We start from the raw sequence: 113,748 nt of genomic DNA on the forward strand, positions 1-113,748 counted from the left end.
GTCACCGGTGAAGCTCATCCAGGGCCGCCTGACCAACCAGGGCAAGCTGGCGCTCAGCCACAACCCGCACGGATCCGTCGCGGCCCTGTTCGACGACTGCGTCACCGCCGCCGCCGACCGGCTCATCGCCGAGGCGGGCGGGCCCGCGTGGGACGAGGACGGCTTCCGCGCCCTCTACGACCGGGTCCGCGCCGACCTGCACGATGCGACGGCCCAGATCGTCGGCCTTGTCGAGCGGATCCTGGCCGAGGCGCACGAGATCGACCGGCGGCTGCGCGGCACGGCGAGCCTCACCCTCGTGCCCGCGCTCACCGACGTCCGCGGCCATCTCGGCACGCTGGTGCGGCCGGGATTCGTCACCGCGACCGGCTGGGCCCGGCTGCCGGATCTGCCGCGCTACCTGCGCGCGCTGCAGGTCAGGCTCGACAAGCTCCCCGAGAACCCGGGACGCGACCGCATGCTCGCGCACCAGGTCGAGGTCCTCGCGCAGGAGTACGAGCAGGCGCTGCGCCGACTCCACCCCTCCCGCCGCGACGAGGAGCCGGCCCGGCAGGTCCGCTGGATGCTGGAGGAGTTGCGGGTCAGCCTCTTCGCCCAGCAGCTCGGCACCCGCTTCCCCGTCTCCGACAAGCGCATCCGCAAGGCGATGGCCCAGCTCTAGGCGGGGGTACGCGCGAACAGCTCCAGATGCCCGCATCGGCGGCACCGCAGGGCGTCGATCTGCCACCGAGGCCGGCCCATGCGCTTCGCGCCGCCGAGCAGGCCCTTCTCCAGCGGGCCGAGGATCCAGCGGGCGTAGCCCTTGGAGGACTCGCCCGAGTCCTCGATGAAGCCCTGTTCGAGGTCGTCGCCCTCGCACTGCGTGCACGTCGGCTGCGTCATGCCGGGAGGGTAACGGGTCGGGCCGCCAGGGGAGCGGCGGACCCGCACATGATCATATTCGGGTGATACTGGGACATGGCCTTGCGGGAGTACTACCCACCGATCGAGCCGTACGAGTCCGGGCTGCTGGACGTCGGCGACGGCAACCGCGTCCACTGGGAGGTCTGCGGCAATCCGGACGGACTGCCGGCGGTGTTCCTGCACGGCGGGCCCGGTGGCGGGGTCCTGCCCGACCACCGGCGGTTCTTCGACCCGTCCCGGTACCGCGTCGTCCTGTTCGACCAGCGCAACTGCGGCCGGAGCCTGCCCGGAGCCGGGGACCCGGCGGTGCCGCTCGACCACAACACCACGCCGCACCTGGTGGCCGACATCGAGCGCCTGCGCGAGCACCTGTCGATCGAACGCTGGCTCGTGTTCGGCGGCAGCTGGGGGAGCACCCTCGCGCTCGCGTACGCGCAGGCGCATCCCGACCGGGTCAGCGCGATGGTGCTGCGCGGCATCTACCTCGTCCGTCCGTGGGACGAGGCGTGGGGGCTGGCCCCGACCGGCGCGGCGCGGCTCTTCCCGGCCGAGTGGGCGGCGTTCCGTGACGCGATCCCGCCCGCCGAGCAGGACGACCTGCTCGCCGCCTACGGGCGCCGGGCCGGCGACCCGGACCCGGCCGTCCACGTCCCCGCCGCCCGCGCCTGGGGCGCGTGGGAGCTGGCGGCCAACACTCTCCTGCCCGTCCCGGCGCCGGACCTGGACGACGCGGTGCTGGTGGCCTTCGCCCGCATCATGCTCCACTACATCGCGAACGGGGGCTTCCTCCCGGCCGGGGGGCTGCTCGCGGGAGTGGACCGCGTCCGGCACATCCCCGCCGTGATCGTGAACGGGCGCTACGACATGAAGACACCGCTGGAGCAGGCGTGGGAGCTGCACCGCGCGTGGCCGGAGGCGGAATTCCACATCGTCGAGGACGCCGGGCACGGCGGCGGCGAGCCCGGTACGCGCGACCGCCTCATCGAGGCCGCCGACGCCTTCGCCGCTCACTTTCCTGCGAAGTGGGCGCCTCCACATGTACCACCCAAGTCACTGCAGTGACGCGCGGGGGTGCGTAAGGTTCATTCCATGCCTAACAGCGAAGAGCGCGACAATAGCGGCCCCTTGGGGGCGGCCGCGGCTCCCCAGCGCGCGGTCTCCGAAGGCTCGGCGGACGAGGGCACGGGATCCAGGGCGCCCGTCGAGACCGTGGTCGCGCGCATGGGCGACCCGGTCACGGTCTGGCCGTGCGCCAACTGCGGGCGGCCCGTCCCGCAGCCGGTCGGTGCCGCCCGCACCGTCCGCTACTGCCAGGACAACGACGGCGCCTGCGCCCGCGAGGCGCGCGAGCGCCGCGACCGCGGCCGGGACGCGCCGGGCCTCACCGGGCAGGTCGCGTCGGCGTGGGAGATCGTCGAGCGGATGGAGCGGGCCGCCGACGCGCTCGCCGACTCACTGACCTCCGAGCTGAGCGTCGCCGGCGTGGAGCGCCGTGTCGCCGAGGTGCGCGCCGAGGCCGCCCGCGAGCTCGCCATCGCGCAGAGCGAGCGCGACGCCTCCCAGCGCAAGGCTGAGGAGGCGTGGCACGAGGCCGTCTCGGCCCGCAAGCGTGCCGAGACGGCCGAGGGAGACGCCGGGCGCGCCCGCGAGGAGGCCAAGCTCGCCACCGCCAAGCGCGACGCCGCGCAGCAGGCGTGGGAGGAGGCCCACCAGATCGCGCAGCAGTCCATGACGGCCAAGCTCGCCGCCGAGAGCGAGCGCGACCGGGTCGCGGCCCGCGAGGCCGAGCTGCTCGCCGCGCTGGAGGCCGCCCGGGCCGAGCTCGTCGGCCTGCACGCCAAGCTCGCCGAGTCGGAGGGCGCCGCCGAGGCACAGCGCGTGGAGGCCGCGGTCGCCAAGCAGGGCGCCGAGGACCTGCGCAACGCCATGCGCGACACCGAGGCCCAGCGGCAGCGGGCCATGCAGGCCGCCAGCAAGGCCGAGGCCGAGCGCACCACCGCCATGCGCGCCCAGTCGGAGGCCGAGGCGGAGCTCGTCCGCGCGGGCGCCCGGGCCGACGAGGCCGCCAAGGAGCGCGACGCCGCGCTGGCGCAGGCCGCGGCCGCGACGGCCGAGCGGGACGAGCTGAACACCAAGGTCAACGACCAGGCGGTGCAGCTGCGGCAGCTGTCGCAGTCGGTCGCCGAGCAGCAGGCCGCGCTCACCGCCCTCGCCGAGGAGCGCGACGCCGCCCGCGCCGAGGCCGACCGCGCCCGCCGCCAGATCGACCAGCTCACCCACAACACGCTGTCGTCGAACTTCCCGCCCGGCGGGCGGATGTCGGGCGGCGGCCACCCGTCGCCCCCGCCCGGGCCGCCTCCCTCGGGTGCCCCCGGCACCGCCCCGGCGCCCGGCATGCCGCCGGGCCCGCCCCCGATCGGCGGCCCCTTCCCGGGCGGCTCCCCGATGCCCCCCGGCGCGCCCGTCCCCCTCGGGGCGCCCGTACCGAACCTGCCGTCCGCCGCGAACGGGACGCCGGGCTCGACCACGGGCGGCCATCCCGCTCCCGGCGGGATGCCCCTGCCCCAGGTCCGCCCCGTCAACGGCGCGGACCGGGAGGACCCGCTGTTCACCGGTCACTGACCGCCCAGGCCCGGACGGCCGCGCCGTCCGGGCTCAGCCGAGGCCGGCCACCAGGACCAGCGCCAGCGCCAGCGCCGCCACCGAGGCGGACACCAGGACCTGCTCGCGCTCCCTCGCCGCGGTCCGCCGCGGCGTGAGAACCCGCCGATGGCTCCTGCCCATGTCCATCGCGGCGCGGCGGGCGCGCTCCCAGTAAGCCCCCGTGTACACGGCCAGCACCGCCAGCCCCACGATGAGTAATCCGTCTCCGCGCATCGATCTGCCTCCCGTTTTCCGCGGAAGCTCAGATTGAACAGCGGTTCCGGTGCGATTGACAGTGTCGGACGACACAGATCGCCGAATCGGCCGGACCCGGGCGGCCCCGCCGTCACATCGTCGGCCGGAGCGTCAGCGCCCGAACGTCTCGGGATCGACCTCGATCCAGATCTGCTCGGCGCGGCCCAGCAGCCGCCCGTCGGCCCCGTACAGGGCGGTCGCCGCGTGCATCTTGCGGCCCTCGCGGCTGCGCGCGAACCCCATCACCACGCACCGCTCACCGGCCTCCGGCACGTCCATGACCTGCGCCGTCATCGTGCCGAGCACCGCAGGGCGGCCCGCCACGTCGAACGACCAGCCGCCGGGGCAGTCAAGCGCGGCCCACACCAGCTCACGCTCGGGGACCCGCTCGGGGATCCACGGCGTCGCGACGGTGCCCTCGGCCACGGGCCCCGGTTCGAGCCGCAGCCCGTCGCCGGGTTCGCGGTCCGGCCCGCACACGAAGCAGCCCGGGAACGGGTGGTTCTCCGCCGCCCGGTACTTCTCCGCCGCCTTCAGCGCCTCCTCGAACGGGACGGCCGCGATGGGCGGTACCACGATCGCCCCCGCGAGCGCCTCGGCGATGAGCCGCTCGCCGTCCCACAGCCGCGCGCTGTGCCCGCGCTCGTCCTCCACCGTGACGGTGAGCTCGATGTCCAGCGGCGGCGGCCGCCGCAGCGTCACGGTCACCGTGTCGATCGGCACCCGCCCCGCCAGGCGCCCCGCCACGTACCCGCCGTTCCCCGACCCGTCCGGCCCGTGGAACCGCCTCTCGATGATCACTTCATGTCCCCCGTGCTCACTTCCACCACACCAAAACGGGACCGATCATATTGAGCCCCACCGACATCCCACCCCCCGGGGGTAGCCGGGCACCGCCCCGCTAGACGGCCCGGGAAGGCTGCGGCCTGCCCGGACGGGTGGTGAAGAAGACCGAGAGGGAGCCGCGCAGCCGTGCCCGGACGGTGTCCTCGTCGACGGGGCCGTCCGCGGGGACGGGGGTCCGGTCGAGGGCGCGGGCGATGAGCAGGTCGACGTTGCGGTCGGCGACGAGGACGGAGCACGTGTCGCACCCGTACCAGGGGTAGAGCATGTTGAGGACCGCCACGGCGGTGTCGTCGTCCGACAGGTGCGTGGTGTCCAGCTCGACCTCGAACATGTCGGTGTCGTCGGGGTCGAGCGTGGGGTAGTAGAGCCAGCGCGGCGCGGCCGCGCCGCAGAAGTCGCATGCCTGGTCGGGTGGAGCGGGCTCGCCGACCGCGAGCTCGAGCTCGTGGTCCCACGGCTCCACCCGCCGGTTGTGGCGGTAGCCGACGCCGTCGAGCGAACCCTCGCGGTTGTGCGTCACGTCGTGCACCTCGCCGCCGCAGCGGGCGCACATGAAGCCGAGGTCCTCCATGTCCCTCCCCGATCGCTGAGGCACCGGCTCTCACAGTATCCGGCCGGACGCCTCGCTCGTACCAGGCGGCGGCGTTCGGGTACGTTGAGGGTCCTTCACCGACGCATCCGCCCCGGCGACCCCGGTCTCCCGCGTCCGCACGCCGCATATCCCCCCGCGTGCCCTCATTTCGCGCTCTCGAACGGAGGCCCCGTGCCCGACGTCGTGCTGAACGCCGACAAGATCGATCTGGTGCGCGAGCGGCGGACGCTGCTCGACAGCGTCACGCTGACGGTGCTGCGCGGCGAGCACTGGGCGCTGATCGGCCCGAACGGGGCCGGCAAGAGCACGCTGCTCGGCATCCTCGGCGCCTACACCCACCCGACGCGCGGCACCGCGGAGATCCTCGGGCGCCGGCTCGGCCGCGTGGACGTCCAGGAGCTGCGCAGGCTGATCGGCCAGGTCAACCCGCGCCACCCCCTGGAGTCGTCGCGGACGGTGCGCGAGATCGTCCTGACCGGGGTGACGGGCACGATCGAGCTCGTCCCGCGCTGGACGCCGGACGAGGAGGACCTGCGCCGGGCGGACGAGCTGATCGCACTGATGGGCCTCACGCCCCGCACGGACGCCCGCTGGCCGAACCTGTCGCAGGGGGAGCGGGGCCGCACGCTGATCGCGCGGGCGCTGATGCCCGACCCGCCGCTGCTGCTGCTCGACGAGCCCGCCACGGGCCTGGACGTCGCCGCCCGGGAGCGGCTGCTCGCCGGCCTCGACCAGCTGCGCGCCGAGCGGCCCGACCTGACCACCGTGCTCGTCACGCACCATCTGGAGGAGCTGCCCGTCAGCACCAGCCACGCGCTGCTGCTGCGCGAGGGTCAGGTGCTCGCCTCAGGAGCGGCCGACGACGTCCTCACGACCGAGCTGGTCAGCGCGTGCTTCGACCATCCGATCGCGATCAGCCGGCACCACGGGCGCTGGGCCGCGACCGCCGGTCCGGCCTGACCGGGCGTCCCCGCCCGGCGGTTCCCGGCTGGGGCCTGTCTCGAAGTGGCCTCGGTCAAGCGCGCGAACGCGTGACCTGGCCGGTGGAGCGATGCCGGAGGCGAGCGGAGCCGGGCAGATCGCGAAGCGATGCCGCGTTCGCCCAGTACCGGTCACGTAGCGAGCCGCCAGGCGAGCGAAGTGGGCCGGGACTTTGAAACACAGCCGCCAGGCGAGCTACGTGGGCCGGGACTTCGAAACACGGCTAAGCGCCGGCGACGCGGTGCCGGGCCAGGTGGGCAAGCACCGACTGGTTCGCCTCCCACCCGTCCGGGAACTTGACCGGCACGCCGAGGTGCACCGGCTCGGCGGACGGATGCGCGTCCAGCAGTTCGGGGATGCCCGCCCGCGCCACCACGACGCACGCGTGGCGGTGCCGCGACGCCAGCACGCACAGCCGCCCCGACTCCAGGTGGAACGCGGTCGCGTCGCGGCGCCCCGACAGCGGGTGCAGCACGACCGTCACGTCGTACTCGCGGCCCTGGAGCCGGTTGGCGGTGTCGACGGTGATGCCCGCGCCGTGCGGCCCGAGCGCGGCGCGGATCGCGGTGACCTGGTCGCGGTGGGCCGCGCCGATCGCGACGCGCGCGGCGTCCACCGGGGCGGAGCCCAGCTCGGAGTGGGCGACGGGCCCGCGTTGCAGCAGCCGGACGGCGAGCGCCGCCGTCGCGCGGACGGCCTCGGCGTCGGTGCGCAGCGTGTGCCGGGCGGGCAGCTCGTAGAGGGCCCAGCCGGTGTCCGCCGCCTCTTCGAGCGCGTGGTCGTAGGTGGTGCCCATGCCCCGCGCGGCGAACTCCAGCCTCCGGTCGCCCGGCCCCGTCCCCGCGCGGAAACCGGTGAACGGGTAGAACGCCTCCGACACCACCGGCGCCGCCGACGCGGGCAGCCGCCAGGACACCGGCAGCCGGTGGACGGGAAGGTCGGGGTTGTGGGCGAGCAGGACCGACACGGCACTGCGCATCGGGTCCCAGGTCAGGCCCGCCCAGCGTTCGACCTCGACGGTGGAGAACGGGTCGAGCTGGCCGGGGTCGCCGACGAACAGCGCCCGCTCGAACCTCCCGGCGATGCGCAGCAGCAGGTCCGAGCGCATCTGGTAGGCCTCGTCCACGATCGCCCACGGCCACGACCCGTCCGACAGCGTCGCCCACTTCGCGCCCGTCGCGATGACGACGGTGTGCTCGGCGAGGTCGTCGGCCTTCTGCGTGACCCGCACCGACGGGTGCGCCATGACCCGCTCGGACGGCACGTAGCCCGACGCCGACAGCCGCCCGAGCGTGATGCCGGGATGCTTGGCGGCGATCCGGTCGATGAGGTCGTCGACCTGCTCGTTGGTCTGCGCCACGATCATCAGCCGCTCGCCGGCCTCGGCGAGGTGCGCGGCCGCGCGGACCACCAGCGTCGACTTGCCCGCGCCCGGCGGGGAGTCGACCACCACGCCGCGGTGCCCGCCGCCGAGGTCGGCCAGCACGCCGTCGACGACCCGCGCCGCGGCGTCGCCCGGACCGAGGGACGGCTCCGGGTCCCGCGCCGCCACCGGCGCCAGATGGCGGCCCGCGGGGCCGGTCACGACCATTCCTCTTCGGCGTCCTCGTCGGCCGGCACGTACTCGGCGGGCGGCCCGCCGTGCGTCCACGGCGTGTCCTCCCGGTCGGGGAACCTCGCCGCGCCGAACGAGCCCTCCGTCAGCGAGGTGAAGCACACCCGGTCGCCGACCGCGGGGACGGCGCCCGCCTCCGGGGTGAGCTTGCGGCCCATACCGCCGGTCAGCTCCACCAGCACCCCGCCGTCGTCCAACTCCACGATCCTCCCCTTGAGCGCCGGTCTGGCGGCACTGCACACGGTCGTGCCGACGTCGAGCCGCACCGGGTCCCGCGTGCCGACCCGCAGCAGCGGGCGCAGCTTCGGCCGCTTGCCCGTCTCGTCCAGCCGGGTGGGGTCGCACTCGGTGACCGTCCCGCCGAACGCCTGGCCGGCCAGCCGGTGCTCGGCCATCACCAGGGGGTCGTCGAACGCCCGCTGCGCGTCGTAGGCGTCCTGCGCGCGTTCGAGGTCGTGCAGCCGCCGCGCCGCGCGGACGGGCGGGTCGCGGCGCGCCTGAGGATACGCCTCGCCGAACGTCTGGTGGTAATAGGTGAAGGCGTCCCGGTCGCGCTCCCAGCGGCGCGGGACGCTCGCCCCCTCCGGCAGCGCGCGCAGCAGGCCGACGGCCCGCCACATCAGCTCCCAGGTCGGGGTGAGCTGGCTCGCGATCGCGGCGCGCAGCCGCTCTTCGGCGGCGGAGGCCCCGCCCGACCGGTCGTAGGCGGCGATCGCGGGGGCGAGGACCTCGTTGTCGAACGTCGGGTCGGTCGTCGGGCCCGCGGGTGGGCAGACGACGGGGTCCTCGGCGCGCGCCGCCGCGGCCGGGCCGTCGAGGCCGTCCGGCGGGTCGATCCAGCCCGTCAGCGCGGCGAGGTTGCCGTCCTCCAGCGAGCTCTGCCCGGTCGCCCAGTGCAGCCGCAGCAGCTCCGTCACCGCCCCCAGCAGGGACGACCCCGGATGGTCGTGGCGGTCGGCGAACCACGTCAGCCACCGGCCGAGCACCGGCACCGCCGGGTCCACCGCGTACGGGCCCTCGGTGCTGCGGAAGCGCGTCGACCGGCCCACCATCCGCAGGAACGCGACGCCGCCCCGGTTCGGCACGAGCAGCTGCGGCGCGTCCCCGTACCGGATCCGCTCATCGCCGTCCTTGCCCGGCGGCAGCTCCTCCACCGGGCCCCGGCTCGTCTCGATGTGGTTCAGGACGAGCTTGGCGAAGGTGGCCGCGAAGGCGAACCGCAGGTCGCGGTTGCGCGGCTGCGGGACCACGAGCATCGTGGCGTCGTCGGGCGCGCTGCCGAGCATCACGGCCAGCGGCGCCGCCGCCTCCCCGGCGAGCTTCAGCGGGACGAGCACGAGCGGGGCGCCGGAGACGTGGCAGTGCCGCACGGTCGCGAGCGGCTGCGCGATCCCGGCGTCCGCCGCCTGCAACCGCGCAAGCGAGGACAGTGCGCTCATGGGCGGATCACGCGGCCCCGTGCAGTGCCTCGTCGCGCAGCCGGGCCGCGGCGCGCAGCTGCTCGGCCGTCTCGGCCAGGTCGTCGGCGGGATGCAGCGACCCGTCCGCCAGCGCGAGCGCGGCCCCGATCGTGTCGATGCCGCCGAGGTCGTCGCGGACCGACCGGCCGAGCGCGCCCGTCGCGCCGCACGCCCGCGCCTCCTCCCGGCAGAACAGCGCCATCTCGCAGCCTGCCATGCACTCGGGCGCGTACCGCGCCTCGACGGCCCGCACGGACTCCGCGAGCGCCTCCCCGGGCTGGAACGTCAGGTCGTCCGGCAGTTCGGCGAGGATGTCGTCGACGCGGGTGAGCCGCGCGAGCTGCCGCTCCAGGACGGCGAGCTGCGGCCGCACGTCCAGCGGCGTCGCGGTGGGGCGGTTCGAGAAGTTCTCCGGGCAGACGAGGAACACCTCGTGCGACACGCGCGCCGGGTCGTGCCCGAGCTCGGCCGCCAGGCGGCGCAGCGCCAGCACGTACACGGCCGACTGGCGCGCCGCCGCCGCGACCTGCTCCGGCTCGGCCTGCCCGTCCACGACCGCGAACGACTTGATCTCGATGACGTGCATCCGCCCCTCGAGCTGGAACGCGATCACGTCCGGCTCCAGGTAGGCGGGCCGCCCGCCGATCTCCAGCCGCAGCAGCGGGTGGTCGAACAGCGTCCCCTCGCCGGTCTCCAGCGCGCGGGCGACCAGCCGCCGCGTGCGCGAGTGCCGCAGCTCCCGGCCCTCGTTGCCCGCGACCACCTCCAGGTCGTCGTAGGCGACCTCGGGGACGGCGAGGCCGAGCCGCTCGCGCAGCAGCGTCAGCAGCTCCGCGCACCCGTCCGCCTTCACCTGCGCCTCGAACGCGTTCCCGCGCGTGATCGCGAACTGGGACTGGCCGAACGGCGCGGGGAACCCCAGGGCCTTCGCCACCGCGTCCTTGTCGACGCCCGCCGCGTCCATCACGCCGCGGCGGGCGCAGCCCGGATTGGACGTGAGCGCGGCGATCGTGCGGGCGTCGTGGTTGCGCGGGGGCGCGTCGCCGCGCAGCCGGTCCAGGTCCGGCGCGGTGTCGGTCATCGGTCCGTCTCTCCGTTGATGGCGGGGCGCCGGCCGGGATCCCGCAGGGCCCGCAGCCGGGTGCCGAACAGTTGTTCGGCGTCGTCGAGCCTCTTCCGGGCGCGTGCCGCGGCCGACTCGCGCCGCCGCCGGTCCGGGGCGCGGTGCACGTCCAGCTCGGCCCGGGCGGCCTCCGCGAGCACGGCCGGATCGACTGTACCGACCGTACCGGTGACCGCACCGGGAATGTTGGACGCGAAACGCCACAGCAGCCGCTGCACGTCCGGCGACGGCGTCCCGCGCCCCGCGTGCTCGGCCAGGCGCAGCGCGCTGGTGAGGAAGTCGGTGCGCGGGCTGAGCGGCCCGACGACGCGCTGCTCCAGCGGCCACGTGCTCACGGTGAGGAGCCCGCGCGCGGGCGCCAGCAGGTCGGCGGTCAGCGCGGCGCACAGGTAGTACGGGCGCGCGTACGGCGCGGTGCGGAAGGAGCGCTCCTCGTCGCGGCGCAGGCTCGTCAGGCGGCTGCCCGGGATCTCGCCGGGGAAGAACGCCGCGTACACCGACCCGATCAGCTTCGGCGCGGCGGGCGCCCCGAGCAGGGTGAGCGCCTGGTGGACCTGCTCCCGGACGGGCAGCAGGCCGCGGGGGCCGTCGTCCTCGCCGCGGCGGGCGCCGGGCGCGGTGCCGTCGCCGAGGACGGCGTCGTCCCACGCGGTCTCGGCCCTGCGCAGCTCGGCGCGCAGCTCGCGGGCCCGCGCCCGGTCGCCGGCGGCCATGGCCCGGCGCACGGCGGCGCGCAGCTCGGCGATGCGCGTCTCCAGCTCGTCGGGGGTCGGGACGCCGGGGGACCGGGACATGCGGCAGACAGTACAGGTACTTCCCGACACTTCCAGTGTTTTCCAGTTTTGTGGTGTCCGGGGGGGCTCAGCGCGGCTTTCGCCACACGAGGGAGTAGCGCCACAGCAGGTGCCGGCGGAACACGGCCCCGGGCAGCAGCCGCAGCGCCTCGTCCCGGACCTCGCCCCACGTCATGTCGGGGTCCATGACCGGGGCGTCCGGGCTGCCCGCCCGCCGCCGGTTGCGGAGCCGGTGGAAGTAGTGCGCCGGCAGGCCGGCCGCCGAGTACGCCCGGTCGCGCGGCCCCTTGTTGTTCGCCAGCCCGATGACGATCAGGGTGCCGCCCGGCCTGAGGGCGCCGCGCATCGCCGTCAGGCTCTTGACGAAGTCCATGTGGTGGATCGCGGCGACACTGCAGACGAAGTCGTAGAAGTCCTCCGGCAGGTCGTATTCGAGAAGGCCCGCTTCGACGAAGTCGACGTTGCCGAAGCCCTCGCTCGCCCGCGCCGCCTCGGCGACCATCTCCGGCGACCGGTCGAGCCCGGTGACGTGCGCCGCCCGGGGCGCGAGGCGGCGCACCAGCAGGCCGTCACCGCAGCCGACGTCCAGCGCCTCCCCGCACCCGCGCGGCACGCTGCGCAGCACGACGCCGTGGTAGTGCGTGTTGTGGTTCCAGTAGTCGCCGGTCATCATCACCGCCGGGTCAGGTGCGCGGGTCGAGGCGGAGGGGGTGCCCCTCCGGGACCTCCACAATAACGATCTTGACGCCGTCGGGGTCCTCGATCCACATCTCGACCAGTCCCCACGCCTCCTCCCGCGGCTCCCGCGTGACGAGGGCGCCGGCGGCCGCGAGCCGCTCGTGCTCGGCCCGGACGTCGCGGACCTGGAGCCAGAGCATCGGCGACGACCCGGTCTCGCCGGCGCCGTGCCCCGACACCTCCAGCAAGCCCGGGCCGAGGAAGAACACCACGCCGGGAGAGCCGGCCGGGCCGAACTCCCGGTACACGGCGAGGCCCAGCACGTCGCGGTAGAAGCGCTGGGTGCGCGCCGGATCGCCGGAGCGAAGCAGGATGCGGCTGCTCAGTACGTCCATGCCACCATCCTGACCCGGTGCCCCTCCGCCGCGCGCACCGCCGCGCCCGGTGCCGGCCTGGTCGGCCGGGGTCAGTCCGCGAAGCTGGCGCGGTAGGTGGCGGCCATGTCCTCGTCGCCGTGCCCCTGCTCGATGGCCCGCCGGAACCGCTCGCCCGCCGCGTCGTTCACGTCGACGCGGACGCCCGCGGCCTCGGCGGAGTCGTGGATGAGCCTGGTGTTCTTCTCCGCGTTGCGGACGGCGAAGCTCGGCTCGAAGTCGCCGTCGAGCATCGCCTTCATCTTGGTCTGCAGGTAGGGGCTGTCGAGCGGGCCGCCGGTGAGGACCTCGCCGAGCAGGGACGGGTCGAGCCCGAGGCCCTTCGCCAGCGCGACCGACTCGGCGACGACCGAGGTCAGCGAGATGGCGTAGCTCACGGCGGCCAGCTTGAGGCGGGTGCCCGCGCCGCTCGCGCCGTCCTCGTCCAGCCACACCGTCCTGCCGCCGACCGCGCCGAAGACCGGCTCCAGGGCCTTGCGCGCGTCCTGCGGCCCGGCGGCGAGAATGATCAGCTTGCCCTGCTCGGCGGGCTGCTTGGTGCCCTGGACGGGGGAGTCGACGAACGTCAGCCCGTGGCCGGCGGCGAACCGGGCGAGCGCGGGCACGTCCGCGACGCCGACCGTGCCCATCTGCGCCCAGACCTGCCCGTCGCGCAGCGCGGACGCGGCGTCGTCCATCACCGCCAGGGCCGTCTCGGCGTCGTTCAGCATGGTGATGACGACGTCGGCGCCCCGGACGGCCTCGGCGGGTGAGGTCGCGACGGCGGCTCCGTCGGCGGCGAGCGGCTCAGCGCGGGCGGCCGTGCGGTTCCAGGCGGCGACCCCGTGGCCGTTCCGCAGCAGGTTGCGGGCCATCGCCGCGCCCATGATCCCGGTGCCGAGCACTGCGACCTGAGTCATCTGCCCCTCCTTTTGGACTGCTCGATACAGAATTGTGCGGGGACAACATTCGCACATCGCTGGCTGATGCGCATCCGCAGAGGTCCCTACCCGCCCGGAGGCGGGGATGCGTCGCCGCGCCCTCCGATCGGCGGCGGCCCGCCGGGCCGGTCAGCCGTAGGCGGGGCTGTCGCCGGGCGCGTCGCCGTACACGGCGGTGTAGGGCACGGCGAAGGCGTCGAGGGTGCGGTCGAGATGCGCCGACCACCAGCTCACGAGCGTGGCGGCGCCGCGCTCGCCCGCGCCGTCCTCGCCCAGGTAGCGGTGCCTCAGCGGCCCGACGTCGCAGAGCCGCTCCCACCATTCGCGGTGCACGGCCGACTGGATCTGCCCGGCGTCCAGCGGGAACGCGGAGCGGTGCCCGCGTACGAACGCCTCGACGCGGTCGAGGTCGAGGCCGCGCTCGTCCTCGCAGGCGAACAGACGTGCCGCCGAGCGCACGACCTCCCCGGCGACCGGGCCCGTGGTCAGGCCGTCCCAGCCGAGGACGGCCGTGACGTTGCCGGACCCGCCGTAGCGCAGGTGCCCGGCGTGGAAGGAGCCGTGCAGGTGCCCGACCGTGCTCACCTCGATGTCGGGCGGCTGGTGCCCCGCGAACTCGGTGAGCAGGTCGCGGCGCTCCCGCAGGCGGCGCGCGGTCAGCGCGTCGAAGTCGGTGCCGCCCCCGCCGTCCGGGACGTCGCGCAGCATCGTCTCGACGGCGGCGGCCGCGTCGGCGGCGCGCGGCGCGGGCACGAGCATGCTCTGCTGGACGGGCGGCGTGAGCTCGTCGAGCGCCGAGTGCAGCCGTCCGAGCAGCTCGCCGAGGGCCTCGCACTGGGCGAACGTCAGCTCCAGACCGCCGCGGCCGCGGCCGCCCACCCACGGGTACAGGACGTATCCGCGGCCGGCGGCGGTGACCAGGGTGCGGCCGCCGCGCGCCGGCACGGGCGCGAGCACCGGGAGACCCGCCGCGTCGAGCGCGGCCGTGACGCCGTGCTGGAACAGCACGCGGCGCCGGTCGGCACCGGCGTGCTCCCTGAGGAAGAACGCTCCGCCCGCCGTGTCGACCCGCCAGCTCCGGTGGCCCGGCCCGGTGGCCAGCGGGGTCGCCGCGTCCGGTGCGCCGATCTCCCAGCGCTTCAGCAGCCGCGGCGGTAGCGGCTCGGCGCCGGGCCCGCCGTCCGCCTTCGCCTGCCCGCCGCCGTCAGCCGGATCCGGGGTGCCGGCCCGGTGTCCGGTGTCGGCCCTGTCTCTGGCGTCAGCACTCTGGGACGTCGGCACCTCGGCACCTCGGCTGCTTCGGACGGACGGCGGTCGAATGGGTGTTCTACGCCGACGCTACACGTCCCAGCCGCGACGCGAAAGCGGACCGCGCGGTCCGGCGCCTCAGACGCGTTCGAGGACGACGACGGGGATGTCGCGGTCCGTCTTCTCCTGGTACTCGTCGTAGGCCGGCCAGGTGGCGGCCATCTTCCGCCAGAGCGGAGGCTTCTCGTCGGACGTCGCCGTGCGGGCCCGCGCGGTGAACTTGTCGCCCTTCACCTGCACCTTCACCTCGGGGTTCTCCTGCAGGTTGAGGTACCAGAGCGGCGGCTCGTCCGCTCCGCCCTTGGAGGCCACGACGAGGTAGGCGTCGCCTTCCGTCTGGTAGATGAGCGGTGTCGTGCGCTCCTTGCCGCTGCGCCGTCCCGTCGTGGTGAGCAGGAGGGTGACGGTGCCCTGCCAGTCGTGCCCCTCCGCACCGTCGGTCGCCCGGTACCGGTCGACGTGTTCCTTGCCGTACAGCATGGTTTTCTCCTCATTTCGCCATGGCCATAAGGGCGCACCCCTGTAACCCACGACCCAGGGCAGCCCTTCCCCGGTTCACTACCCTGGCGTGGTGGATGATGCGGCGGAGGTGGCACGGCGGTGCGCCGAGACGATGTACGCGCAGGACAAGGTGGCGCAGGACCTCGGCATGCGGATCACCGAGATCGCGCCGGGGCGGGCGCGGCTGCGGATGACGGTGGCCGAGACCATGGTGAACGGCCACGGGATCGCCCACGGCGGCTACCTGTTCCTGCTCGCCGACTCGGCGTTCGCCTACGCGTGCAACACCTACGACTCCGTGACGGTCGCGGCGTCCGCCGACGTGGTGTTCGTCGCGAGCGCGCGCGGCGGGGACGTTCTGGAGGCGACAGCCGTCGAACGCACCCGGTACGGGCGGAACGGCGTCTACGACGTCACGGTGCGCCGCGTCCCCGGCGGCGAGGTCATCGCGGAGTTCCGCGGCGGAAGCCGTAGCCGGGACCAGCGCGTCCTGGACGGCGGCGCGCCCTGAGGCGCACGGGTCACAGCTCGTTCAGGACCCGGGTGAGGTAGCGCGAGGTCTCGTCGGGACGCTCGGCGGTGATGCACAGGTTGTTCATCGCGCGCATGTAGGTGTCGACGTCGGTCGGCTTGTCGAGGTAGAGCGCGCTGGTGAGCTGCTCCAGGTAGACGACGTCGGACAGGCCGGGCTCGGCGAAGCGCAGGATGGTGAACGGGCCTCCTGCGGCGGCGTGCCCTCCCGCACCGAACGGGACGATCTGCAGCGTCACGTTGGGCAGCTCCGACACCTCGATCAGATGCCGGATCTGGTCGCGCATCACATCGCGGCCGCCGAGCGGACGGCGAACGACCGCCTCGTCCAGCACGGCCCACAGCGTCGGTGCCTCGGGGGAGGTGAACCGCTCCTGCCGGGTGGTGCGGATCTGGACGCGGCGCTCGACCTCCTCATCGCTGGCGTCGGAGTACCCGAGCCGGATGACGGCGCGTGCGTAGTCTTCGGTCTGCAGCAGACCGGGCACGAACTGCAACTCGTAGGTGCGCAGCAGGGAGGCGGCCTCTTCTAGGCCCAGGTACACCTCGAACCAACTCGGGAGGATGTCGCCGTACCGGTGCCACCAGCCGGGGGTGTTGGCCTCCTTGGCGAGCGCCAGCAGCGGGGCGCGCTCCGCGGGGTCGGCGACGCCGTACAGGGTGAGCAGATCGGCGACGTCCCGCTCCTTGAAGCCGACCCTGCCCAGCTCCATCCGGCTGATCTTGGAATGCGAGCCGCGGATCTCGTAGCCCGCCTGCTCGGTGGAGATTCCGCGCGACTCGCGCAGCCGCCGCAGTTGCGCCCCGAGGAGAATGCGCAGGACGGTGGGCCCACCGCGGCGCGGATAATCGATCAGCCGTCCGGCCGGATCACCTTCGGACGGAGGTGTTGGGGCAGCTGAATCCTGGGGCAAGGGGTCACCAGCCAGTCGACGGGTCTGCTCGTGGGCGGAACGGCACCGCCCTATGTTAGAGGATGCGCGGGCGTTTTTGGGTAGTAGCAATACCGCCTTGCGGACCCGGCGCCTCCGAACGTCTCTTGACCTGCGCGAAGCCGCTGCTTAGCGGCGTGAACAGTGCGGTCGGTGGCGGTGCGGATGCGGAACGTCGCGGTGTCGTCGCGCCGGAGTCGGCCCGATGGTCATTTCCCCGGCCCTTGGATGGCGCACGAATTTGGGAGTGCTCTCCGGCAATGCGGGCGGCCAATCCTGACAGGCCATTTCGCGGGCGGTAGCCGCCCCCGTGAATGTCCCTGACCACTTATTTGGCGAACATTCCCCGCGGTACGCACCGCGCGCTCGGCCGGCCGAGTGATGAAGCTCTCGTCCCGCGCGGGCGCGATCTCGGGCGCCCGCGGCGTTCTCCCTTCAGAGTGGTGGTGGCGGTGACCGCCGCTCCGTCAGGCGAACACGCCCCTCGCATCTGGGAGAGCACATGAACGCGACCCGTGAACGACCGGAGATCCGATTCCTGACCTCGGGCGACGTCTCGGCGCACGAGCGCGCGGCGGCCGAGCGGGCCGTCCGCGACGCGCTGGCCGGCGCCCGCGGCGTCACGTCCGTCCAGGTCACGCTGAGCGTGGTGGCCGACCGGTCGCTGCCGCGCCCCGCCCTGGCCCAGGCCGTCGTCGAGTTCGACGGCCGCCGCGTGCGCGCGCAGGCCGCCGCGCCCCGCATCGACGAGGCCGTCGACATGCTCCGCGAACGCCTGGCGATCCGGGCGAGCTCCCTGCAGGCCGGCTGAGCCGCCCGACGACGAGCCTGCGGAAACGAGCGGCGGCGCCCCGCACGGGGACGCCGCCGTCGATGGCTTCAGGGCCTCACGCGTCGCGCCGGGAGACGACGAGGGCCGCGAGACCGAGCGGCACGAGCGCGTACGCGAGCAGCACGGCCGTCGCCGCGCCGGGGGACAGCAGGTCGCCGTAGATGGAGTTGTCCGCGCCGAGCCCCGCGATCTGGGCGGGCAGGCCGCCGGGCAGGACCGAGCCGGCACGCTCGCTCCACGGCCGCGGCAGGTGGAAGACGAGCAGCGGCAGTACGTGCCACACGAACACCAGCGACACGAGCGTCCCCGCCGTGGAACGCAGCAGCACCCCGAGCGCCAGGCCGAGCAGCGCGAACACCGGCACCGCCGTCCCCTCGACGAGGAAGCCGGACAGGTCGTGGACGACGGAGGCGCGCTGGTCCGGGAACGGGCGGTCGCCGATGACGAGCCGGGTCCCGAGGAACGAGCCGACCGTCGCCGCCTCCCCGGCGACCAGGGCGACCGTCCCGACCACCACCGCCTTGGCCGGCACCAGCACGTGCCGCCTCGGGAGCACGGTGAGGGTCGCGCGGATCATCCCCGTGCGGTACTCGGACGTGACGGACAGCGCGCCGAGCACCGCGAGGCACAGCGACGCCACCCACGTGCTGAGCTCCTGCAACGGTCGCAGCAGGAACTCGTCGCGCCGGTCGGCGGAGAGGCCGTCCCAGACGTGCGCCATCTGGATCGCGAGCAGCACCGTGAACCCGGTGAAGGCCGCCGCCACGGCCAGCACCCAGTAGGTCGAGCGGATCGAGCGCAGCTTGCGCCACTCGGCGGCGACCGCATGGACGATCACGCGTCCCTCCGAGTGAACGAGAAGGCGCCGGCCGCGAGCGCGACGACCACGTACGTCACCAGCAGTGCGAACGCGGCGGACGGCGCCAGCACACCGTGGTCGGTCGGCGAGCCCGGCGCGGCCGCGATCTGGTTGGACAGGTTGCCGGGCAGCGCCGACGAGATCCGCTCGTCCCACGGCGGCGGCAGCAGCCGGGCGAGGCCGGGCGCCACGAACAGCACGACCGTGCCCGCCGTGATCGTCGCGGCCGTGGAGCGGAGGACGGCGCCCAGCGCGAAGGCGATGAGCGTGATCGCCGCGGTGGTCAGGCCGAGCCACAGCAGGTGGACCGCGACGTCCGCCACCGGTCCCTGGAACGTGGCCACGGGACGATCGCCCACGATCGCGTTCCCGGCGGCGGTTCCCGCGGCGAGCGCCGCCAGCGACGCGGCGAGCATGGCGGCCGCCGCCACCCCGCCCTTCGCCGCGTACAGGGCCAGGCGGTTCGGCAGCACGGCCAGCGTCGTCCGGACCATCCCGTGCGAGTACTCCGACGTGATCGTCAGCGCCCCCAGCACCACCGCGCACACCGGCAGCGCCACGGCCAGGGGCTGCTCCGCCGGAGCCGCCGTCGCCTTCGCCTTCCGCGCGGCCGGCAGACCGTCCCAGTAGCGAGTCACGTACCAGGACCACAGGACGCAGAGAAGCATGAACGCCGCGACCGTTCCGAGGACGGCGAAGGTCGAGCGGACGGTCCGGAGCTTGTACCACTCCGCGGAGAGCGCGTCGATCACGGCGCCACCGCCCCGAACTCGGTGCTCTCCGCGGTCAGCTCCATGTAGGCCTCCTCCAGAGAGGCGCTGTGCTGCGTCACCCCGTGCAGCGGGATCCCGTGCGCCGCGGCCGTGTCGCCGATGGCGGCGACGTCCAGCCCGGTGACCGTGAGGGCCCCGCCCGGCGCGGGCTCGACCAGGCCGCCCGCCGCGGCGAGCACGGCGGTCAGCTCCGCCGGACGGGGCGAGCGGACCAGCACCCCGCGCCGGAACCGGTCCGCCAGCTCCCGCACCGACGTGTCCGCGATCAGCCGCCCGCGCCCGATGATGACCAGCCGGTCGGCCGTCAGCTCCATCTCGCTCATCAGATGGCTGGAGATCAGGACCGTCCGGCCCTCGGCGGCCAGCGCCCGCATCAGCTCGCGGATCCAGCGGACGCCGTCGGGGTCGAGGCCGTTCACCGGCTCGTCGAACATCAGCACCCCCGGATCGCCCAGCAGTGCCGCGGCGATCCCGAGCCGCTGCCGCATCCCCAGCGAGAACCCGGCGACCCGCTTGCGCGCGACCCCGGCAAGCCCCACCTGCTCCAGGACCTCCGCCACCCGCCGCGTCCCGATCCCGTTGCTGCGCGCCAGCCAGCCGAGATGGTCGAACGCCCGGCGCCCGCCCTGCACCGCGCCCGCGTCCAGCAGCGCTCCCACCTCGCGCATCGGCCGCCTCAGCGCCGTGTACCGCCCGCCGTTGACCAGCGCCTCACCGGACGCGGGCCGGTCCAGGCCCAGCACGATCCGCATCGTCGTCGACTTGCCGGCCCCGTTCGGGCCGAGGAACCCCGTCACCGTCCCCGGCCTCACCGTGAAGGACAGGCGGTCCACCGCGGTCGTGCCGCCGTAGCGCTTGGTCAGCTCGCGTACCTCGATCATGCCGTCGAGCGTCGTACGCCACCGCCCCTCAGCACATCGGAACGGGGGCGGGGACCGCGCGTGCGACCGTGCTCCGAGCCCGTCCCGCCGCCTCCGCCCCCGGTATGACGGCCGCCGGCATGAGGCGCGGGCGCCGGCCGTGCCGCTACCTTTCCTGACGTGGACGAATCCGAGCTGCGCTCCCCGCTTCCGCGGCTCAGCCGGCGCGGCCTCATCGGCCTCGACGCCGGGGCCGCGCTCCTCTACGCCCTCGTCCTGCTGGCGCTGCCGGCGGGCACCGGCGCCTCGCCGCTCCTCGCCGTCCCGCTCGGCGCCGCCGCGGCCCTGCCCCTCGCGGTCCGGCGCCTGTGGCCCGTCCCGGTCTTCGCCGCCGTCCTGTCCGCCTCGACCGCCGCGCTGCTCCTCGACCTTCCCTGGGACACCTACGCCTCCGCGGGGTTCGCCCTCTACCAGGTCGCGCTCACCCGGCGCCGCCGCCGCTGGGTCCCCACCCTGCTCATCGGCGTCGTCAGCGCCGTGTTCATCTTCGCCGGCGCCGTCGTCGGCCCCGTCGGAGCGCAGGCCGAGATCCTCGGACGGCTCCTGCTCGGCGCCTCCGTCCTCGGCGCGTCCTGGACGCTCGGCCGCGTCGTCCGCGAACGCCGCGCCCACGCCGCGCACGACGCCCGCCGCCTCGCCGACCAGGCCGTCTCCGGCGAGCGGCTCCGCATCGCCCGCGAGCTCCACGACGTCGTCGCGCACAGCATGAGCCTCATCGCCGTCAAGGCCGGCGTCGCCGTCCACGTCGCCGAGGCCCGCCCCGAGGAGGCCCTCGACGCGCTCCGGGTCATCGAGACCACCAGCCGCGGCACGCTCGCCGAGATGCGCCACCTCCTCGGCGTCCTGCGCACCGGCGCCGCCGACGCCGACCTCACCCCGTCCCCGGGCCTCGCCGACCTGACCGGCCTCGCCGAGCGCGCCGCCATGGCCGGCGTCCACGTCGACCTGGACGTCGACGCGGGGGAGCTCCCCGAGGGCGTCGCGCTCTCCGCCTACCGCATCGTCCAGGAAGCGGTCACCAACGTCGTGAAGCACGCGGCTCCCGCGCGCTGCCGCGTCCGCGTCAGAGCCGACGGGCTGCGGATGCAGATCGACGTCGCCGACGACGGGCCCGGGACCCGCGTCCTGCCGGGCGGCGGCGGGCACGGTCTCATCGGCATGCGCGAACGCGTCATGATGTACGGCGGCGACTTCACCGCCGGCCCGCGTCCCGAAGGCGGCTTCGCCGTGTCCGCCGCCTTCCCGTACGACTCCTAGGAACCCCGTTGGATCTGAGCGTCCTCGTCGCCGACGACCAGGCCCTGCTGCGCGGCAGCTTCCGCGTCCTGATCGACACCGCGCCCGGCCTGCGCACCGTCGGCGAGGCCGGCACCGGGGCCGAGGCAGTCGAGCTGGCCGCCCGGGAACGCCCGGACGTCGTGCTCATGGACGTCCGCATGCCCGAGATGGACGGCATCGAGGCCACCCAGCGCATCTGCACCGACCTGCCGGACATCCGCGTCCTGATCCTCACCACCTTCGATCTGGACACCTACGTCTACTCGGCGCTGCGGGCAGGGGCGAGCGGCTTCCTGCTGAAGGACACCCCTCCGGCCGACCTGCTGTCGGCGATCCGCGTCGTGGCGTCGGGCGAGTCGCTGCTGGCCCCCTCGGTGACCCGGCGGCTGATCGCCGAGTTCGTCCGCCGCCCAGGCCCCGCGCAGCCCCCGCCGGCCGGCCTGGACGCCCTCACCGACCGCGAGCGCGAGGTCCTCACCCTCATCGCCCGCGGCCTGTCCAACACCGAACTCGCCGAGCACCTCCACCTGAGCCCCGCCACCGTGAAGACCCACATCGGCCACCTGCTCGCCAAGCTCCACGCCCGCGACCGGGCCCAGCTGGTCATCACCGCCTACGAGACCGGCCTCGTCCGCCCCCGCTGACCCAGTTCTGGTCTGCGCGGCTCGGTGCGACGGTCAGAGCAGGACCGGGGCCAGACGTTCGAACTGGTCGGCCGCCGAGGCCAGGTCGGGGGTGAACACCGTGACGCAGACATGGTCGGCTCCCGCGTCGAGGTGCCCCTGGATCCGTTCGGCGATCGCGGCCTCGTCGCCCCAGTTGAAGCAGGCGTCGATGACCTCGTCGGAGCCGCCGCCGGAGATCGCCTCGTCCTCGTATCCGAGCGCCTTGAGCGAGCGGACGTAGGGGGATCCCGGAAGCTCCAGCATCTGGGTCCCTCTAGCGAGACCGCGCGCCTTCACCGGATCGGTCTCAAGGATGGCTGTCTGCAGGACGACGAGCAGCTTCTCGTCGCCGAGCCTTTCCCGGGCCTGCCTGGTGTGCTCGACAGGCATCGCGGCGGGAAGCGCTCCGTCCGCGCGGTCCCGAGCCAGCTCCTGCATCTTCGGGCCGAGGGCCGCCAGCAGCCGCGGGAAGGGCTTTTCGGGCACCGGTGCCGCGTCGACGGCCGCGTCCATGCCGTCGAGGTACTCGCGCATCCGGTTCAGCGGGCTCGTCCACTTCTGCCCGCTCCGCTCCACGATCGCCCCCATGCTGACGCCCACGCCGAGCGCGAGCCGTCCGGGGTAGGCGTCGGCCAGGACCGACGCGGCGCCCTGCATGGCGGCGGGGTGCCGCGCCCACAGGTTCGCGATGGCCGAGCCGAGAACGATCCGCTCCGTGGCGGCGAGCATCACGCTCAACTGTGTGAACACCTCCCGGCCGCCGACGGCCTCGTTCACCCAGATCGCCCCGTAGCCCGCCCGCTCCACGCGCTGCGCCGCACGCCGCCATTCGCCGGCCGGCGCGATGGGCGTCACGAGCCCGACACCGATCCTGCCGAGCCCCGCCCGCGCCTCGTCCACCGCCGTCATCGGTCCTCCTATAATCGGAACGAGCAACCCGCTTAGGACGTTACCGGAACGCCCGCCCCGCTTGTCAATCGATGAAGGAGGTGCCGGGTGAGCGGACGGCCCCAGCGAGCCGACGCGCGCCGGAACCGCGAACGCATCCTCGAGGCGGCGTTCGAGGCCTTCGCCGCCGACGGCCGCCTCGTCCCGCTCGACGACATCGCCCGCCGGGCTGGTGTCGGGGCCGGGACCGTGTACCGGCACTTCCCGACCAAGGAGGCCCTGTTCCAGGCGGTCGTCACGGAACGCATCGAGCGGATCGTGGACGAGGCGGAGGCCCTCGTCCACGCGGAGGAGCCGGGGGAGGCCTTCTACGGCTACCTCATGTGGGTCGTGGAGCGCGCGATGTTCAACCACGCCCTGTGCGACGCCCTGGCCGCGGACCTGGGAACACTCGATGCCCGCGGCACGGACGAGCGGTTCACCTTGGCTCTCGGTGAGTTGCTGCGGCGGGCGCAGGCGGTTGGCGCGGTCCGTCCGGACGTGGACGTCCAGGACGTCCGCTCCCTCATGGTCGGGGCCATGGTGATGGAACGCCGGCGCCGCCCCGAGGGCGGCCCCGGACGCATGACGGCTCTGGCGTGCGACGCCCTCCGTCTCGTAACGAAAGACGACGAAACAGGGCCCCGGGAGCGTAACGAAAGAGGGTGCGCGGTATGCGGGAAGCCGCTCGCCGCCGCGCCGACGGGACGCCCCGCCCGCTTCTGCGGCCCCGCCTGCCGCCAGAAGGCCCATCGCCGCCGGAAAACCGCTTGAGTCACGTCGCGTCCCCGCGCCACGCTGGCCAGATCATGCGCACACGTGAGATCCGCGCCTGCTACGACCGAGACTCGATCACCGTCTACCAGGCCTACGCACCCGAGATCGGCGTCCCGGCCGCGAAGAGCGGCACCTTCGTCCCGCCGTTCTCCCGGAGCCGCATGACCTGGATCAAACCGTCATTCCTGTGGCTCATGGCCCGCAGCGACTGGGCGCGCAAACCCGGTCAGGAGACGATTCTCGCCGTCCGCATCAGCCGGGCCGGCTGGGAAGAAGCGCTGGGTCTGGCCGTCCCGACCGACCCCGACCGCCGCGTCTTCCGGAGCACCGAAGATTGGCGCCGCCGCTTCGCGAAGGCGGTCGTGCACGTCCAATGGGACCCCGAACGCTCCCTCCACGGCCGGAAACTCGAAGCGCGCAGCATCCAGATAGGCCTCAGCCGCCACATCGTCGACCGCTACGTCGACGACTGGATCCTCGGCATCGAAGATCTCACCCCGCTGGTCCGCAAGATCCAGGGACTCCGCAAGGCCGGCCGGACACCTCAAGTCAGAGCCCTGCTCCCCAGCGAACGCCCCTACCCCCTGACCACCGCCCTGGTCACCCGCCTCGGAGCTTCCGAGCAGCCGGTGACTCCAGATCGCGCATAGGCGGGCCTGCGCCGAGCAAGGGCCGCGCCGCATCATCGCGTGCGAATCGCCTCCAGGCGATCGGCCAGCTCCCGGGGCCGGCTCAGCGCGACGAGGTGTCCGCCGGGCATCTCCTCCACCGGAATCCCCAACCGTTCGCCCACCACCCTCCGCTGGAACTCCAGCGGAAAGAGGCGGTCGTCGCGCCCCTGCAGAAACACGGTCGGTGTGCTGGGCCACTTGCGGAGCGGCCAAGGCTCCGCGAACGGGGTGGAGGACTGCGCGGGCTCCTGCGACAGCGCCACGGCCTTCACATCGTCCGGCACGTCGTGGAAGAAGCACTCCTCGATGTCGAACTCCGCGGACGGGACCCGTCCCTCGCGGACGGCCTGGTCGGACATCGCCTTCGCCTGCCCGGTGTTCCCCCACCAGTCACCGCCCGTCTCGCCCGGCGAGGGGACCATGGCGTTGAGCAGCACCAGCAGATCGACCGGCAGTCGCTCGCAGACAAGGGGTGCTGTGAAACCACCCATCGACTGCGCCACCAGGATCAGGTCCGTCCGGTCGCCGATCGCCTCGACGACCGTGTCGGCGTACTCCGACAGGCCCGCAGAGTCGTCCCCTGCGGGAAGCTCCACGGCCACGACGTCATGCCCGCGCGCCTTCAGCTCAGGCACCAGGCGATGCCAGAACCAGGCCTGTCCGCCCGCGCCCGGGATGAGTGTGTATGTCGCCATGTTCATCGTCCTCCGAAGCGCGACACTAGCGAGCCCCACTGACATTCCCGTCCCCGTGCCAGGAGCCAGCTACGCACCCATCCCGGCGTGTCGCTCGCTTCGAACAAGTGTTCGGGCTAGCTTGTCGTCTCGTGCTGATCGATGAACCGGTCTCGGCGGAGACCACGCCCACGGGCCGCCCCTCCCAGATCACCGGCCCCCGAGGCCGCTACCACGTGCGCCGAGTCCTGGAAGAATGGCAGGCCCCAGGCCAGGCGAGGTTCTACCGCCTCCAGGTAGCGACACCGGACGGCCCCGCGATCGCCGAGGTAATCGCCCCCCACAAACCCGGCCCCTGGACCCTCCACCAGGTCTGGCCCTAACCCCAACCCACACCCGCCACAGCCACAGCCGCACACCCGGCGCCCAAATCAAGAACAACCAGGAACCACGTCACCCAAGAGGGCCCCCAACGAGGACGCCCAGACGCAATCGCCAAGAGGCGCCAAGCACCAGCCTCCGCAAGAATGGAGAACCAGGGGACACGGCACCGGAGACCCTCCTCAAGGAGACCGGCGGGGCCCGGCTCGGAAGCAACAAACGACACCGGCACCGGCGAGAAGCGGGAAACGCGTCGCCCTGAGATGGTCCCTAAGCACAGCACCGGAGCGCGATCGTCCTGCAGGCACCAAGCAGCGTCGGTAACGCGGGCGTGCAAGAGACGCGGCACCTTGAGATGGGTTCCCGAGGGGTCGGCAGGTCGCGGTCGTCTCGGAGGAGGGGCGTTGGCGACGCCGGGTGCAGGAGCGCGTCACCTTGAGATAGTCCCCAAAGAGAACGCCCAGGCGCGGCCATTCAGAAGGCGCCGAGCGGCATCGGCCACGATGGCGAAGCGGGGCGTCGTCCCGAGGTGGTTACCGAGTTGGAGGCCGGGTGCGGCCGCCCAGGAGGCGCCGAGCGGCGTCGGAATGTCGGGGAGGTGGGGGCGTCGCCCTGCGATGGCCCCAATGAGGACGGCCCGGGCGCGGTCGCCCAGGGGGCGCTGAGCAACGCTGGCTTCCGCAATGTGGAGAAGCAAGGGTTGCCTCACCTGGGAACGGTTTCGAGGGGAACGGTCAGGCTCGGTCTGGAGGCGCCAAGCGGCGTTGGCTTCCGCCCGGGCTGAGAAGTGGGGACGCGTCGTCCTGAGATGGTGCGAGGACGATGGCCTGCGCGGTCGTCGTGGCGGCGCCGATCGGCACTGGCTTTTGCGGCGTTGATCTCGGCTCCGGATCTCCCATGCTTTGAGCGCGCCGCTGCAGAGTGGCCAGGCGGGCGGGCACGCGCGGTGGCGCAGGCCGGCGATAACCATTGACACGGGCTCTCGCCGGGGGCATGGAAGCCTCCCGTCCGGCCAGGTCGCGGGCAGTGGGCCAGGTGGCGTCGGTGCTGGTGTTCGCGCTGGTCTACCTGCTCGCCGCGCCCGCACCCCTGCGGCGGCGGCTGTGGCAGCTGGCCGCCGCCGGGGAGTGCTGCGACATGCATGACGTCCTAACCGTGCTTTCGCACGTAATCTCGGCGTGCGGTGACCGCGTGCCCCTCGCGCTGCCGTGATCGACAGATCTTGATCGTCCTTCTTGTACGGCGCGAGCCTTGGCGCGGCGTGCGCAGGAGGCGATGATCGGCGCCATGGACCTGCTGGAGACTCTGGTCGGCAAGGGGTTGCGCCGTGAGCCGCTGTCCCGGGCCGAGGCGCTCGCGGTACTGGAAACCTCCGATGACGAGTTGCTCGACGTGGTGGCCGCCGCCGGCAAGGTACGCCGTGCTTGGTTCGGGCGTCGGGTCAAGCTGAACTATCTGGTCAATCTGAAGTCGGGGCTCTGTCCTGAGGACTGCTCGTACTGCTCGCAGCGGTTGGGGTCGAAGGCGGAGGTCCTCACCTACACCTGGCTGAAGCCCGAGGAGGCGGCCGCGGCGGCGGAAGCGGGCGTGGCCGGTGGTGCCAAACGCCTATGCCTGGTGGCCAGCGGGCGCGGCCCGACCGACCGGGACGTGGAACGGGTCGCCGGCATCATCGCCGCGATCAAGGAACGCGACGAGGACGTGGAGATCTGCGCCTGCCTCGGGCTGCTGTCCGGCACGCAGGCGGGGCGGCTACAAGAGGCCGGAGTCCACGCCTACAACCACAATCTGAACACCGCCGAAGCCGCGTATGCGGACATCTGCACCACCCACGAGTTCGGCGACCGGGTCGACACCGTGCGGCAGACCAAGGAGGCAGGACTCTCGGCCTGCTCCGGGCTGATCGCCGGCATGGGGGAGAGCGACGCGGACCTGGTGGACGTGGTCTTCGCGCTGCGCGACCTGGACGTGGACTCGGTCCCGGTGAACTTCTTGATCCCGTTCGAGGGAACGCCAATGGCCGAGAGATGGGCCCTCACCCCGCAGCGCTGCCTGCGCATCCTGGCGATGGTGCGTTTCGTCTGCCCGGACGTGGAGGTGCGTCTCGCCGGCGGGCGGGAGATCCATTTGCGAACGCTGCAGCCCCTCGCGCTGCACGTGGTCAACTCGATCTTCCTGGGCGACTATCTGACCAGCGAGGGGCAGGCCGGCAAGGCGGACCTCGACATGATCGCCGACGCGGGCTTCGAGGTGGAGGACACGGCTACCACCACACTCCCCGAACACCGAAGGCGGTCGAAGCCCTCCACGCCCAATGACGCACCCGAACGAGAGCAAACCAGCGACGCCCGCCCTCCACAGCCTCCCGGGCCGGCCCGAACCGACCTGGTGACACTACGCCGCCGAGGAGCCGGCACCCCCCTACCCCCCAACGCCTAACCCCAAGAGCCCCCAGCGCCCCCAGAACGCCGCCCACCCTCACCCCACGTCCGTGCCCACCCCCCGCGCCCGCGGCCTCCACGAGCCCGGCACACCCGGGGCCTGATGCTTTCAAGCCTGCGGCGCTTTGACGGGTGTGGCGCTTCAAGTGCGCGGCGTCCCCATGCCCGCGGTGCATCGACGGGTGCGGTCGTGTGTGGTGTCTCCGTGCCTGCGGCGCTTCGACGGTGTGGTGTTTCTATGTGTGGTGTCGTTATGCCTGCGGCGCCTTCACGGGCGGGCGGTCCCTCACGTCCGCGGTGCCTGCGTCTTCACAGGTGTGGTGCTTTACGTGCGTGGGGTTCCACGTCTGCGGTTTTGGGGGCGTGCCCATTCATGGGGTAGCTCAATCTCCTCTGGGTTAGTTGTGAGGCCAGTGCCACCGTCGATGCCGTGGTGTGCGCGTCCGGGGTGGGCGCATGGTGGGCGGGGGGCGTGGTCGTTCTCACTCCGGTCGGGTGCCGCCTGGGTGCGGGACGCGATCACGGCCGACGGTGGCTGCTGCGGTGGCCTCGTTGGATAGGGAGTTGTGGCTGAGGAATTCCTTGAGCGCTGCGTCTCGGGGTTCTGGGGCCTCGCTGCGCTCGGAGGGGTTAGCGGGGGAGGCGGAGGACGAGGCGCTTGGTAAAGGCTCCTCGTTCCGCCGCCTTGGTGGCGCGCTGCTCCTCCAATTGCTCAGGTGTGAGGCCGTGGAGCGCGGCGAGGGCGTGCAGTACCTCCAGGAGGTCGGCGAGCTCTGCGGGATCGTCGGTCGCGCTGTACTCGCCGGCCTCCTCGTAGAGCTTGTTGCGCAGCAGCGCCGCTTGTTCTTCAGGGGCCGCGGTCCGTGTCTCGGGGGCCCTTCCCGCCTCCCGGATGATTTCGGGGATCCGGTCGCGGACGAGCTTCTCGGATCGGTGTCCGTCGCCGGTCTGGTGCACGGTCCCGCCGTGCCGTCGATCTAGGGACTGGACCCACTTGAGGGCGACCGCCGCCGTCTGGATCAGTTCGCTGCGGAGGTTGCGCGGGTCGGATTCGGCCAATGCCTCGTAGAACTCCTCGGTGAGGATGTGACGCCAAGTCAGCTCGCCACGCGACCACGCCGCGGCACATTCCTGCTTCGCCTCCTCTGCCTGTGCGGTGAAACCCGGGCCGGTCCCGTCGGGGAACTCCTGGACGCCCCACATCCGGTCCTGGGCTTCGCGTTCTGCCGCCACGTCCGCCAGTGCCCTCGCGAGCGATCCCGGTGCCTGCTCGTTCTCCATGCCCGACGACGTTAGCCACTCGGGTGGCTCGCCAAGGCGTGGTCTGGTTCGCAGCTGAGCAGTTCATGCAGGATGGGTGGGAGTTCGTCCCACAGCCATTCGTTCAGCGTGCCCGGAAAGTCCGTGGGCGGGCGTATGGCCAGGCGGTGAGGCGTGACTTCGATCAGGCGTACGGCGAGCGGGCCGTCGTCCCACATCGGGTCGCGGTTGCCCCAGAAAGCGGAGAAGTCGGCACTCGTCAGCAGCAGTTCCGCTGGCAGAACATGCTCTCCTGCGTGCCTGCCCAGTGGAAGCAGCCGCTGGGCAGCAGTGCGCAGGACGTTGAGTGCTGCCAGGTCGTGCGGGCAGGCGACGCCGGTGATCTGCAGTTCGGGCAGTCCGAACCGGCACAGACCCCGGGTCGTGAGGTAGACGCAGGTGCATCCGTCGATGTCGTCCTCGTCGGCGGTGCAGCGGCCGGAGTTCCTGTAGGGCGGCAGGGTGGTGCCGAGCCAGTCGTCGGCGAGGGCGAACTCGTCGAACCTTCCGAAGGGCATGACGGGCAGGACCTGGCCCGATATGGGGTCGACGAGCACGCCGCAGACCGATTCGGCGATCGCCTTCGCCGCGGCGCGGGCGAGGTGAGGCCCTAACGGAAGATCACCGGCCGGCAGGACTGAGGTGATGCCGATGTGCTGCGTCGCCTGGCGGAGCCTCTCGGTGTCGTCTGCGTCGGAGCCGGTGAGCTCGGAGAGGTCCCACGGTGAGCTCGCGGCGGGGTGGCAGGCGAGTGAGAGCCGGGGGGAGCCGAGCCGTTCCGACAACGCCGCCGCGAAGGAGCCGGAGAACCTCCGGAGGATCGCCGCCGACAGGTCACCGGGGTTCCTGTCGGTCGCGACGACGAAATCGGCGGTCGTCTCTTCGGGGACCGTGATGGTGACGCGCATTGCAGCCTCCTCGTGGCCGTTGGACTGGCGTGCGAGGTCCAGCATCGAGGAGGCCGCCGGGCGGGCTGAGGAGAACATGGTTCTGTGGATAACCGCGACCTGCGTCACGGAACGGACGGGATCTGCGATCGGCAGAAGCCTCTCCGGTGGGTGTCAGAAGGCGCAGGCCAGGGACTTGATCCCGTTGATGAAGCTCGTTCGCTGGCGGACGGACGGCGCGGTGGCGTGCAGGGTCGGCAGCCGCGTGTACAGCTCGCGGAGCAGCACCGTGATCTCGCGGCGGGCCAGGTGCGCGCCGAGGCAGAAGTGCGGACCGGGGGCTCCGAAACCGAAGTGGGGGTTGGGTGAGCGCATGACGTCGAACGCGCGCGCGTCCTCGAAGACGCTCTCGTCCCTGTTCGCCGAGTTGTAGTAGAGGATCACCCGGTCGCCGGCGCGGTAGGGGTGGCCGCCCAGTTCGTGGTCGCGGGTCAGCGTGCGGCGCATCCACGTCACCGGGGTGGAGTAGCGGACGATCTCCTCCACGGCGGCCGGGAGCCGGACGTCCAGGTCTGCCAGCAGGACGTCTCGCTGCCCAGGGTTGTCGGTGAGCAGGGTCAGGGCGTGCGACAGCGCGTTGCGCGTCGTCTCGTTGCCCGCCACCACCAGCAGCGAGAAGAAGCGGGCCAGGTCGAGGTCGTCGAGGGCCTCCCCGTCGACGTTCGCATGCGTCAGCGCGGTGACGAGGTCGTCGGCGGGGGTTTCACGTCGCAGCCGGCTGAGGTCGGCCATGAGCGCGTGCAGGAGGGAGAACTTCTCGGTGAGGACCACCGTCCTGTCGTCGCCGTCAGGGCTGACGTAGTCGGGGTCGCCGATGGCGATGATGACGTTCGTCGCGTCGATGACGTCGCCGTACGCGGATTCCGGGATGCCCATCATCGAGCAGATGATTTGCAGGGGCATAGGCATGGCGACGTGCTCGACGAAGTCGCACGGACCGCGTTCGGTCAGCTCGTCCACGATGCGGCGGGCCAGGACGGTCACGTCCCCCGTGACCCGCTGGACGAGACGCGGCGTGAACGAGCGGGAGACGATCCGGCGGAGCCGCGCGTGCCGGGGGTCGTCGATGCTGATCATGGAGCCGCTGTAGGGGGCGACCTGAGGGGGCGGGTCGACCAGGCTGACCGCGGTGGGTTGCGAGCTGAACACCTGGGGGTTCCGGCTGGCCTCGGCGACGTCCTCGTAGCGGGTGATCGCGTAGAACCCGGGTTCGTCCGGTACGGGGCAGAAGACCGGCCCGTCCGCAGCTCGTAGGGAGGCGAACATTTCGTCGCGTTCGTCCTGCGGCTTCGACCAGAAGTCCAGGCTGACGAGGCTGCTCTCGGCGATGGAGGGCATGGGTGGGAGCGCCTTCCGCTGGGGAGTCGTCGCCCACAGGCTAACCCGGCGGCGCCCCAAAAGATGATCATGCGACGGGCGGGGTGGGGCCCCGCCCGTCGCACACGTACGCTCGCCGTCCCGGGGCCGGACCCCGGGAACCCGCCGTCAGCGGGCGGAAAGCTCCACGAAGTGGCGCTCGCCCGGTCCCACGTAGACCTGACGCGGACGACCGATCTTCGTGGCCGGGTCGTTCATCATCTCGCGCCACTGGGCGATCCAGCCGGGCAGCCGGCCCAGGGCGAACAGGACGGTGAAGGCGTTCGTCGGGAACCCCATCGCCTTGTAGATGACGCCGGTGTAGAAGTCCACGTTCGGGTACAGCTTGCGCTCGATGAAGTAGTCGTCGCTGAGGGCGACCTCTTCGAGGCGCATGGCCAGGTCCAGAAGCGGGTCGGACTTGCCGAGCGCGTCCAGGACCTTGCCCGTGGCCTTCTTCACGACGGCGGCGCGCGGGTCGTAGTTGCGGTAGACGCGGTGCCCGAAGCCCATGAGCTTGACGCCCGGCTCCTTCTTCTTGACGCGCTCGACGAAAGAGTCGATGTTGTCGCCGTTCTCGTGGATGCGCTCCAGCATCTCCAGGACGGCCTGGTTGGCGCCGCCGTGCAGCGGGCCGAACAGAGCGTCGACGCCCGCGGACACCGAGGAGAACAGGTTCGCCTGGCTGGAACCCACCAGCCGAACGGTGGAGGTGGAGCAGTTCTGCTCGTGGTCGGCGTGCAGGACGAACAGCATGTCCAGCACGCGCGCGATCTCCGGGTCGATCTCGTACGGCTGCGTGGGCAGGCCGAACATCATGCGCAGGAAGTTCTCCACGTACCCGAGGGAGTTGTCCGGGTAGAGCAGCGGCTGGCCGTTGGACGTCTTGTACGCGTAGGCCGCGATGGTCGGGAGCTTCGCGATGAGCCGGATGCTCGACCGGTCGACCTGCTCCGGGTCGAAGGGGTCGAGGCTGTCCTGGTAGAACGTCGACAGGGCGCTGACCGCGGACGACAGGACGGCCATCGGGTGCGCGCGGCGCGGGAAGGCGGAGAAGAACGCGCGGAACTTCTCGTCCAGCAGCGTGTGGTGGCGCACGCTGTCGGTGAACGCGCTCAGCTGGTCGGCCGTGGGGAGCTCGCCGTAGATCAGCAGGTAGGCCACTTCGAGGAAGGACGATTTCTCCGCCAGTTCCTCGATGGGGTAGCCCCGGTAGCGCAGGATTCCCGCCTCACCGTCGATGTAGGTGATGGCCGACGTGGTGGACGCCGTGTTGGTGAAACCCGGATCGAGCGTGACATGGCCCGTCTCCTTGAGGAGGCTGTCCACGACCAGCCCCGAGGGGCCCTCGGTCGCCTCGTTGACCTCCAGAGGCATGCGGCCGCCCGCGTGGTCGAGCTCGAAATCCGACATACTCGCTCACTCCCAACTGCGTCCACACCTGCGTAGACGTTCCGGTTTCATCGTATCCACGTGATCACAGGGGCTGATCCGGGCCGTCCCCGTTGACGGCGGACCGTTCGGCAGGGCGGGCGCGCGGGCGTTTCATCCCTCGCATTGCCCGCTCCGCCGGTACTCGCGGACGCGGCGACCCGAGCCTTTCGCCCGTATACCGGAATGGGACGAGTCGGCCCGGAACGCCTGGTCCGGCTGGCCTGGGCAGAAAGCTGGACGGTCGGGCAGCGATCGACCAGAATCCACCCGCCCCGACGGTCGTTCACCGGCCGGCGGAGCGTCCTCATGATCTCGCGCGACGGGAGAGGATGCCACGGAGGCCGCGCTGCGCCGTGCCGCTGAACCCCTTGAAAGTGAGAAGAATCTCAGCCCTCGACTCCATGACCTAGTGGTCATATGGGCCGAGGTCCCTACTGGTGTGGCTCATGCAAGGTCGGCTGCTCTGCGGTGAACTCGACCAGTGTTCGTTCCTGGACGTCGATCAATTGCTCGACGTCCATGGGCGGCCACTCCTCGCCGTAATGCGCGTCCAGCAGCGTGCTCAGGGCGACCAGGATCTGTTCGGGTGTCGGACGTTCCCCTGGGTCCTTCGTCAGGCAGCGCGTGACGAGCCCCAACATGGGGTCCGGCAGGAGGGAGAGGTCAGGTTCGCCGTAGACGATCCGTCCTCGAACTTTGTGCCCGCCGCCGAACGGTGCCGCGCCGGTCGCCGCGAAGACGAGGGTCGAACCGAGGGAGAACACGTCACTTTCCGGATCGACGGGATCGCCGAGGGCCTGTTCCGGCGACATGTACGCGGGCGTCCCCAAGATCTCCGTGCGCGAGAGCGGTAGCGCGTCCAGAGGACGGGCGATGCCGAAGTCGATGACCCGCGGCCCGTCCGAGGCGAGCAGGACGTTGGACGGTTTCAGATCTCGGTGGACGATCCCCGCCCCGTGGATCGCGATCAGCGCCTCCGCCAGTCCGGCTCCCAGCCGGCAGGCCGTCTGCTCCTGGAGCGGGCCCTTCTCCCGGACCACCTCGGAGAGACTCACGCCGCGGATGTACTGCGTCGCCAGCCAGGGCTGTGCGGCGTCCGGATCGGCGTCGACGACTGGTGCCGTGTAGAAGCCGCTCACGGAGCGCGCCGAGGTGACTTCGCGGCGGAACCGTTCCCTCCACCTGGGATCGTCCAGCAGTTCCGGTCGGATGACCTTCACGGCGACGAGCCGCCTGCTGGGTGACGCCCCGAGGAACACCTCGCCCATGCCACCGGAACCGAGCCGGGCGACCACGCGGTACGGGCCGATCATCTGGGGAGGTTCGGGCTGCATGGACACGGATATCCGATCATGGTGGGGCGTGCTCAAATCGTGCCACGGCACGAGGGTTCGTCCGACCGCTCAGGTCCAGGAGAGCGCGCCCCGTTCGGCCCAGTAGCGTTCCGCCGGGACGTTCAGTTGAGCCAGTTCCTGCAAGTCGGCCTCGTCGAGGAGCACATCCGTCGCCGCGAGGTTGGCCTGAAACTGGGCCGGGCTGACCGCGCCGATGAGCACGGTGTCGGCCCAGGGGTTGCCGAGTGCCGCCGCCAGGGCCACAGCGTCCGGCCCCACCTCGTGCTTGGACGCGAGGTTCTGCACCCCCTGGGGCGGCTGCACAGCGAGCCTGCCGTTGGCCAGCACCTCCTTGAGCAGCACATGCAGACCGTTGTCATGGGCCTCGCGCAGCGCGTCCGCAGCAGAGCTCTCCAGGATGTTCCACGTCGACTGGACCGTGCTGAACAGCCTCTGTCCGGCCACCTCCAACCCCATGGCCCGCCTGATCGTGTCCGCCTGCCGTGGCCCCGAAGTCGAAAACCCGACGCGAACACCATCAGAGCTCAGCTGAGCCAGAGCCTCCTGTAGGGGGACGTCCTGGAAAAGCGGACTCTCCTCGGTGAGCGAGTGCACCTGGTAGACGGCCAAGTGCCCGCCCAACAGACTTCGCGTCTCTTGATACTGGGCCCGAAATCGGCCAAGGCTGTGCTCCTTGACCTCGTGCACCTTCGCATCGGTTTTCCACTCACCGACGTAGGCGTAGCCCCATTTGCTGGACACGCGGACCCCTTCAGGAGCGCGTGCTGCCAGCCAGCCCCCAAGGAACTCCTCTGCCCGGCCGTAGGAGCGCGCAGTGTCCACCCATCGAACGCCCGTCGCGTAGGCGGCGTCGAGGACGCTCCAGGTCGCCTCTCGCATCGCCCCCACGGTCCGTCCAGGCGGCAGTTCCCCGGCGCTTCCCACGTTGATGTAGGCCGGCCGCCCCAGCGCGGCAAGACCGACTCCGAGCCGACGTATCGCGTCCATGCCCTCAGCCTTCCATGCAGATGTCCGGATGCCCTTATCCACAGAACCACGTTCTAGCCGTTGTGTCGGCATCCACCCACAAGGCTGAGTCGTGTCCACGTCGACACGACAAGAAAGGCCAGGCAATGCCTGAGACGACGCGCGCCGATCACAGTGCCCACCAGCTCGCCACCCTTCTCGGTCTCGCCCGGTGGCAGCTGCGCCTCGGCGTGGAGCACGGGCTGCTCCCGAAACCCGACCTCGAGGGGGACCGGTGGTCCGCCGCTCTCGCCGAGGAGGCCCGCAGCCGCTGTGAGGAGATCGTCGCCAGGTTCGGTGACGAGCCCCCGATCGGCTCGGCAAAGGCCGCCGCCCGGCTGGCGTCCCGGGTGGGCCTCGACGTCGAGCGCGGGGACGTCGAGGTCCTGGTGGCCCAAGGCGACCTCGACGTCATCAGCACCTTCCGCGGATTTCCGGTCTACCTGCTCCGCGACCTGGACCAGATCGATCCCGACTCCGTGCGCCGAGTGGTCACCGCCAGAAAGGGACCCCTCACTGACACCGTCGACGCCGGCGGAGCGGCGACCATCCTCGGCTGGCCGCGCAGAACCTTCGACCGGATCGCCGGTGAACGCGGTCTGGCAACGGACAGGCTCGGCCGCTTCGCGCTTGCCGAAGTCCAGGCACTGAGCGCGGACGAGCGCCTGACCCGCCACGTACAGGAGGAGCAACGGAACCTGGCCCTCGACCGGACGCGCCGGTCCGAGACCCGCGTCGAAGACGTGGTCCGTGCCTGGATCCTGCGCTGCTCTGCCTTTCTGGACCGTGACGCCGACCAGCCCCCGGAAACCGCACCTTTGGGGCGCGCCCTGAGAAGCCTCACCACGATCAGAGCCGATATAGCGAGACAAGAACACTTCACGCCCTAGGACCCACCCGCGGGGTCCCCGCCGCAGCGGGTCGCCTGGACAGGTTGGACGCACTGCAACGACGCCGCTGGAGCCTGGAGGCGCTCCCGTGTGCGTTCGTCCGGCGCAATCCCAATAACGGGACGTTCGCGTGAGGAGGGGCGTGCTCGTTAACTGCGCCGCGGGGTCGAGCGGCGGCGGGGCGGTGGCTTCTGGGTGTCCTTGTGCCGGGCCAGAACCTTCAGAAGACGGTCACGAGCTTCCGTCCGGGACATCGCCGGAAGATGCGAAGGGAAGTTGGACGCCACGGCGGGAGGCGCCTCGACTCGGCCCTCGTCGTCGATCGTGGCCTGGTCGCCCGTCCACTGGCCGAGCAGGACGGCGAACACGGCGCCGGGGTGACGCGCGAGAAGGGCCGTGATCCTCTTGGCCTCCTGAGCGCAGTCGGCCACCAGGAGGAGACGACGTCCGTGCGTGGTGCCTTCCTTCTCGCGGATGGAGAGCTCGGTCTCCAGGTAGGCGAGCGCCGCGTCGAGATTCCCCGGGATGAAGAGCCCTGCCGGGGCGTCGTCGAGAAGTTCGTCCTCGGCCAGCCCGAAGAGGGTGATGGCGTCGGGCCGAGGAACGACGACCAGCGAGTCGTCACCGTGCACGTCGAGCGCGGTCAGCGCCAGCACGCGCGCGGTGGACATGGCGCCCGGACCTTTGAGGCCCGCGGCGTGCGTCACGAACGGGTCGAGTACGGGTCGGTAGGTGAATCGTGCGGGCTGCGGGGCTTGAGCGTTGGGCGCGGGGGCGGGGGCGGGGGCCAGGCCGGCGGCGGCGGTGTAGATGCGATGCCGGAACGGGTAGCACATCGCCGCTGCGGCGGGAAGTAGTAGGCCGAGAAGCAGGACCGGCTGCAGCGAGGAAGGACGTGATTCGAGTTCGTCGGCCTGCTCGCGTGCTCGTACCGGGGTGGGCGCCGCGGATGTGCGCAAGGGGGTGCTCTGGGAGGGGCTGGGAGACGGTGGCGCGCTTCTCGGCCGACGCGGCGTGGCTGGACGGGGTGCCGGGTCCTGAAGCGGATGCGGCGATGGAACCTTGTGTTCCTTCTTGGGCCTCCGGTCGCGCCGGTCGCTCCAGCGAGGAAAATCTCGGCCGCGTCCCGAACGTCTCCGAGACCTCTCGTACATCGCCACCCATGCCTCCTTGCATTTATGCGCGGTGTACCGGTCACCGACAGCGTGGCGACAGGCGGGCGGGACGTGATTGCTCGGTTCCGGATCGGTTCCGGCGGCCGCGTTGGACGGAGCCGCCGCGCCGATACTGATGGCTCCGGCCATGGCCGTACACCCCAGGAACCCGCAGGTGCAGCGGAGCCATTCGCCGAAGGCGACGGCGAGTCTGGGATGTGCCAGGAAACGGTTCATCTTCGCCCCGGGGGATCGCGTCGGTCACCGTGTGAATGCCGATCGTAGCCACTTTGGCTACAGAGCGTTGAACATTAGCCACAGTCGGCTCTCGTGATCAGGCGGTGCCGCCGCCGCGACGCCCCGCGACTGATATGGATGTCATATACCAAATCATCCTGAAATGTCGGCCTCTGACTCCCCGGGACGGTGACGAGGGTGGCCCACGCGCGAAATACCCGTGAATTCAAAGGGATGCGCGATGAGGGGGAGCGGTGATAAGGCATCCACGGGCAATGACACCTGCATGATCAGCACATGATCGGACTTCTTGAGGAGCCCCCCGAAGTGGCATGCTCGAGTGACGGCCCGGTCCCAAAACTGTCACTTGCTGTCACTGCGACTAAAGCCCAGAGCGTCCCGCGTGTTCGCCTCGCCTAACCCGACCGGCAAGGCGAGTGGTTCGTCGCTCCAGACGAAGGCGGAGTCGCGAAAATTCGCCCGTCCTCGGGCTGGACTGACGGCGTAGTCAGGCTTGTCGGAATCGACTTGGTGCCGCGCTTTGTTCGATTTTCCCGCTCACGAAGCCGACGCCCCCTTACGCTCCCGTAGCTGCCCGCTGCCCGCTGCCCGCTGCCCGCTGCCCGCTGCCCGCTGCCCGCTGAGCATGCTGTCGCCATGGCGAGCCTGGGAGCGATGGTTCGGCCGGCCGGTCACACTACTTCAGCGAGATGAGGACCACGCCGGTCTGACGCCTGCTTTGAAGTGATCGTCAGGCGCTTCCGCCGCAGCCTCCGCGCGTCCCAGCGAGGAATCCCGAGCTGGTGCCGCCGGTACCGCTCGAGAGAAGGGCCTGGGCATCGTGAAGTAGCCAAGATCGGCTTCGTTCTGAACCTGGGTGTCAGACCGGGCTGTGCGCGACGAGTATGCGCGCGTGGCTTCCTGGCCGGGCCGGTGCGGGAACTGCCGATCATCCGATCACTGCGACACCAGCGATTGAGGCAGCGCGGCGCCCAGTCGCACGGAAACTGATCGCGCAGCGAGCCGCAGGGCGCCTTTGCGAAGTCGGCCGATGTCGCCCTAGTAGGCGATGTTTCAAAGTCTCGGCCCACGTCGTTCGCCGTGACGGCCCACGTCGTCCGCCTGGCCGCGCGCGTTGTTCGTCTGACCGCCCACGTTGCTCGTCTGACCGCCTCCGTCCAGACCGTCCATGACCTCGCCGAGGGTCTCCTCGTCGAGCGTGCCGAACCCCTCGTCGACGAACAGGTGCCGATCTCGGTGCCGCCCGCCTCTGCGGTGACGACGGGTGCACGCGCTTCGTTCGCTTGGCGGTGAGCCTCGTTCGCCTGGCGGCGTGCTTTGTTCGCCCAAGCCTGCTGCGTGAGCGGGCCAGGGTGAAGGCGGCGTCGCTTCGTGATCTGGACGGTTTCGCTCGCCTCCGGTTTCGCGGTGTCGGTCCGTCACGCGTGCGCGCGTGGCCGAGGTCACTTCGGGACAGCCCCTGGTCGTCCGTTGAGTCCAGGCCTTCCTTGCTCATTGGCTGGGGCGTGTCCTTCGGGCGCCGGCGTCGCGCCGCCCGCGCATAGGTGGCGCCAATCAGTCCACGGCCCGCGTCCGGCGCGAAGGGTGGCTCCGCGGTCGGCGTCGAGGTGTGGGGTGAGTTCGGACTTGCGGATCTTCTGTGTGGGGGCATCTGCCCGTGGACGTACGAGGGATCGCGATGCGGTCCTACGATGCGGGTTGGGCATGCGCGACGGTGGAGTCCACGTCAGATCCCAGGTGATCAGCCTTGCCGCGTCCGCCGCGTCCGCCGCGTCCGCCGCGTCCGCCGCGTCCGCCGGGTCTGGAGGGTGGGTCGGGACGCGCCCCCGGGTGCCGTCGCGCTGGCATCGGCGGAACAGCCCGTACACGGCGGTCTGCCAGGGCCCCGTGCTGCGCGGGCACGCCCCGTTGCGGCGAACCGACCTGCCCCTGGCCTTGGATGCCCTCTCTGAACTGCCGGCCGCTCTATTCCGGCGGACGACGCTGTTGGCCTGTGGGTTGGGAGTAGTGGCTCCAGCGCAGCCCACATGCCTTCAGGCCGAACCGGCTCTTCACTCTCAAGCCGTGGTTCGAAGGCCCGGCCCACTTCGTTTGTCTGGCGGCTCGCTGCGTGGGCGGGGCTGGGTGATGCGGCGTTGGTCGTGATTTGGATTGGTTTGCTTGCCTCCGGGGTCGCTGCGCTGGGCGGGGTGCGCGTTTCCCGTGCGTGATCGAGGCCGCTTTGAGGCAGGGCCTTGGGTGGTCGGGAGGTCTCCGGGGCGCTGGGCTTTCTGGTTGAAGAAGCGCCCGTCGGAGACCTCGCTGCGTCCTCGGTGCCGCCACGGGAGGGCCCGCGATCACTTGTAGAACAGGTTTTCGCTTTGGGGGTGCTCGGTGGGTGGGGCGGTGGTGGCTTGATGGGGCGGGCTTAGGCGGCTGTGGGGAGGGGGTGGGATGCGGGGGTTTCTTGGCTGTCGTGGAGGCCCAGCGGGAGGGTGTCGCCCCAGAGCCAGTCGTTGATCGTCCCTTCGAAGTAGTCGGGTGGGCCGACCGTGATGAGGCGGGAGGTCAGCGGGGAGAGGTGGACCTGGAAGGGGGAGGGCGGGGTCAGGGGGACGCGGCGGGTGGTGCCCCAGAAGTCGTTGAAGTCGCTCTGGGTCAGGTCGAGGACGTCGGGAACCGTTCGGTCTCGGACGGCCGGGCCGGTGGCCAGCCAGGACCAGTGGTCGGTCAGGAGGCGGCGGGCGGTGGTGCGCAGGACGTTGAGGGCGGTGAGGTCGTGCGGGCAGGCGACGTCGGTGATCTGGAGTTCGGGTAGGCCGAAGCGGCGCAGGCCACGGGTGCGCAGCCGGAGGCAGGCGCAGCCGTTGACGCCTTCCGGGTCCACGGCGGGGTCGGCGGCGGTGCAGCGGCCGTTGGCGCGGAACGGTGGCAGGACGTCGCCCAGCCATCGGTCGGCCAGGACGAAGCGCGTCCTCTCCTGGGTGGACGGCGTCAGGACGTGGCCCGTGACCAGGTCGGCGGCTATCCCTCCGGTGGCCTCGGCTATGGCGTACGCGGCGGCGCGGGCCACCTGGGCCGATCTGGGCTGGTCGGTGACCGGGGCGAAGGCGGTGACGACGGCGAACTGCTCGGCGTCGTTGAAGGCTCGTGCGAGCTGCCGGTCGTCCGGTCGGGCCGCCTCGATCTGCCCTGGGTCCCAGCGGAGGGAGGTTAGGTCTTCGCGGGCGATCTGTAGTTGGCGGGTGCCGAGGCGTCCGGCGATGTGGGCGAGGTAGGGGCCCTCCGCGGTTCTGAGGAGGGTGGCGGGGCTGTCGGGGATGTTGGTGGCGGCCACGGCGAACCGTGAGGTGGTGGTGGACGGGACCGGGAACGTGATCGTGGCCATGGGTACTCCTCCTCGCCTGTCGGGACGGGCCCAGCATGCGTGGCCGGACCGGAGCGGGGGAGTAGAACGAGGTTCTGTGGATAACTGGGACGCCGTCTAGGGCGGCTGTGAAATCCGGGGCTGTTCGGGGTGGGGAGTCCGGTCGGGCTCGTGGGGGAGGCGTGGTTCCGGTCTTGGGGCCACCGGAGCGGGTGATCCGGCGGATCGGCCGAGAGGTGGCGGTGACAGACACGTCTGTCTAGCTACGACACGCCGTTCGCCATGGAAAAGACCAGCTTCGGCCGAATTCGCGGTGATTCGCGCGGCATCGACGGCGCAATCGGGGGGAATGTGTACGTTGGGGAGATCAACACTGCTGTGAGCTGCGGGGACGGGCCCCGCCGCCCAGCCTCGGAATCAGGAGGTCCCCGTGGCTCGAACACTGTCGAGGGGCACCCGCGTCACCGGTGCCGAACGCACCAGGCTCGCCGCCGAACTCGCTCCGCGGTACGCCGCCGGCGAGAGCATCCGCGACCTGGCCGCCGAGACCGGCCGGTCGTACGGGTTCATCTACAACGTCCTGAAGGAGGCGGGAGTGCCGCTGCGCGGCCGGGGCGGCAACACCCGGCGCAAGAAGGACTGACCCGCTCCCGATCATCCGCGAGACAAGGAAGAAGCGAACACATGGCCGGACGTCCCCCTCGCCCCCCGGGGGGACCCCGTGTGCTACGGACCGCGGAACGCGCCGGTGACCTCGGAGCGCCCGTTCAGGCTGGCGAGGTCGGCGGCCGCCCGCCCGGCCACCCAGCCCTCATAGTTGGAGACCGAACCCGCCCGCCCCTTCGCGAGGTTGGGGAACATCGTGTCGACGGCCTGGTCGACGGCCTGGTCGCGTGCCGCCAGCACGGGAAGCAGATCCTTCCCGCCGGCGCCCGCGGCCGCCCTGTCCGCCGCTCCCCGCAGCCGCTCCCCGATGCGGACGGCGTAGGCGTTGAGGAACGCATGGCGGAACGAACGCGTCCGTGACCGTCCGCGCGCGTCGCGCCTGGGGCCGGCGTGCACCATGGCGGACGTCCCCTGCACCAGCAGGGACGTGAAGAGAATCTCCACCGCGGCCAGGTCGGCCGGGAACCCGAGGACGGTGGAGAACCCCAGCTCCCGATGCCAGATCGCGCGGCAGTGATTGGCCTCGGCCACCACCGTCAGCAGGACCGCCTTGGGCGCGTCGTAAGGACTGTCGACCGCGATGCGGCGCCCGTCGGGGCCGCCCATGTCGCCTGTCTCTGCGGCGAGCAGCGCCTGGTCGATGCTGTGGCGTGCCATCAACTCCTGGGCGCGCGCGCTGAGCGCCTCCGCCTCTTCGGGGAACTCGGTCGACTCGGCCTTGGCCAGAAGCGCGCGGACGCGTCCCAGGATCCGCTGGTCGGCCTCTGCGCGTCTCCCCTCTCCCTGGGAGCCACTGGACGTATCTCGGCCGGGTCGGGGCCTCCTCGTGGAGGTCTCGTCCGTATCGGCGTTATTGCTCGCCCTGCCTGTCTCTGACCCGCCGGGCTTGCCCGCCCCCGGGGGCAGAGTGACGGGAGGGAGCTTCGGAAGGGTCTCCAGGAGATGTATGAGGTCGATGGCGCATGTGACGTAGACCGCGTGGTCGACGCCTTCTCGACGGCACCAGTGGGACGTGTGGGGGCCGTCGTCCGGCCACCACACATCGGCCTGGAGGGCGGCCAGCTGTTCGTGCCAGCGGTCGTCGACGGTGCCGGGGGAGTAGAGGCGCATCTCGTCGGCGATCGCGTCGGTGGACAGGCGTGCGTGGCGGGGCGTGTGCCGGCGAGTCGTGAAGCGCACCAGGTCGGCCGGCTGCCAGCCGCGCTGCCAGGCGGAGGTGATCCCGCGCCTCAGCCGGTCGGCGAGGCAGTGGTCGGCGGCGACCGTCCAGCCGGGGGTGTCGGGACGGCTGGTCAGTTCGCCCACGAGCCGCTGGAACGTGGTGCTCTCGCCGCGGGCGAGCGCTCGCACCGCCTCGTCCACCGTGAGGGCGGCCGCTGTCTCGGACGTCCGGCCGCGCCGCCAGGTGTTCCGCACCGCCCCTCCTGCCGTCCGACGTCGCTCGGGTGACGATCCTCCCATCCGGGGGTGACGGGGTGGCCGGTGCCTGGCACGGACGACCGGACAGAACCGGACTTGGACGGCGGAGGGGTGGACCGCCGTCACATGCGGACATGACACTATGAGCGTGGACAACTTCGAATAGTGATCAATCCGATATCTAGGTTGATTGAAAGATCCACGAGAGAGGCGCAAGCTGTCCCAGACGTCTGGAATGCCCCGCCCGTTCCTTCCGACCGACCGCCGACAGGACACGACTGATGTTCGAGATCTGGGAGACGAGTGAGCCCGCGCGGCTCATCAGCGATGCGGGGAGCCTGAAGGTCGCACTGGAGAAGGTCGACACCATGTGCCGGCTCAGGCACGACCAGGCCGCGGCGCACCTGGGCGAGGCAGGAGAGGGCTACCACTTCGAGATCAGGGACCATGACGGCAAGGCGCTGGCGCGGCTGAGCTACGTCCCGGACACCTCCCGCGCCTACCAGAGCGTCGTCGTCGAGGAGATGCGCGGGGAGGACGGCGCCGGCTAGCGCCCGTCTCGAAGGGGTCTCGCCCATGCGCGCGAACGCGTGACCTGGCCGGTGGAGCGAAGCCGGTGGCGATCGACGCCGGGCAGATCGCGAAGCGATGCCGCGGTCGCCCGGTCCCAGTCACGTAGCGAGCCGGGACTTTGAGACACGGGCTAGCGCCGGTCTCTACGAGAGCCCCCGGGCCAGCGTCCGGGGGCTGTCGTATGCGCGGCCGAAGGCGGCCTCGTCATTCCTCGACGGTGACGACCGTTTCCTTGGCGTCCGGCTCTATGAAGCGCAGCATCGCTTCGCCTTCGGCCCTCAGCTCGTCGACGGCCGTCTGGGGAAGAGTCTCGAACGGGCGCAACTTGAGCGTCGCGACCTTGCGCTTGTACTCCGTCTCCCAGATGCCGTGCGCGAACCCGTCCCAGAGGAAGACGGCGCGGACGCGCAGGTTCTTGGTCGTGAGCATGGGGCGGTGGGCGTCGGCGATGACGCGCCTGCGGTCGGTGTGTGCGAGGACGAGGCTGTCGAACTCGGGCAGGAATCGTGCGGGCGCGGGGACGTCCTCACTGGGGCGCGGTGCGTCCGGTACGTCGAACAGCTCTCGGCCCTTGTCGTCTGTGAAGGTGCGCAGATCTGGGCGAAGGCGTTCCAGGGCCTCACCGGTCGAAGACAGCCCGGACCACGTCTGCGCGTCTGCGGCGGACGCCGGCCCGTAGGCGGCGAGGTAGCGGAGCATCAGTTCGTCGATGGAGTCGTCGGCGTTCGGTCCCGATTCCAGCCACGAGTCGGCCAGCGCGAAGCGCGACGTGCGCGGAAAGCCCCACCTGTCCTCGGTGGGCAGCATGACCAGTGGCACGCACAGCCGGACGGCATAGCCGAGGGCACGGTCGTTGACTTCCGGGAACTGCTCCTGGAGCTGAGCGCGTATCTCATTGAACGTCAGTGGTTCTCTCTCCAGGAGAGAACGCGCGGCGGGGACGACCTTCTCCAGATCGAGCCCTTTGGCGCGGTCGCCCAGCACCCGCAGCCCGCCGTCCAGCATCGGCTGCATCGCCGTACGGAAGGCCGTGTAGTCGGCGCTCGTCACCAGGTGCAGCGTGGCGCGCATCAGCGTGGCGCGCACCAGCGCCCGGTCGTGCAGGGCGGCGTGCAGGTCGGATACCTGGAACCCTTCGAGGCGCGTCCACAGCCCCAGGTATGGCGGCTTGGGCTCCTGGGCCTGCATCCCGCACAGCCGTCCGACCGCCTCGGAGGCGGGGACCGGCTCCCGTGAGAGGAGCATCTGCCGTGCCAGCGTGGCCCTGTTGAGGGCCCGGACGCTCAGGGTCTCTGTCATTCGTCCAGGATGCCTTTAACGGCATGGCGCACGCAGGGCCGCAGCCAAGCGTGAGCACAGCGGCGCCATGTCGCAGCCCACTCCGGTGGGTCGACCGGCGCTCGGTGTGATCCAGGTCTCTCTTCCTCGGCCGGGGCGCCGCTTTTTCCTGAAATCCGGACGGCACCTGAGTGGCCGGACGAGCACGCACTGTGCACACCGTCTGTGGTCATCCGCCAGAGGGAGCGGGTCCATCATGCGGATCCGTGCTGGTCAAGCCGTTCCGGCCGCCCGCGGCCGCGACGCGGCGTGATCGAGAACGATCGACCGGGGCGGGGGTTACGGAAGGATTTTTCTTGAAATGCACGTGCATCAGCTCTTGCACCTGCACGCCATCCCTAGCAGGATTGCCCCGGACCCCCGCACGTGAACTCCCCGGAGATCGCGATGACCGCACACTTGAACGACAGTGACCGACAGGCGCTGCGGCTTGCCCAGGATCTCCGCGAGGAGATGCGGGCGGCTCTCCCGCAGGCGCCGACCCCGCCCTCGGTATCCCCGTTCGTCGATCAGACCGGGATGCCGAGCGTCCTGCTGAGGATGGACGCCGAGACGGCCCGCGCGCTCATGGCCGTGCTGGCCGAGCGCCGCGGCGCGGCGGCGGAGCAGCGCCGGGCGGACGGATCGCACGTCCCGCCGCCCGTCCCGCCGCCCGTGGCCCAGGCCGTCCCGGCGGCGCAGGGCCCCGTCGTGGCGGGCCTGCCCTACGGGGAGCCCGCCTACGGGCAGCAGCCCCTGTACACGGAGAACCCTTACACAGAGACCACCTATGTGGACTCGCCCTACGCGGAGGCTCCTTACATCCCTCCGCAGCCGAGTCCCGCCGTGTTCACCGGCGGGACCGGCCCGACGCCGCTCGTGCCCTCGGTCTACCCGACGCACTGACGGCAGACGACGACGTTCCCCCCGCGCGGCCTATGGCCGTGCGGGTTTGCGGCTGCGTCGCGCGGCCCGATATGCGGGCCGCCCTTCTCTCCGCGGTCACGCCTACGCTGTGACGGGTCCAGGGTGCGCGGACACCCATCTCCAGCGTCCATGCGCTCCGGGCCGTTCCCGTGCCCGCTCGGCCGGGCGCCGTCGGAGCCAAGGCCATCGGAGTAAAGATCCTTTTTGGGGCGGGCACGGCACTCGCGAGAGGCCCTCAGGCCCTGTGGGAAAGGCGTTCCGGACTACTTCCGGGATAAAAGATCTACCTTCCCAAAGGTAAAGAAATCCCCCGTTTGGTGACAGCACGGTAATGCCGTATATAGTCATCCCCAGGTCAGGGTCAAAGAACCGTTGACCCGGCCAATCGCATAACCGCCGCTTCCCGCCCGCCAGGCGGGATCCTTTCGCCGAACGCAGCCGTACCATGCAGCGGCCGCGCACCGTGCTGGGCCCGTGAGCCCCCGGTCGGCATCCTTCCCGCTTCACCCAGGCCCGTGTCATCACGCACGTCCGAGACCGGTCGTGCGCGGTTCGGCGCGGGCGCGGTCCACCATGCCCGTGGATCGTTCCAAAGCGGGTCCCCCTCGCGGCGGCATCTCCCGAGTCTCGAGTCTCGGAGCCGCTCACCCCTGCCCGGAACAGACGCGTGACCTGCGTGTCCTTCCGTGCGGAGCGGCAGCCCTGTACCCCGAACGAAGGATCCCCATGCAGCAGCGAGCGATCAACGTCATCCTGACCGGCGTCACCGGCACCGCCCTCGCGGGCATGATGGTGGCCGGTGTCGCCGCCGCGAGCGATGACTCCGCTCCCAAGAAGCAGTTCCTGCCGCAGCAGGCCGTGGCCGCGCAGGAGAACAAGTCCCCCGAACGGCTCGCAGACAAGGGAGCCCTGGGCGGGTTCACCGCGCCGAAGGCCCCCGCGAAGCCCGAGGCCAAGGCCGACGCGAAGGCCGCGCCCAAGAAGACCGCCAAGCCCGTGAAGAAGGGCCCGAAGGCCCTGCTCAGCGGCAAGACGAAGGCGTCCTACTTCTGGGACGACGGGTCCGGCGTGAACGGTGACACCGGCGCCCCCGCCGGTGGCAAGCCGATGCAGAAGGGCCTGTTCGCCAGCCCCAGCTGGCCCATGCACACCAAGGTGAAGGTCACCTACAAGGGCCGCAGCATCACCGGCTTCGTCGGCGACCGCGGGCCGGGCGAGCCGTCGCACCGCGGCGTCATGCTCGACCTCGACACCTACACCTTCCGGTACCTGCTGGACGGCAAGAAGCCGAGCAGCAAGTACAACGCCGGCACCGGCGAGGGCCACCTGAACGGCGTCAAGTGGGAGGTCCTGTCCTGGGGCTCCGGCGCCGGGAAGAAGGGCATGCCCCAGCCTTTCGGCTCATGACATGAGGCCGCCGGACCATTCGTGAAACGGCTCACAGCGCGAATGTGAGCCCGCGCACGCCCGGTCCGCAAGGCCTCTCCCAGACCCGGCGCAGGGCTGCCGGTGCATGGAAAACGGGGATTCCCCGGTATCGAAAGATCACCGGGGAATCCCCATTTTCAGCGCGCCCGCGCTCTCGCGGGCCAGCTCCCGCGACAGCGCCCGCGCCGCGGTCCGCACGGCCGGGGCGAGCCGGTCCAGGTCCAGCCGGCACACGTTGCCGGTGATGGAGATCGCGGCGATCACAAGCCCCCGGTGGTCGAGGACGGGCGCCGCCACGGCGGAGACCCCGGCCTCGGACTCCTCCCGGTTGACGGCGTAGCCGCGGTCGGCGGTGCGGGCCAGTTCCCGCTGCAGGAGCCCCGGCATGACGATCGTGTGCGGGGTGTAGTGGACGAGCCCGGCCGAGAGCACCCGCTCCAGCCGCCCCGGCGGGCCGAGCGCGAGGAACAGCTTCCCCGTCGCGGTGCAGTACGCGGGCAGCCGCCCGCCCACCCGGGACACGATCGGCATCGACCGGCGCCCGGTCACCTTCTCCAGGAAGAGCGTGTCCGTGCCGTCCAGGACGGCCAGGTGGATGTTCTCGTGGGTCGCCTCGTACAGGTCCTCCAGGTAGGGCAGCGCGGCCTCGCGGAGCCCGCGCGGGCGGGGCGCGCGCTGTCCGAGGACGAACAGCCGCATGCTCAGCCGGTAGCCGGACGCGGTGCGCTCGACCCCGCCCCACCGGACGAGCTCGCCCAGCAGCCGGTGCGCCGTCGGCTTCGGCAGCCCGGTGCGGGCCGCCAGCTCGGTCAGGTTCAGCTCGGTGTCGGCGGAGCCGAAGGCGTCCAGCAGGCTGAGCCCGCGCGCCAGCACCGATCGTGGCGGCTCCCCGCCCGTCGCCCGCACGTCCATGCCCCGATGGTGTCCGCGATCGGTCTCGCCGGCAAGGGCGGGGAAGCGCGCGGCGACCCCGGTCACCGGTCCGCCCCGTGCCCCGTGACGGGCGCCTCGATCAGCAGCGGCGCGGCCAGGTCCTTGACGGAGGCGACCGCGTCGCGCAGCTCGTCCGCCGATCCCGCCCGCACCGCGTCGATGCCGAACAGCGGCGCGGCGCTCTGCCAGTCGAGCGCGGGCGGGGCGAGGTCCATGCCGACGTACCGGCCGTGCTCGGCGGAGGCGCCGCCGCCCTGGTCGAGGGTGTCCTTGAGGGTGCGGTACTCGCCGTTGTTCATGACCACGAACGCCACGGGCACCTCGTACCGGGCGGCGCTCCAGAGCCCCTGCAGGCCGAACATCGCGCATCCGTCGCCGAGCACCGCCACCACGGGCCGGTCCGGGTCGGCCATCCGGGTGCCGACCGCCGCGCCGATGCCCCAGCCGAGGCCGCCGCCGACCGTGTGTACGTAGGAGCCGGGGATGTTCTGGCGGAGCACCGCGCGCAGCCTCAGCCCGACGGTGATGGCCTCCTCGACCACCACCGCCTCGTCGGGCAGGCCGGCCGCGACGGCGTGGGCGGCGGCGCGCGGGTCCATCGGGGACGGTCCGTACGCCGCGCGGGCGGTCTCCTCCACCTCCCGCCTCGCCCGCGCGTGCCGGGCTCCGAGGCGCTCGGCGCGCTCCCGCGCGGGCGGGACGAGCCCGTCGAGATGGCCGGCCAGCGCCCGGAGCGTCCCGGCCAGATCGCCCGTCAGGCCGTACCGGACGGCGAAGTTCCGGCCGAGCTCCGCGGGGTCCTCGTCCACCTGCACGATGGCGAGCCCGTCGGGGACGGCCGGGCCGGGCGTGTAGTGGTGCGGCATGAACGCGTGGCACCCGGCGATCAGGGCCGCGTCGTATCCGGCGAGCGTCTCGCGGACGGCCGCGTTGCGGGGGGCCAGCATCCCGGCGTAGAGCGGATGCCCGGTGGGGAAGGCGATGCCGTCGTTCATCGGCTGGTGGTGGACGGCCGCGCCGAGCCGTTCGGCCACCGCGACCAGCTCGGCCACCGCGCCAGCCCGGCCCACCCCGTCCCCCGCGATGATCACCGGGTGCTCGGCGCGGGCCAGGAGTGCCGCCGCGTCGCCCGCCTCGGCCGCTCCCGGGCCGGTCACGGGGGAGCGGGCGGGCACCGCGACGTCGGCGTCCTCCTCCAGCAGATCCATGGGAACCGACACGAGCACGGGCCCCGCCGGCGGCCGGGCCGCGAGGGCGAAGGCGCGCCGGAGCACGACCGGGAGGTCGCGGGCGTGCTGCACCTCCACCGCCTGCTTGGTCGCCGCGGACGCGAGCCCGACCAGGTCGCCCGACAGCATGGGGTCCTGGAGGAGGTGGCGCCGGTCCTGCTGGCCCGCCACGATCACCATCGGGGTCCGGGACCGCAGCGCGTTCAGCATCCCGATCAGCCCGTTCGCGACGCCCGCGGCGATGTGCAGGCTGACCATCGACGTGCGGCGGGACGCCCGCGCGTAGCCGTCGGCCATCGCCACCACCGACCCCTCCTGCAGGCCCAGCACGTACCGCAGGTCGGGAGCGCTCACCAGCGCGTCCATCAGGGGGAGCTCGGTGGTGCCGGGGTTGCCGAAGATCCGCGTCACGCCCTCGTCCCGGGCGATCTCCAGCAGCGCCTCGATCGGCCTCATGCGTTGCCTCTCTCGTTCCTCGGCGGTTCAGTGCTTGGCGGAGCCGCCGTCGACGTTGATCGTCTGGCCGGTGAGGAAGCCGCTGCCCTCGTCGCACACGTACAGCAGCGTGGACAGCAGGTCCCGCGGCTCCTCCACGGCCCGCACGACCTGCAGGTCGCGGACGCGCTCGAACCCGCCGTCCGCGCCCGTGGTGCGCGCCGCCGTCCCGGTCCGGGTGAGGCCCGGCGCGATCGCGTTCACCGTGATCCCGTGGGAGCCGACCGCGCTCGCCAGGGCCCGGGTGAACCCGACGAGGCCGGCCTTGGACGTGGTGTAGGCGACCAGGTCGGGCGGCCCGAGGAACACCACCGCGGAGGCGATGTTGACGATCCGCCCCCAGCCGGCCGCCTTCAGGTGGGGCAGCGCCGCACGCGACACCAGGAACGGGCCGTCGAGGTTGACGCGCATGACGCGCCGCCAGTCCTCCAGCGTCGTCTCCTCGAACTCCAGCGGCGGGTAGATCCCGGCGTTGTTCACGACGATGTGCAGGCCGCCGAAGCGGGCGGCGGTCTCCTCCACGGCGGCCTCGACCTCGTCGGGGTCGGTCACGTCCGCCCGCACGGGGTGGAAGCGGTCGCCGACCGCGTCCGCGGTGCCCGACAGGTCGGCGAGGTCGAGGCCCGCGACCCGGTGCCCGCGCTCGGCCAGGGCGATCGCGAACTCCCGCCCGAGCCCGCCCGCCGCGCCGGTCACGAGTGCGATCCGCTGTGGTCCGTCGCTTGACGGCGTCTCGCTCATGAACGGCAGCGTGCGCCACGCCCGGTCGCCGGGCAAGGCACCGTTTTCACTGGATGAAACGGCTTGCTTGTGGCGGCGTGGCGCGGGTCACATGCTCGCCGCATGTCCGTACGAAAGCCCGTGGCCGAGCCGGCCTCGGAGAACGACAAGGACGCGTCCCCGGCGCGGCGCCCCCGGGCCCGCCGGCCCATCCCCGACGAGGCCGGCGTCGTCGGCGTGCTCATCGTGCTGGTGCTCGGTGTCGGGCTGCTCCAGCCGGACTTCCTGCGCACCGGAAACCTGCTGACGACCGCGCACAACTCCGTCTACGTCGGGCTGATGGCCTGCGGGATGGTGTTCGCGCTGGCGATGCGGGAGGTCGACCTGTCGGTCGGCGGGATGTACGCGATGGGCGTCGTCGCCGGCGCCCTGCTCATCCGGGACGGCTGGAACCCGTGGGCCGCCGCTCTCGCGGTGCTCGCGCTGACCGCGCTCGTCGGCGCCCTGAACGGCGCCGTCACCACGTATCTGCGGTTGCCCTCGTTCATCGTCACGCTCGCCACGTCGATGCTGCTGCGCGGCGTGGGACTGGCGCTGGCAGAGGGCAAGCAGATCACCGACCTCCCGCAGGACCACCCGTTCTTCGCCGTGCTGGGCGGCGGCGAGTCGCTCGGCGTCCCGAACGCGGTGTGGGTGTTCGCGCTCGCCGTCGTGGTGCTGACCGTCGTGTTCACCCGGACGAGGTTCGGCGCGCGGGTGCGGGCCATCGGCTCCAACCCCGAGGCCGCCGAGTTCGGCGGGCTGCCCGTCACCCGGACCCGCGTCGCCGCGCTGGCCCTGTCGGGGCTCATGGCGGGCGTCGCGGCGGTCCTCGCCCTGGCGTTCTTCATCGCCGGGGACCCCACGATCGGCCAGGGCTACGAGCTCACGGCCATCGCCGCGGCCATCATCGGCGGCACCCCGCTGAAGGGCGGAACCGGCTCCGTCCTCGGCGCCGCGGCCGGGACCCTCATCCTCGGCGTCGTCACCGCGGCGCTGGTGTTCTTCGAGGTCCCCATCAACTGGACGACCTTCGCGACCGGCGGCGTGATCCTCGTCGCCGTCGGCGCCGCGCCGCTGCTGCGCCGCGTCCGTGGCCTGCGCTCATCAGGGAGGACCCCATGACCCCGCGTCCCCGCGGGCCCGTCGCGGCGGCCCTCGCCCTCGTGCTCGGCACCGCCCTCGCCACCGCGTCCTGCGGTGACGGCGGCGGCTCCGGCAAGGGCGAGCGGCTCAGGATGGGCATCGCCGTCGCCAACTACAGCCTCAACTTCGCCCGGGAGATGTACGAGGGCGCGACGGAGGCGTCCCAGCAGGCAGGGAACATCGACTTCAAGGTCGTCGGCCCGCCCAACACCGACGGGCCCGCCGAGCAGCAGCTGTTCCAGAACCTCACCGTCACCCACCCGGACGGCATCGTCCTGGAGAACCTCGACCCGCCGATCTTCACCAGGCCCGCGGCCCAGGCCGTCGCCAAGGGCATCCCGATCGTCGCGCTCGACACGGCGCCGACCGACGGAAGCAAGGTCGGCTTCTACGTCGGCAACGACAACTACGAGCTCGGCGGGCTGCTCGCCGAGGCGACGGTGAAGAAGCTCGGCAAGGGCGCCAAGGGCACCGTGGTCGTCGGGGTGCCGAACCCCGGGACGCCCGTCCTCGACAGCCGGGCCAGGGGCATCAGGGACACGTTCGCGAAGCTCGCGCCGGGCGTCCGCGTCCTCGGCCCGTTCCAGACCTACAGCGATCCGGCGCAGAACTACGGCGCCTGGCAGTCGCAGGTGAACGCGAACCCGGCCGCGCTGGCGTTCCTCGGCGTGGGCGACGCCGACAGCTACAACCTCGGCCGCCTCAAGGAGCAGAAGAAGGGCACGTACCTCACGGCGGGCTTCGACGTCGATCCGAAGACCCTGGAGTACATCAAGAAGGGCACCAACTTCGCCGGCGTCGACCCCGAGCACTACCTCAAGGGCTACGTCGCGACCGCGACGCTGATCACGTCGGTGCGGGAGAAGGACGGCAAGCTGCCGGACGGCTGGTTCAAGACGCCGGGCCTCGTCATGGACTCCTCCAACATCGACGAGATCATCAAGCGGCAGCAGTCGGTGCGGAACGCCTACCAGTGGTACAAGCCGCAGCTGGACCGGCTCCTCGCGAGCCCCGGCGCCGGCATGCGCCCCCTCAAGGAGGCCCGCTGAGATGCTGGTCGCCTCCGGCCTGGTCAAGCACTACGGCGGGGTGACCGCCCTCGAGGGCGTCGGCATCACCCTGGACGCGGGGGAGGTGCACGCGCTCGTCGGCGAGAACGGCGCCGGCAAGTCCACCCTCGTGAAGATCATCTCTGGGGTGGTGCGGCCCGAGGGCGGCACCGTCGAGCTGGACGGCGTCCCCGTCCGGTTCGCCGACGCGCGGCAGGCCGCGGCGCAGGGCGTCGCGATCGTGTCGCAGGAGCTGATGACCTACGACGACCTGACCGTGCTGGAGAACCTCTTCCCCTACGGGGCGCCGCGGCGCGGGGGGCTGGTCAGCACGCGGGAGATGCGGCGCCTGGCCGGGCCCGTCCTGGCCGAGCTGGGCCTGGACCCGCCGCCGCACGCCAGGGTCGGCGAGCTGCCCCTCGCCGACCGGCAGCTCCTGGAGATCTGCCGGGCGCTGTTGCAGGACCCGCGCGTCCTGATCCTGGACGAGCCCACCTCGGCGCTGCCGCGCGCCGCCGCCGCGCGGCTCGCCGCCGTCACCCGGCGGCTGGCCGAGCGGGGCCTCGCCGTCCTGTACATCTCGCACTTCCTGGAGGAGGTCATGCGGGTGGCGACCCGGGTCACCGTCCTGCGGGACGGCCGGGTCGTGCTGCCGGGCGAGCCCGCGGCCGACGTCGGCCTGGACTCGCTGGTCACCGCGATGCTCGGGCAGCCCGCCCGGCCCGCCGAGGCCGCGACCGCCGCCCCGCGCCGCCCCGGCGGGGCGGCGGTCGTCCTGACTGGCGTGACGGTGCCCGGCCGGCTGCGCGAGGTCTCCCTCACCGCCGAGGGCGGCGAGATCGTCGGACTGGCGGGCCTGCAGGGCTCCGGCCACCTGGCCGTGCTGGACGCCGTTTGTGGACGGGCCCGGCCGTCGTCGGGCACGGTCCGGCTGCCGGACGGGCGGACGCCCCGCTCCGCCCGGCACGCCGTCACCGCGGGGGTCGCCTACATCTCCGGCGACCGCAAGGGCCGCGGGCTGATGCTCGACAGGGCGCTCTGGGAGAACATCACGTCCGTGAGCTGGCTCGGGCAGGGCCGCGGCGGGGTCATGCCGCGCCGGTCCCGCCTCGTCGAGCGGACCCGCGGCCACATGGAGCGGCTGCGGGTGCGCGGGGACGTCCACGACCGGGCGGGGAACCTGTCCGGCGGAAACCAGCAGAAGGCCGTCCTCGCCAAATGGCTGGACGCCGACCCGGCCGTCCTCGCCCTGGACGATCCGACGCGCGGCGTGGACGTCGGCGCCCGCACGGAACTGCACGGCATCCTCCGCGGCCTCGCCGCCGGCGGGAAGGTGGTCCTGATCGCCTCCAGCGACCTGGCGGAGCTGGTGGAGCTGTGCCACCGCGTCGTGGTCTTCCAGCGCGGCCGCATCGTCGACGCCCTGGAGGGCGAGCGGCTCACCGAACCGGAGCTGAGCCTCGCCATGAACGCCGGCTTCGCCGATCCCTCTAGGAGGTCAGAAGGGGGATGACGGGGGCGAACGCCTCCATGACCGCGTCCGAGACCTGGTAGTAGGTGAAGCCGAAACGGTCGCGGCGGGACAGCATCTGCTCGGCGATGTGCTCTGGCGGGCCCACGAACTGGGACGGCATGCCGAGGACGAGTTCGGCCGACGACGTGCCCCAGCCTCGCGTCACCGCGACCTTCGCGGCCGCGCGGCGGGGGTCGGGTCCGAACGCGGGCGTCACCATCATGCTCAGCTCGACGTCCCGCCCTTCGGCGGCCTCGCGGACCCAGTCGACCTTGCGGGCGATGGTGTCCGGGAGGCGCTCGGAGACCTCGTCCGAGATCGCCCCCTCGGGCAGGGCGCGGGGGAGGATCCCGACCGTGTCGGCGTAGCGGCCGGCGATGCCGAGCATGCGCCGGCTGCCCGCGCCCACGACGAGCGGCGGGCGCCGCTCCGGGCGCGGGAAGACCGTCAGGCCGTCGACCGTGTAGTGCTCGCCGGCGAACGTGGTCTTCTCGCCGCTCAGCAGGCTGCGCAGGATTCGCAGCGACTCCGCCAGCCGCCCGACCCGCGTCCCGGGCCGGTCGAACGGCATTCCCGCGGCCTCGTACTCCTCGCGCAGCCAGCCGGCGCCGAGGCCCAGTTCGAACCGCCCGCCCGACAGGTGGGCGAGCGTCGCGGCCTCCTTGGCGAGCATCACCGGGTGCCGGAAGTCGTTGGAGAGCACCATCGTGCCCAGCCGCAGCGTGCTCGTCGCGGACGCGGCGGACGCCAGCGCCACCATGGGAGCGAGCTGGTCGCCGAACGGCTCGGTGACGAAGTGGTCCCGCAAGGTCAGGACGTCGTATCCCAGCTCTTCTGCGCGGCGGGCCGTGTCGGCCAGGTCCGCGCCCGAGCGGATCGACTCGCCCACCACGCCGAAGCGGAAGTTCCTGTGCATGTCCCGAGCATGCCCCGTGGCAGGGCCGTCTGGCTGGCGGGAATGCGACATGAGGTTTTTCGACCGGCGGAACGAGGCGAGCGGCTCGGTCGCCGTCCGTGCGGCGTAAGGGCGTCACCGACTGCCCCGTTCGCACCGGTCGCTTCCAGGCTGCGACGTGTCGTGCGGATTTGCAAGCAGCAGGCCGTCTACCTGGCGATACGTTGGGACAGAACCCGTCCCGGCCAGTCGCCCACGGTGAAGGCGGCGTCGGTCTCGAACCCGTTGCCGCGGTAGTACTCCACGAGCCGCCCGTCGTCGCCGCCGTAGCAGTCGACGCGCAGCAGGCCGACGCCCTTCGCACCGGCCTCCTCCCTCGCCTTGGCGATCAGCGCGCCGCCCACCCCGTGCCCGGCGAAGGCGCGATCGGTGACCAGGAGGGTGATGTACAGCTCCGGCTCCTCGGCCGGGGCGACGTAGTGCGGGGGTCCGGGCGCGACCGCCATGACGCCGGCGGGCCGCCCGCTTACCTCCGCCACCCAGATCTCGTCGTCGCGGGCGATGCCGGTGATGCGCTCGACGCGGCGCGGGTCCAGCGACCACGGCTCGCTGCCCCACTGCCCCGTCCGGCCGTTGGCGGCGAGCCACGCCACCGCCCCGTCCAGCATCGCCAGCATCGCCGGCGCATCGCCGAGCCCGCCCTCACGGATCTCCATCGCACCTCCTCGTGCGAGAGATCCTGGCAGTTCCCGATCTCCGGCGCGAGGGGCTCAGGAGCCGATGAAGCCGTGCGCGCGGGTGAAGAGACCGAGCGTGATCGAGTGGAGGAGGTCGCCGGTCTCCCTGGGCGCCTTGCCCGCGAACGCGCGGGCGTGCGTGCCCTCCAGGACGATGCCGAGCTTGAAGCAGGCCAGCACCGCGTACCAGGTGATGGACGACAGGTCGCGCCCGTCGACGGCGTCCGCGCGCTCGGCGTAGACCTCGACCAGCTCCCCGGCGGTGGGCAGGCCGCCCGCGGCGCCGAGCGGTCCGGCCAGGGCGGCGCTCTGGTCGGCGCGGTCGGGCCAGGTGGCCAGCAGCCAGCCGAGGTCGAGCAGCGGGTCGCCGATCGTGCTCATCTCCCAGTCGACGATCGCGGCGACCTCCGGCCCGTCGAAGGAGTACATCAGGTTGGCCAGGTGGTAGTCGCCGTGCATGATCCCCGGGCGCCACGTCCTGGGACGGCGCTCCTCCAGCCACCGCGCGACGTCGTTGAGGCCGGGGATGTCCGGTCCGGGATAGCCGTCCAGCGTGCTGTAGGAGTCGAGTTCGGACATCCAGCGGCCCACCTGCCGCTCCAGGAAGCCCTCGGGTTTGCCGAAGTCGCCGAGGCCGACCGCCTCGTGGTCCACGGCTCCCAGCGCGGCGAGCGCCCTCGCCGCGTTCAGCCCCATCTCGCGCCGGACGGACGCGTCGCGCGCGTGCAGCTCGGGCAGCGTGACCGACGCGTTGAAGCCGTCCACCGGGGTCATCAGGTAGAAGACCGCGCCGCCCATGACGGTCTCGTCCGGGCAGGCCGCGATCAGGCGCGGAGCGGGGACGTCGGTCCCGTCCAGCGCCCCCAGCACGCGGGCCTCGCGCCGCAGCACCTCGTTCGTCTTCGCGCGCAGGTGGCCGGGACCCCGCCTGAGCACGTAGTCGCGGCCGCCCCGCCGGAACCGGACCAGCGTGTTCTGGGTGCCGCCCGCCAGCCGCTCGACGTCCTCGAACGGGCCGCCCGGCAGGCCCCGGGCCTCCATCCACCCGGCCAGGACGTCGAAGTCCACGAGGGCGCGGTCGATCTGCTCAGGCTGCACGGCGGGTCCCTTTCCGACGCTCGATGTACCGGAGAGTAACAGTCATGCACTTGCATTACTTACTGAGGTGCATCGATTATCGAGGCACACGACCGAGGAGGCTCGCCATGGCTTGGGACTTCGAGACCGACCCCGCCTACCAGGAACTTCTCGACTGGGCGGACGCCTTCGTCCGGGACGAGGTGGAACCCCTCGACCTGGTGCTCGGCGACCCCTACGACAAGGCCGACCCCCGCTACAAGCGGCTCGTGCGCCCCCTCCAGGACCAGGTGCGCGAGAAGGGCCTGTGGGCGTGTCACCTGGGTCCCGAACTGGGCGGCCAGGGGTACGGCCAGGTGAGGCTCGCGCTGCTGAACGAGATCCTCGGCCGTTCCCGCTGGGCGCCGTCGGTGTTCGGCTGCCAGGCGCCCGACTCCGGCAACGCCGAGATCATCGCCCATTTCGGCACGCCAGAGCAGAAGGAGCGCTACCTGCGCCCCCTACTGGACGGCGAGATCTCCTCCTCGTACTCGATGACCGAGCCGCACGGGGGAGCCGACCCGACCCTGTTCACCACGCGCGCCGTCCGCGACGGGGACGGCTGGGTCCTCAACGGCGAGAAGTGGTTCTCCTCCAACGCCCGCCACGCGACCTTCCTGATCGTGATGGCCGTGACGAACCCCGACGTGTCGGCCTACGAGGGGATGTCGATGTTCCTCGTCCCGGCCGACGCGCCCGGGCTGGTCACCGTCCGGAACGTGGGCGTCGGCGGCGAGCGCGAAGGCTCCCACGGCTACCTGCGCTACGAGGACGTCCAGGTGCCAGCCGAGAACCTGCTCGGCGACGAGGGCGGCGCGTTCGCCATCGCCCAGACCCGTCTCGGCGGCGGCCGCATCCACCACGCGATGCGGACGATCGCGCAGGTGCGCAAGGCGTTCGACATGATGTGCGAGCGCGCGGTCTCGCGGCGGACCCGCTTCGGGCCGCTGGCGAAGCTGCAGATGACCCAGGAGAAGATCGCCGACAGCTGGATCGAGATCGAGCAGTTCCGGCTGCTCGTGCTGCGCACCGCCTGGCTGATCGACAAGCACCGCGACTACAGGGCCGTCCGCAAGGACATCGCCGCGGTGAAGGCCGCGATGCCGAAGGTCTACCACGACGTCGTCCAGCGCGCGATGCACCTGCACGGCGCGCTCGGCGTGTCGAACGAGATGCCGTTCGCCGCCATGATGATGGGGGCCGAGGCGATGGGCATCGCCGACGGCCCCACCGAGGTCCACAAGATCACCGTGGCCCGGCAACTGCTGCGCGACGTCGAGCCCGTCGAGGGACTGTGGCCGTCCGGCCACCTGCCCACCCGCCGGGAGGCCGCGCGCGAGCGGTTCGCCGAGGCCCTGGAGCATGCGATCGGCAATGAGTGACACACGGGAACGACTGCTGGACGCCGCCGAGACCCTCTACGCCGCCCGCGGCGTGGACGCCGTCAGCCTCCGGGAGATCCTCCAGGAGGCCGGCGCGCGCAACGCCACGGCCGTCCAGTACCACTTCGGCGACCGCGCCGGGATCCTGCGCGCGATCTTCGCCCGGCACGCCCCGGAGATCGAGGCCCGCCGCCACGCCCTGCTCGACGCCTACGAGGACGGCGAGCAGGGCGTCCGCCCTCTGGCCGCGGCCCTCGTCCGGCCTGTGGCGGCGTGCCTGGCCGACGCTTCGGGCCGCGCCTACCTGCAGATATGGGCGGACGTGCTGAACCGTCCCGACCCCGTCGTGCCCGTGGCGGTCCTGGACGATCCCCGCGACAGCCTGTGCCGCTGGCGGACCCTGGTGGAACCCCTCCTGGAGGAGGACGCGGCCCGGCTGCACCGCCGCTTCACCGCCATCCTGTACGCCGCGATCGAACTGGCCCGCCGCGCCCGCTCAGGCCCCCGTACCGACGACCGCCTGTTCACCAGCTACCTGATCGACGTCGTCGCGGCGATCCTCGGCGCCCCCGTCTCCCCGGAGACCCGCCGCCTCGCCGCCGAACGCGACGCGGCCCGCCGCTGACGCCGGAGGCCGAGGTCACATTCGTCCAAGACGGGCGGATCCGCTCCCCGCAGACTGGGCATCCCAGACTTCAGGGAGGGATGAGATGACCAGCGAGATCCGCCGCACCTTCTACCCGCTGATCCGGTCGGCCGACCCGGCCAGGACGCTCGCGTGGCTGGAGAAGGCGTTCGGCTTCGAACCCGTGAACGTCCACGAGGACGACGAGGGCACCATCGTCCACGCCGAGATGCGCTACGACACCGGCCTCATCATGTTCGGGGCGGCCGCGACCGCGAAGGCCGCCGTCTACGTCGCCATCGACGACCCCGACGCCCACCACGACCGCGCCAAGGCCGCCGGCGCCGAGGTCTTCCGCGATTTGACCGACCAGGACTACGGCTCCCGCGACTACGCGGCGCGCGACCCCGATGGCAACGAGTGGTACTTCGGCACCTACCGACCCTGACCCGGCCCCGGGCACTCGCCGTTAATGGAGGGCTTCGCGAGAAATGCGGTGCTACGGTGCGGGTGCCGGCCGCGGGACTCCGGTGCGACTTCCGGAACTTGCCTATTAAGCGATGCTTCGCTGTTCGTGCCCCCATTCCCCGGCCGGCGCCTTTGACGGACCGGGGGAGTGATGAGCGAGACATTCGCCGACCTCGTCGCGTGCGAGGACGTGCTGATGTTCGTGAACGCGGCGATCACGTCCACGGGGCAGCGGGAGTTCCACCACGACTCGGGCGAGCAGCGGCTCAGCCTGGAGTTCCTGCACGAGTACATGCTGGAGAACTACCGCGACATGTACGCGGCGGTGCTCGCGCTGGACGTCAACGACCACAACGCGGCGATCATCATCCGCAACCTGCTGGTGCGGGCGGGCGACGTGGAGGTCGAGCGGCGGCGCGGCGAGGGGCGGCTGATCGCCCGGCGGCTGGAGCTGATGCCGCCGCAGCGGGTGTACAGGCTGTTCCGCGACCTTCGCAGGCTCGGTGTGAACAACCGGCGGACGCGCGCCGTCATCCGCGACTGGATGGCCGGACGTCGCGACCCGGCGTTCGACTCCGTCAAGTACCGGACGGCGGTGAAGGACGCGGTGCGCCACGCGCACCTGCGGCTCCACGGCGAGCAGCCCGCGTTCCTGTTCGCGCCGTCGGGCGTCAAGGCGTTCCAGACGCCCCTCTACGAGCAGTGGCGGCGGGCGCACTACGAGCAGGCCGCGATCTACGAGCTCCCGTACACGGTCGCGGAGGGGTTCGCCGCCAGGCACAAGATCCCGCGCGAGGTCTTCCTGGAGCGGATCCAACACCGGATGACGCGGCTGGAGCGGCTGCGCCTCCAGGAGAGCGCGCGGGAGGCGAAGGTCGAGGCCGTGCGGGCCGACCTGGGCGAGATGCCGCTGACGAGGCTCGCGTCGTACGTGCTGGCCTTGCCGCTGGACGACCGGGCCCGGCGGCGGGCCGAGCTGTCGCAGGCCCTGCGCACCGCCGCGCGGCGCGTGGCCGGGGCCGCGCGGGGCTCGTGGGGACGGGTCACGGCCGTGCTGGACGACAGCTACTCCTCGCTGGGCTCGGGGGAGAAGCGCAGGCGCCCCCTGGCGGTCGCGCTCGCCGCGCACTACCTGCTGGAGGCGCTCGCGAAGGAGTACACGCCGCTGTGGACGTCGGGACGCACCGATGAGCTGCTGGTGTACCCGTCCGGACCGACGCCGCTCGGCCACCGGATCATCGACGCGCTGGAGACGGGACCCGAGCGGCTCCTCATCGTCTCCGACGGCTGGGACAACGCGCCGCCGGGGCTGGCCGCGGACGTCCTGCGCGTCTGGCGGACGCGCCTCGACCCCGGGCACCGGCGCGCCCCGGGGCAGCGGGTCATGATCGTGCACCTCAACCCGGTGTACGACGCGGACGACTTCGACGTGCGGCGGCTGGCGCCGGGCGTGCCGACCGCGGGCGTCCGGGACGCCGAGGACCTTCCGGCACTGGTCGAGCTGGCCCGGTTCGCCGAGGGGCGAGTCGGCCTGCCGAAGCTGCGGGCGCACCTGGCCGACCGGACCGCCAGCTTCCTCGGGGAGCGCGCATGACGATCACGCTGGACGGGCTGAGGACTGGGCCCGCGCAGGTGTGGGGTTCGATCAGGCTCGTCCCGCTCGTGCGGGACGAGCCCGTGCCCCACCTGCGGCTGCACAGGAAGGTGTTCGAGGAGCCGGTTACGGTCGTGGACGTGGGCGACGCCGCCTACATCTCGTTCGTCCCCCATGCCTTCGTCGCGACGTGGAGCGACGGCGACCAGACGCAGGCGGCCTCGTACGGGGCGCGCCTCCTGGAGCGCGACACCCGGGCGGCCCCGCCGCGCATGCCCGTCCGGTTCACGCGGCGGATGGCCAGGAAGGCGGGCAAGGACCGGCTGCGGTTCCTCCCTCTGCACCTGGCGGTCGAGGGCTACCTGGCGCTGCACTTCGGGGGCCCGGAGATCGCGTGGGAGGAGTGGTCGCGCAGGGCGGTCGCGCACGGGCTGTCGCCGCGCTGCGAGGAGACCTACCTCGGCCGGCGGGTGCGCGGCCTGGAGGACGCGCTGCGGATCTTCGAGATCCATCCCGGGCAGTGCGGCGTGCTGGTGTACGTCGCCGACGCCCTGGCCAGCGCGTTCGTCGTGCCGCACCCCGACGACTACCGGGCGCTGCACCCGACGCTGGTCGAGGACCTCTTCGGCGAGCTGATCTACATGTACGGCCTGCTGGGGGCGCCCGCGGGCGACCTGTCCGCGCCGATCGACGCCGCGGGCGTCCGGACGCTGGGCGACCTGCGCGCCGCGGCGGAGATGCGCGAGGCGGAGTGGGCCGCCTTCCACGACGAGGTCATGGCCGGGCGCCTGTTCGACGAGGACGGGTCGCGCCAGGCGGTGCAGTCGCTGCACGGGTTCGAACTGGCCCGGTTCCTGCCCTCGTTCGCGCTGGGCAGGGAGAACCACATCGGGGAGGTCATCACCGGCGGGGACGGCCAGGTCGCCTACCTCAAGACGTTCCGCCTCTCGGAAGCGCAGGTCAGGCGCGGGTACCTGCTCAGGCGGCTGGCCGAGCACGACTGGCGGCTGGGCGCCGCCGCGGCCGCTCTCGGCGCCGACGAGGCGGGGCTGGCGCTGCGCCTGGAACGGGCCGGTTTCGGCTACCTGCTGCGGCAGGACGTCCGCGACCACTTCCGGGCGCGGCGCCGCGCTACCTGAGGCCCGCGAACAGGTCGTCCTCCCGGCCCGGCGCCTCGACCCGGCTGAGGTGGCGGATGAACGCCTCCGACGAGAACGCCGCCTTCTGCATCTCCTCCGGCAGCTTCAGCAGGAAGATGTTCTCGCCCTGGCTGGCGTGCGCCAGCAGCGCGTCGCGCTTGGCCTCGAAATGGGCGGAGACGTCGAGCGCGCTGGTGATCAGCTCGTCCGGGGTGCCGAAGTCCTCGGGCGGCTCGAAGCCGAGGTCCATGCCCGCCGCCCGGGCGGCCTCGAACATCTGCTTGATCCCCGACCGTGGAATGGCCGTGTAGTAGAGCTTGTCGGGAATGCCGGTCTGCTCGGCGGCGGCGAGCGCGATCCGGTGGGCCTGGATGTGGTCGGGGTGCCCGTAGCCGCCGTTCTCGTCATAGGTCACGACCACCTGCGGCCGGTAGCGCTCCATCAGGGCGGCGAGTCGCCCGGCGGACTGCTCCAGCGGGATGTTGGCGAACGCCGCCGGGTCGTCGTTGGTGGACCAGCCGTCCATGCCGGAGTCGCGGTAGCCGAGCAGCTCCAGGTGGCCGATGTCGAGAAGGGAGGCCGACTCGCGGAGCTCGGCGAGGCGGCGCCGCGCCACCCCCTCGGCGTCGTGCCCGGGCTCGCCGGGCTTCACACCGCCGGAGTCGTCGCCCTGCTCCCCGTTGGTGCAGGTGACCAGGACCGTGCGGACGCCCTCGGCCGCACTGCGGGCGAGCAGGCCGCCGGTGCCCAGCACCTCGTCGTCGGGGTGGGCATGGACGGCCATCAACGTGAGCTCTTGCGTCATCAGGGACTCCTCAGCAGGTTCGGCCGTCCACTCTATGTCCCGGGTGTGACAGTCGATCATGCCTGCGAGGTGGACTCCGCCCCCGACAGGTCGGCGGCCGTCAGCGGGTGCGCGGGCGCGTCGAACGGGAACAGTGAGGACGCCTCCATCCCGTCCACCAGGAGCAGCTCGCCGGCGTCGAGCAGCCGCCAGCCGGGGTCGTCGTCCAGACGCTCGCTGGCGAGGACGCACGCGGGCGTCGGCTCCCGGTGCGCGGCCACCTTCACCCGCCCCTGCTCGCGGCCGGCGCCGAGGTGGTGCTCCGCGCCCGGCTCGGTCAGGTGCGGCGTGGTCACCCACAGCTCGTGGGTGTCCGGATAGCGCAGCGCCCACAGCCGCCCCGACTCGGCCAGCAGGATGTTCAGCGCGAAGATCGGCAATTCGGCGGCGATGCGCCGGACGGCCGCGATCAGCCCGGACGCCGTGTCGCCCCGCCGCCGGATCTCCGCGGTGATGTAGGCGAACACGAACTCCGAGTCCGTCTGCCCCTGGATCAGCGCCCGGTCCACGTCCGTGAGCCAGGAGTCGAGGACGTCGACGCCCCGCACCACCCCGTTGTGGGCGAACAGCCGGTCGTCCATGACGAAGGGATGGGAGTTGTGGACGTCGGGGGCGCCGGTAGAGGCGTACCGGACGTGGGAGATGAAGGTGTGCGACACGACGTGCCGCGCCTCGGCGTTGAAGTCGGCGTCCCGGAACGCGGCGACGGGGGCGCGGTCGCGGACGGGCTCCTCGCCGAGCGAGAACCACCCGAGGCCCGTCCCGTCGGGCATGCGGCGGCTCTGGGCGCGCAGGCTGTCGGGGGCGTCCAGCAGCCAGAAGGTGGCGCGGACGCGGGGCCCTCCCGTGGTCATCCCGAACAGGCGGCACATGCGGGGAGGATGCCCGCCCGACGGCGGCATAAGACCACGCGCGGTAATGCGCGGGGCAAATGCCCTTCGACGCGCGGCCCCTGATGTCGTACGGTCCGTGTATGGGGTCGTCGCCGGTGGTTCTGCTGGACGTTGACGGAGTGCTCAACCCGTTCGAGCGGCCGCACCGCGGCTTCCAGCGGCATGAGTGCTCCCCGAACGGTGTGACGTACAAACTGTGGCTCCATCCCGGGCATGGCGCGGCGCTGCTCGACCTGGCCGAGTCCACGGGCGCCGAACTGGCCTGGGCGAGCTACTGGGGCCACCAGGCCAACGTGTGGATCGCTCCCCGCGTCGGGCTTCCGGAGCTGCCGTTCGTGCCGATCCCGCGGTTCCCGGGTATCACCGAGGGGCGCACGCTGGGCGCGTGGAAGGCCCGGCACGTGGCCAGGTGGGCGGAGGGCCGGCCGTTCGTCTGGTTCGAGGACGAGCCGGACGCGACCGACTGCATCGCGGGGGAGCCGGACGTCGCCGACCACCTGCTCGTGGAGATCGACCCGCTCACCGGCCTGACCGACGACCACCTCGGGGCCGCCGCGGCCTGGCTGCGCGCTCGCTCCGGGTGACCGGCGGGCCGGGCGGCCCGAGGTTCCATTCGTCCAAGACGCCCCTTCCGAGGGCCTCCTAGCGTAGGGAGGCGAGGAAGGGAGTCGACCATGCCGAGATCACCACTGATGGACCTGGCCTTCGGGTTCATGCCGGCGCAGATGATTCACGTGGCCACCGAGATCGGGGTGGCGGACGCCTTCACCGATGACAGGCCGAGATCGAGCACCGAACTGGCGGAGGCGACCGGCACTCACGCGCCGTCCCTGCACCGGCTGCTGCGCGGGCTCACCGGCCTCGGCGTCGTCGAGCAGAAGGAGCCGGACCTGTTCGCGCTGACCGAGGAGGGGCGGCGGCTGCGCGCGGACGCCCCCGACTCGATTCGCTCGCTGATCAGGCTCTTCTGCGGCCCGCAGGTATGGCGGACGTGGGGCGACATGGCGGAAACGGTCCGCACGGGCGAGTACGCATGGGAACGGGTGACCGGCAGCACGCCGTTCGAGTACTTCGCCTCGGACGCCGAGCTTTCGGTGACGTTCAACCGGGCGATGGCCGAGCACACCCGCGACGTCGCGCCGGCGGTCATCGAGGCGCACGACTTCGGCCGCTACGGGACGGTCGCCGACCTCGGCGGCGGGGATGGCACGCTGCTCGCCGCGATCCTGCTGGCCGTGCCCGGCCTGCGCGGCGTCCTTTTCGACCTGCCGTCGGGACTGGCCGACGCTTCCGGCACCCTGGCCGACGTGGCCGAACGGGCCGAGATCGTGCCGGGCGACTTCTTCGAGGCCGTCCCCGAACGCGCCGACGCCTACGTGCTCAAGAGCGTCATCCACGACTGGGACGACGAGAAGGCCGCGGCGATCCTGCGGAACTGCCGGGCCGCGATGGGCCCCGGCGACCGGGTGCTCCTTCTGGAGCAGGTCATGCCGGAGATGGTCACGCCTGGGTCGGGAGGGATCGTGAACAACGACCTCAACATGCTCGTGGCGACCGGCGGCCGGGAACGCACCGAGGCCGAGTTCCGGGAACTGCTCGACAGCGCGGGACTCACGGCCGTCTCGCTGACCGGGCCGCTGCGCGAGACCGCCTACCACGTCATCGAGGCGAAGATCGCGGACTAGGTTGTGTCAGGGGCCGCTTACGGCGGGCGCGTGCAGCCGTGCAGGATGGGACCGCCGCAAGCAGCCCGACGAAGGAGTGTCGCGTGAGTTCTCTCGACGGCCGTACGGCCCTGGTCACCGGAGGAAGCCGGGGGATCGGCCGGGCCATCGCCCTGGCCCTGGCCGCGGACGGCGCCCGGGTCGCCCTCGCCTACCGGCGCGACGACGAGGCCGCGCGCAAGACGGTCGCCGACATCGAGGCGGCCGGGGCGCGGGGCCGCGCGTTCCGCGCCTCGGTCGACGACCTCGCCCAGTGCCGTTCCCTGGCCGCTCAGGTGGAGGCGGAGCTGGGCGGGCTGGACATCCTCGTGCACAGCGCCGGGATAGCCAGCCGCGGCAACAGCGTCGCCGACACCGACCCGGCCGAGCTGGAGCGGGTCATGCGCGTGCACGCGTTCGGCCCGCACCACCTCAGCCAGGCGCTGATCCCGCTGATGCGGCGCGCCGAGCGCAGCGACCTGGTCTTCGTGTCGAGCGTCGCCACGGACCTGATGCCGGCGTTCGGCGGCCCCTACGCGATGGGCAAGGCCGCGATGGAGGCGCTCGCCCAGGTGGTCGCCAAAGAGGAGCGCGGCAACGGCATGCACGTCAACGTGGTCGCGCCCGGACTGGTGGACACCGAGATGGGGCGCAGACTGGTCCGCGCCACGGCCGGAATCGAGGACATCCGGCAGCAGGACGCCGCGTCCCCCTACGGGCACGTGTGCACGCCCGAGGAGGTCGCCGACGTGGTCCGGTTCCTCGTCTCGGACGCCGCGTCCTACGTCACCGGGCAGCGCGTCGTCGTGGACGGCGGGACGTTCTGACGCTCAGTGGCGCGTCCAGTCGGGCTGGGCGAAGTCGGCGACCCTGGCGGGCCGGCCGAGCAGCACCACCTCGCGGAACTGCCACAGCATCGCGCCGGTCGGCGCGTGGACGCGCCACCCGGGGCCGAGCCACATCTGCAGAAGGCGCCCGCCGCCCGGCTGCGGTACCCAGACCGGGGTGTCGTCGGCGGCGAGCCGGCGCAGGCTCGTGTGGTGGACGGAGTGGACCTCGTCCGGGCTCGGTGCGAGCGGCCCCGGGTCGTCCAGCACCACCACGACCGGTGTGATCGCGAAGCCGGAGGCGGCGGGGAAGTCGTCGAGCCTGCCGAGCACGTCGGCGGGGCCCGCGGTCAGGCCGAGCTCCTCGTGCAGTTCGCGCAGCGCCGCCTGCTCGGGGGTCTCGCCGTCCTCCATGCGGCCGCCCGGCAGCCCCCACTGGCCCGCGTTCCGTCCCTGGTAGGCGCGCCTGATGACGATCATCGACGGGACGCCGTCGTGCTCGACCGCGCACAGCACGACGCCGGCGCGGCGCAGACCGGGCGCCTCGGGGACCCTCGTGTGCGCGAAGGAGCCGAGCCGCTCGGCGGCGAGCGCCCGGAACGCGGCGAGGTCGTCGAAGGGGCCGGGGGAGGGGGCGCTCATGCGTCGATACTGCCAGGCCCGGTCTCCGCGTCCGGGCCCGCCTCCCGCGCGTAGCGGCCGGGCGGGGTCCCCACGGCGGCGGTGAAGTCGCGGGTGAAATGCGCCTGGTCGGCATAGCCGAGCTCGGCCGCCAGGTCCGCCCAGTCGACCCCCGTTCCGGACGCGGCCCGCTCGGCGGCCTCCTGCATGCGGAACCGCCGGATCACCCACTTCGGGCCGATGCCCACGTACTCGTGGAACAGGCGCTGCAGGCTCCGCGTGCTCAGCCCGACGTCCGCGGCCAGCTCGCCGACCCGCACCAGGCCCGGCCGCGCCGCGATCCGCTCGACGACCGCGGCGGCCTTGGCGGCGGACGGGTCGGGCTCGGGACGCAGCCCGGACAGGAACGCCGCGAGCCGTCCGACCGCCTCGTAGGCGTCGGCGATCGCGAAGACCTCCTCGGCGAGCGTCAGGCCCTCCCCGCCGAAGACATCGTCCACTCCAGGGAACCGGCCGGTCAGCGTGGACACCGGCGCGTCCATGAACGGCCTGAACCCGCCCGGCCGGAAGGCGGCCCCCACCACGCGCCCCTCGCCGTGGATCTCCTCGACGAAACCGTCCCGCACGACTCCCGCGATGCGCGCCCGCGTCGTCCCGGCGGTCAGGTAGCTGGTGAACGTCAGGTGGACCGACGGGCGCGTGAGGACCCGCTGGCGGTGCGGCGGGCGCCCCCGCAGATCCCAGCGCAGCACCCAGAAGTTCGCGACGAACGGCGCGAGCGCGGTGGGCGGTTCGAGCCGCTCGATCCGGAAGCGCTCCAGCCCCGTCCGCGCGTGCAGGATGCCCCGCGTCCCGCCGGGTAGGAATCGTTCCACCGGCTCAGGCTAATCGGTGTCGCGTTTGTTCAAGACCCGCGCCGCGGACCCGCTCTAGCGTGCAGATGTGTTCGAACGGATGAGCGAGGAAGAGATCATGGATATCCGGAGCCAGATGGTCCCCGCCGCGCAGGCCGCGGCACGGATCGTCCTGGAGGTCCCCGAAGAGAGGCTGGACGCGCCCACTCCCTGCCCGGACTGGGACGTGCGGGCGCTTCTCAACCATCTGATCTTCTGGAGCGCGCGGGGCGAGAGCGCCGCGCGCAGGACGCCGCCCACCGGGCCGGGGGAGGACCACGACTTCACCGCCGAGCCCGGCTGGGCCGAGCGGTTCGCGGAGCAGGCCAGCCGGACCGCACAGGCATGGCAGGACCCCGCCGCCTGGGAGGGGAACACCAGCCTCACCGGCGACAAGGAGGGCATGCCCGCCGGGTTCATCGCCGGGATCGTGCTCGTCGAGTGCGTCCTGCACGGCTGGGACCTCGCCGTCGCCACCGGCCGCGAGCCCGCCTTGCCGGAGCCGGTGCTCCAGGCCGCCTGGCAGCAGGTCGCCTCCACCGCGGAGATCAGCCGCCAGTACGGCGCGCTCGGTCCGGAGGTCGCCGTGCCGGACGACGCGCCGCTGCTCGACCGCGTCCTCGGGCTGTCCGGGCGCGATCCGTACTGGAAGCCCTGATTATCCCGGCGCGAGCGGGTGCCCGCGGGCTCTACGCTGGGAGGCATGTCTTCGACCTCTTCGATCCGCGTACGTTTCGCCCCGTCACCGACCGGCATGTTCCATGTCGGCGGCGCCCGCTCGGCGCTGTTCAACTGGGCGATGGCCGCGCAGTCGGGCGGGACGCTCGTGCTGCGGATCGAGGACACCGACGCCTCCCGCAACAGCCCCGAATGGACCGAGGGCATCATCCGCGCCCTGGCATGGCTCGGGATGGACGGCGGGCAGTACGAAGGCCCCTACTTCCAGTCAGCCAACGCCGACAAGCACGCCGAGGCCGTCCACACGCTGAAGGACGCCGGCCGGGCCTACTACTGCGACTGCTCCCGCGAAGCGGTGGTGGCCCGGACCGGCGACCAGCACAAGGGCTACGACGGCTTCTGCCGCGACCGCGGCCTGGAGCGGGGCCCCGGGCGGGCCCTGCGCTTCCGCACCCCCGACGAGGGCCAGACCACCGTCGTCGACCTGCTGCGCGGCAAGCCCGTCTTCGACAACGCCGTCCTCGAGGACTTCGTCATCGCCCGCGCCGACGGGTCCGTCACGTTCCTGCTGGCCAACGCGGTCGACGACATGAGCCAGGGCATCACCCACGTGGTGCGCGGCGAGGAGCACCTGTCCAACGCGCCCAAGCAGCAGCTGCTGTGGGAGGCGCTCGGCGCGGAGCCGCCGGTGTGGGCGCACGTGCCCGTCATCGTGAACGAGAAGCGGCAGAAGCTGTCCAAGCGGCGCGACAAGGTCGCCCTGGAGGACTATCGCGCCGAGGGCTACCTCGCCGAGGCCATGCGCAACTACCTGATGCTGCTCGGCTGGGCCCCGTCCGACGACCGCGAGATCGTCCCGTGGGACGTCATGGTCGAGGAGTTCCGCATCGACGACGTCAACACCTCGCCCGCGTTCTTCGACGTCAAGAAGCTCCGCGCGATCAACGGCGAGTACATCCGGGCCCTGCCCCCCGAGAAGTTCATCGCCGAGTGCCTGCCGTTCCTGCAGGAGGCGCCCTTCGACGTCGACGTCGCGGTGTTCGCCGAGCTGGCGCCGCTCGCCCAGACCCGCGTCGCGCTGCTGTCGGAGATCGTCCAGATGATCGACTTCGCGTTCCTGGACGAGCCGCCGTCCGACGAGCAGTCCTGGAACAAGGCGATGAAGGAGCCCGCCGCCGCGATCCTCGCCGCCGCCGAGGCCGCCTACCAGGACGCGCCCTGGAACGCCGCCGAGCTGAAGGACCGGCTGGAGCGGGTCGGCGCCGAGCACGGGCTCAAGCTCGGCAAGACCCAGGCGCCCGTCCGCGTCGCCGTCACCGGCCGCACGGTGGGGCTGCCGCTGTTCGAGTCCCTGGAGATCCTGGGCCGCGACCGCACCCTCGCCCGCATCGCCGCCGCCCGCGCCCGGCTGGAGGCCGCCTAACTGTGTTTCAACAGTCCCGGCCCACGTAGCTCGCCTGGCGGCTCGCTACGCGACCGAGCCTGGGCGAACGCTGCATCGCTTCGCGATCTGCCCGGCTCCGCTCGCCTCCGGCTTCGCTCCACCGGCCAGCTCACGCGTTCGCGCGCTTGACCGAGGCCACTTCGAGGCAGGCCTTGGCAGCGTATGCCCGGGCGCCGCGAGTCGCGTCAGTCCCGGGCGGGTGCCTGCCCGTCCAGGGCCTCGCGGAGCAGCAGGATCCTGCGGCTGAGCTCCTCGTACTCGTCGCGCAGCGAGGCCGGGACGTGCTTGCCGAGCACCTCGGCCTGCTCCTCCACCGAGGCCAGGCGCTCGCCCGCGGAACCGTCGGCGGACGCCTCCTGCGGCGTCCCCTCGGGCCGCGCCTTCAGCAGGGCCGTCTGGTCCCGCAGCAGGGCCGCCTGCTCGCGCAGCAGCGCCGTCTGGTCGCGGAGCTGCTTGTTCTTGTTGTGCAGCTCCACGAACACCGAGACCTTGGCCCGCAGCACCCACGGGTCGAACGGCTTGGAGATGAAGTCGACCGCGCCCGCCGCGTAGCCGCGGAAGGCGTAGTCGGGGTCGCTGTTCACCGCCGTGAGGAAGATGATCGGCAGGTCGCGGGTCTTCTTGCGGCGCTTGATGTCGCGGGCCGTCTCGAACCCGTCCATGCCCGGCATGACGACGTCCAGCAGGATGACCGCGTACTCCTCGGTGAGCAGCGCCTTCAGCGCGTCCTCACCGGACCGCGCCCGGACCAGATCCTGGTCGAGCGAGCTGAGGATGGCCTCCAGCGCGATCAGGTTCTCCTCGCGGTCGTCCACGAGCAGGATCTTGGCCTTGTCGTCCACGCGCCTCTCTCCGATCCCGGTCCCCACCAGCGCCGCACCCCCACGGCGACCCTACTGTCCGGCTCCTCTCCTCAGCGGACGATGGAGGGCTGCAGCCAGTTCCTCATGACATCAAGGAGATGGTCCACGTCCACGGGCTTCGGCACATAGTCCGACGCGCCCGAGGCAAGGCTCTTCTCCCGGTCCTCCTTCATCACCTTGGCCGTGATGACGATGATCGGCAACTCGGCGAACTGCGGCATCTCCCTGATCGCGGCCGTGGTGGCGTAGCCGTCCAGGCCCGGCATCATGATGTCCATCAGCACGACCGCCACATCGGGGTTGCGGTGCAGGACGTCGATCCCGGCCTGCCCGTCCTCGGCGTAGAGGACCTCCATGCCGTAGCCCTCAAGGACGCTGGTGAGCGCGAACACGTTCCGCACGTCGTCGTCGACGATCAGGACCTTGCGGCCCGACAGGACCGTGTCGAGGAAGTCCGTGGGCGGCTCCTGCAGCATCCCGTTCAGCGCCTGCTCGGACTTGGCGCGTTCCCCGCCGGCCGGGCGCTGCTCCACCGGCAGCGCGCCCTCCGCGGCCGCCCCGACGCCGCCGTTCCCGCGGCCGGGACCGGAGACCACCCCGGGCGCGGCCTCCGCACCGGGGACGACCCCCTCGTCCGGCAGCGCCGAGCGGCGCCGGCCGTCGCGGTCGCTGTACTGGGCGGGCAGGTAGAGCGTGAACACGCTGCCGCGGCCCGGCTGGCTCTCGGCGTGGATCTCCCCGCCGAGCAGCCGCGCGATGTTCCGGCTGATCGACAGGCCGAGCCCGGTGCCGCCGTAGCGGCGGCTGGTCGTCCCGTCGGCCTGCTGGAACGGCTCGAAGATCTCCTGGAGCTTGTCGGCGCTCACCCCGATCCCGGTGTCGATCACCCGGAAGGCGATCACGTCGGGGGTGTTCCACAGCGCGGGCAGCGTGAAGTCGATGTCGCCGGCCCGCTCGATCAGCAGCCGCACCTCGCCCTCGGCGGTGAACTTCACCGCGTTCGACAGCAGGTTGCGCAGCACCTGCTGGAGCCGCTGCTCGTCGGTGTTGAGGGTGGCCGGCACGTCCGGCGCGACCTCCACCCCGAACTGCAGGCCCTTGTCGACCGACAGCGGGCGGAACGTGGCGTCCACGTAGTCGACCAGCGCCGACACCGACAGCCGCTGCGGGTGCGCCTCCATCTTCCCGGCCTCGACCTTCGCCAGGTCCAGTATGTCGTTGATCAGAACCAGCAGGTCGGTGCCGGACTCGTGGATCGTCCGGGCGAACTCCACCTGCTTGCCGGTGAGGTTGCCGTCCTGGTTCTCCGACAGCAGCTTGGCCAGCACCAGCAGGCTGTTCAGCGGCGTGCGCAGCTCGTGCGACATGTTCGCCAGGAACTCCGACTTGTACCGCGAGGAGATCGCCAGCTGCTCGGCGCGCTCCTCCAGCGTCCGCCTGGCCTGCTCGATCTGGAAGTTCTGGATCTCGATCGCGCGGTTCTGCTGGGCCAGCAGCGCCGCCTTCTCCTCCAGTTCGGTGTTGGAGTGCCGCAGCTCGCCCTGCTGGCGCTGCAGTTCGTCCGAGCGCTCCTGCAACTCCTGCGCGAGCCGCTGCGACTCGCCGAGCAGCGCCTCGGTGCGGGTGTTGGCCCGGATCGCGTTGAGCGTGACCCCGATCGTCTCGATCAGCTGGCTGAAGAACGCCAGGTGGACGTCGGTGAACCGGCCGAACGAGGCCAGCTCGATCGCGCCGAGCACCTCGTCCTCGAACACGATCGGCAGCACGATGATGTTGACCGGGGACGCCTCGCCGAGACCCGACCCGATCTTGACGTAGTCGGCGGGGGCGTCGGCGATCAGCAGCGGCCGTCGCTCCTGCGCGGCCTGCCCGACCAGGCCTTCGCCCAGCCCGAACCGGACGTGGCCCCCGCGGTGCCGGCGCGTCCCGTACCCGGCGATCAGCGCGAGGTCGGTCTCCTCGCCCGCGTTCTCGGCCAGGTAGAACGCGCCGTACTGGGCGCTGGCGGTCGGTGTCAGCTCACGCATGATCAGGTCGGCGACCTGCTGGAGGTCGCGGTGGCCCTGCATGAGCCCGCCGATCCGCGCCAGGTTGGTCTTGAGCCAGTCCTGCTCCTCGTTGGCGCGGGTCGTCTCGCGCAGCGTCGCGACCATCAGGTTGACGTTGTCGCTCAGCTCGGCGACCTCGCCCCGCGCCTCCACGGTGATCGTCCGGGTGAGGTCGCCGGTGGCGACCGCGCTCGCGACCTCGCCGATCGCGCGGACCTGGGTGGTGAGGTTGCCGGCCAGCTCGTTGACGCTCTCGGTGAGCCGCTTCCAGGTGCCCGAGACGCCCTCGACCTCGGCCTGGCCGCCGAGCCGGCCCTCGATGCCGACCTCCCGCGCGACGCGCGTGACCTCGGACGCGAACGACGACAGCGTGTCCACCATCGTGTTCAGCGTGGTCTTCAGCTCCAGGATCTCGCCCTGGGCGTCCACGTCGATGCGCCGCGTCAGGTCGCCGTGCGCGACGGCGGTCGCGACCTGCGCGATGTTGCGGACCTGGTAGGTCAGGTTGGACGCCATGCCGTTGACGTTGTCGGTCAGGTCCTTCCACATGCCGCCCGCGCCGGGCACCCGGGCCTGGCCGCCGAGGCGGCCCTCGGTGCCGACCTCGCGGGCGACGCGACTGACCTCGTCGGCGAACGCCGAGAGCGTGTCGACCATCGTGTTGAGGGTGGTCTTGAGCTGGAGGATCTCGCCCTGCGCGTCGACCTCGATCTTGCGGGTCAGGTCGCCCTGGGCCACCGCCGTGGTGACCTGCGCGATGCCGCGCACCTGGTTGGTGAGGTTGTTCGCCATCGAGTTGACGTTGTCGGTCAGGTCGAGCCAGACCCCGCCCGCGCCGGGCACGATCGCCTGGCCGCCGAGCCGCCCCTCCGTGCCGACCTCCCGCGCCACGCGGGTCACCTCGGACGCGAACGCCGACAGCGTGTCGACCATCGCGTTCACGGTGTCCTTGAGCTCCAGGATCTCGCCCTGCGCGTCGACCGTGATCTTCTTGCCGAGGTCGCCCTCGGCGACGGCGGTGGTGACCTGGGCGATGTTGCGGACCTGGTAGGTCAGGTTGGACGCCATGCCGTTGACGTTGTTGGTCAGGTCCTTCCACACCCCGCTCACGCCGGGCACCCGGGCCTGGCCGCCGAGGCGGCCCTCGGTGCCGACCTCGCGGGCGACGCGGGTGACCTCGTCGGCGAACGCCGAGAGGGTGTCGACCATCGTGTTGACGGTGTTCTTGAGCTGCAGGATCTCGCCCTGCGCGTCGACCGTGATCTTCTTGCCGAGGTCGCCCTCGGCGACGGCGGTGGTGACCTGGGCGATGTTGCGGACCTGGTAGGTCAGGTTGTTCGCCATCGCGTTGACGTTGTCGGTCAGGTTCTTCCAGACGCCGCTGACCCCCGGCACGTTCGCCTGGCCGCCCAGCTGCCCCTCGGTGCCGACCTCGCGGGCGACGCGGGTGACCTCGCCGGCGAACGCCGACAGCTGGTCGACCATCGTGTTCACGGTGAGCTTCAGCTCCTGGAGCTCACCGGTCGCCTCCACCGTGACCTTGCGGGTCAGGTCGCCGCGGGCCACCGCCGTGGTGACCTCCGCGATGTCGCGGACCTGCGAGGTCAGCCGCGACGCCATCACGTTCACCGACGCGGTCACGTCCCGCCAGCGGCCGGTCATGCCGCGCGCCGGGGCCTGCCCGCCGAGCCGCCCCTCGGTGCCGACCTCGCGGGCGAACTGGGTGACCTCCCAGGTGAACTGGTCGAGCAGCTCGACCATCCCGTTGACCGACTTGGCCATGCGCAGCAGCTCCCCGCGCATCGGCCTCCCGCGCACCCGCAGCTCCACCCGCTGGCTCAGGTCACCGGCGGCCACCGCCTCCACCACCTGGCTCATCCCGGTGGCCAGGTCGGTGAGCTTGTCGATGATCGCGTTGGCGTCCTCCACCGCGCTCGCCCAGGTGCCCCGCAGCGTCCCCGGCGTCAGGCGCCCCCGCAGCTGCCCCTCCCGGCCGATCTCCTTCCGGACGCGGCTCAGGCCCGAGGCGAGCTCCATGCCGTTCTCGCGGATCTCCTCCAGGACGGCCGCGGCCTCGGCCACGGCGCCCTCGCCCGGCACGTCCAGCTCCGCCCTCGCCCTGCCGTCCCGCACGGCGACCAGCGCCTTCAGGAGCGGTTCGAGGTCCGCGTCGCTGTAACGCGGGGTGGTGTCGCGGTACCCGCCGCCGGGGCGGGCACGTGACGCGGTACGCGGCATGCTCTTCATCCTCCTGGCCCGCGATTCATCGGTTATCCGGATACCACGGACTCCTGGCTGCTCTGGGGGCCTCATCGGCCGCACCTGTACTCTACGTCGCCGCGCGGCGGCGGACCTTCCTCCGCGTACTTCCGAGGCCGGGGCGGGACCGGCCGCGCGTCCGCCCTCGTAGCCTTCGTGTTACGGTCTGTCGTGTTGTGGCGGGGGTCGTGAAGGCCCAGGCCGGACGCATTCCCGGGCGGGTTCCCGGCACTCGGTGCCGGGCGGCCGACCAGTCTGTCACGATAGCCAGGCCCGGGTAGGGAACGCTTCGAACGAGGGACGACAGTTGGATCGGCAGACGGCGACGGCCACCTTCCCGTCCGCCGCGGCGGCGGTCGCGGACGCACGCCGTTTCGTCCGCAAGGTGCTGGCCGACTGGGGCATGGACGCGGTGGCCGACGACGCCGTCCTCGCGACGAGCGAGCTCGCCACCAACGCGATCGCCTACGCGGGGACCTCGTTCGAGGTCTCCTGCCGCCTGGCGGGCGGGGACGTCGAGATCGAGGTCCGCGACCGCCACCCCACCCGCGGCATCGAGATGCCGGGCGTCACCGCCTCCAGCGGACGGGGGCTCCCGTCGATCGCCCGCCTCGCCGACTCCTGGGGCGTCTCCTACGACCGCCGCACCAAGGGCGTCTGGTTCCGTCTGCCCCAGCCCGGCGCCACCGGCTCCGGCGCCGCGGCCGCGGAAGGCGCGGAGGCCGCCTTCACCGCCGACGTCGCCGCGAACGGCTCCGTGCGGGGCGACCACGCCCTCCACGAGCGCGGCGCCCGCGACGCGGCCGAGCCTGTGCGGGACGCCTCGGGCGCCGGCGCCCAGGCCCGGGAGAGCGGGCTCGCGGGCGGCGCCAGCGAGGTCCCCGTGGCCGGTGACCGGCTCCTGCGCTCCCCGGCGGCGGTGGAGGCCATGGCGGACGGTGTCGCCGCCGCACGGGAGGTCCTCGGCGCGGAAGGCGCCGCCGTCCTGCTGACCGAGCGCGACGGACGCCTGATCATGGGCTCGGCCGCCGGGACGGCCGCCGAGATGCCGCTCGGCGAGCTGTCGGTCGGCTCCCTCGCCCCGGCCGCCCGTTCCGGCTCCGCCTGGGTCGCCGCGGACGCCTCCGACCCGACCGCCGCGGCGCTGCGGGCCTCGTCGCTGGCCGCCGCGCCACTGGAGTCCCAGGGCCGCCTGACGGGCCTCATCGTGGCCGTCTCGTCCCTGTCCGGCCGCTTCGACGAGTCCGACGGCGTCCGGCTCGGCCGCCTCGCCGACGAGATGTCGCTCTCCCTGGAGAAGGCCAGGGTGGGCGAGTTGGAACGATCCTGGCGCGGCTGGCTCAGCTTCGTCGCCGAGGCCAGCGACCTGCTCGCCGGCACCCTCGACCAGGAGCGGACGATGGCGCTGGTCGCCCAGCTCGTGGTGCCGCGCCTGGCCACCTGGTGCGCCGTCTACACCGTCACCGAGGCCGAGCCCGACCGGCTCGCCTACGTGTGGCACGCCGACGAGGAGCGCTCCGACGGCCTGCGCGAGCTGCTCGAACACGCGGGCGCCGCCCCGCCCACCGACGCCTCGGGGCCCTGGAACGGGCTCGCCACCGCGCCCGAGGAGGTCCGGGCCACCGTCGGCGGCACCGCCACCGACCAGGTCTACGGCTTCCCGCTGATCGCCCGCGGCAGGCGCATCGGCACCATCGTGATCGGCCGCCCGGCCGGCGACCGCTTCCCGCGCAGCGCGATCGAGCTGGCCGAGGAGCTGAGCCGCCGCGCCGCCCTGGCCGTCGACAACGCGCGCCTGTTCTCCGCCCAGACCGCCATGAGCAGCGCCCTGCAGCGCAGCCTGCTGCCGCCCGGCATCCCCGAGATCCCCGGTCTCGAGGTGGCGGTGGTCTACGAGCCCGCCGGGGAGGGCAGCGAGGTCGGCGGCGACTTCTACGACGTCTTCGAGAGCGGCCGCCCGCCCGGCGGCCCGGCCCCCGCGTCCCGCTGGCGGTTCGCCATCGGCGACGTGTGCGGCACCGGCCCCGAGGCCGCCGCCGTCACCGGCCTGGCCCGGCACGCGCTGCGCATCCTCGCCGCCGAGGACCTGTCCGTCCCGGCCGTCCTCGCCCGCCTCAACCGGCTCATCCTCGGCGAGGGCGAGCGCGGGCGGCTGCTCACCCTGCTGCACGGCGAGATCGCGGCCCGCCGGCGCCGCGACGGCGTGACGATCAAGCTGACGAGCGCGGGGCACCCGCCCCCGCTGGTGCTCGACCCTGAGGGCGGCGTGCGCGAGGCCGCCTCGCCGCAGCCGCTGCTGGGCGTCTTCGACGGTGTGGAGTTCACCACCGACACCGTCGAGCTGCGCCGCGGAGAGGTCCTGCTCTGCGTGACCGACGGCGTCACCGAGCGGCGCTCGGGGAGCCGGCTGCTCGGCGACGGGCACGGACTGGAGCGGATTCTCGCCGACTGCACCGGACTGAGCGCCGGCGCGGTGGCGGCCCGCATCCAGCGCGCGGTGCGCGACTTCGGCCCGGAGCCGTCGAACGACGACGTTGCCCTCATCGTTCTGCGGGCGTCATGATGGAGACCAACAATCGGTAAGGTGGGGTGGCGTGGGGCTTGCCTTGCACACGACACGACAGGACGGCCGTGCGACGATCGCCGCGCGCGGCTCGATAGACCTGCACTCCTCCGACGAGCTGCGCGCTCGGCTGACCGAGCTCGTGGACGCGGGCGAGCGGTCGGTCGTCGTCGACCTCGCGGCGGTCGACTTCTGTGACTCCTCCGGCCTGAACGTCCTCGTCCGCGCGTACAAGCACGCGCGCGCGCAGAACGCCACGCTCACCGTCACCGGGGCCTACGGCCGCGTCGAGAACGTGCTGCGCACGACCGGGCTCGACCGCTTCCTCATCGAGGGCCCGGCGGAGGAGGCTTCGGCCGATGGGCGGTGAAGGGAAACGATGAAGAACGGCGAGCGGGCGGAGTGACCGACCCGATGACCGAGACCACGCTGCGCGCGGCGCCCCAGACCGAGGCGGTCGAGTACGCCAGGCGACTCGCGGCCCGCACCATGCGCACCTGGGCGCTCATGGACCGTGAGGAGCTCGTCACCGCGATCGTGGCGGAGCTCGTCGCCAACGCCGTCCGGCACGCCGGTACGGCCCTGGAGCTGCGGTTGCTGCGCGGCAGCGGTCGGATCCGCGTCGAGGTCCGCGACCGCGCGGCCCAGTTGCCCCGGCTGACCGTGCCGGGCCCCCTGGACGAGTCGCACCGCGGCCTGTTCATCGTCGACCGCTTCGCCAACTCCTGGGGAGCCGACCCGGTGACCGGCGGAAAGGTCGTCTGGGCCGAGGTCGACATCTGACACCCCGTCCCGCCTGGACGGGGCGCTTCCGCACGGGCTCCGACCGGCGGCGCGCCCACCGCACGTGGCGGGTGGGCGCGCACCGATGCGGCGGAGCCGGTCAGACGGACTTGCGGTACAGCTCCGCGACCATGAAGGCCAGGTCCAGCGACTGGCCCCTGTTGAGCCGCGGGTCGCAGGCCGTCTCGTAGCGCTGGTGAAGGTCGGCCTCGGCGAGCCCCTGGCCGCCGCCGACGCACTCGGTCACGTCGTCGCCCGTGAACTCGATGTGGATGCCGCCCGGGTGCGTGCCGAGGGCCCGGTGGACCTCGAAGAACCCGGCCACCTCGTCCAGCACGTCGTCCAGCCGCCGGGTCTTGTGCCCGCTCGGCGCCTCGAACGTGTTGCCGTGCATGGGGTCGCAGATCCACGCGACCGGGGCCCCGCTCTGGTGCACCTTCTCGATCAGCGGCGGCAGCGCGTCGCGGATGCGGCCGGCGCCCATGCGGGTGATGAAGGTGAGCCGGCCGGGCTCGCGCTCGGGGTTCAGCCGCTCCATCAGGGCCAGCGCGTCGTCGGCCGAGGTCGTCGGGCCGAGCTTGACCCCGATCGGGTTGCGGATGTGGCGGAGGAACTCCACGTGCGCGCCGTCGAGCTGCCGGGTCCGCTCGCCGATCCACAGGAAGTGCGCGGAAACGTCGTAGGGAAGGCCGCTCAGGTGGTCGATGCGCGTCAGCGCGCGCTCGTACTCCAGCAGCAGCGCCTCGTGGCTGGAGTAGAACTCCACCCCGTGGAACTCGTCCGGGTTCGCCCCGCACGCCTTCATGAACGTCAGCGCCCGGTCGATCTCGCCCGCCAGCTGCTCGTAGCGGCGGCCCGCCGGGCTCTGCGCGACGAAGTCCTGGTTCCAGGCGTGCACCTGGCGCAGGTCGGCGTAGCCGCCCTTGGTGAACGCCCGGCACAGGTTCAGCGTCACCGCCGAGCAGTGGTAGGCCTTGAGCAGGCGGTGCGGGTCGTTGCGCCGTGAGGCGGCGTCGAAGGCGAACCCGTTCACCGCGTCGCCCCGGTAGGCGGGCAGTTCCACGCCGCCGCGGGCCTCCACGGGCTTGGAGCGCGGCTTGGCGTACTGGCCCGCCATCCGGCCGATCTTCACGACGGGGACGCTCGCCGCGTAGGTGAGGACGACCGCCATCTGCAGCAGCGTCTTCAGCTTGTTCTTCACCGCGTCGGCGTTCGACCCCTCGAACGTCTCGGCGCAGTCGCCGCCCTGCAGGACGAAGGCCTCACCGCGGGCGACGTCCGCGAGCTGCGCCTTCAACTGGTCGCACTCGCCGGCGAAGACGAGCGGCGGCTGGGCCGCCAGCTCGGCGGCCACTTCGCCAACCTCGTCCGGATCGTCCCAATCGGGCTGCTGGAGGGCGGGGAGGGCGCGCCACGCGTCGAGGTCCCCGATGACGGCGGAAGTACTCACCCTGAAAGGCTATGGCACGCCCCGCCCTCCGTGAACGGAATGCCCCGCGCGCCAGGGGTTCACAGACCCCGCGGAAACGGCCGGGCGGCCCCGTTTCCGGGACCGCCCGTTCGCCGGTCGTGCGGCGGGACGCCGTTTTCGCTCGCTCAGGCCGCCCGGGTCCCGGCGGTGGCCGGTTCCGGCGCGCCGCCGTTGCCGGCCCCGCCCATGAGCGCCCGGCGGCCGCTCAGGTCGGTGTCGTTGGCCAGCTGCCGCAGCCGCCGCAGCGAACGGTCGGTGATCTGCCGGACGCGGTTGTGGCTCAACCCGTACCGGGCGCCGATCTGCGCGTACGACAGCGGCTGGCCGCTGTCCATCCCGAACCGGGCCCGCAGGATCGCGGACTCGCGCTCGGGAAGCCGGTCCAGCAGCCGGCCGAGGCCCTCGATGTCGTCCAGGGCGAGGATCTCCGCCTCCGGCGTGACGGCGTCCGGATCCTCCAGCAGGTCGCCCATGGGCGTCTCGCCTGCGTCGTCGACGGTCGCGTCCAGGCTCGCCGGGTCGCGCCGCCAGCGCAGCAGCTCGTCGACGTGCTCGGCGTCGGCGCCGACGGCGCCCGCGAGCTCCTCGCGGTTCGGCTCCCTGCCGAGCTCGCGGCTGAGCTGGCGCTCGGCGCGCCGCAGCCGGGACAACTCCTCCTCGACGTGGACGGGCAGGCGGATCGTGCGGGCGGTGTGGCTCAGCCCGCGGCCGATGGCCTGCCGGATCCACCAGGTTGCGTACGTGGAGAACTTGAAGCCGCGGCGGTAGTCGAACTTCTCCACCGCGCGCATCAGGCCCAGGTTCCCCTCCTGGATGAGGTCAATGAGGGGCAACGAGTCGGTCGGGTACTTCCGGGCGATCGAGACGACCAGCCGCAGATTGGCCTCGACGAAGCGCTGCTTCGCGCGCAGCCCGGCCGCGGCCACCTCCGCCAGCTCCTCGCGGGACGCGCCCTCGGGCACGGTCCCCTCGTCGAGTAGCTGTTCGGCGTACAGGCCCCCTTCGATCGCCTTGGCCAGATCGACCTCCTCCTGCGCGTCGAGCAGGGGAGTACGGCCGATCCGGTCGAGGTACGCCCCGACAAGATCCTTGTCGGGGACTTCGACCCTGTCGCCCTTGGTACGGGTTCCAGCCATCCTGACCCTTCTCCGGTGCGATCTCCCTAGGAGGACAACGCCAATTACCGCTCTGTGATTCCCGGGTGGGGAATACTGCGAGGCTGTAAGCCGCTCTACGTCGTGATACCCCGACTGAGGAGAAACCGACATGGCGACGGTCACACTGACCGCTGAGAACTTCGACGAGGTGGCTCAGGGCGACGGCATCGTGCTGGTCGACTTCTGGGCCGAGTGGTGCGGCCCCTGCAAGAGGTTCGCGCCCGTCTTCGAGCGGTCGGCGGACAAGCACGAGGACATCGTCTTCGGCAAGGTGGACACCGACGCCGAGGCCGAGCTCTCGGAGCGGTTCGGCATCCGGTCCATCCCCACGCTGATGGCGATCCGGGACGGCATGATCGTGTTCGCCGAGCCGGGCGCGCTGCCCGAGTCGGTGCTGGAGAACGTGATCGAGCAGGTCCGCGGCCTCGACATGGAGGACGTCCGCCGGCGCGCCAAGGCCTGATCCGCCGTCCGCCAGGTTGCGCGGACGAGACGCGCGGCGGGCGCAGGGAAGGCGCGAGGGCAAAGAAGCGGACGGCGCCGCCCCCCGGCCGGCCGGCATGGTCGATGATGGACGGATGCTCGCCGATGTCGTCCGATACCTGGTGTGCCCCGTGTGCGGGGCCGACCTCGAACTGGCCGACCGCCGCCTGGCCTGCCCGGGCGGGCACACCTTCGACATCGCGCGGCAGGGGTACGCGAACCTGCTGCCGGGCAACGCCCGTCCGGGCACGGCCGACACGCCGGAGATGGTCCGCGCGAGGGACGAGTTCCTGACCGCCGGCCACTTCGCGGCTCTCGCGGACCGGCTCGCCTGCAGCGTATCGGCCGCCGATCCCGCCTTCGTCCTGGACGCGGGCGCCGGAACCGGGCACTACCTCGGTCGCATCCTCGACCGTTCGCCGGACGCCGTCGGCCTCGCCCTGGACATCTCCAAGCACGCGGCCCGGCGCGCCGCGAAGGCGCATCCGCGCTGCGGCGCCGTCGTCGCGGACCTCTGGCGCCCGTTCCCGCTGCGCGACGGCGCGGCCGACACCGTCGTCAACGTGTTCGCCCCGCGCAACGCGACCGAGTTCCACCGCGTGCTTCGCGACGACGGACTGCTGTTCACGGTGACGCCGTCACCCCGGCACCTCGGGACGCTCGTCGAGCCCCTCGGCCTGCTCTCGATCGACAAGGACAAGACCGAGCGCATGGACGCGGCGCTCTCCGGCTACTTCAAGCTGGACTCGCGCCAGGAGCTCGAAACCGAGACCGTCCTGACGCACGGCGAGGCGATCACGCTCGTCGGCATGGGGCCGAGCGCGCACCACGTTCCGCCGGAGAGGCTCAGGGAGCGGCTGGAAAGGCTGCCCGAGCCGCTGCGGGCACCGCTGTCGTTCGTCCTGTCCACCTACCGGCGGCTGGAGTAGCCGCGTTCCCGACCTGCGTGATCTCCAGCAGCACCTGTGGGGTCTCGCCCGGATCCGTCACCTCTTCGACGCCCGGCATATCGACCGCCGCGTACACGAACGACGCGGCGAGCGACCGGGCCGACGCGCTCAGCAGGAGACGCTGGAGGGCCTGGCCCGCCCGGAGCCACTCGGCACGGGAGTCGCCCCGCGTGGTCAGCACGGCACGCTGCCCCGCCGAGTTCGGCCCCGGGGGAAGCCTGCGGAGCGTGGCCCCTTCCAGCCTCGCCTCCCCGGCCAGTTCGTCGACGACGGGCAGCGGAGGGCAGGCGCCCGAGGCGGAGGGACCGGCGCGGAACGGCCGGAGAGTGGCGGCGTAGAGAAGCCGCTCCTCGCGAGACACGCGGTGGCGTCCGGCCAGACGCACGGACGCGAGGACGGATGGACGTCCGGCGTCGGGAAGCAACCGGACGACGGCCTCGTGACCGAGTTGTGCGGCGGCCAGGCGCAGGTTCACCAGCGCGGCGCCGCTGCTCAGGTGGAGGCCGCGCCCGGCGGGGTCGTGCGCCGGCCGGAACCTGGCCGGGTCCGCATGCACCTCGATTAGGCCGGAGACGACCTTGAACCTCCAGGCGTGCACGTCATGGACCGTGGGCCCCATCGTCGCGGCGACCACGAGACGCTCCGCCGAGGCGCGGACGGCGGTGGGCACATTCACGGGGATTCCTCCTGACCTCGGGCGGCAACCGACCCGGGAGCCACCGCCCGCCCCGTGAGAGGGTCCGCCGCGGGGGAGAGCGGTCAGGGCACGCTACCCCACTGTGAGCCGAAGCACGTAGTGCGTGAAAGGCGAGGTCAGCGCGCTCGGAGGTGGGCGCGGGTGACAAAGGGGGGCGGGTGGGCGCGGCCCGCGATTTGACGGTCCCGGCGAGCCGTCTTAATGTCTTCCTCGCCCCCAGGGGATGGGGACGCCGAGAGGCGGCCCGGCCCCGAGGAGCAAGCCACCGAAAATGGTTCGAGCGCCGCTCGGACTGCTGTAAGGTGGTGCGAGAGCCCGGAACGGGATGCAGGACGCCGCAAGGTGGCCGGCCCGCAGGGCGCCTCCCACGGAGCGATCTCTTCCGAGTCTTCGGCTTGGTTGGTGTTCGTCGCGTGGGGGACCGGACACACCCTCGGACGTCAAAAAGATCTTCGCGGATCCACTTGACACCGAAGATGAGTCTGGTAAGTTAGCAGGGTTGCCCCGGAGCCGGGGGCTGCGAGAGCGGGGTCCGGCGCGGTGGGTGTCCGTTTCTTGAGAACTCAACAGCGTGTTAAAAGCCAGTGCCTTTATCGGCTCGGTCATTGTTTGGCCGGGTCGCCCCGTGCCGCCCTGCTTTGTGGGGTGGTGGGGATTTCTTTGAGGCAATGCCGTCCCCTTTGTGGGGATGGTGATGCTGGGATTGTTTCCTGAGGTTTGGCTGGTCGGGGTTCGCCCCCTGGCTGGTCGTTGGACCTTGATGGAGAGTTTGATCCTGGCTCAGGACGAACGCTGGCGGCGTGCTTAACACATGCAAGTCGAGCGGAAAGGCCCCTTCGGGGGTACTCGAGCGGCGAACGGGTGAGTAACACGTGAGCAACCTGCCCCTGACTCTGGGATAAGCCCGGGAAACTGGGTCTAATACCGGATATAACCACTGGTCTCATGATCGGGTGGTGGAAAGTTTTTCGGTTGGGGATGGGCTCGCGGCCTATCAGCTTGTTGGTGGGGTGATGGCCTACCAAGGCGACGACGGGTAACCGGCCTGAGAGGGCGACCGGTCACACTGGGACTGAGACACGGCCCAGACTCCTACGGGAGGCAGCAGTGGGGAATATTGCGCAATGGGCGGAAGCCTGACGCAGCGACGCCGCGTGAGGGATGACGGCCTTCGGGTTGTAAACCTCTTTCAGCAGGGACGAAGCTAACGTGACGGTACCTGCAGAAGAAGCGCCGGCTAACTACGTGCCAGCAGCCGCGGTAATACGTAGGGCGCAAGCGTTGTCCGGAATTATTGGGCGTAAAGAGCTCGTAGGCGGTTTGTCGCGTCTGTCGTGAAAGCCCACGGCTTAACCGTGGGTCTGCGGTGGATACGGGCAGACTAGAGGCAGGTAGGGGAGAATGGAATTCCCGGTGTAGCGGTGAAATGCGCAGATATCGGGAGGAACACCGGTGGCGAAGGCGGTTCTCTGGGCCTGTACTGACGCTGAGGAGCGAAAGCGTGGGGAGCGAACAGGATTAGATACCCTGGTAGTCCACGCCGTAAACGTTGGGCGCTAGGTGTGGGGTCCTTCCACGGATTCCGCGCCGCAGCTAACGCATTAAGCGCCCCGCCTGGGGAGTACGGCCGCAAGGCTAAAACTCAAAGGAATTGACGGGGGCCCGCACAAGCGGCGGAGCATGTTGCTTAATTCGACGCAACGCGAAGAACCTTACCAAGGCTTGACATCGCCGGAAAACCATCAGAGATGGTGGGTCCTTTTGGGCCGGTGACAGGTGGTGCATGGCTGTCGTCAGCTCGTGTCGTGAGATGTTGGGTTAAGTCCCGCAACGAGCGCAACCCTCGTTCCATGTTGCCAGCACTTCGGGTGGGGACTCATGGGAGACCGCCGGGGTCAACTCGGAGGAAGGTGGGGATGACGTCAAGTCATCATGCCCCTTATGTCTTGGGCTGCAAACATGCTACAATGGCCGGTACAGAGGGCTGCGATACCGTGAGGTGGAGCGAATCCCTTAAAGCCGGTCTCAGTTCGGATCGAAGTCTGCAACTCGACTTCGTGAAGTCGGAGTCGCTAGTAATCGCAGATCAGCAACGCTGCGGTGAATACGTTCCCGGGCCTTGTACACACCGCCCGTCACGTCACGAAAGTCGGCAACACCCGAAGCCCGTGGCCCAACCACCTTGTGTGGGGGGAGCGGTCGAAGGTGGGGCCGGCGATTGGGACGAAGTCGTAACAAGGTAGCCGTACCGGAAGGTGCGGCTGGATCACCTCCTTTCTAAGGAGCACCAACTGGCCAGGTCGCCTCGTGAGAGGGATCTTGGTCGGTGGCCGCCGTTGACAGCGAGTGTCTGTCAGGTGGCTGCTCATAGATGTGGAGCACTGGCTACTCAGCTCACCGCGTGTGTGAGCCGGCAAGTACCGTCCTTCGGTTTCGGCTGGGGGAAGGGGAACGGCGGTTTCAGGCGGGTGGCGGATTGGACACGCTGTTGGGTCCTGAGGGAACGGGCGCGAGCTCGACCTCGGACTACGGGACCAGGACCACATTCCTTGATTGGGGTGTGGTTTTGGTGGGCCCGGTTGTTTTTTGAGAACTGCACAGTGGACGCGAGCATCTCTGGTAGATGATGAGAGCACGCTCGAAGAGATTCCTCCTTTTGGGGAGGGTGTTTTCGGGTTTGTTTTTGTTGTTTATCTGCGATTTGTTCTGATCGTTTTGTGTGTTCAAGTTTTTAAGGGCATACGGTGGATGCCTTGGCATCAGGAGCCGATGAAGGACGTGGGAGCCTGCGATATGCCTCGGGGAGTCGGCAACCAGACTTTGATCCGGGGATTTCCGAATGGGGAAACCTGGCACCCGTCATGGGGTGTCGCCGCCTGCTGAATGTATAGGCAGGTTGGTGGGAACGCGGGGAAGTGAAACATCTCAGTACCCGCAGGAAGAGAAAACAATAGTGATTCCGTGAGTAGTGGTGAGCGAAAGCGGAGGAGCCTAAACCGTGCGCGTGTGATAGCCGGCAGGCGTTGCGTGTGCGGGGTTGTGGGACCACCCGGTCGTCTCTGCCGAGACGGCGAGGAGTTATAAACCGCTGGGATAGTCGAATGGCTTGGGATGGCCGACCGTAGACGGTGAGAGTCCGGTAGACGAAATTCGAGTGGCTTCTGGGTGTGTTCCCGAGTAGCACGGGGCCCGTGAAATCCCGTGTGAATCTGCCACGACCACGTGGTAAGGCTGAATACTTCCTGATGACCGATAGCGGACCAGTACCGTGAGGGAAAGGTGAAAAGTGCCCCGGTGAGGGGTCGTGAAATAGTACCTGAAACCGTGTGCCTACAAGCCGTCAGAGCCTCCTCAGTTACCTTTCGGGGTTTCTGTTGGTGATGGCGTGCCTTTTGAAGAATGAGCCTGCGAGTTATGGTGTGTGGCGAGGTTAACCGGTGGCGGGTAGCCGTAGCGAAAGCGAGTCTGAATAGGGCGTTTTTAGTCGCATGCTGTAGACCCGAAGCGGAGTGATCTAGCCATGGGCAGGGTGAAGCGCCGGTAAGACGGTGTGGAGGCCCGAACCCACCAGGGTTGAAAACCTGGGGGATGACCTGTGGTTAGGGGTGAAAGGCCAATCAAACTCCGTGATAGCTGGTTCTCCCCGAAATGCATTTAGGTGCAGCGTCGCGTGTTTCTTGCCGGAGGTAGAGCTACTGGATGGCTGATGGGCCCTACCAGGTTACTGACGTCAGCCAAACTCCGAATGCCGGTAAGTGAGAGCGCGGCAGTGAGACTGCGGGGGATAAGCTTCGTAGTCGAGAGGGAAACAGCCCAGATCATCGGCTAAGGCCCCTAAGCGTGTGCTAAGTGGGAAAGGATGTGGAGTTGCTGTGACAACCAGGAGGTTGGCTTAGAAGCAGCCACCCTTGAAAGAGTGCGTAATAGCTCACTGGTCAAGTGATTCCGCGCCGACAATGTAGCGGGGCTCAAGCACACCGCCGAAGCCGTGGCATTGACACGTATGTGTTGATGGGTAGGGGAGCGTCCTGTATCCGGTGAAGCCTCGGGGTGACCCAGGGGTGGAGGGTGCGGGAGTGAGAATGCAGGCATGAGTAGCGAATCACACGTGAGAAACGTGTGCGCCGGATGACCAAGGGTTCCTGGGGCAGGCTAATCCGCCCAGGGTAAGTCGGGACCTAAGGCGAGGCCGACAGGCGTAGTCGATGGACAACGGGTTGATATTCCCGTACCCGCTGGTATGCGCCAACGCTGAATCCTCTGATGCTAACCACCCGAACCATGCTTCGGGCCTTCGGGCTTGTTGTGTGGGGAGCGTGGGGCCCGAGGGGGTAGTAGGTGAGTGATGGGGTGACGCAGGAGGGTAGCTCAGCCCGGGCGATGGTTGTCCCGGGGTAAGGCTGTAGGGAGAGAGATAGGTAAATCCGTCTCTCATGTATCCTGAGAGCTGATGCCGAGCCGTTTTAGGTGAAGTGAGTGATCCCATGCTGCCGAGAAAAGCCTCTAGCGAGTGTACCGGCGGCCCGTACCCCAAACCGACTCAGGTGGTCAGGTAGAGAATACCAAGGCGATCGGGTGAACTGTGGTTAAGGAACTCGGCAAATTGCCCCCGTAACTTTGGGAGAAGGGGGACCTCGCCCGGTGATGGCATTTGCTGTCTGAGCTGGGTGGGGTCGCAGAGGCCAGGGGGAAGCGACTGTTTACTAAAAACACAGGTCCGTGCGAAGTCGTAAGACGCTGTATACGGACTGACGCCTGCCCGGTGCCGGAACGTTAAGAGGACCGGTTAGGGGGACTTGTTCCTTCGAAGCTGAGAATCTAAGCGCCGGTAAACGGCGGTGGTAACTATAACCATCCTAAGGTAGCGAAATTCCTTGTCGGGTAAGTTCCGACCTGCACGAATGGCGTAACGACTTCCCCGCTGTCTCAACCACAGGCCCGGCGAAATTGCAGTACGAGTAAAGATGCTCGTTTCGCGCAGCAGGACGGAAAGACCCCGGGACCTTCACTATAGCTTGGCATTGGCGCTTGGAGCGTCTTGTGTAGGATAGGTGGGAGACTGTGAAGCCCAGACGCCAGTTTGGGTGGAGTCATTGGTGAAATACCACTCTGGTCGTTTTGAGCGTCTAACCCGCACCCGTGTATCCGGGTGGGGGACAGTGCCTGGTGGGTAGTTTAACTGGGGCGGTTGCCTCCCAAAATGTAACGGAGGCGCCCAAAGGTTCCCTCAGCCTGGTTGGCAATCAGGTGGCGAGTGCAAGGGCACAAGGGAGCTTGACTGTGAGACGGACGTGTCGAGCAGGTGCGAAAGCAGGGCCTAGTGATCCGGCACCTACGTGTGGAAGTGGTGTCGCTCAACGGCTAAAAGGTACCCCGGGGATAACAGGCTGATCTTCCCCAAGAGTCCATATCGACGGGATGGTTTGGCACCTCGATGTCGGCTCGTCGCATCCTGGGGCTGGAGTAGGTCCCAAGGGTTGGGCTGTTCGCCCATTAAAGCGGCACGCGAGCTGGGTTTAGAACGTCGCGAGACAGTTCGGTCCCTATCCGCTGTGCGCGTAGGAGAATTGTGAGGGTCTGTCCCTAGTACGAGAGGACCGGGACGGACGAACCTCTGGTGTGCCAGTTGTCCCGCCAGGGGCACGGCTGGTTGGCTACGTTCGGTCGGGATAACCGCTGAAAGCATCTAAGCGGGAAGCCTTCCTCGAGATGAGTTCTCCCACCCCGTCAGGGGTGTAAGGCCCCCGGTAGACGACCGGGTTGATAGGCCGGAGATGGAAGCGCGGTAACGTGTGGAGTCGACCGGTACTAATAGGCCGAGTGGCTTGAACACACTGAACGTTCAGAGTGAATTGCTGCGAGAGATTGTTCGCGTCCCTGTGTGGTTCCCAGGAAACAACTGGGTTCCCGTGTGTTGTTGATAACTGAATTTTTTCGAGCCGAATGGTTCGGACGTGGATTTGCCCACCTGCGGGTGGTGCGTTGAGACGTTCGGTAGTTTTGGCGAGGGGGAAACACCCGGTCCCATCCCGAACCCGGAAGTTAAGCCCTTCAGCGCCGATGGTACTGCATGGGAGACCGTGTGGGAGAGTAGGACGCCGCCGGACACATATTGCAGAAAGGCCCCGCCGTTACCGGCGGGGCCTTTCTCATTTTCACCGGGTCGACGCTTCGGTGTTGAATCAGGGTACGGCCGTCGGTTTGGCCGGGCAGTGGATCGTGCGAGGTCGAGTCCTTCTGCAGTCCTGACAAGGGGACTCCCACCACATCGAGGTCGAACGTGCGGCTGCATGCTACGAGCAGGGGCCGGAGGGGCGCACGTACAGGTCGGCCTTGGTTCGCCCAGTCTCCCGCCCGCCTGCGGCCAAGGGGACGCGGGCCAAGAAGCCGGTTGACGATGGGTGCCCGGAGCTCGTCGTGCACCGCGTGATCGCCCTACGTTGAGGCCGCTGTGCTGCTCGCTGGATGGGCGAGCCGGGCCGTCACCTCCGCTCGGGTTCCGATGCCGCTCAGAGGGGAGCGGCCATCGCGCCGATTCGCTCGGCGAGTTCCGGCGGGTCGTGCACCTCGAAATCGATGTCCATCAGAGCGGCCCACACGACGATCTTGTCCAGGCTCGTCCAGGCTTTTCGAGCCGCACCGCTGGACGGAGGTGGGCGCATCGATTGGCTCGATCGTTCCCGCCTCGACGGCATGGCGCTCGGCCCCGCCCTTTCCGGCCGCGTGCACGGTCAGTCGTGGCGCTGCGTGCTCGGGTCCGGTAGCGGGAAGCCCGCGCGAGGCGGGGAGGGCCGCCGGACGGAGGGAGCTAGGGCTTGTCTCGAAGGGGCCTCGGCCACGCGCGCGAACGCGTGAGCTGGCCGGTGGAGCGAAGCCGGAGGCGAGCGGAGCCGGGCAGATCGCGAAGCGATGCCGCGTTCGCTCAGGCCCGGTCACGTAGCGAGCCGCCAGGCGAGCGAAGTGGGCCGGGACTTTGAAACACAGCCGCCAGGCGAGCGAAGTGGGCCGGGACTGAATCAACACAACCTAGTCGGCGGGATTGTTCTGAGTCAGGGTCGCCGCGTAGTTGGCGAGCGAGCGGTTGTAGCGGGGGAGGTGGCGCGACAGGGCGCCGAGTGCGAGGCCGGCCGCCTCGCGTTCGCGTCCGACGTCGGTGAGTGCGAGCGCGAGGAACGCGGTGACGGCGTCGTCGAGTTCGTCGGAGCCGGCCTCGCGTTCCGCGGTCAGGAGCGCGACGCTCTCCTCGGCGCGACCGAGATTGCGGAGCGTGCTGGCGTACTGGATCGTCGCCTGCCTGCGCCGCGCTTCGGGGAGCCCCGCGGCGAAGGCTCGCCGGTAGTGGTCGGCGGCCTCCGCCTCGTTGCCGATCGAGTCGTGCGCGGACGCCAGCTCGTACTCGCCGACGGCGTCGCCGGGCGGGAGCTCGGCGGTCAGGGCCTCGACCTTCCCGAGGAAGACCTGGGGGTCGTGGTCGTCGAAGGCGCCCCAGAGGTCGGCCATTCGCTGTTCCCATTCGGGCGCGGGACTGGTCATGATCGCCAGGATACGGTCAGCGCTCCGGTTCCTGGTGGGCGAGGTCGAGCCAGAGCGCGACCGGATGCCGGATCGACGTGGCGGTGTTCCAGACCACGTCGTGCGGCGCGTGGTGCAGCCGGGCGTCGGGGAAGCGGCGGGTGAGTTCCCGCAGGGCGGTGGTCAGCTCCAGCCGGGCCAGCGGGGCGCCCAGGCAGACATGGGGACCGCCTCCGAAGGCGAGATGGTGGTTCGGGGTGCGCTGGAAGTCGATGTGCTCGGGATCCTCGAACACGTCCGGGTCGCGGTTGGCGCGGTCGACCGCCGGAATCACCAGGTCGCCCGCCCGCAGGCGAACGCCTCCGAGGTCCACTTCGCGGGCGGCCCGACGCGGCTGGGCGGATTCGAAGGCCGTGCCGGGAGTGGTGCGCAGCAGTTCCTCGACCGCGCCGGGAATGCGGTGAGGCTGTGCCGCGAGGAGCCGGTAGAGGGTGTCGCCTCCCTGCTCTCTGGCGGTGAGCAGCCGGAACAGGAAGCCCCCGATCGCTGCGGCCGTGGTCTCCCAGCCCGCGATGACGACACTGGCGGCCAGGAGCGCCGCCTCTTCCAGGCCGGTCTGCCGGCGGACGGCGTTCGCGGCGATCACAGAGAGGAGGCCGACGTCCTCGGAGGCGGGGTCGACATCGGACATGAGGCCGCCGAGGCGTCCGGCCATGTAGGCGGTCATCTCCAGCATGGCGCGCTCGTTGTCGGCGGCGCGGTCGGCGCCCGTGGAGAGGAAAAGGTCCCCCCACGTCCTGAACAGCGGCAGGTCGTCGTCGGGCAAGCCCATGGCGCTGCCGATGACGCCGAGGGTGAGGGGCATGGCGAGTTGCTCGTTGACCTCGATCGGATCGCCCGCCTGGACGAGCGCGTCGAGCAGCCGGGAGGTGAGGCGCTCGACGGTGGGGCGGTACCGGTCGATGCGAGCGGGGGCGAAGGCGTTGCCGATCAGGTCGCGCTGCGCGCGGTGCTCCCGGCCGTCCAGCGCCAGCATCGTCGGAGACGTGTGCGGGTAGGGCGGGATCGCGTCCGCCCCGGCGCGCTGGAACGTGTCCTGCTCGCGCAGGACGCGCCGGCATTCCGCGTGCCCGGTGACCAGGAACGCCTCGTGCCCTTCCGGGAGGCGGACGCGGGAGACCGGGGCGAGCCCGTCGTAGAGGGCGGACAGCCCCATCGGGTCGGCGGGCCGGCGCCCGTCGACCGGGACGTCCTGACAGGGGAACGGGTAGCGCGGGTGATCGGTGGCCGTCACGTCGCTCCTCGCGGGTTCTCGCCGGGATGCTCATCTGCCGCCTCGAAGGTCGGCCGAGCCCCCGGGTCTGTCAAGCCGGGACGAGATCGATGTGGCGCCGGAGACACCTGGGGTCCCCGCAACCCGCGTGCAACGTGGGATGCGGAAGGATTGGACCGTTCGGCCACGGCCGGAATCAGGGTCGCGCCGGTGCCAACCCACACACCGCACCGGCGCGACCGCCGGGCCGCAGGTCAGACGTTCGCGTCGCGGTTCCTGGCGGCGCCGAGCCCCTTCTCCGGGACGGGTTTCCGCGCGCCGCGCCCGGCGAGTCCGAACAGCCCCAGCGCCCCCAGGGCGCAGGCCGCCGCGGCGGGCGGGAGAGAGCCCGGTCCCAGAGTGCCGAGCAGCCAGCCGCCGAGGCCCGCGCCCAGCGAGGCGCCGACGTAGACCGCGCTGCTGCTGAGCGCCAGCACCTGCGGGCCGGTCTCCGCGCCGGCCAGCGCGAGGACGCGCGCCTGGACGGGCGGAGGGACGGCCCAGGCCGCCGCCGACCACACCAGCAGCAGCGGGACGACCAGCAGCAGATGCGCCGGTCGCAGCGACCAGGCCAGCGCCAGTCCCGCCATCGCCGCGACGAAGGCTGCCGAGGCGATCGCGAACGCCCTGAGCGGGCCGACGCGGTCGACGAGGGAGCCGCTGAGTCGCCCGCCCGCGATGCCCGCGGCGCCGGTGAGGACCAGGAGGCCGCCGAGGCCGGACGGGCTGACGCCCGCCGTCTCGTCGAGGAACGGCGCCAGATATGTCTGGATCATCAGGTTGCCGAGGACCGCGGCGACGGCGGCGAGCAGCGCGCACGCGATGGCGGGGCGGGCCAGGGGGCGGAGGCGTTCGCCCAGACCGGCCGCGGGCGACGGAGCCGTGTCCGGCAGGGCGGCGCGCAGGAACGCCAGGGCGGCGAGGCCGAGGAGGCCGCCGGTCACGAAGGTGGCCCTCCAGCCGAGTGCCGCACCGGTCCACGTCCCGAGCGGGACGCCGACGACGACGGCGCCGGTGAGTCCGGTCATCACGGTGGCGAGGTCGCGGCCCCGGCGCTGCGGGGGAGCGAGCGCGGCGGTGACCGCGAACACCGCGGGCAGGACGGTCGCGGCGGCGAGCGCGGCCACGATCCGCAGCGCCATCAGCGCCGGATACGACGCGGCGAGCGGGACGGCGAGGTTGGCGGCGCTGAACACCAGCATCCCGCCGGTCAGCAGGCGGCGCCGCGGCCAGGACGCCGTGACCACGGCCGCCACGGGCGCGACCGCGGCGCAGATGACGGAGAAGACGGTCACGAGCTGCCCGGCCGCGGCCTCGCCGACCGACAGCCCGTCCGCGATGGAGGGCAGCACGCCGACGATCACGAAGTCGTCGGTCTGGAGGGCGAACGCGGTGAGCGCGAGCGCGGCGAGCCGGAGCCCGCCGCGGGGGCGGCGAAGGAGGGGCATGCCATTAAGGTAACACTCGTTACCCTATAGGCTGGACGCCCCGGACCGAGGGAAGGGACCCGCCAGTGCCGAGGCCGCGCGACCCCCGCCGCCGCACCGAGATACTCGACGCCGTGCTCGACCACCTCGCCGAACACGGGATGTCCGGCCTGTCGATGCGCCCCATCGCCCAGGCGCTCGGGCAGAGCACGCGCGTCCTGACCCATCACTTCGCCGACAAGGACGCCCTCCTCGCCGCCCTGCTGAAGCGCCTGGACGAGGTCCAGCAGGAGCAGCTCCACGCGACCGAAGGCTGGGACGACACGGCGCGCGGCATCGGCGCCGTCGTCCGCGACTCCTGGGACCGCCACCTCGCCCCCGAGAACATCGCGCGGACCCGGCTCGTCCTCGAGATCGAAGGGCTGGCGGCGGCCGGCCGTCTCGGCGACCGGGTTCCGGCCTTCCTGACCGAGCGGGCCGAGTTCGTCGCCGGAGCTCTGACCGCCCGTGGTCTCGCCCCGGGCCAGGCCCTCGTCAAGGCCACCTTCCTCAACGGCGCCTACTCGGGTCTGCAGACCGACTTCCTCACCACCGGCGACCGCGAACGCGTCGAGGTCGCGCTCGGGGAGCTGTGCGCGCTCGCCGACTCCTGGACGGACAACGGCGCCTGACACGTCCTGGCGCCCGGAAGGCGCCGGATCCGGGTCTGTCGTGGGGGCGCTACTCCTGCGCCCGGAAGGGGTGCCAGCGCAAACGTCGCCAGTGTTCGACGGTGCCGACTGGCGATGCCAGACAGACTTGGGTCCGGCAGGGATTGGACCTGTCCCCGCGTGGGACCTGGTCATACCGTCCGCCCATGCGTAACACACGACGTTTCGCCCTCGCGGCCGCGGCCGCGTTCCCCCTCATGGCCGCGCTGCCGGCGGCGTCCGCCGCGGGCTCCGGCGCGACCGCCGCCGGGACCGTCTTCTATCCCAACCCCGTCCAGCAGCTCGGGGACCAGTCCCTCACCGACGCGAAGGGCGCCGACTACGCCGCCCTCGCACCCGCCTACAGGCAGGTCACCCTCACCGACCTCGACGGGTCCGGCTCGCTCACCGGGCGGTACGTGCGGGTCAAGAGCGAGACCGGCAAGGCCGCCCGGATCGACGGCGGCGCGCTGCCCGCCTACCACCGCGACTCCGACCAGTTCGAGCAGGTGATGGGCTACTACTGGGTGACGACCGCGCAGCGGTACCTCCAGCACCTCGGGTTCGGGTCAGGTCTGCGCCCCGTGAACCAGCGGCAGATCGAGCTGCGGATCAACCAGTACGGCGGCGACAACTCCTTCTTCCGCCCCGACAAGGCGAACATCACGCTCGGCAAGGGCGGGGTGGACGACGCCGAGGACGCCGAGGTGGTCATCCACGAGTACGGCCACTCCGTGCAGGACGGCCAGGTCACGGGGTTCGGCACGAACCTGGAGTCGGGCGCGATCGGGGAGGCGTTCGGCGACTACCTGGCGGTGGCCGTGACCAGCTGGGCGACCGGCACACCGACCAGGACTCCGGAACCGTGCGTCGCCGACTGGGACTCGGTGTCCTACACGTCCGGACCCACGCACTGCCTGCGGAGGCTGGACGGGACGAAGCACTACCCCGAGGACGTCCGCGGTGAGGTCCACGCCGACGGCGAGATCTGGTCGCGGGCCCTGTGGGACATCCGGCAGGCGCTCGGCGACTCCAAGGCGAGCACGCTGATCGTGGAGGCGCAGTTCGCGTTCGCGCCGGACACCTCGTTCAAGGCGGCCGCCGAGGCGACCGTCGCCGCGGCGCAGCGCCTCTACGGCGCGACGGCCGCGCGGGCCGCGCAGGAGGCGTTCGCGGCGCGGGGCATTTTGTGACCGCCTGATCGTCGAAGGCGTGGTGCGGCCGTAAGGAGCGTCGTAGCATTCGCTCATGATCACAGCCGCACTCGCCTTCGCCGTCGCCGCGATGATCATCAACGTGGCGCCGGGGCTCGACACGTTCCTGGTGCTGCGGACCTCCGTCACGCGGGGGCGGGGCTGCGGGCTGGCCGCGGCCCTCGGGATCATGGCCGGATGCGCGGTGTGGGGGCTCGCCACGGCGATCGGGCTGACCGCTCTGCTGACCGCCTCGCACGTCGCGTACACCGCGGTGCGCGTCTGTGGCGCCGCCTACCTGGTGTGGCTCGGGGCGACCGCGCTCTGGCGTGTCAGGCGGAAGACCGAGGCCGAAACTCCGGAGCCAGTCGTGGCGGCGGGACGGCGTGCGGCCTTCCGCGCCGGGGTCGGGACCAACCTGCTGAACCCCAAGGCGGGGGTCTTCTACATGAGCCTCGTCCCGCAGTTCATGCCCCACGGGGCGCCGGTGTTCGGCACGACGGTCCTGTTCACGGCGATCGACGTGGCCGAGCTGGCGCTCTGGTTCTGGGTCCTGTCGGGCGCGGCCGCCGCCATGGGGGAGCGGCTGCGGCGCCCGTCGTTCCGGCGGCGGATGGAGCAGCTCAGCGGGTTGGCCTTCCTCGGCTTCGCCGCCCATCTGCTGGCCGGCCGGCCCTGACCGGGTGAGCGTCGTCACCGGTATGGGGCGCCGGGGTTGCGGCGAAATCGCCGGGGCGCCGTCCCGGACGCCGTAGGCTGCTCGGGTGACTGAGAAGCTGTGGCACATCGAGCCGTCGGGGCCGCTTCGCGGAGACGTCACCGTGCGCGGGGCGAAGAACGCGGTGAGCAAGCACATGGTCGCGGCGATGCTGGGGGACGGGCCGAGCACGATCGGCAACGCGCCGGACGTCGGCGAGGTCGGCATCACGGCGGGCATGCTGGAGCACGTCGGGATGACCGTGGAGCGGTCCGGCGGCGATGTGACGGTCGTGCCGGGACCGGTGTCGGACCCGAGCGTCGGCAAGGCGTTCACCGGCCTGAACCGCATCCCGATCCTGATGCTGGGCCCGCTGCTGCACCAGGCCGGCGAGGCGTTCGTGCCGCTGGTCGGGGGCGACCCGATCGGGCGGCGGCCGGTCGACTTCCACGTGGAGGCGCTGCGGGCGTTCGGGGCCGAGGTGTCGCTGGCCTCCGACGGGATCCACGCGCACGCCACGCGCCTGGTCGGAACGCGCATCGAGCTGCCGTACCCGAGCGTGGGCGCCACCGAGACGGTGCTGCTGGCGGCGGTGCGGGCCGAGGGGAAGACCGTCATCCGCAACGCGGCGACCGAGCCGGAGATCACCGAGCTGGCGCTGTTCCTCCAGCGGATGGGCGCGCGGATCTCCTTCGCCCCCGACCGGCGCATCGTGGTGGAGGGCGTCGAGCGGCTGAGCGGCGCGCAGACGCGGCTGGGCGGCGACCGGATCGAGGCGTTCTCCTACCTGGTCGCGGGCCTGGTGACGGGGGGCGAGGTGCGGGTGCACGGGTGCCCGCAGGACCGGCTCGTCACCGCCATCACGACGCTGACCAGGATGGGCGCCGAGTTCGAGATCACCGACGACTGGATCATGGCGTCCGCGCCCGGCGGCCTGCGCCCCGCGGCGGTGCAGACCGACACCCACCCCGGGTTCGCGACCGACTGGCAGACGCCGCTGATGGTGCTGTTCACCCAGGCGGACGGCATGTCGGTGCTGCACGAGACCGTGTACGAGAACCGGCTCGCCTACGTCCCGGCGCTGCAGAGCATGGGCGCGGAGATCGAGGTCTACGACACGTGCCTGGGCGGTCCGGCGTGCCGGTACCACGACACGGCGGCGCTGCACTCGGCCGTGGTGCGCGGGGTGTCCAAGCTCCGCGGCGGCGACGTGACCATGCCGGACATCCGGGCCGGGTTCTCGGCCGTCCTGGCGGCGGCGGTCGCGGAAGGGCCGTCCACGCTCCGGGGCGTGCACCACATCGAACGCGGCTACCACCATCCGGTCGAGCAGTTCCGGACGCTGGGCCTGTCGCTGCGGGCGGGCTAGGACGGACGTCCGGGGAACGGGGCCGTCCGGGGCCAGGTGAAGGTCAGCGACCCGCCGACGGGCAGGTCGCGCTGGTAGTGGACGAGGTCGTGCGGGATGTGGTCGTCGTAGCCGGGGCGCGGTCCGACCGGCCAGGCTAGGCCGCGGCCTTCCCGCGGCGCATTCCGGTTTCCTACGGTGTGATCAGATGCCTGGAGGGTGCACCGTGGAGTTCGACCGGACCGACCCGTATCCGTTCTACGCCCGAGCGCGTGAGGCCGAAGGGCTGACCTTCGTCCCCGAGCTGGACGCCTGGCTCGTCGCCCGGCACGCCGACGCGCGGGCGGTGCTGCGCGATCCGGAGACGTTCTCGTCGGCGAACGCGCTGCGGCCGGACGTGGTGCCGGGGCCCGAGGCCGTCGACGTGCTGCGGTCGCTGCCGCAGGGCCGCCCCGTCGTGCTCACGGCCGACGGCGACGATCACCGGCGGGTGCGCGAGCCGCTGACGCGCGGGCTGTCGCCGAAGCGGGTCGCCGCGGCCCTGCCGTTCATCACCCGCAGGGCCCGGGAACTGGTCGACTCCTTCGCCGGTGACCACCGCGTCGAGCTGATGGGACGGTACGCGCGCGTCCTGCCGGGCGAGGTGATCGGGCACATGCTCGGCATCGACCCGGAGAAGATGCCCGCGCTGATCGAGGGCGGCTACCGGGCGGAGGACCTCATCTTCAAGCCGATGAGCACCGGCGAGCAGGTCGCCGCCGCCGAGCAGGTCGCGGGCATGAAGCGGGTGCTGGACGCGCACGTGCGGGGCCGGGAGCCGGGGGACGACCTGTGCGGCGAGATGGCGCGCGCGATCGAGCCGCACGGCACGCTCATCTCCAACCTGCAGAACATCCTGCTGGCGGGGCATCTGACGACGACGGCGCTCATCGGGACGGCGGTGCTGCACCTGCTGCGGAACCGGGAGCAGTGGGAACTGCTGTGCGCCCGGCCCGAGCTCGTCCCGGCGGCCGTCGAGGAGGCCGCGCGCTACGACACGGCCATCCAGGGCTTCCGCAGGGTCACGACGCGGCCGGTGCGGGTGGCGGGCACCGACCTGCCCGCGGGTGCCGAGGTCTTCGTCGCCTTCGCCGCGACCGGACGCGACCCGCGGGCCCACGACCGTCCCGACGAGTTCGACATCACCCGCGCGCCGGCGCGGCACCTGGCGTTCGGGCACGGCGTCCACGCCTGCCCGGGCTCGCAACTCGCCCGCGAGCAGGTCCGCGTCACGCTGCAGGAGCTGACCGCGCGGCTGCCGGGCCTGCGCGCTGAGGAGCCGGTGGAGATGCTGCCGAGCCTGATCCACCGCTCGCCCAGGGAGCTGTTCCTTACCTGGTGATGGCCGGAACCTACAAGACGGGCGTGCTCGCGGGGGCCACGCTGGAGGCATGGACCTGACCAAGGCATCCGACTTCATGGCCACGCACGCGCGTCTCCTGGACCGCCGGCGCTTCGAACTGCTGACCGGGGAGGGCGACCGGGAGGCGCTGCTCGCCGCGCTCAACGCCTACCGGAACCCCGACGGCGGCTACGGCCGCGGGCTTGAGCCCGACCTCCGGTCGCGGACGAGCCAGCCGGGTCCCGCGCTGCACGCGTTCGAGGTCTTCGAGGAGCTCGCCCCGGTGACCGCGCCCGAAGCGGTCGCGCTCTGCGACTGGCTGGATTCGGTGACGCTGCCCGATGGAGGCCTCCCGTTCGCTCTGCACGTCCCCGACCCGGCCGGCTGCGCGCCGTTCTGGACGCAGGCCGACCCCAGGGCGTCCTCGCTGCAGATCACCGCCGTGGTCGCTGCCATGGCGCAGCGCGTCGCCGTCCACGACAAGGCGGTCGCAGGGCACCCCTGGCTCGACCGCGCCACCCGCTACTGCCTCGACGCCCTCCGCGCGAAGGACGCGATGCACGCCCTGGAGGTGGAGTTCGCCATGTGGCTGGCCGACGCCGTCGACGACACCGAGGCCATCGCCCTGCTCGGCGAGCGCATCCCGGATGACGGCCTCCTCCACGTGGAGGGCGGCCTGGAGGACGAGACGCTGCGGCCGCTCGACTTCGCGCCCTTCCCGGGCCGTCCCTCCCGGTCCGTCTTCAAGCCGGACGTCGTGGCCGCCGAGCTTCGACGGCTCGACGGCATGCAGGGGGACGACGGCGGATGGCGTGTCGACTTCGCGTCCTACTCGCCGGCCGCCGAACTGGAGTGGAGCGGGTACGCCACCGTCAGGGCGGTTTCCATCCTGACCCGCAACGCCGACCGCTAGCCGCCGTCCGGGGCGGGGCGGGCACGCGTGGGATCCTGGAGGCGCAGGCCACCATCCGACGGCACCGGAGGCTCCCGATGGACAACGGCCCGGGTCACACGGCGCTCACCCCGCTCGCGTTCCTCGAACGGTCGGCTCAGGTGTTCCCCGGCAAGACGGCCTACGTCCACGGGGACCGGCGCGCCACCTACGCCGAGTTCGCCGCCGAGACGACGCGGCTGGCGAACGCGCTGCGCGCCTCGGGGATCGAGCCCGGAGACCGCGTCGCCTACCTGGCGCCCAACATCCCGGAGCTGCTCGTCGCGCATTTCGCGGTGCCGCTCGCCGGGGCCGTGCTCGTCGCGATCAACACCCGGCTCGCGCCGGACGAGATCCGCTACATCCTCGACCATTCGGGCGCGAAGGCGCTGGTGGTGGACGCGGGGCTGCATCCGTCCGTGGCGCCGCTCGCGGGCGGCCTGCCCCTGACGGTCACCATTCCCGCGACCGGCGCCGGCCCCGACCCGGCGGTCGGCGGCATCGGCTACGAGGAGCTGGCGGCGCGCGGCTCGGACGACCCGCTGCCCTGGGCCGTCCGGGACGAGAACGCCGCCATCTCGATCAACTACACGTCCGGCACCACCGGGCGGCCGAAGGGCGTCGTCTACACGCACCGCGGCGCCTACCTCAACGCTCTCGGCGAGGTAGTGCACTCGCGGCACACGCCCGAGAGCGTCTACCTGTGGACGCTGCCGATGTTCCACTGCAACGGCTGGTGCACGCCCTGGGCGCTCGCCGCGATCGGCGGGACGCAGGTGTGCCTGCGCGCCGTCGTCGCCGCGGAGATCTGGCGGCTCATCGGCACCGAGGGCGTCACCCACCTCAACGGCGCCCCGACCGTCCTCGTGACGATCGCGAACGCGGCGGAGGCGCACCCGCTGGAGCGGCCGCTGACCGTCACGACGGCGGGCGCGCCGCCGAGCCCGACGATCATCGGGCAGATGGAGGGGCTCGGGGCGGGCATCGTGCACGTGTACGGGCTGACGGAGACCTACGGCCCGTACTCGGTGTGCGAGCCGCAGCCCGGCTGGGCGGGGCTGCCCGCCGGGGACCGGGCCCGGCTGCTGGCCCGGCAGGGCGTCGGCATGATCCAGACCGACGGGCTGCGGGTCGTCGACGGCGACATGAACGACGTCCCGGCCGACGGGACGACGCTCGGCGAGATCGTCATGCGCGGCAACAACGTCATGAAGGGGTACCACCGGGACGCGGAGGCCACCGCGCACGCGTTCCGCGGCGGGTGGTTCCACTCCGGCGACCTCGGCGTCCGGCACCCCGACGGCTACGTCGAGCTGCGCGACCGCTCCAAGGACATCATCGTCTCCGGCGGGGAGAACATCTCCACGGTCGAGGTCGAGCGGGCGATCGACTCGCATCCGGCCGTGCTGGAGGTCGCGGTCGTCGCGGTCCCGGACGAACGGTGGGGCGAGCGCCCCAAGGCGTTCGTGGTCCTGCGCGACGGGCGCGGCGCCACCGAGGCCGAGCTGGTCGAGCACGTCAGGGCGAGCCTCGCCCGGTACAAGGCGCCCGACACGGTGGAGTTCGTCGCCGAGCTGCCCAAGACCTCCACCGGGAAGATCCAGAAGTTCCAGCTGCGCGAGCGGGAGTGGGCGGGGCGCGACCGCCGCGTCCAGGGCTGAGGATCCCGCCGCGGCGGGGCCACCCGCCGTGTGAGGCGCGGCGGTTCGTGGGAAGTGTCCTGTGCGCCGGGCGCCCGGGCCGCCGGGTGCGATGCGAGAGGGGAGCATGATGCCGCCCACCGACGTGCCGACCGGGAACGTGCTGATCGTGGGGGCGGGCCCGACGGGCCTTCTGCTGGCGGGGGACCTGGCCGCGGCCGGGGTCGGCTGCACGGTGCTGGAGTGCCGCGCCGAGGAGACGACCGATCTGACGCGGGCGTTCGCCGTGCACGCCCGCACGCTGGAGATGCTGGACGCGCGCGGCGTCGCCGACGAGCTGGTCGCGACGGGGACGCGGGCCGGCCGGCTGCGGTTGCTCGGCTCGACCGACCTCGACATGTCCCGGCTGCCGGGCCGCTTCCCGTACGTCCTCGTCACGCCGCAGTACGAGACCGAACGCGTCCTGAAGGAGCGGGCCGTGGCCGCCGGCGCGACGATCGTGTACGGCGCCGAGGCGGTCGGGCTGCGCCAGGACGCGGCGGGCGTGGACGTCGACGCGCGGACCGCCGGCGGCGCGACGCGGACGTTCCGCGCGTCCTACGTCGTGGGCGCCGACGGCGTCCGCAGCACCGTCCGGCGGGCGCTCGGGCTGCCGTTCCCCGGCCGCGCGGTGGTGCGGTCGGTGATGCTCGCCGACGTCCGGCTGGACGAGGCGCCCGCGGGCGCGCTCACCGCGGGCGCCGTCGGCGACGCGTTCGCGTTCGTCGCTCCTTTCGGGGAGGGCTGGTACCGGGTGATCGCGTGGAACCGTCACCATCAGGTCCCCGACTCCGAACCGGTCGATATGGAGGAGTTGCGCGAGGTGGTCCGCCGCGCCCTCGGCACCGATCACGGCATGCGGGACCCCCGCTGGACGTCCCGGTTCCACAGCGACGAGCGGCAGGTCCCGCACTACCGGGTGGGACGGGTCTTCCTCGCCGGGGACGCCGCGCACGTCCACTCGCCGGCGGGCGGGCAGGGCATGAACACCGGGATGCAGGACGCGGCGAACCTCGGGTGGAAGCTGGCCGCCGAACTGCGCGGCTGGGCGCCGTCATGGCTGCTCGACAGCTACCACGAGGAGCGGTACCCCGTCGGCCGGGTCGTCCTGCGCAGGAGCGGCGCGCTGCTGCGGTTCACGCTCGCCGAGCCCCGCTGGCTGCGGGCCGCCCGCGCCGCGGCGGCGTTCGCGGCGACCCGCGTCCCGCCCGCGGCGCGGCGGGTCGCGGCCGCGGTCTCCGGCATCGACATCGCCTACCCGGCGCCGCGCGGCTCGCATCCCCTGACCGGGCGGCGGGCGCCGGACGTCCCGCTGGCGGGCGGCGCGGGACGGCTCTACCGGCTCTTGGCGGACGGGCGGTTCGTGCTCGTCGTCGCCGTCAACGACCCCGCGGTCACCTACCTGGCGGCCAAGCGGTGGGCCGGGCGCGTGCACTGCGCCCTCGCCGGCGGCGCCACGCGCACGACCGTCCTGGTGCGTCCGGACGGCTACATCGCCTGGGCGACCGACGAGACGGCCCCCGACCGGCGGGCGGAGGCGATCCGGGACGCGCTGAGCCAGTGGTGCGGGCGCGGCGCCGACCACTAGTCAGTAGCGCCGCTCCTCGCGGCCGTAGCCGAGCTGCTCGGCCACGTCGGCGACGTTCTCGTACTCGCGTTTCGGCAGCGTCCGCAGCTGGTCGAGCGCCCGGTCCGGGGCTCCGCCCTCGGCCGCGTGCCGGACCAGCTCGTTCGGGCGGGCCGGGTAGCGGGCGCCGCTGAGCATCCGGGCCAGGGCGCTGCGGCCCTCCACGTCCCGCGCGCTCATCCCGGGCGGGGAGCCCTCCCGGTCGCCGGCGGCGGCCGCCGCCGGGTCGGCCGGGTAGTCGTTGGAGAACGGCTCGGTCTCCTTGAACTCCTCGGCGTGCGTGGAATGGCCGCCGCTGACCATGCCCTGGGTCTCGCGGCCGATCTCCTCGTCCAGCCTCGCACCGTGCTTGCCGCTCTTGTCCGGCATCTCATCCTCCCTGCGCCTACCCGACGGAACGTTCCCGGGCGCGCGTCCAAACATGCGGCCGGTCTCGCGGCGGCGGCGCGGTACGGTGTGGCGCATGCTGCCGGAAGAGGGCGTGAACGCGGTCCGGGTCGTGGTCGGGCTGCTGGTCCGCGGCGACTACGAGGAGCTGGAGACCCTCACCGAGGGGCGCAGGCTGAGCGCGTCGGAGATGGCCGGCGCGGTGGCCGCGTCCGGGCTCGACCTGATCAGCCCGCCTGAGGACGCCTTCGCCGACCTGGAGGTGACCGGGATCGAGCAGGTCTCGGGCGGGGAGCGCGCCTTCCGCGCTGCCCTTCCGCTGTGGACCGCGCAGGAAGGCCGGTCCGCGCTCGTCCTGCGGCTCACCCTGGCCGAGGTCATGGACGGTGTGTGGACCGTGGAGGTCGACGGCATCGGGGAAACTCTCCCCGGCTGAGCCGGCGGCGGCCGGTCAGGACTGCGACAGCCGCATCATTCGCAGGACGCGCCGCACCAGCGAGTTCTGCCCGCCCTCGCCCGGGTCCTCCTGCTCGGCGGCCTCCTCGGCGGCGGGGGAGGGCTGCGGCGCCGGCGGGTCCCCGACCGGATCGTAGGTGACCGGCAGCGACCGCAGGCCGCGTATCAGCGGGGACGAGCGCCACGGGAGGAGGTCGGCGGGCACCGCCAGCCTCAGCCCGGAGAACCGGTCGAACAGCCGCTCCACCGCGATCGTGGTGATGGTGGTGGCGAGGTCGCGGCCGAGGCAGGCGTGCGGCCCCGCGCTCCACGCCAGATGCGCGCGCGAGCTGTAGATCGAGTCGGGCCCGCCGCCCGCCGCGAACGCCGGGTCGCGGTGCGCGGCGGCGGGCGAGACCATGACGGGGTCGCCCGCCGCGATCTGGAACCGGCCGAGGCGCACGTCGGCCTTGGCCCACCGGAACGCCAGGTTCGCCATCGGCGGGTTGGCGGCCGCGGCCCGGTTGATCGCCTCCTGCAGCATCCCGGACGACAGGCTGTCGCGGGCGCCGGTCTCGCCGATGAGCACCTCGGCGATGGTGTTGCCGATCAGCGTGGCCGTCACGTCGCCGACGAGGCCGGTCAGCATCGCCATCTCGGCGGCCAGCTCCTCGGTGGTCAGGTCGGGCACGGCGGCGAGCATGTAGGACGGCAGGTCCTCGCCGGGAGTCCGCGCCCGCGCCGCGCACAGGTCCGTGACCCGCTCGATCAGCCGGACGGACGCCTCGTGGGCTTCCGGGCCCGCGTCCATCACCCGCCACAGATCGGTGATCAGCTCGTCGCCGTCACCGGCCCCCGTTCCGAGCAGCCGGCCGATCACCATCAGCGGCAGCGGCCGCGCGTACTGCGCCGACAGGTCGGTCTCCCCTGCCGGGCCGGCGCTTTCGGCGATCACCGTGAGCAGTTCGTCGGCGTACCGCCGGACGGCCTGCTCCAGCGCCTTCGCCTCCGGCCGGCTCCGGTCCTGGAACGGCCGCAGCCCCTCGCTCCAGGCGCCGCGCAGCCGGGTGGAGTCGGCGCCGTCGCGGAACCCGCAGTTGTCCGACTCGACCACCGGCAGCATCGGCCAGTCGGCCGGCACCGCGCCGTCCCGGTAGGCGCGCCAGGTGCCGACGCGGCGGCTCCAGTTCCCGCGGGCGTCGCGCAGGATGTCGAGCGTCTGGGTGTAGCCGACGACGAGCCAGGCCGGCACCCCGAGGACGTCCACCGGCGCGACGGGCCCGTACTCCTCCCGCAGCCGCTCGTAGAACACTGCCGGACGGGTCTCGTAGTCGTGGTTCAGCAGCGGCTGGACGGCGAGCGCCTCCAGCGGGGGATGGGCGGGCTCGGCCTGCGGCGTCTGGGGCTCCACGTGCACAAACCTAGGAGAGATCGTGGACTGGAGGTCCGTTTATGCTGGAATCTCCCACGGCGATCTTTCGGCGTGCACGGACCCGCGGCCACCGCGGGGTATGTGACGCTAGGGGTGCCCATAGAAGAGCTGGAGGTCCGCATGGCCGACTCCGCAAAAGCGCCCGAAGACGGCGAGGACGAGGTGAAGCGCAGGTTCCGGGAAGCCCTGGAGCGCAAGCGCGGCGCCGAGAGCAAGAACGCCGGCGCCGGTGGCCGGAGCAGCTCGAAGGTGCGCGGCACCCACGAACGCGCCGACCACCAGCGGCAGTTCCGCCGCAAGAGCGGCTGACCAGGCCGCCCCGGCCGGCAGACCCCCGCGCGCAGGGCGCGCGGGGGTCGCTCCGTTCTCACGGCGCCGCCACCGACGACCACGGGCGGCGCTCGGGCGCTGTCAGCCCTGGTAGAGCTTCTTGCTGTAGTTCGCCTCGCTGTAGTACTCCCGGAGCTCCTCGACGCTCTCCTCGGTGTACTGGACGTCCTTGATGATCTGGGCGTGCGGCGGCAGCGCCTCCGGGTTCCACGACTCCGGCTTCCACAGCTTCGACCGCATGAACGCCTTCGCGCAGTGGAAGAAGATCTGCTCGATGTCCACGACGAGCGCGAGGGCCGGCCGGTGCCCCTTGACGACCATCGCGTCGAAGAACGGCGCGTCCCGGACCAGCGTGGCCCGGCCGTTGATCCGCAGCGTCTCGGTGCGTCCCGGCACGAGGAAGATCAGGCCGACGTGCGGGTTGCTCAGCACGTTCAGGAACCCGTCCGCGCGGCGGTTGCCGGGGCGATCCGGGACGGCGATCGTCGTGCCGTCGATGACGTGCGCGAATCCCGGCGGGTCGCCCTTGGGGGAGACGTCGCAGTTCCCGGCGGCGTCGCTGGTGGCGATCAGGCAGAACGGGGACAGGGCGAGCCACTCGCGGTCGCGGTCGTGCAGCGTGACCCGCTCCTTGTCGATCGCCCGCCGCATCGGCGTGCCGAGGAGCTCGCGCAGCTCCGCCGCGGAGGTGATCGCAGTGAACTCGGGGGCGACCGTCATCGCCGCTCCTTCCGCCGGGAGAATCCGAAGATCAGCCTAACGCGGGCGAATCCGAGCGCGCGGGCAGGTCAGCGCCCGGCGGCGTAGCGGCGGACGCCGCCCTCCTCGTGGGCGTCCAGCACGCCGCGGTCGGCGAGGACGTCCAGATGCGCCTCGATCTCCAGCACGGCCAGCATCCGGCTGAAGGCGTCCAGGTCGCCGAGGCTGCGCCTGCGGCGCGTCCACGGCATCGCCGCCGCCACCTCGAACGCCGTGGCGCGCCCGGCGCGGACCTGCGCGGCGGCGGCGTCCAGCCGTTCGGCGTGGTGCTCCAGCAGCTCGTCGATCCGGGTGTGGACGCTCGGCCTCACGGGACCGTGCGCGGGCAGCAGCACGGTGTCCGGCATGTCGCGGACCAGCCGCAGCGACTCCAGGTAGCTGCGCAGCGGCTTGGGCTCGGGCTCGGTCTCCAGCCCGATCGACGGCGTGATGTGCGGCAGGATGTGGTCACCGGCGAACAGCAGCCCGGCCGCCGCGTCGCGCAGGACGATGTGGCCGCGCGTGTGCCCCGGGGTGGCGAACACGTCCAGGCCCCGTTCCGTCAGGGCGACGCGCTCCCCGTCGTCCAGCCACGCGTCGGGCATGGTGTGCGGGACGTCCTGTTCGGAACGCTCCACGGGCCGGCCCGCGATCTCGTCGGCCACCTCGTCCGCGCCGCACCGGCGCAGCAGCTCCACCTGCCGGGGGTGCAGTCCGCGGCGGGTGTCGAACGCCTCGATCGACGGCCGCTCGCCCCGCCCGATCCGCACCCGCGTCCCGAACGACTCGCGCAGCGCCAGGGCCTGCGAGTAGTGGTCCCAGTGGGCATGGGTGACGAGGAACTGCGCTACGTCGTCCAGCCGGTGCCCGAGGACGGAGAGGGCGGCTTCGAGCGAGGCCTTCGTGTCGGGCATGGCCCAGCCGGAGTCCACGACCACGAGGCCTTCGGCGTCCTCGATGACGTACACGTTGACGGCGTGCAGCGACGGGATCGGCAGCGCCAGGGGGATCCGGTGCACCCCCGGCGCCACCGGATGAGCGCCCGGCTCGGTCCAGTCAGTCGGCTGCTCCACGACCGGTGCCGCCACCGCGCGCCCCCTCTGATTGTCGAATCACGTTCGGGACGAACCTACTTCATCCCGGACATCCGTTTTATCCCCGCCCTGCCGTGGACGAGGGGCGACCGGGATGGGGGTCGCGGGCGGCGGCGCGGCGGGCCTCGGTGGCGGCCTTGCGGGCCTCCCGCGCGACCTCCTCCGCGCGGGCGCGGTTCTGCTCGGCGCGGTCCGCTCTCCTGGACGCGGCGTCCCGCTCGGCGATCGCGCGTTCCAGTTCGTGCCGGAGACGCCCCACCTTGGTGGACGCCTCCTGCACCTCGCGCTGGGCCGCGTCGGCGCGCTCCTCGCGTTCGGCCAGCTTGTCCTCGGCCTCCTCGGCACGCTTGCGCAGCGTCTCCGCCCGCCTGGCGCGGGCGGCGCTCGTGCGCGTGACGTTCGACCTCGCCGGCTCCGCCTTCTTCCCGGACGGTCGCTTCTCCCCGGCGGGCTCCCGCTTGGCGGGCTTCTCCCTGGGCTCCGGTTTCGCGCGTTCGTCCCGGTCCTCGGGCGCCATGGGGAATCCGGCGGGGACGAAGCCGGAATGGCTGCGGGGCTGCGGCAGCCGCCCTTCGCGGACCTCCTCGGCGACTCCGGCGTCCACCGTGGCGGCCTGGAGCGTGTCCTCCACCTCGCGGACCGCCTGCTCGCGCAGTGCGCCGCCCGCGTCCGCGGCGAGTTCGCCGGCCGTCCGCACGAGCGACCCGACGAGCCTGGCGCGGCGCTGCTCCAGGTCCCCCAGGCCGCGGCCCGAGCCCCACGCCGCCCGCATCTCCTCGCCGACGTCCAGGAGGCCGGTGAGCTCGTCGGCGGCCGAGCGCGCCAGGAGGTTCACCGCCCACGCCGAGAGCGTGGGGCGCCGCAGCGCCCCGATCCGCTTCGCGAGCGCCGCGTCGCCCGCCCCCTTGGCCTCCTGGACCAGGCGCTTGCGGGTCTCCACGAAGTCCGCGGGCGGGACGCCGTACAACTCGTCGGCGGCACTGGAGAAGTCCACGTCCGATCTCTACCCGCACCGGCCCCACGCGCATCGGGGTGGACGGAGACGCTCGCCGGTGTCATACTCGCCTACGAATACTCGTCTACGAGGGGTCGAAGATGGCCAGGCGGCGCAAGGTGAGCAACCTGCTGGGGCTCGCCGTGCTGTCGACCGTCACCGCCAGGCCGATGCACCCGTACGAGATGGCGTCGCTGATGCGCGCTCGCGGCAAGGACCGCGACATGGACATCAAGTGGGGCTCGCTCTACACCGTGGTCGGCAACCTGGAGAAGCACGGCTTCCTGGCCGTCGAGGGGAGTGCGCGGGAAGGGGCGCGGCCCGAGCGCACCGTCTACGGCATCACCGACGCGGGACGCGACGAGCTGGCCGACTGGGTCCGGGAGCTGATCGGGGTGCCCGAGCGCGAGCGGCCGCGGTTCGAGGCGGGTCTCTCGGTGCTCGGCGCCCTCGGCCCCGACGAGGTGGCGGCGCTGCTGCGCGGCCGCCTCGACGCGATGGAGCGGGAGATCGCCGCCGACCAGGCGGCCCTGGAGGCCGAGGAGGAGGTGCCGCGCCTCTTCCTGCTGGAGTCCGAGTACGACCTCGCGATGCGGCGCGCCGAGGCCGCCTGGGTGCGCGGCCTCCTCGCCGAGATCGAGGACGGCACGCTGCCGCACCTCGACCTGTGGCGCTCCTTCCACGCGACCGGCGAGATGCCGCCCGAGATCGCCGAGCTGGCGGAGAGGGGAGCCCCGGAGGAGTAGCGAGCGCGAGGCCCGGCGGCGGTGCTGCAACACCTCCGCCGGGCCGGGACCCACCACCGAGAACCCGCGCGAGGCGGGCCCTGGCGGCGTGACGCGACACCAGCCTATCCGGGGCCCTTCGTGCGGCACGTTTCCTTGCACGGAGGAGAACATGGCGCATGCCATCGAGGCCGAGGGCCTCGTGAAGAACTACCCCGGCGACGTCCGGGCCCTGGACGGCCTGTCGATCACGGTCGGGCGGGGCGAGATCCTCGGGCTGCTCGGCCCCAACGGGGCGGGCAAGTCCACCACCGTCAAGATCCTCACCACGCTGATCCGGCCGGACGCGGGCGCCGCGGCCGTGGCCGGGCACGACGTGCTGCGCAGGCCCGACCGGGTCCGCCGCGTCATCGGCGTGGTGTCGCAGCGGTCCGGCGCCGACCCCGAGGCGAGCGGCCGCGACAACCTTGTCCTGCAGGGCCGCCTCTACGGGATGGGCGGTGCGCGGGTGCGCGGCCGCGCGGCCGAGCTGCTCGCCCGTTTCGGGCTGGAGGACGCGGCGGGCAGGCCGGTGAAGACCTACTCCGGCGGCATGCGGCGGCGGCTCGACGTCGCGCTCGGCCTCGTCCACCGGCCGCAGGTGCTGTTCCTGGACGAGCCGACCACCGGCCTGGACCCCGAGGCCCGCGCGTCGATGTGGGCCGAGATCGCGCGGCTGGCGGGCGACGACGCGCTCGCGATCCTGCTGACCACCCACTACCTGGAGGAGGCCGACCGGCTCGCGCGGCGGCTGGCGATCGTCGACCGGGGCCGCGTCGTGGTGCAGGGCACCCCCGACGCCCTCAAGGGCGAGCTGCGCGGCGACGCCGTCCACGTGGAATGGCGGGAGGCGCCGCCCGAGGCGCCGGTGCGGGAGGCGCTCGGCCGGCTGCCCGGCGTGCGCGAGGTCGTGCTGGACGGGCCGCGCCTGAGCGCCCGCGCCGACGACGGAGCGTCGGCCGTGCCCGCCGTCCTCGCGGCCCTCGACCAGGCGGGCGTCCCCGCCGCGGCGGCGACCGTCGCGCGGCCGTCCCTTGACGATGTGTACCTGCGCTACGCAGGACGCCGGTTCGCGGGGGCCGGCGCCCCCGACCTCGCCGGGACCGCCTCGGGAGGCGCCCGATGACCGCGCTCGCGACCGGTACCTGGTGGATGACGCACCGGCGGCTTTCGGCGCTGGTGCGCAACCCCGCCGTCGTCGTCATGACGCTGGCGCAACCGATGATCTGGCTGTTCCTGTTCGGCGAGCTGTTCAGGAAGGTGGTCGAGCTGCCCGGGTTCGGCGCGCCGTCCTACCTGGACTACATCGTGCCCGGCGTGGTGGTCATGAACGCGGTGTCGCTGAACTCCTTCGCCGGGATGGCGACCATGGACGAGATCGAGCGCGGCACCCTCGACCGGTTCCTCGTCACGCCGGTGCGGCGGGGCGCGATCGCGAACGCCGGCGTCGTCGAGCAGGCCCTCAGCACGGCGTTCCAGTCGATGGTGATCATCGGGCTGGGCCGGGTGGCGGGCGCGCACTATCCGGGCGGGCCCGCGGGCCCGGCGGTGCTGGTCGCCGCGTCGGTGCTGATCGGCATCGTGCTCGCCGCGCTGTCCAACACGCTCGCGCTCCTCGTCCGCGACCGCAACACGATCATCGGCCTGAACGTGATGCTGCTGCTGCCGCTGACGTTCCTGTCGTCGGCGTTCATGGCCAAGGGGCTGATGCCGTCCTGGATGCGGCATGTGGCGGAGGGGAACCCGGTGAGCTGGGCCCTGGACGCGGCACGCGGCGCGCTCGCCGACGATCCCGACTGGGCGACGGTCGCGACGCACGGCGGAGGGCTGCTCGCCCTGGCCGCGGCCGCGGTCGGGCTCGCGGTCCACTCGCTCCGGAGCTACCAGAGATCCCAGTGACGGGGGAGAGGCCCGGGGGGCTCCGGCGGAGGCGGTCGCCGGAACCCCTTCCCGGTTCAGCGGGTGTCGAGGAAGCGGTCCAGGACGCGGGTCCCGAAGGCGAGGCCGTCCAGCGGGACCCTCTCGTCCACGCCGTGGAACATCCCGAAGTAGTCGAGGTCGGGGCCGAGCAGCAGCGGCGCGAAGCCGAAGCTCGTGATGCCGATGCGGTGGAACGACTTCGCGTCGGTCCCCCCGGCCATCACGTACGGGACGGGTCGCGCGAGCGCGTCCTCGGCGCGGAGCGCGCCCGCGAGCGCGGCGAACGTCGGGCCCGCCGGGTCGGCGGCGGGGGCCTCCTCGTAGTTGATGAACTCGCGGGTCACCTTCGGGCCGAGCAGCCGGTCGATCGTGGCGAGGTACTCCTCGCCCGTGCCCGGCAGGTAGCGGCCGTCGACCTGCGCGGTCGCCGTGCCCGGCACGACGTTGACCTTGTAGCCGGCGTCGAGCCGGGTCGGGTTCGCCGAGTTGCGGATCGTCCCGGCGAACAGGTGCCCGGCGCGGCCGAGCCGGGCGGCCTCCGCGTCGAGCCGGTCGTGGTCGATGGACGTGCCGAGGGCGTCCGCGAGCCCGTCCAGCAGCGCCCGCACGCCCGGCGTCAGCCGGACCGGCCACTCGTGCGCGGCCAGCCGGGAGACCGCGTGCGCGATCTCGGCGACCGCGTTGTCGGGCGCGGGCTTGGAGCCGTGCCCGGCGGTCCCGCGCGCCGTCAGCCGCATCCAGGTCGTGCCGCGCTCGCCGGTCGCGATCGGGTAGATCCGCGCTCCTCCGGCGTCCACGCTGAACCCGCCGGACTCGCTGATCGCCTCCGTGCAGCCCTCGAACAACCCGCGGTGCTCGCGCGCCACGTACCGGGAGCCGTAGTCGCCGGTGCACTCCTCGTCGGCCAGGAACGCCAGCACGAGGTCGCCGCGCGTGCGCCGCCCCTCGCGCAGCCGCGCCCGCACGGTCGCGAGCGTCATCGCGAGGCTGCCCTTCATGTCGACGGCGCCGCGCCCCCACACGCATCCGTCCCGCACCTCGCCCGAGAACGGCGGGACCGTCCAGTCCGCCGGGTCCGCGGGCACCACGTCCAGGTGCCCGTGGACCAGGAACGCCGGATGGGACGGATCGGTGCCGGGTATGCGGGCGAGCACGCTCGCGCGGCCCGGGGCCGCCTCCACGATCGACGTCTCGACGCCCACCTCGTCCAGCAGGCCGGCGACGTGCTCGGCGGCCGGACGCTCCGGCTCGGCCACCCCCTCGCCCCGGTTCACGGTGGCGAACCTGATCAGGTCCGCGCAGATCGCCGCCGCCTCGGCGCCCGCCCGGTCGCCGCCGGTCGCGTCCGCCCTGCCCCCCACCGGGTCGTCCACCGTGCCGTCCACCGTGCCGCCGGCCGTCCCGCCCGCCTGATCGAAGCGCACCACTGCCCCCTTGCTCCCCTTCCGCAACGAGGCTTCATTTTGCTCCCTCGCTGACCAGTGTCAACGAATGATCAAGTTCGTCTCGATCCGGTTGCGACTCCGTCAGTGCCGTACCCAAACTGCCACGCTGAGTACGACGCTGCGAGCGTTCCAGGGACGGCGGGCGGCCAGAGCCCGTGCGCCGAACGACAGGCCGAGGAGGAGCATGACCAGCCTGAGGGGTGCCGGAAGGGGTCTCCGGTTGAACGTCGCGGGTCTCGCGGCGGTGGCGCTGGCCGCGTCGCTCGGCCTTTCGGCCTGCGGCGGGGACGACGCCAAGGCGAGCGACGGCACGTTCACCGTGGGCCACTCCGAGCCGGACCACCTGATGCCCGCCAACACGACCGGCAGCTACGCCTTCGACGTGATCACCGAGCTGTTCGACAACCTGATGGACCTGACCAAGGACGGCAAGGCCGTCCCGCTGGCGGCCGAGTCGGTCACCTCCGACGACCAGAAGGTCTGGACGATCAAGGTCAAGGCCGGCCAGAAGTTCCACAACGGGGAGCCGGTGACGGCGCAGAGCTTCGCCGACGCGTGGAACAACGCCGCCTACGGGCCCAACGCGATGGGCGCCAACGACTACTTCTCGTACATCAAGGGGTACGAGGACCTGAACCCCGAGGACGAGAACGCCAAGCCGAAGGCCGACAAGCTCTCCGGGATCGAGGTCGTCGACCAGGACACGCTCAAGGTCACGCTGAACGACCCGTTCAGCCAGTTCCCGCTGCTGCTGACCTACCCGGCGTACGCGCCGATGCCCAAGGCCGGGCTCAAGGACCCCAAGGCGTTCGACGACCACCCGATCGGCAACGGCCCGTACATGATGGACGGGAACTGGGAGCGCAACAAGCAGGTCAAGCTCGTCGCGTTCCCCGGCTACACCGGGGCGCGCAAGCCGAAGAACAAGGGCGTGACCTGGAAGAGCTACTCCAGCGCGGACACCGCCTACACCGACCTGCGGGCGGGCCGGATCGACGTGCTGCAGACGATCCCGTCGGCCAAGGTCCCCGAGGCCAAGCGGCTCCTCGGCGACCGGTTCCTGGCCCG

At 71.7% G+C, this 113,748-nt stretch carries 104 protein-coding genes and 3 rRNA genes (2 of these 107 running past the window's edge); 53 read left to right on the forward strand and 54 right to left on the reverse strand.

From position 1 onward, the window contains the following. On the forward strand, positions 1–661 hold the end of the coding sequence (hrpA, locus tag BJY14_RS39975; protein ID WP_179848340.1) for an ATP-dependent RNA helicase HrpA. 3,272 nt of this gene lie to the left of the window's left edge; only the last 661 of its 3,933 coding nucleotides appear in the window; its start codon lies off the left edge, out of view; it ends in the stop codon at positions 659–661. On the opposite strand, the gene BJY14_RS39980 is transcribed toward hrpA, so the two are convergent. After that, entirely contained in the window at positions 658–882 is a 225-nt protein-coding gene (locus BJY14_RS39980) for a hypothetical protein (protein WP_179848341.1), read from the reverse strand. The genes hrpA and BJY14_RS39980 overlap by 4 nt on opposite strands. A gap of 81 nt (positions 883–963) precedes the next feature. On the opposite strand from BJY14_RS39980, the gene pip reads away from it, so the two are divergent. Then, complete coding sequence (gene pip / locus BJY14_RS39985; protein WP_218907553.1) at positions 964–1,965, forward strand: prolyl aminopeptidase; 1,002 nt, start codon at positions 964–966, stop codon at positions 1,963–1,965. A 27-nt stretch (positions 1,966–1,992) separates the two neighbouring features. Then, positions 1,993–3,525 (forward strand): coiled-coil domain-containing protein, encoded by a 1,533-nt coding sequence (locus BJY14_RS39990; RefSeq protein WP_179848343.1) that lies wholly within the window; start codon positions 1,993–1,995, stop codon positions 3,523–3,525. A 33-nt stretch (positions 3,526–3,558) separates the two neighbouring features. Here BJY14_RS39990 and BJY14_RS39995 read toward each other — a convergent pair whose 3' ends face one another. The 3 genes from BJY14_RS39995 to BJY14_RS40005 all read right to left on the reverse strand — a co-directional run bounded on the left by BJY14_RS39995 (position 3,559) and on the right by BJY14_RS40005 (position 5,218). Then, positions 3,559–3,780, reverse strand: a complete 222-nt coding sequence (locus BJY14_RS39995) for a hypothetical protein (RefSeq protein ID WP_179848344.1) — start codon at positions 3,778–3,780, stop codon at positions 3,559–3,561. A gap of 132 nt (positions 3,781–3,912) precedes the next feature. Further along, positions 3,913–4,602 (reverse strand): thioesterase family protein, encoded by a 690-nt coding sequence (locus BJY14_RS40000; RefSeq protein ID WP_179848345.1) that lies wholly within the window; start codon positions 4,600–4,602, stop codon positions 3,913–3,915. A 100-nt stretch (positions 4,603–4,702) separates the two neighbouring features. Continuing rightward, a complete protein-coding gene (locus tag BJY14_RS40005) occupies positions 4,703–5,218 on the reverse strand; it encodes a hypothetical protein (RefSeq protein ID WP_179848346.1) in 516 nt (171 codons plus the stop codon). Between the two features lie 192 nt (positions 5,219–5,410). On the opposite strand from BJY14_RS40005, the gene BJY14_RS40010 reads away from it, so the two are divergent. Beyond that, positions 5,411–6,199: an ABC transporter ATP-binding protein gene (locus BJY14_RS40010; RefSeq protein WP_179848347.1), complete on the forward strand. Its 789-nt coding sequence runs from the start codon at positions 5,411–5,413 to the stop codon at positions 6,197–6,199. Between the two features lie 244 nt (positions 6,200–6,443). Here BJY14_RS40010 and BJY14_RS40015 read toward each other — a convergent pair whose 3' ends face one another. The 9 genes from BJY14_RS40015 to BJY14_RS40055 form a co-directional block, all read right to left on the reverse strand. Continuing rightward, positions 6,444–7,772: an AAA family ATPase gene (locus BJY14_RS40015; RefSeq protein ID WP_376770064.1), complete on the reverse strand. Its 1,329-nt coding sequence runs from the start codon at positions 7,770–7,772 to the stop codon at positions 6,444–6,446. Between the two features lie 29 nt (positions 7,773–7,801). Next, positions 7,802–9,274 (reverse strand): hypothetical protein, encoded by a 1,473-nt coding sequence (locus tag BJY14_RS40020; RefSeq protein ID WP_179848349.1) that lies wholly within the window; start codon positions 9,272–9,274, stop codon positions 7,802–7,804. A gap of 7 nt (positions 9,275–9,281) precedes the next feature. Continuing rightward, complete coding sequence (locus BJY14_RS40025) at positions 9,282–10,376, reverse strand: hypothetical protein (RefSeq protein WP_179848350.1); 1,095 nt, start codon at positions 10,374–10,376, stop codon at positions 9,282–9,284. Next, the gene (locus tag BJY14_RS40030) at positions 10,373–11,212 is read right to left on the reverse strand and encodes a hypothetical protein (RefSeq protein WP_179848351.1); all 840 of its coding nucleotides are present in this window, start codon (positions 11,210–11,212) and stop codon (positions 10,373–10,375) included. Before BJY14_RS40030 ends, BJY14_RS40025 begins: the two co-directional genes overlap by 4 nt. 67 nt (positions 11,213–11,279) lie before the next feature. After that, the gene (locus tag BJY14_RS40035; protein WP_179848352.1) at positions 11,280–11,885 is read right to left on the reverse strand and encodes a class I SAM-dependent methyltransferase; all 606 of its coding nucleotides are present in this window, start codon (positions 11,883–11,885) and stop codon (positions 11,280–11,282) included. 10 nt (positions 11,886–11,895) lie between these two features. Continuing rightward, positions 11,896–12,285: a VOC family protein gene (locus tag BJY14_RS40040; RefSeq protein ID WP_179848353.1), complete on the reverse strand. Its 390-nt coding sequence runs from the start codon at positions 12,283–12,285 to the stop codon at positions 11,896–11,898. A gap of 71 nt (positions 12,286–12,356) precedes the next feature. Beyond that, positions 12,357–13,223, reverse strand: coding sequence for an NAD(P)-dependent oxidoreductase (locus tag BJY14_RS40045; protein ID WP_179848354.1), 867 nt, complete (start codon positions 13,221–13,223; stop codon positions 12,357–12,359). A 150-nt stretch (positions 13,224–13,373) separates the two neighbouring features. Next, on the reverse strand, positions 13,374–14,525 hold the full coding sequence (locus BJY14_RS40050; RefSeq protein WP_312879666.1) for a phosphotransferase enzyme family protein: 1,152 nt from the start codon (positions 14,523–14,525) through the stop codon (positions 13,374–13,376). A gap of 105 nt (positions 14,526–14,630) precedes the next feature. Beyond that, positions 14,631–15,032 (reverse strand): nitroreductase family deazaflavin-dependent oxidoreductase, encoded by a 402-nt coding sequence (locus BJY14_RS40055; protein ID WP_179848355.1) that lies wholly within the window; start codon positions 15,030–15,032, stop codon positions 14,631–14,633. 91 nt (positions 15,033–15,123) lie between these two features. Between BJY14_RS40055 and paaI the strand changes: the two genes are divergently transcribed. Continuing rightward, positions 15,124–15,564 (forward strand): hydroxyphenylacetyl-CoA thioesterase PaaI, encoded by a 441-nt coding sequence (paaI, locus tag BJY14_RS40060; RefSeq protein ID WP_312879668.1) that lies wholly within the window; start codon positions 15,124–15,126, stop codon positions 15,562–15,564. Positions 15,565–15,574: 10 nt separating this feature from the next. Here paaI and BJY14_RS40065 read toward each other — a convergent pair whose 3' ends face one another. Beyond that, on the reverse strand, positions 15,575–16,441 hold the full coding sequence (locus BJY14_RS40065; protein WP_179849931.1) for a Sco1979 family transcriptional regulator: 867 nt from the start codon (positions 16,439–16,441) through the stop codon (positions 15,575–15,577). Positions 16,442–17,018: 577 nt separating this feature from the next. On the opposite strand from BJY14_RS40065, the gene BJY14_RS40070 reads away from it, so the two are divergent. After that, positions 17,019–17,327 (forward strand): hypothetical protein, encoded by a 309-nt coding sequence (locus BJY14_RS40070; RefSeq protein WP_179848356.1) that lies wholly within the window; start codon positions 17,019–17,021, stop codon positions 17,325–17,327. A 76-nt stretch (positions 17,328–17,403) separates the two neighbouring features. Here BJY14_RS40070 and BJY14_RS40075 read toward each other — a convergent pair whose 3' ends face one another. From BJY14_RS40075 to BJY14_RS40085, 3 genes are read right to left on the reverse strand one after another with little or no spacing between them, the layout of a single operon-like run. Beyond that, positions 17,404–18,186, reverse strand: coding sequence for an ABC transporter permease (locus BJY14_RS40075; protein ID WP_179848357.1), 783 nt, complete (start codon positions 18,184–18,186; stop codon positions 17,404–17,406). Continuing rightward, positions 18,183–18,959 carry an ABC transporter permease gene (locus BJY14_RS40080; RefSeq protein WP_179848358.1) on the reverse strand — a complete coding sequence of 259 codons (777 nt, stop codon included), beginning with the start codon at positions 18,957–18,959 and terminating at the stop codon, positions 18,183–18,185. Before BJY14_RS40080 ends, BJY14_RS40075 begins: the two co-directional genes overlap by 4 nt. Next, the gene (locus tag BJY14_RS40085; protein WP_179848359.1) at positions 18,956–19,861 is read right to left on the reverse strand and encodes an ATP-binding cassette domain-containing protein; all 906 of its coding nucleotides are present in this window, start codon (positions 19,859–19,861) and stop codon (positions 18,956–18,958) included. The genes BJY14_RS40080 and BJY14_RS40085 overlap by 4 nt, the downstream gene beginning before the upstream one ends. A 159-nt stretch (positions 19,862–20,020) precedes the next feature. On the opposite strand from BJY14_RS40085, the gene BJY14_RS40090 reads away from it, so the two are divergent. Beyond that, positions 20,021–21,157, forward strand: a complete 1,137-nt coding sequence (locus BJY14_RS40090) for a sensor histidine kinase (protein ID WP_312879669.1) — start codon at positions 20,021–20,023, stop codon at positions 21,155–21,157. Between the two features lie 8 nt (positions 21,158–21,165). Next, on the forward strand, positions 21,166–21,822 hold the full coding sequence (locus BJY14_RS40095) for a response regulator (protein ID WP_179848360.1): 657 nt from the start codon (positions 21,166–21,168) through the stop codon (positions 21,820–21,822). Positions 21,823–21,855: 33 nt separating this feature from the next. Here BJY14_RS40095 and BJY14_RS40100 read toward each other — a convergent pair whose 3' ends face one another. After that, a complete protein-coding gene (locus tag BJY14_RS40100) occupies positions 21,856–22,752 on the reverse strand; it encodes a TIGR03620 family F420-dependent LLM class oxidoreductase (RefSeq protein WP_179848361.1) in 897 nt (298 codons plus the stop codon). Positions 22,753–22,839: 87 nt separating this feature from the next. Between BJY14_RS40100 and BJY14_RS40105 the strand changes: the two genes are divergently transcribed. After that, complete coding sequence (locus BJY14_RS40105) at positions 22,840–23,544, forward strand: TetR/AcrR family transcriptional regulator (protein ID WP_179848362.1); 705 nt, start codon at positions 22,840–22,842, stop codon at positions 23,542–23,544. Between the two features lie 35 nt (positions 23,545–23,579). Beyond that, entirely contained in the window at positions 23,580–24,197 is a 618-nt protein-coding gene (locus tag BJY14_RS40110) for a DUF4291 domain-containing protein (RefSeq protein WP_218905808.1), read from the forward strand. 32 nt (positions 24,198–24,229) lie between these two features. Here the strand turns inward: BJY14_RS40110 and BJY14_RS40115 are convergent, their stop codons facing one another. Continuing rightward, positions 24,230–24,913: an alpha/beta fold hydrolase gene (locus BJY14_RS40115; RefSeq protein WP_179848363.1), complete on the reverse strand. Its 684-nt coding sequence runs from the start codon at positions 24,911–24,913 to the stop codon at positions 24,230–24,232. Between the two features lie 1,386 nt (positions 24,914–26,299). Between BJY14_RS40115 and BJY14_RS40120 the strand changes: the two genes are divergently transcribed. Next, complete coding sequence (locus tag BJY14_RS40120) at positions 26,300–26,485, forward strand: hypothetical protein (protein ID WP_218905809.1); 186 nt, start codon at positions 26,300–26,302, stop codon at positions 26,483–26,485. A gap of 75 nt (positions 26,486–26,560) precedes the next feature. Further along, positions 26,561–27,712 carry a biotin synthase BioB gene (bioB, locus tag BJY14_RS40125; protein WP_179848365.1) on the forward strand — a complete coding sequence of 384 codons (1,152 nt, stop codon included), beginning with the start codon at positions 26,561–26,563 and terminating at the stop codon, positions 27,710–27,712. A 632-nt stretch (positions 27,713–28,344) separates the two neighbouring features. On the opposite strand, the gene BJY14_RS44695 is transcribed toward bioB, so the two are convergent. From BJY14_RS44695 to BJY14_RS40155, 6 genes are all read right to left on the reverse strand, one after another. Continuing rightward, positions 28,345–28,995 (reverse strand): nucleoside triphosphate pyrophosphohydrolase, encoded by a 651-nt coding sequence (locus BJY14_RS44695; RefSeq protein ID WP_218905810.1) that lies wholly within the window; start codon positions 28,993–28,995, stop codon positions 28,345–28,347. Positions 28,996–29,006: 11 nt separating this feature from the next. Further along, a complete protein-coding gene (locus BJY14_RS40135; RefSeq protein ID WP_312879672.1) occupies positions 29,007–30,029 on the reverse strand; it encodes a hypothetical protein in 1,023 nt (340 codons plus the stop codon). 45 nt (positions 30,030–30,074) lie between these two features. Then, positions 30,075–31,298: a cytochrome P450 gene (locus tag BJY14_RS40140; protein WP_179848366.1), complete on the reverse strand. Its 1,224-nt coding sequence runs from the start codon at positions 31,296–31,298 to the stop codon at positions 30,075–30,077. Between the two features lie 147 nt (positions 31,299–31,445). Beyond that, a complete protein-coding gene (locus BJY14_RS40145; protein WP_179848367.1) occupies positions 31,446–32,729 on the reverse strand; it encodes a citrate synthase in 1,284 nt (427 codons plus the stop codon). Between the two features lie 452 nt (positions 32,730–33,181). After that, a complete protein-coding gene (locus tag BJY14_RS40150; RefSeq protein WP_179849936.1) occupies positions 33,182–34,084 on the reverse strand; it encodes a serine/threonine-protein kinase in 903 nt (300 codons plus the stop codon). A gap of 69 nt (positions 34,085–34,153) precedes the next feature. Beyond that, positions 34,154–35,092 (reverse strand): aldo/keto reductase, encoded by a 939-nt coding sequence (locus BJY14_RS40155; protein ID WP_179848368.1) that lies wholly within the window; start codon positions 35,090–35,092, stop codon positions 34,154–34,156. Positions 35,093–35,154: 62 nt separating this feature from the next. Here BJY14_RS40155 and BJY14_RS40160 point away from each other — a divergent pair, with 62 nt between their 5' ends. Next, the gene (locus BJY14_RS40160; protein WP_179848369.1) at positions 35,155–36,000 is read left to right on the forward strand and encodes a hypothetical protein; all 846 of its coding nucleotides are present in this window, start codon (positions 35,155–35,157) and stop codon (positions 35,998–36,000) included. Positions 36,001–36,149: 149 nt separating this feature from the next. On the opposite strand, the gene BJY14_RS40165 is transcribed toward BJY14_RS40160, so the two are convergent. Next, positions 36,150–36,959 carry a hypothetical protein gene (locus BJY14_RS40165; RefSeq protein ID WP_179848370.1) on the reverse strand — a complete coding sequence of 270 codons (810 nt, stop codon included), beginning with the start codon at positions 36,957–36,959 and terminating at the stop codon, positions 36,150–36,152. Between the two features lie 1,533 nt (positions 36,960–38,492). On the opposite strand from BJY14_RS40165, the gene BJY14_RS40170 reads away from it, so the two are divergent. Further along, positions 38,493–38,705: a hypothetical protein gene (locus tag BJY14_RS40170; RefSeq protein ID WP_179848371.1), complete on the forward strand. Its 213-nt coding sequence runs from the start codon at positions 38,493–38,495 to the stop codon at positions 38,703–38,705. 1,114 nt (positions 38,706–39,819) lie between these two features. Here the strand turns inward: BJY14_RS40170 and BJY14_RS40175 are convergent. Then, positions 39,820–40,779, reverse strand: a complete 960-nt coding sequence (locus BJY14_RS40175; protein WP_179848372.1) for a hypothetical protein — start codon at positions 40,777–40,779, stop codon at positions 39,820–39,822. Between the two features lie 409 nt (positions 40,780–41,188). Here BJY14_RS40175 and BJY14_RS40180 point away from each other — a divergent pair, with 409 nt between their 5' ends. Continuing rightward, positions 41,189–41,401: a helix-turn-helix domain-containing protein gene (locus tag BJY14_RS40180; protein ID WP_021594883.1), complete on the forward strand. Its 213-nt coding sequence runs from the start codon at positions 41,189–41,191 to the stop codon at positions 41,399–41,401. A gap of 83 nt (positions 41,402–41,484) precedes the next feature. On the opposite strand, the gene BJY14_RS40185 is transcribed toward BJY14_RS40180, so the two are convergent. After that, complete coding sequence (locus BJY14_RS40185; protein WP_179848373.1) at positions 41,485–42,840, reverse strand: DUF2786 domain-containing protein; 1,356 nt, start codon at positions 42,838–42,840, stop codon at positions 41,485–41,487. 284 nt (positions 42,841–43,124) lie between these two features. Here BJY14_RS40185 and BJY14_RS40190 point away from each other — a divergent pair, with 284 nt between their 5' ends. Further along, positions 43,125–43,394 (forward strand): hypothetical protein, encoded by a 270-nt coding sequence (locus BJY14_RS40190; protein ID WP_179848374.1) that lies wholly within the window; start codon positions 43,125–43,127, stop codon positions 43,392–43,394. A gap of 226 nt (positions 43,395–43,620) precedes the next feature. Here BJY14_RS40190 and BJY14_RS40195 read toward each other — a convergent pair whose 3' ends face one another. Next, the gene (locus tag BJY14_RS40195; protein WP_179848375.1) at positions 43,621–44,715 is read right to left on the reverse strand and encodes a winged helix DNA-binding domain-containing protein; all 1,095 of its coding nucleotides are present in this window, start codon (positions 44,713–44,715) and stop codon (positions 43,621–43,623) included. A gap of 426 nt (positions 44,716–45,141) precedes the next feature. Between BJY14_RS40195 and BJY14_RS40200 the strand changes: the two genes are divergently transcribed. Further along, a complete protein-coding gene (locus BJY14_RS40200; protein ID WP_179848376.1) occupies positions 45,142–45,639 on the forward strand; it encodes a hypothetical protein in 498 nt (165 codons plus the stop codon). 747 nt (positions 45,640–46,386) lie between these two features. Then, positions 46,387–47,067, forward strand: a complete 681-nt coding sequence (locus BJY14_RS40205; protein WP_179848377.1) for an RlpA-like double-psi beta-barrel domain-containing protein — start codon at positions 46,387–46,389, stop codon at positions 47,065–47,067. A 138-nt stretch (positions 47,068–47,205) separates the two neighbouring features. Here BJY14_RS40205 and BJY14_RS40210 read toward each other — a convergent pair whose 3' ends face one another. The 3 genes from BJY14_RS40210 to BJY14_RS40220 all read right to left on the reverse strand — a co-directional run bounded on the left by BJY14_RS40210 (position 47,206) and on the right by BJY14_RS40220 (position 50,486). After that, positions 47,206–48,000, reverse strand: coding sequence for an IclR family transcriptional regulator (locus BJY14_RS40210; RefSeq protein ID WP_179848378.1), 795 nt, complete (start codon positions 47,998–48,000; stop codon positions 47,206–47,208). Positions 48,001–48,062: 62 nt separating this feature from the next. Then, the gene (locus BJY14_RS40215) at positions 48,063–49,706 is read right to left on the reverse strand and encodes a thiamine pyrophosphate-binding protein (RefSeq protein ID WP_179848379.1); all 1,644 of its coding nucleotides are present in this window, start codon (positions 49,704–49,706) and stop codon (positions 48,063–48,065) included. 27 nt (positions 49,707–49,733) lie between these two features. After that, on the reverse strand, positions 49,734–50,486 hold the full coding sequence (locus BJY14_RS40220) for an SDR family NAD(P)-dependent oxidoreductase (protein ID WP_179848380.1): 753 nt from the start codon (positions 50,484–50,486) through the stop codon (positions 49,734–49,736). A 102-nt stretch (positions 50,487–50,588) separates the two neighbouring features. Between BJY14_RS40220 and BJY14_RS40225 the strand changes: the two genes are divergently transcribed. The 3 genes from BJY14_RS40225 to BJY14_RS40235 are packed head-to-tail and all read left to right on the forward strand — an operon-like array spanning position 50,589 to position 54,212. Then, on the forward strand, positions 50,589–51,629 hold the full coding sequence (locus BJY14_RS40225; protein WP_179848381.1) for an ABC transporter permease: 1,041 nt from the start codon (positions 50,589–50,591) through the stop codon (positions 51,627–51,629). Continuing rightward, complete coding sequence (locus BJY14_RS40230; RefSeq protein WP_179848382.1) at positions 51,626–52,699, forward strand: sugar ABC transporter substrate-binding protein; 1,074 nt, start codon at positions 51,626–51,628, stop codon at positions 52,697–52,699. The genes BJY14_RS40225 and BJY14_RS40230 overlap by 4 nt, the downstream gene beginning before the upstream one ends. Position 52,700: 1 nt before the next feature. Beyond that, a complete protein-coding gene (locus BJY14_RS40235) occupies positions 52,701–54,212 on the forward strand; it encodes a sugar ABC transporter ATP-binding protein (RefSeq protein WP_179848383.1) in 1,512 nt (503 codons plus the stop codon). Here BJY14_RS40235 and BJY14_RS40240 read toward each other — a convergent pair. The 3 genes from BJY14_RS40240 to BJY14_RS40250 all read right to left on the reverse strand — a co-directional run bounded on the left by BJY14_RS40240 (position 54,190) and on the right by BJY14_RS40250 (position 56,942). Beyond that, entirely contained in the window at positions 54,190–55,128 is a 939-nt protein-coding gene (locus BJY14_RS40240; protein WP_179848384.1) for a TIGR03621 family F420-dependent LLM class oxidoreductase, read from the reverse strand. The genes BJY14_RS40235 and BJY14_RS40240 overlap by 23 nt on opposite strands. A 188-nt stretch (positions 55,129–55,316) precedes the next feature. Further along, on the reverse strand, positions 55,317–55,823 hold the full coding sequence (locus tag BJY14_RS40245; RefSeq protein WP_179848385.1) for a GNAT family N-acetyltransferase: 507 nt from the start codon (positions 55,821–55,823) through the stop codon (positions 55,317–55,319). Positions 55,824–55,877: 54 nt separating this feature from the next. Further along, positions 55,878–56,942: a phosphotransferase family protein gene (locus BJY14_RS40250; RefSeq protein WP_312879679.1), complete on the reverse strand. Its 1,065-nt coding sequence runs from the start codon at positions 56,940–56,942 to the stop codon at positions 55,878–55,880. A 107-nt stretch (positions 56,943–57,049) separates the two neighbouring features. On the opposite strand from BJY14_RS40250, the gene BJY14_RS40255 reads away from it, so the two are divergent. From BJY14_RS40255 to BJY14_RS40275, 5 genes are all read left to right on the forward strand, one after another. Then, positions 57,050–58,342 carry an acyl-CoA dehydrogenase family protein gene (locus tag BJY14_RS40255; RefSeq protein ID WP_179848386.1) on the forward strand — a complete coding sequence of 431 codons (1,293 nt, stop codon included), beginning with the start codon at positions 57,050–57,052 and terminating at the stop codon, positions 58,340–58,342. Further along, entirely contained in the window at positions 58,335–58,967 is a 633-nt protein-coding gene (locus tag BJY14_RS40260) for a TetR/AcrR family transcriptional regulator (protein WP_246396292.1), read from the forward strand. The genes BJY14_RS40255 and BJY14_RS40260 overlap by 8 nt, the downstream gene beginning before the upstream one ends. A gap of 85 nt (positions 58,968–59,052) precedes the next feature. Next, a complete protein-coding gene (locus BJY14_RS40265) occupies positions 59,053–59,415 on the forward strand; it encodes a VOC family protein (RefSeq protein ID WP_179848388.1) in 363 nt (120 codons plus the stop codon). A 171-nt stretch (positions 59,416–59,586) separates the two neighbouring features. Beyond that, complete coding sequence (locus BJY14_RS40270) at positions 59,587–61,029, forward strand: hypothetical protein (protein WP_179848389.1); 1,443 nt, start codon at positions 59,587–59,589, stop codon at positions 61,027–61,029. Beyond that, the gene (locus tag BJY14_RS40275) at positions 61,026–62,168 is read left to right on the forward strand and encodes an ARPP-2 domain-containing protein (RefSeq protein WP_179848390.1); all 1,143 of its coding nucleotides are present in this window, start codon (positions 61,026–61,028) and stop codon (positions 62,166–62,168) included. Before BJY14_RS40270 ends, BJY14_RS40275 begins: the two co-directional genes overlap by 4 nt. Here the strand turns inward: BJY14_RS40275 and BJY14_RS40280 are convergent. Both BJY14_RS40280 and BJY14_RS40285 read right to left on the reverse strand, forming a co-directional pair. Beyond that, a complete protein-coding gene (locus tag BJY14_RS40280; RefSeq protein WP_179848391.1) occupies positions 62,161–62,973 on the reverse strand; it encodes a PIG-L family deacetylase in 813 nt (270 codons plus the stop codon). The two genes, BJY14_RS40275 and BJY14_RS40280, sit on opposite strands and share 8 nt — an antisense overlap. Before the next feature lie 56 nt (positions 62,974–63,029). Then, positions 63,030–63,884 (reverse strand): class II glutamine amidotransferase, encoded by an 855-nt coding sequence (locus BJY14_RS40285; protein WP_179848392.1) that lies wholly within the window; start codon positions 63,882–63,884, stop codon positions 63,030–63,032. Between the two features lie 101 nt (positions 63,885–63,985). Here BJY14_RS40285 and BJY14_RS40290 point away from each other — a divergent pair, with 101 nt between their 5' ends. From BJY14_RS40290 to BJY14_RS40300, 3 genes are all read left to right on the forward strand, one after another. Then, complete coding sequence (locus tag BJY14_RS40290; protein WP_179848393.1) at positions 63,986–64,489, forward strand: HAD domain-containing protein; 504 nt, start codon at positions 63,986–63,988, stop codon at positions 64,487–64,489. A gap of 90 nt (positions 64,490–64,579) precedes the next feature. Continuing rightward, complete coding sequence (locus tag BJY14_RS40295; protein WP_179848394.1) at positions 64,580–65,590, forward strand: methyltransferase; 1,011 nt, start codon at positions 64,580–64,582, stop codon at positions 65,588–65,590. 83 nt (positions 65,591–65,673) lie between these two features. Continuing rightward, the gene (locus BJY14_RS40300) at positions 65,674–66,435 is read left to right on the forward strand and encodes an SDR family NAD(P)-dependent oxidoreductase (RefSeq protein ID WP_179848395.1); all 762 of its coding nucleotides are present in this window, start codon (positions 65,674–65,676) and stop codon (positions 66,433–66,435) included. Between the two features lie 3 nt (positions 66,436–66,438). Here the strand turns inward: BJY14_RS40300 and BJY14_RS40305 are convergent, their stop codons facing one another. Beyond that, the gene (locus BJY14_RS40305) at positions 66,439–67,077 is read right to left on the reverse strand and encodes an NUDIX hydrolase (RefSeq protein ID WP_179848396.1); all 639 of its coding nucleotides are present in this window, start codon (positions 67,075–67,077) and stop codon (positions 66,439–66,441) included. Then, positions 67,074–67,931: a helix-turn-helix domain-containing protein gene (locus BJY14_RS47550; RefSeq protein ID WP_179848397.1), complete on the reverse strand. Its 858-nt coding sequence runs from the start codon at positions 67,929–67,931 to the stop codon at positions 67,074–67,076. The genes BJY14_RS40305 and BJY14_RS47550 overlap by 4 nt, the downstream gene beginning before the upstream one ends. Before the next feature lie 97 nt (positions 67,932–68,028). On the opposite strand from BJY14_RS47550, the gene BJY14_RS40315 reads away from it, so the two are divergent. After that, complete coding sequence (locus BJY14_RS40315) at positions 68,029–68,607, forward strand: TIGR03086 family metal-binding protein (RefSeq protein WP_179848398.1); 579 nt, start codon at positions 68,029–68,031, stop codon at positions 68,605–68,607. Positions 68,608–68,652: 45 nt separating this feature from the next. Further along, positions 68,653–70,050 (forward strand): glutamate--tRNA ligase, encoded by a 1,398-nt coding sequence (gene gltX / locus BJY14_RS40320; RefSeq protein WP_179848399.1) that lies wholly within the window; start codon positions 68,653–68,655, stop codon positions 70,048–70,050. 206 nt (positions 70,051–70,256) lie between these two features. On the opposite strand, the gene BJY14_RS40325 is transcribed toward gltX, so the two are convergent. Together BJY14_RS40325 and BJY14_RS40330 are read right to left on the reverse strand one after the other, a co-directional pair. Further along, on the reverse strand, positions 70,257–70,913 hold the full coding sequence (locus BJY14_RS40325) for a response regulator (RefSeq protein WP_179848400.1): 657 nt from the start codon (positions 70,911–70,913) through the stop codon (positions 70,257–70,259). A 71-nt stretch (positions 70,914–70,984) separates the two neighbouring features. Then, a complete protein-coding gene (locus BJY14_RS40330; RefSeq protein WP_246396293.1) occupies positions 70,985–75,220 on the reverse strand; it encodes a hybrid sensor histidine kinase/response regulator in 4,236 nt (1,411 codons plus the stop codon). A gap of 328 nt (positions 75,221–75,548) precedes the next feature. Between BJY14_RS40330 and BJY14_RS40335 the strand changes: the two genes are divergently transcribed. Genes BJY14_RS40335 through BJY14_RS40345 form a run of 3 tightly spaced genes read left to right on the forward strand, consistent with a single transcriptional unit; the run spans position 75,549 to position 78,587 of the window. Further along, positions 75,549–77,804, forward strand: coding sequence for a SpoIIE family protein phosphatase (locus tag BJY14_RS40335; RefSeq protein ID WP_179848402.1), 2,256 nt, complete (start codon positions 75,549–75,551; stop codon positions 77,802–77,804). Between the two features lie 43 nt (positions 77,805–77,847). Continuing rightward, positions 77,848–78,174: an STAS domain-containing protein gene (locus tag BJY14_RS40340; RefSeq protein ID WP_229810691.1), complete on the forward strand. Its 327-nt coding sequence runs from the start codon at positions 77,848–77,850 to the stop codon at positions 78,172–78,174. Positions 78,175–78,218: 44 nt separating this feature from the next. Further along, the gene (locus tag BJY14_RS40345) at positions 78,219–78,587 is read left to right on the forward strand and encodes an ATP-binding protein (RefSeq protein ID WP_217919851.1); all 369 of its coding nucleotides are present in this window, start codon (positions 78,219–78,221) and stop codon (positions 78,585–78,587) included. A gap of 100 nt (positions 78,588–78,687) precedes the next feature. Here BJY14_RS40345 and BJY14_RS40350 read toward each other — a convergent pair whose 3' ends face one another. After that, positions 78,688–80,037, reverse strand: coding sequence for a class II 3-deoxy-7-phosphoheptulonate synthase (locus tag BJY14_RS40350; protein WP_312879684.1), 1,350 nt, complete (start codon positions 80,035–80,037; stop codon positions 78,688–78,690). Between the two features lie 146 nt (positions 80,038–80,183). Beyond that, entirely contained in the window at positions 80,184–81,194 is a 1,011-nt protein-coding gene (locus tag BJY14_RS40355; protein WP_246396295.1) for a sigma-70 family RNA polymerase sigma factor, read from the reverse strand. A 130-nt stretch (positions 81,195–81,324) separates the two neighbouring features. Between BJY14_RS40355 and trxA the strand changes: the two genes are divergently transcribed. Further along, complete coding sequence (gene trxA / locus BJY14_RS40360) at positions 81,325–81,678, forward strand: thioredoxin (RefSeq protein WP_179848403.1); 354 nt, start codon at positions 81,325–81,327, stop codon at positions 81,676–81,678. 115 nt (positions 81,679–81,793) lie between these two features. After that, positions 81,794–82,627, forward strand: a complete 834-nt coding sequence (locus BJY14_RS40365) for a putative RNA methyltransferase (RefSeq protein ID WP_179848404.1) — start codon at positions 81,794–81,796, stop codon at positions 82,625–82,627. Here the strand turns inward: BJY14_RS40365 and BJY14_RS40370 are convergent. Continuing rightward, positions 82,545–83,324: a hypothetical protein gene (locus tag BJY14_RS40370; RefSeq protein WP_179848405.1), complete on the reverse strand. Its 780-nt coding sequence runs from the start codon at positions 83,322–83,324 to the stop codon at positions 82,545–82,547. The two genes, BJY14_RS40365 and BJY14_RS40370, sit on opposite strands and share 83 nt — an antisense overlap. A 778-nt stretch (positions 83,325–84,102) precedes the next feature. On the opposite strand from BJY14_RS40370, the gene BJY14_RS40375 reads away from it, so the two are divergent. The 3 genes from BJY14_RS40375 to rrf all read left to right on the forward strand — a co-directional run bounded on the left by BJY14_RS40375 (position 84,103) and on the right by rrf (position 89,452). Continuing rightward, positions 84,103–85,622 (forward strand): 16S ribosomal RNA (locus BJY14_RS40375). A 444-nt stretch (positions 85,623–86,066) separates the two neighbouring features. Next, positions 86,067–89,178, forward strand: a 23S ribosomal RNA gene (locus BJY14_RS40380). A gap of 157 nt (positions 89,179–89,335) precedes the next feature. Beyond that, positions 89,336–89,452 (forward strand): 5S ribosomal RNA (rrf, locus tag BJY14_RS40385). The 16S, 23S and 5S rRNA genes sit together here, the layout of an rRNA operon. Positions 89,453–89,854: 402 nt before the next feature. Here the strand turns inward: rrf and BJY14_RS40390 are convergent. From BJY14_RS40390 to BJY14_RS40405, 4 genes are all read right to left on the reverse strand, one after another. Next, the gene (locus tag BJY14_RS40390; protein WP_179848406.1) at positions 89,855–90,007 is read right to left on the reverse strand and encodes a hypothetical protein; all 153 of its coding nucleotides are present in this window, start codon (positions 90,005–90,007) and stop codon (positions 89,855–89,857) included. A 364-nt stretch (positions 90,008–90,371) separates the two neighbouring features. Continuing rightward, on the reverse strand, positions 90,372–90,878 hold the full coding sequence (locus BJY14_RS40395) for a tetratricopeptide repeat protein (RefSeq protein WP_179848407.1): 507 nt from the start codon (positions 90,876–90,878) through the stop codon (positions 90,372–90,374). Between the two features lie 16 nt (positions 90,879–90,894). Then, positions 90,895–92,151, reverse strand: coding sequence for a cytochrome P450 (locus tag BJY14_RS47555; RefSeq protein WP_179848408.1), 1,257 nt, complete (start codon positions 92,149–92,151; stop codon positions 90,895–90,897). Positions 92,152–92,384: 233 nt separating this feature from the next. Next, positions 92,385–93,617 carry an MFS transporter gene (locus BJY14_RS40405; protein WP_179848409.1) on the reverse strand — a complete coding sequence of 411 codons (1,233 nt, stop codon included), beginning with the start codon at positions 93,615–93,617 and terminating at the stop codon, positions 92,385–92,387. Positions 93,618–93,682: 65 nt separating this feature from the next. Here BJY14_RS40405 and BJY14_RS40410 point away from each other — a divergent pair, with 65 nt between their 5' ends. From BJY14_RS40410 to BJY14_RS40445, 8 genes are all read left to right on the forward strand, one after another. Next, positions 93,683–94,267: a TetR/AcrR family transcriptional regulator gene (locus BJY14_RS40410; protein WP_179848410.1), complete on the forward strand. Its 585-nt coding sequence runs from the start codon at positions 93,683–93,685 to the stop codon at positions 94,265–94,267. 185 nt (positions 94,268–94,452) lie between these two features. Next, on the forward strand, positions 94,453–95,478 hold the full coding sequence (locus BJY14_RS40415) for a M4 family metallopeptidase (RefSeq protein ID WP_179848411.1): 1,026 nt from the start codon (positions 94,453–94,455) through the stop codon (positions 95,476–95,478). A 55-nt stretch (positions 95,479–95,533) separates the two neighbouring features. Then, entirely contained in the window at positions 95,534–96,157 is a 624-nt protein-coding gene (locus BJY14_RS40420) for a LysE family translocator (RefSeq protein ID WP_179848412.1), read from the forward strand. 85 nt (positions 96,158–96,242) lie between these two features. Further along, complete coding sequence (gene murA / locus BJY14_RS40425; RefSeq protein ID WP_179848413.1) at positions 96,243–97,544, forward strand: UDP-N-acetylglucosamine 1-carboxyvinyltransferase; 1,302 nt, start codon at positions 96,243–96,245, stop codon at positions 97,542–97,544. 205 nt (positions 97,545–97,749) lie between these two features. Then, positions 97,750–98,904: a cytochrome P450 gene (locus BJY14_RS40430; protein ID WP_312879689.1), complete on the forward strand. Its 1,155-nt coding sequence runs from the start codon at positions 97,750–97,752 to the stop codon at positions 98,902–98,904. A 49-nt stretch (positions 98,905–98,953) separates the two neighbouring features. Next, positions 98,954–99,817: a hypothetical protein gene (locus tag BJY14_RS40435; RefSeq protein ID WP_179848415.1), complete on the forward strand. Its 864-nt coding sequence runs from the start codon at positions 98,954–98,956 to the stop codon at positions 99,815–99,817. Positions 99,818–99,894: 77 nt separating this feature from the next. Further along, on the forward strand, positions 99,895–101,496 hold the full coding sequence (locus tag BJY14_RS40440) for an acyl--CoA ligase family protein (protein ID WP_179848416.1): 1,602 nt from the start codon (positions 99,895–99,897) through the stop codon (positions 101,494–101,496). Between the two features lie 106 nt (positions 101,497–101,602). After that, entirely contained in the window at positions 101,603–103,102 is a 1,500-nt protein-coding gene (locus BJY14_RS40445; RefSeq protein WP_246396296.1) for an FAD-dependent monooxygenase, read from the forward strand. Here BJY14_RS40445 and BJY14_RS40450 read toward each other — a convergent pair whose 3' ends face one another. Beyond that, positions 103,103–103,510, reverse strand: coding sequence for a DUF2795 domain-containing protein (locus BJY14_RS40450; RefSeq protein ID WP_179848417.1), 408 nt, complete (start codon positions 103,508–103,510; stop codon positions 103,103–103,105). Between the two features lie 94 nt (positions 103,511–103,604). On the opposite strand from BJY14_RS40450, the gene BJY14_RS40455 reads away from it, so the two are divergent. Then, positions 103,605–103,964: a DUF7668 domain-containing protein gene (locus tag BJY14_RS40455; RefSeq protein WP_179848418.1), complete on the forward strand. Its 360-nt coding sequence runs from the start codon at positions 103,605–103,607 to the stop codon at positions 103,962–103,964. A 15-nt stretch (positions 103,965–103,979) separates the two neighbouring features. Here the strand turns inward: BJY14_RS40455 and BJY14_RS40460 are convergent, their stop codons facing one another. Further along, on the reverse strand, positions 103,980–105,374 hold the full coding sequence (locus BJY14_RS40460; protein WP_179848419.1) for a cytochrome P450 family protein: 1,395 nt from the start codon (positions 105,372–105,374) through the stop codon (positions 103,980–103,982). Positions 105,375–105,515: 141 nt separating this feature from the next. Between BJY14_RS40460 and BJY14_RS40465 the strand changes: the two genes are divergently transcribed. Next, the gene (locus tag BJY14_RS40465) at positions 105,516–105,704 is read left to right on the forward strand and encodes a DUF5302 domain-containing protein (RefSeq protein WP_179848420.1); all 189 of its coding nucleotides are present in this window, start codon (positions 105,516–105,518) and stop codon (positions 105,702–105,704) included. 102 nt (positions 105,705–105,806) lie between these two features. On the opposite strand, the gene BJY14_RS40470 is transcribed toward BJY14_RS40465, so the two are convergent. The 3 genes from BJY14_RS40470 to BJY14_RS40480 form a co-directional block, all read right to left on the reverse strand. Then, the gene (locus tag BJY14_RS40470; protein WP_179848421.1) at positions 105,807–106,445 is read right to left on the reverse strand and encodes a pyridoxamine 5'-phosphate oxidase family protein; all 639 of its coding nucleotides are present in this window, start codon (positions 106,443–106,445) and stop codon (positions 105,807–105,809) included. 68 nt (positions 106,446–106,513) lie between these two features. Further along, a complete protein-coding gene (locus tag BJY14_RS40475) occupies positions 106,514–107,551 on the reverse strand; it encodes an MBL fold metallo-hydrolase (protein WP_179848422.1) in 1,038 nt (345 codons plus the stop codon). Between the two features lie 64 nt (positions 107,552–107,615). Beyond that, a complete protein-coding gene (locus BJY14_RS40480; protein ID WP_179848423.1) occupies positions 107,616–108,551 on the reverse strand; it encodes a hypothetical protein in 936 nt (311 codons plus the stop codon). Positions 108,552–108,652: 101 nt separating this feature from the next. On the opposite strand from BJY14_RS40480, the gene BJY14_RS40485 reads away from it, so the two are divergent. From BJY14_RS40485 to BJY14_RS40495, 3 genes are all read left to right on the forward strand, one after another. Next, positions 108,653–109,297 carry a PadR family transcriptional regulator gene (locus tag BJY14_RS40485; protein ID WP_179848424.1) on the forward strand — a complete coding sequence of 215 codons (645 nt, stop codon included), beginning with the start codon at positions 108,653–108,655 and terminating at the stop codon, positions 109,295–109,297. A 151-nt stretch (positions 109,298–109,448) separates the two neighbouring features. After that, positions 109,449–110,441 (forward strand): efflux ABC transporter ATPase subunit, DrrA-related, encoded by a 993-nt coding sequence (locus BJY14_RS40490; protein ID WP_179848425.1) that lies wholly within the window; start codon positions 109,449–109,451, stop codon positions 110,439–110,441. Further along, on the forward strand, positions 110,438–111,214 hold the full coding sequence (locus BJY14_RS40495; protein ID WP_179848426.1) for an ABC transporter permease: 777 nt from the start codon (positions 110,438–110,440) through the stop codon (positions 111,212–111,214). The genes BJY14_RS40490 and BJY14_RS40495 overlap by 4 nt, the downstream gene beginning before the upstream one ends. Before the next feature lie 56 nt (positions 111,215–111,270). Here BJY14_RS40495 and BJY14_RS40500 read toward each other — a convergent pair whose 3' ends face one another. Beyond that, positions 111,271–112,596 (reverse strand): M20/M25/M40 family metallo-hydrolase, encoded by a 1,326-nt coding sequence (locus BJY14_RS40500; RefSeq protein ID WP_179849940.1) that lies wholly within the window; start codon positions 112,594–112,596, stop codon positions 111,271–111,273. Between the two features lie 304 nt (positions 112,597–112,900). Here BJY14_RS40500 and BJY14_RS40505 point away from each other — a divergent pair, with 304 nt between their 5' ends. Beyond that, positions 112,901–113,748: the 5' portion of a peptide ABC transporter substrate-binding protein gene (locus tag BJY14_RS40505; RefSeq protein ID WP_179848427.1), read on the forward strand. It continues 736 nt past the right edge of the window; 848 of the gene's 1,584 nt are visible here — the first part of the coding sequence; its start codon is at positions 112,901–112,903; its stop codon lies off the right edge, out of view.

Source organism: Actinomadura luteofluorescens (genome assembly GCF_013409365.1).
In the GTDB taxonomy this organism is placed as follows: domain Bacteria; phylum Actinomycetota; class Actinomycetes; order Streptosporangiales; family Streptosporangiaceae; genus Spirillospora; species Spirillospora luteofluorescens.

Coding starts and splice junctions, on each gene's coding strand:
- BJY14_RS39980 (WP_179848341.1), bottom strand. CDS start 882: ATGACGCAGCCGACGTGCACGCAGTGCGAGGGCGACGACCTCGAACAG.
- BJY14_RS39990 (WP_179848343.1), top strand. CDS start 1,993: ATGCCTAACAGCGAAGAGCGCGACAATAGCGGCCCCTTGGGGGCGGCC.
- BJY14_RS39995 (WP_179848344.1), bottom strand. CDS start 3,780: ATGCGCGGAGACGGATTACTCATCGTGGGGCTGGCGGTGCTGGCCGTG.
- BJY14_RS40005 (WP_179848346.1), bottom strand. CDS start 5,218: ATGGAGGACCTCGGCTTCATGTGCGCCCGCTGCGGCGGCGAGGTGCAC.
- BJY14_RS40020 (WP_179848349.1), bottom strand. CDS start 9,274: ATGAGCGCACTGTCCTCGCTTGCGCGGTTGCAGGCGGCGGACGCCGGG.
- BJY14_RS40025 (WP_179848350.1), bottom strand. CDS start 10,376: ATGACCGACACCGCGCCGGACCTGGACCGGCTGCGCGGCGACGCGCCC.
- BJY14_RS40030 (WP_179848351.1), bottom strand. CDS start 11,212: ATGTCCCGGTCCCCCGGCGTCCCGACCCCCGACGAGCTGGAGACGCGC.
- BJY14_RS40035 (WP_179848352.1), bottom strand. CDS start 11,885: ATGATGACCGGCGACTACTGGAACCACAACACGCACTACCACGGCGTC.
- BJY14_RS40040 (WP_179848353.1), bottom strand. CDS start 12,285: ATGGACGTACTGAGCAGCCGCATCCTGCTTCGCTCCGGCGATCCGGCG.
- BJY14_RS40045 (WP_179848354.1), bottom strand. CDS start 13,223: ATGACTCAGGTCGCAGTGCTCGGCACCGGGATCATGGGCGCGGCGATG.
- BJY14_RS40055 (WP_179848355.1), bottom strand. CDS start 15,032: ATGCTGTACGGCAAGGAACACGTCGACCGGTACCGGGCGACCGACGGT.
- BJY14_RS40070 (WP_179848356.1), top strand. CDS start 17,019: ATGAACGCGACCCGTGAACGACCGGAGATCCGATTCCTGACCTCGGGC.
- BJY14_RS40085 (WP_179848359.1), bottom strand. CDS start 19,861: ATGATCGAGGTACGCGAGCTGACCAAGCGCTACGGCGGCACGACCGCG.
- BJY14_RS40100 (WP_179848361.1), bottom strand. CDS start 22,752: ATGACGGCGGTGGACGAGGCGCGGGCGGGGCTCGGCAGGATCGGTGTC.
- BJY14_RS40110 (WP_218905808.1), top strand. CDS start 23,580: ATGCGCACACGTGAGATCCGCGCCTGCTACGACCGAGACTCGATCACC.
- BJY14_RS40115 (WP_179848363.1), bottom strand. CDS start 24,913: ATGGCGACATACACACTCATCCCGGGCGCGGGCGGACAGGCCTGGTTC.
- bioB (WP_179848365.1), top strand. CDS start 26,561: ATGGACCTGCTGGAGACTCTGGTCGGCAAGGGGTTGCGCCGTGAGCCG.
- BJY14_RS44695 (WP_218905810.1), bottom strand. CDS start 28,995: ATGGAGAACGAGCAGGCACCGGGATCGCTCGCGAGGGCACTGGCGGAC.
- BJY14_RS40140 (WP_179848366.1), bottom strand. CDS start 31,298: ATGCCCTCCATCGCCGAGAGCAGCCTCGTCAGCCTGGACTTCTGGTCG.
- BJY14_RS40145 (WP_179848367.1), bottom strand. CDS start 32,729: ATGTCGGATTTCGAGCTCGACCACGCGGGCGGCCGCATGCCTCTGGAG.
- BJY14_RS40150 (WP_179849936.1), bottom strand. CDS start 34,084: ATGCAGCCCGAACCTCCCCAGATGATCGGCCCGTACCGCGTGGTCGCC.
- BJY14_RS40155 (WP_179848368.1), bottom strand. CDS start 35,092: ATGGACGCGATACGTCGGCTCGGAGTCGGTCTTGCCGCGCTGGGGCGG.
- BJY14_RS40175 (WP_179848372.1), bottom strand. CDS start 40,779: ATGGCCACGATCACGTTCCCGGTCCCGTCCACCACCACCTCACGGTTC.
- BJY14_RS40190 (WP_179848374.1), top strand. CDS start 43,125: ATGTTCGAGATCTGGGAGACGAGTGAGCCCGCGCGGCTCATCAGCGAT.
- BJY14_RS40195 (WP_179848375.1), bottom strand. CDS start 44,715: ATGACAGAGACCCTGAGCGTCCGGGCCCTCAACAGGGCCACGCTGGCA.
- BJY14_RS40200 (WP_179848376.1), top strand. CDS start 45,142: ATGACCGCACACTTGAACGACAGTGACCGACAGGCGCTGCGGCTTGCC.
- BJY14_RS40205 (WP_179848377.1), top strand. CDS start 46,387: ATGCAGCAGCGAGCGATCAACGTCATCCTGACCGGCGTCACCGGCACC.
- BJY14_RS40210 (WP_179848378.1), bottom strand. CDS start 48,000: ATGGACGTGCGGGCGACGGGCGGGGAGCCGCCACGATCGGTGCTGGCG.
- BJY14_RS40215 (WP_179848379.1), bottom strand. CDS start 49,706: ATGAGGCCGATCGAGGCGCTGCTGGAGATCGCCCGGGACGAGGGCGTG.
- BJY14_RS40220 (WP_179848380.1), bottom strand. CDS start 50,486: ATGAGCGAGACGCCGTCAAGCGACGGACCACAGCGGATCGCACTCGTG.
- BJY14_RS40225 (WP_179848381.1), top strand. CDS start 50,589: ATGTCCGTACGAAAGCCCGTGGCCGAGCCGGCCTCGGAGAACGACAAG.
- BJY14_RS40230 (WP_179848382.1), top strand. CDS start 51,626: ATGACCCCGCGTCCCCGCGGGCCCGTCGCGGCGGCCCTCGCCCTCGTG.
- BJY14_RS40235 (WP_179848383.1), top strand. CDS start 52,701: ATGCTGGTCGCCTCCGGCCTGGTCAAGCACTACGGCGGGGTGACCGCC.
- BJY14_RS40240 (WP_179848384.1), bottom strand. CDS start 55,128: ATGCACAGGAACTTCCGCTTCGGCGTGGTGGGCGAGTCGATCCGCTCG.
- BJY14_RS40245 (WP_179848385.1), bottom strand. CDS start 55,823: ATGGAGATCCGTGAGGGCGGGCTCGGCGATGCGCCGGCGATGCTGGCG.
- BJY14_RS40255 (WP_179848386.1), top strand. CDS start 57,050: ATGGCTTGGGACTTCGAGACCGACCCCGCCTACCAGGAACTTCTCGAC.
- BJY14_RS40260 (WP_246396292.1), top strand. CDS start 58,335: ATGAGTGACACACGGGAACGACTGCTGGACGCCGCCGAGACCCTCTAC.
- BJY14_RS40265 (WP_179848388.1), top strand. CDS start 59,053: ATGACCAGCGAGATCCGCCGCACCTTCTACCCGCTGATCCGGTCGGCC.
- BJY14_RS40270 (WP_179848389.1), top strand. CDS start 59,587: ATGAGCGAGACATTCGCCGACCTCGTCGCGTGCGAGGACGTGCTGATG.
- BJY14_RS40275 (WP_179848390.1), top strand. CDS start 61,026: ATGACGATCACGCTGGACGGGCTGAGGACTGGGCCCGCGCAGGTGTGG.
- BJY14_RS40280 (WP_179848391.1), bottom strand. CDS start 62,973: ATGACGCAAGAGCTCACGTTGATGGCCGTCCATGCCCACCCCGACGAC.
- BJY14_RS40285 (WP_179848392.1), bottom strand. CDS start 63,884: ATGTGCCGCCTGTTCGGGATGACCACGGGAGGGCCCCGCGTCCGCGCC.
- BJY14_RS40290 (WP_179848393.1), top strand. CDS start 63,986: ATGGGGTCGTCGCCGGTGGTTCTGCTGGACGTTGACGGAGTGCTCAAC.
- BJY14_RS40295 (WP_179848394.1), top strand. CDS start 64,580: ATGCCGAGATCACCACTGATGGACCTGGCCTTCGGGTTCATGCCGGCG.
- BJY14_RS40305 (WP_179848396.1), bottom strand. CDS start 67,077: ATGAGCGCCCCCTCCCCCGGCCCCTTCGACGACCTCGCCGCGTTCCGG.
- BJY14_RS40315 (WP_179848398.1), top strand. CDS start 68,029: ATGGATATCCGGAGCCAGATGGTCCCCGCCGCGCAGGCCGCGGCACGG.
- gltX (WP_179848399.1), top strand. CDS start 68,653: ATGTCTTCGACCTCTTCGATCCGCGTACGTTTCGCCCCGTCACCGACC.
- BJY14_RS40330 (WP_246396293.1), bottom strand. CDS start 75,220: ATGCCGCGTACCGCGTCACGTGCCCGCCCCGGCGGCGGGTACCGCGAC.
- BJY14_RS40345 (WP_217919851.1), top strand. CDS start 78,219: ATGACCGAGACCACGCTGCGCGCGGCGCCCCAGACCGAGGCGGTCGAG.
- BJY14_RS40355 (WP_246396295.1), bottom strand. CDS start 81,194: ATGGCTGGAACCCGTACCAAGGGCGACAGGGTCGAAGTCCCCGACAAG.
- trxA (WP_179848403.1), top strand. CDS start 81,325: ATGGCGACGGTCACACTGACCGCTGAGAACTTCGACGAGGTGGCTCAG.
- BJY14_RS40365 (WP_179848404.1), top strand. CDS start 81,794: ATGCTCGCCGATGTCGTCCGATACCTGGTGTGCCCCGTGTGCGGGGCC.
- BJY14_RS40390 (WP_179848406.1), bottom strand. CDS start 90,007: ATGCGCCCACCTCCGTCCAGCGGTGCGGCTCGAAAAGCCTGGACGAGC.
- BJY14_RS40395 (WP_179848407.1), bottom strand. CDS start 90,878: ATGACCAGTCCCGCGCCCGAATGGGAACAGCGAATGGCCGACCTCTGG.
- BJY14_RS40405 (WP_179848409.1), bottom strand. CDS start 93,617: ATGCCCCTCCTTCGCCGCCCCCGCGGCGGGCTCCGGCTCGCCGCGCTC.
- BJY14_RS40415 (WP_179848411.1), top strand. CDS start 94,453: ATGCGTAACACACGACGTTTCGCCCTCGCGGCCGCGGCCGCGTTCCCC.
- BJY14_RS40420 (WP_179848412.1), top strand. CDS start 95,534: ATGATCACAGCCGCACTCGCCTTCGCCGTCGCCGCGATGATCATCAAC.
- BJY14_RS40435 (WP_179848415.1), top strand. CDS start 98,954: ATGGACCTGACCAAGGCATCCGACTTCATGGCCACGCACGCGCGTCTC.
- BJY14_RS40440 (WP_179848416.1), top strand. CDS start 99,895: ATGGACAACGGCCCGGGTCACACGGCGCTCACCCCGCTCGCGTTCCTC.
- BJY14_RS40445 (WP_246396296.1), top strand. CDS start 101,603: ATGATGCCGCCCACCGACGTGCCGACCGGGAACGTGCTGATCGTGGGG.
- BJY14_RS40450 (WP_179848417.1), bottom strand. CDS start 103,510: ATGCCGGACAAGAGCGGCAAGCACGGTGCGAGGCTGGACGAGGAGATC.
- BJY14_RS40455 (WP_179848418.1), top strand. CDS start 103,605: ATGCTGCCGGAAGAGGGCGTGAACGCGGTCCGGGTCGTGGTCGGGCTG.
- BJY14_RS40465 (WP_179848420.1), top strand. CDS start 105,516: ATGGCCGACTCCGCAAAAGCGCCCGAAGACGGCGAGGACGAGGTGAAG.
- BJY14_RS40470 (WP_179848421.1), bottom strand. CDS start 106,445: ATGACGGTCGCCCCCGAGTTCACTGCGATCACCTCCGCGGCGGAGCTG.
- BJY14_RS40485 (WP_179848424.1), top strand. CDS start 108,653: ATGGCCAGGCGGCGCAAGGTGAGCAACCTGCTGGGGCTCGCCGTGCTG.
- BJY14_RS40490 (WP_179848425.1), top strand. CDS start 109,449: ATGGCGCATGCCATCGAGGCCGAGGGCCTCGTGAAGAACTACCCCGGC.
- BJY14_RS40495 (WP_179848426.1), top strand. CDS start 110,438: ATGACCGCGCTCGCGACCGGTACCTGGTGGATGACGCACCGGCGGCTT.